The 115,343-nt window shown below is 65.8% G+C and carries 103 protein-coding genes (2 of these 103 only partly in view); 36 read left to right on the forward strand and 67 right to left on the reverse strand.

Annotation, left to right across the window (positions count from 1 at the left end):
* Together lipB and IPK69_03585 are read left to right on the forward strand one after the other, a co-directional pair.
* On the forward strand, window positions 1-103 hold the 3' end of the coding sequence (gene lipB / locus IPK69_03580) for a lipoyl(octanoyl) transferase LipB (protein QQS09711.1). It extends 803 nt beyond the left edge of the window; 103 of the gene's 906 nt are visible here — the last part of the coding sequence; the start codon falls outside the window, past its left edge; its stop codon occupies window positions 101-103.
* An 80-nt stretch (window positions 104-183) separates the two neighbouring features.
* Window positions 184-1,275, forward strand: a complete 1,092-nt coding sequence (locus IPK69_03585) for a M20/M25/M40 family metallo-hydrolase (protein QQS09712.1) — start codon at window positions 184-186, stop codon at window positions 1,273-1,275.
* Window positions 1,276-1,500: 225 nt separating this feature from the next.
* Here the strand turns inward: IPK69_03585 and IPK69_03590 are convergent, their stop codons facing one another.
* Window positions 1,501-2,334: an SIMPL domain-containing protein gene (locus IPK69_03590; GenBank protein QQS09713.1), complete on the reverse strand. Its 834-nt coding sequence runs from the start codon at window positions 2,332-2,334 to the stop codon at window positions 1,501-1,503.
* A gap of 542 nt (window positions 2,335-2,876) precedes the next feature.
* Here IPK69_03590 and IPK69_03595 point away from each other — a divergent pair.
* A complete protein-coding gene (locus IPK69_03595; GenBank protein ID QQS09714.1) occupies window positions 2,877-3,302 on the forward strand; it encodes a hypothetical protein in 426 nt (141 codons plus the stop codon).
* Window positions 3,303-3,429: 127 nt separating this feature from the next.
* On the opposite strand, the gene IPK69_03600 is transcribed toward IPK69_03595, so the two are convergent.
* The 4 genes from IPK69_03600 to IPK69_03615 form a co-directional block, all read right to left on the reverse strand.
* A complete protein-coding gene (locus tag IPK69_03600; GenBank protein ID QQS09715.1) occupies window positions 3,430-4,836 on the reverse strand; it encodes a PQQ-dependent sugar dehydrogenase in 1,407 nt (468 codons plus the stop codon).
* Window positions 4,837-4,970: 134 nt separating this feature from the next.
* Entirely contained in the window at window positions 4,971-6,005 is a 1,035-nt protein-coding gene (locus tag IPK69_03605; GenBank protein ID QQS09716.1) for a hypothetical protein, read from the reverse strand.
* Between the two features lie 264 nt (window positions 6,006-6,269).
* Window positions 6,270-7,319, reverse strand: a complete 1,050-nt coding sequence (locus IPK69_03610) for a hypothetical protein (GenBank protein QQS09717.1) — start codon at window positions 7,317-7,319, stop codon at window positions 6,270-6,272.
* Window positions 7,320-7,729: 410 nt separating this feature from the next.
* Window positions 7,730-9,283: a caspase family protein gene (locus tag IPK69_03615; protein QQS09718.1), complete on the reverse strand. Its 1,554-nt coding sequence runs from the start codon at window positions 9,281-9,283 to the stop codon at window positions 7,730-7,732.
* A 506-nt stretch (window positions 9,284-9,789) separates the two neighbouring features.
* Here IPK69_03615 and IPK69_03620 point away from each other — a divergent pair.
* Window positions 9,790-12,165: a restriction endonuclease gene (locus IPK69_03620; protein ID QQS09719.1), complete on the forward strand. Its 2,376-nt coding sequence runs from the start codon at window positions 9,790-9,792 to the stop codon at window positions 12,163-12,165.
* A gap of 352 nt (window positions 12,166-12,517) precedes the next feature.
* Here the strand turns inward: IPK69_03620 and IPK69_03625 are convergent, their stop codons facing one another.
* Window positions 12,518-12,898: a hypothetical protein gene (locus IPK69_03625; protein QQS09720.1), complete on the reverse strand. Its 381-nt coding sequence runs from the start codon at window positions 12,896-12,898 to the stop codon at window positions 12,518-12,520.
* Window positions 12,899-13,243: 345 nt separating this feature from the next.
* On the opposite strand from IPK69_03625, the gene IPK69_03630 reads away from it, so the two are divergent.
* On the forward strand, window positions 13,244-13,948 hold the full coding sequence (locus tag IPK69_03630) for a fibronectin type III domain-containing protein (GenBank protein QQS09721.1): 705 nt from the start codon (window positions 13,244-13,246) through the stop codon (window positions 13,946-13,948).
* 79 nt (window positions 13,949-14,027) lie between these two features.
* On the opposite strand, the gene IPK69_03635 is transcribed toward IPK69_03630, so the two are convergent.
* Together IPK69_03635 and IPK69_03640 are read right to left on the reverse strand one after the other, a co-directional pair.
* A complete protein-coding gene (locus IPK69_03635; GenBank protein QQS09722.1) occupies window positions 14,028-14,498 on the reverse strand; it encodes a hypothetical protein in 471 nt (156 codons plus the stop codon).
* Between the two features lie 360 nt (window positions 14,499-14,858).
* Window positions 14,859-15,374 (reverse strand): hypothetical protein, encoded by a 516-nt coding sequence (locus IPK69_03640; GenBank protein QQS09723.1) that lies wholly within the window; start codon window positions 15,372-15,374, stop codon window positions 14,859-14,861.
* Between the two features lie 223 nt (window positions 15,375-15,597).
* Between IPK69_03640 and IPK69_03645 the strand changes: the two genes are divergently transcribed.
* Complete coding sequence (locus IPK69_03645) at window positions 15,598-17,730, forward strand: elongation factor G (protein QQS09724.1); 2,133 nt, start codon at window positions 15,598-15,600, stop codon at window positions 17,728-17,730.
* A gap of 3 nt (window positions 17,731-17,733) precedes the next feature.
* A complete protein-coding gene (locus IPK69_03650; protein ID QQS09725.1) occupies window positions 17,734-18,714 on the forward strand; it encodes an ankyrin repeat domain-containing protein in 981 nt (326 codons plus the stop codon).
* Window positions 18,715-18,723: 9 nt separating this feature from the next.
* Here IPK69_03650 and IPK69_03655 read toward each other — a convergent pair whose 3' ends face one another.
* The gene (locus IPK69_03655; protein ID QQS09726.1) at window positions 18,724-19,200 is read right to left on the reverse strand and encodes a DUF2780 domain-containing protein; all 477 of its coding nucleotides are present in this window, start codon (window positions 19,198-19,200) and stop codon (window positions 18,724-18,726) included.
* A gap of 223 nt (window positions 19,201-19,423) precedes the next feature.
* On the reverse strand, window positions 19,424-20,998 hold the full coding sequence (locus IPK69_03660) for a response regulator (GenBank protein ID QQS09727.1): 1,575 nt from the start codon (window positions 20,996-20,998) through the stop codon (window positions 19,424-19,426).
* A 287-nt stretch (window positions 20,999-21,285) separates the two neighbouring features.
* Between IPK69_03660 and IPK69_03665 the strand changes: the two genes are divergently transcribed.
* Genes IPK69_03665 through IPK69_03675 form a run of 3 tightly spaced genes read left to right on the forward strand, consistent with a single transcriptional unit; the run spans window position 21,286 to window position 25,231 of the window.
* On the forward strand, window positions 21,286-22,275 hold the full coding sequence (locus tag IPK69_03665; protein QQS09728.1) for an ABC transporter ATP-binding protein: 990 nt from the start codon (window positions 21,286-21,288) through the stop codon (window positions 22,273-22,275).
* Window positions 22,272-23,000 (forward strand): ABC transporter permease subunit, encoded by a 729-nt coding sequence (locus IPK69_03670; GenBank protein QQS09729.1) that lies wholly within the window; start codon window positions 22,272-22,274, stop codon window positions 22,998-23,000. Before IPK69_03665 ends, IPK69_03670 begins: the two co-directional genes overlap by 4 nt.
* A complete protein-coding gene (locus tag IPK69_03675; protein QQS09730.1) occupies window positions 22,997-25,231 on the forward strand; it encodes a hypothetical protein in 2,235 nt (744 codons plus the stop codon). The genes IPK69_03670 and IPK69_03675 overlap by 4 nt, the downstream gene beginning before the upstream one ends.
* A 569-nt stretch (window positions 25,232-25,800) precedes the next feature.
* Here IPK69_03675 and IPK69_03680 read toward each other — a convergent pair.
* The 7 genes from IPK69_03680 to hpt form a co-directional block, all read right to left on the reverse strand.
* Complete coding sequence (locus IPK69_03680) at window positions 25,801-26,910, reverse strand: DUF444 family protein (GenBank protein ID QQS09731.1); 1,110 nt, start codon at window positions 26,908-26,910, stop codon at window positions 25,801-25,803.
* 172 nt (window positions 26,911-27,082) lie between these two features.
* On the reverse strand, window positions 27,083-28,090 hold the full coding sequence (locus IPK69_03685) for a hypothetical protein (protein QQS09732.1): 1,008 nt from the start codon (window positions 28,088-28,090) through the stop codon (window positions 27,083-27,085).
* Between the two features lie 11 nt (window positions 28,091-28,101).
* Complete coding sequence (locus tag IPK69_03690) at window positions 28,102-30,699, reverse strand: hypothetical protein (protein ID QQS09733.1); 2,598 nt, start codon at window positions 30,697-30,699, stop codon at window positions 28,102-28,104.
* Window positions 30,696-31,019, reverse strand: coding sequence for a hypothetical protein (locus IPK69_03695; GenBank protein ID QQS09734.1), 324 nt, complete (start codon window positions 31,017-31,019; stop codon window positions 30,696-30,698). Before IPK69_03695 ends, IPK69_03690 begins: the two co-directional genes overlap by 4 nt.
* Before the next feature lie 70 nt (window positions 31,020-31,089).
* Window positions 31,090-32,478, reverse strand: a complete 1,389-nt coding sequence (rho, locus tag IPK69_03700) for a transcription termination factor Rho (GenBank protein ID QQS10412.1) — start codon at window positions 32,476-32,478, stop codon at window positions 31,090-31,092.
* Window positions 32,479-33,446: 968 nt separating this feature from the next.
* Window positions 33,447-34,583: a dephospho-CoA kinase gene (locus tag IPK69_03705; GenBank protein QQS09735.1), complete on the reverse strand. Its 1,137-nt coding sequence runs from the start codon at window positions 34,581-34,583 to the stop codon at window positions 33,447-33,449.
* Between the two features lie 46 nt (window positions 34,584-34,629).
* The gene (gene hpt, locus IPK69_03710; GenBank protein QQS10413.1) at window positions 34,630-35,196 is read right to left on the reverse strand and encodes a hypoxanthine phosphoribosyltransferase; all 567 of its coding nucleotides are present in this window, start codon (window positions 35,194-35,196) and stop codon (window positions 34,630-34,632) included.
* 73 nt (window positions 35,197-35,269) lie between these two features.
* Between hpt and IPK69_03715 the strand changes: the two genes are divergently transcribed.
* Together IPK69_03715 and IPK69_03720 are read left to right on the forward strand one after the other, a co-directional pair.
* The gene (locus tag IPK69_03715) at window positions 35,270-36,682 is read left to right on the forward strand and encodes a glucose-6-phosphate isomerase (protein QQS09736.1); all 1,413 of its coding nucleotides are present in this window, start codon (window positions 35,270-35,272) and stop codon (window positions 36,680-36,682) included.
* A gap of 306 nt (window positions 36,683-36,988) precedes the next feature.
* On the forward strand, window positions 36,989-37,207 hold the full coding sequence (locus tag IPK69_03720; GenBank protein QQS09737.1) for a hypothetical protein: 219 nt from the start codon (window positions 36,989-36,991) through the stop codon (window positions 37,205-37,207).
* Window positions 37,208-37,250: 43 nt separating this feature from the next.
* Here the strand turns inward: IPK69_03720 and IPK69_03725 are convergent, their stop codons facing one another.
* Window positions 37,251-37,754, reverse strand: a complete 504-nt coding sequence (locus IPK69_03725) for a hypothetical protein (protein ID QQS09738.1) — start codon at window positions 37,752-37,754, stop codon at window positions 37,251-37,253.
* Window positions 37,755-37,940: 186 nt separating this feature from the next.
* A complete protein-coding gene (locus IPK69_03730) occupies window positions 37,941-39,347 on the reverse strand; it encodes a M20/M25/M40 family metallo-hydrolase (protein ID QQS09739.1) in 1,407 nt (468 codons plus the stop codon).
* Window positions 39,348-39,487: 140 nt separating this feature from the next.
* Between IPK69_03730 and IPK69_03735 the strand changes: the two genes are divergently transcribed.
* The 3 genes from IPK69_03735 to IPK69_03745 all read left to right on the forward strand — a co-directional run bounded on the left by IPK69_03735 (window position 39,488) and on the right by IPK69_03745 (window position 40,873).
* The gene (locus IPK69_03735) at window positions 39,488-39,835 is read left to right on the forward strand and encodes a carboxypeptidase regulatory-like domain-containing protein (protein QQS09740.1); all 348 of its coding nucleotides are present in this window, start codon (window positions 39,488-39,490) and stop codon (window positions 39,833-39,835) included.
* 124 nt (window positions 39,836-39,959) lie between these two features.
* Window positions 39,960-40,430, forward strand: a complete 471-nt coding sequence (locus IPK69_03740) for a hypothetical protein (protein QQS09741.1) — start codon at window positions 39,960-39,962, stop codon at window positions 40,428-40,430.
* A gap of 104 nt (window positions 40,431-40,534) precedes the next feature.
* Window positions 40,535-40,873, forward strand: coding sequence for a winged helix-turn-helix transcriptional regulator (locus IPK69_03745; GenBank protein ID QQS09742.1), 339 nt, complete (start codon window positions 40,535-40,537; stop codon window positions 40,871-40,873).
* Between the two features lie 11 nt (window positions 40,874-40,884).
* Here the strand turns inward: IPK69_03745 and IPK69_03750 are convergent, their stop codons facing one another.
* Both IPK69_03750 and IPK69_03755 read right to left on the reverse strand, forming a co-directional pair.
* The gene (locus IPK69_03750) at window positions 40,885-41,631 is read right to left on the reverse strand and encodes a hypothetical protein (GenBank protein ID QQS09743.1); all 747 of its coding nucleotides are present in this window, start codon (window positions 41,629-41,631) and stop codon (window positions 40,885-40,887) included.
* Between the two features lie 123 nt (window positions 41,632-41,754).
* A complete protein-coding gene (locus tag IPK69_03755; GenBank protein ID QQS09744.1) occupies window positions 41,755-42,699 on the reverse strand; it encodes an MBL fold metallo-hydrolase in 945 nt (314 codons plus the stop codon).
* A 236-nt stretch (window positions 42,700-42,935) separates the two neighbouring features.
* Between IPK69_03755 and IPK69_03760 the strand changes: the two genes are divergently transcribed.
* The 4 genes from IPK69_03760 (at window position 42,936) to IPK69_03775 (ending at window position 47,258) form a co-directional block, all read left to right on the forward strand.
* Window positions 42,936-43,358 carry a hypothetical protein gene (locus tag IPK69_03760; protein QQS09745.1) on the forward strand — a complete coding sequence of 141 codons (423 nt, stop codon included), beginning with the start codon at window positions 42,936-42,938 and terminating at the stop codon, window positions 43,356-43,358.
* A 133-nt stretch (window positions 43,359-43,491) separates the two neighbouring features.
* The gene (gene aspS / locus IPK69_03765) at window positions 43,492-45,342 is read left to right on the forward strand and encodes an aspartate--tRNA ligase (protein ID QQS09746.1); all 1,851 of its coding nucleotides are present in this window, start codon (window positions 43,492-43,494) and stop codon (window positions 45,340-45,342) included.
* A 149-nt stretch (window positions 45,343-45,491) separates the two neighbouring features.
* Window positions 45,492-46,271, forward strand: a complete 780-nt coding sequence (locus tag IPK69_03770; protein QQS09747.1) for a DUF481 domain-containing protein — start codon at window positions 45,492-45,494, stop codon at window positions 46,269-46,271.
* A 150-nt stretch (window positions 46,272-46,421) separates the two neighbouring features.
* Window positions 46,422-47,258 carry a small multi-drug export protein gene (locus IPK69_03775; GenBank protein QQS09748.1) on the forward strand — a complete coding sequence of 279 codons (837 nt, stop codon included), beginning with the start codon at window positions 46,422-46,424 and terminating at the stop codon, window positions 47,256-47,258.
* A gap of 20 nt (window positions 47,259-47,278) precedes the next feature.
* Here the strand turns inward: IPK69_03775 and IPK69_03780 are convergent, their stop codons facing one another.
* Window positions 47,279-48,682 carry a dicarboxylate/amino acid:cation symporter gene (locus tag IPK69_03780; protein QQS09749.1) on the reverse strand — a complete coding sequence of 468 codons (1,404 nt, stop codon included), beginning with the start codon at window positions 48,680-48,682 and terminating at the stop codon, window positions 47,279-47,281.
* Window positions 48,683-48,725: 43 nt separating this feature from the next.
* Window positions 48,726-49,421 (reverse strand): SDR family oxidoreductase, encoded by a 696-nt coding sequence (locus IPK69_03785; protein ID QQS09750.1) that lies wholly within the window; start codon window positions 49,419-49,421, stop codon window positions 48,726-48,728.
* Between the two features lie 58 nt (window positions 49,422-49,479).
* Between IPK69_03785 and IPK69_03790 the strand changes: the two genes are divergently transcribed.
* From IPK69_03790 to IPK69_03810, 5 genes are all read left to right on the forward strand, one after another.
* Entirely contained in the window at window positions 49,480-51,315 is a 1,836-nt protein-coding gene (locus IPK69_03790) for an extracellular solute-binding protein (GenBank protein QQS09751.1), read from the forward strand.
* Between the two features lie 61 nt (window positions 51,316-51,376).
* A complete protein-coding gene (pyk, locus tag IPK69_03795; protein QQS09752.1) occupies window positions 51,377-53,032 on the forward strand; it encodes a pyruvate kinase in 1,656 nt (551 codons plus the stop codon).
* Window positions 53,033-53,054: 22 nt separating this feature from the next.
* Window positions 53,055-54,398 (forward strand): CinA family nicotinamide mononucleotide deamidase-related protein, encoded by a 1,344-nt coding sequence (locus IPK69_03800; protein QQS09753.1) that lies wholly within the window; start codon window positions 53,055-53,057, stop codon window positions 54,396-54,398.
* A gap of 153 nt (window positions 54,399-54,551) precedes the next feature.
* Window positions 54,552-55,175, forward strand: a complete 624-nt coding sequence (locus IPK69_03805; GenBank protein QQS09754.1) for a YceI family protein — start codon at window positions 54,552-54,554, stop codon at window positions 55,173-55,175.
* Window positions 55,176-55,232: 57 nt separating this feature from the next.
* Entirely contained in the window at window positions 55,233-56,117 is an 885-nt protein-coding gene (locus IPK69_03810; protein ID QQS09755.1) for a hypothetical protein, read from the forward strand.
* Window positions 56,118-56,128: 11 nt separating this feature from the next.
* Here the strand turns inward: IPK69_03810 and IPK69_03815 are convergent, their stop codons facing one another.
* A complete protein-coding gene (locus IPK69_03815; protein ID QQS09756.1) occupies window positions 56,129-56,986 on the reverse strand; it encodes a sugar phosphate isomerase/epimerase in 858 nt (285 codons plus the stop codon).
* Window positions 56,987-57,369: 383 nt separating this feature from the next.
* On the opposite strand from IPK69_03815, the gene IPK69_03820 reads away from it, so the two are divergent.
* Both IPK69_03820 and IPK69_03825 read left to right on the forward strand, forming a co-directional pair.
* A complete protein-coding gene (locus IPK69_03820; GenBank protein ID QQS09757.1) occupies window positions 57,370-57,588 on the forward strand; it encodes a hypothetical protein in 219 nt (72 codons plus the stop codon).
* 90 nt (window positions 57,589-57,678) lie between these two features.
* Window positions 57,679-58,587, forward strand: a complete 909-nt coding sequence (locus IPK69_03825; protein ID QQS09758.1) for a tryptophan 2,3-dioxygenase — start codon at window positions 57,679-57,681, stop codon at window positions 58,585-58,587.
* Between the two features lie 6 nt (window positions 58,588-58,593).
* Here IPK69_03825 and IPK69_03830 read toward each other — a convergent pair whose 3' ends face one another.
* The 4 genes from IPK69_03830 to rpsO all read right to left on the reverse strand — a co-directional run bounded on the left by IPK69_03830 (window position 58,594) and on the right by rpsO (window position 63,039).
* Entirely contained in the window at window positions 58,594-59,499 is a 906-nt protein-coding gene (locus IPK69_03830; GenBank protein ID QQS09759.1) for a two-component sensor histidine kinase, read from the reverse strand.
* Window positions 59,500-59,562: 63 nt separating this feature from the next.
* A complete protein-coding gene (locus IPK69_03835; GenBank protein QQS09760.1) occupies window positions 59,563-59,850 on the reverse strand; it encodes a cold shock domain-containing protein in 288 nt (95 codons plus the stop codon).
* Between the two features lie 269 nt (window positions 59,851-60,119).
* Complete coding sequence (pnp, locus tag IPK69_03840) at window positions 60,120-62,429, reverse strand: polyribonucleotide nucleotidyltransferase (protein ID QQS10414.1); 2,310 nt, start codon at window positions 62,427-62,429, stop codon at window positions 60,120-60,122.
* Window positions 62,430-62,769: 340 nt separating this feature from the next.
* A complete protein-coding gene (gene rpsO, locus IPK69_03845) occupies window positions 62,770-63,039 on the reverse strand; it encodes a 30S ribosomal protein S15 (GenBank protein QQS09761.1) in 270 nt (89 codons plus the stop codon).
* 193 nt (window positions 63,040-63,232) lie between these two features.
* Between rpsO and IPK69_03850 the strand changes: the two genes are divergently transcribed.
* A complete protein-coding gene (locus tag IPK69_03850) occupies window positions 63,233-64,486 on the forward strand; it encodes a pyridoxal phosphate-dependent aminotransferase (GenBank protein ID QQS09762.1) in 1,254 nt (417 codons plus the stop codon).
* Between the two features lie 47 nt (window positions 64,487-64,533).
* On the opposite strand, the gene IPK69_03855 is transcribed toward IPK69_03850, so the two are convergent.
* The gene (locus IPK69_03855) at window positions 64,534-65,379 is read right to left on the reverse strand and encodes a segregation/condensation protein A (GenBank protein ID QQS09763.1); all 846 of its coding nucleotides are present in this window, start codon (window positions 65,377-65,379) and stop codon (window positions 64,534-64,536) included.
* 127 nt (window positions 65,380-65,506) lie between these two features.
* Here IPK69_03855 and IPK69_03860 point away from each other — a divergent pair, with 127 nt between their 5' ends.
* Window positions 65,507-66,550: a KpsF/GutQ family sugar-phosphate isomerase gene (locus IPK69_03860; GenBank protein QQS09764.1), complete on the forward strand. Its 1,044-nt coding sequence runs from the start codon at window positions 65,507-65,509 to the stop codon at window positions 66,548-66,550.
* 60 nt (window positions 66,551-66,610) lie between these two features.
* Entirely contained in the window at window positions 66,611-69,724 is a 3,114-nt protein-coding gene (locus IPK69_03865; GenBank protein ID QQS09765.1) for a hypothetical protein, read from the forward strand.
* Between the two features lie 200 nt (window positions 69,725-69,924).
* On the opposite strand, the gene IPK69_03870 is transcribed toward IPK69_03865, so the two are convergent.
* From IPK69_03870 to IPK69_03885, 4 genes are all read right to left on the reverse strand, one after another.
* Window positions 69,925-71,502 (reverse strand): PDZ domain-containing protein, encoded by a 1,578-nt coding sequence (locus IPK69_03870; protein QQS09766.1) that lies wholly within the window; start codon window positions 71,500-71,502, stop codon window positions 69,925-69,927.
* A gap of 104 nt (window positions 71,503-71,606) precedes the next feature.
* Window positions 71,607-72,197: a phosphoribosylglycinamide formyltransferase gene (locus IPK69_03875; GenBank protein ID QQS09767.1), complete on the reverse strand. Its 591-nt coding sequence runs from the start codon at window positions 72,195-72,197 to the stop codon at window positions 71,607-71,609.
* Window positions 72,194-73,234, reverse strand: a complete 1,041-nt coding sequence (locus tag IPK69_03880; GenBank protein ID QQS09768.1) for an FAD-binding oxidoreductase — start codon at window positions 73,232-73,234, stop codon at window positions 72,194-72,196. Before IPK69_03880 ends, IPK69_03875 begins: the two co-directional genes overlap by 4 nt.
* 95 nt (window positions 73,235-73,329) lie before the next feature.
* Window positions 73,330-73,725 (reverse strand): acyl-CoA thioesterase, encoded by a 396-nt coding sequence (locus IPK69_03885; GenBank protein ID QQS09769.1) that lies wholly within the window; start codon window positions 73,723-73,725, stop codon window positions 73,330-73,332.
* 99 nt (window positions 73,726-73,824) lie between these two features.
* Here IPK69_03885 and IPK69_03890 point away from each other — a divergent pair, with 99 nt between their 5' ends.
* From IPK69_03890 to IPK69_03900, 3 genes are all read left to right on the forward strand, one after another.
* Window positions 73,825-74,631: a DinB family protein gene (locus IPK69_03890; protein ID QQS09770.1), complete on the forward strand. Its 807-nt coding sequence runs from the start codon at window positions 73,825-73,827 to the stop codon at window positions 74,629-74,631.
* 93 nt (window positions 74,632-74,724) lie between these two features.
* Window positions 74,725-76,503: an L-aspartate oxidase gene (nadB, locus tag IPK69_03895; protein QQS09771.1), complete on the forward strand. Its 1,779-nt coding sequence runs from the start codon at window positions 74,725-74,727 to the stop codon at window positions 76,501-76,503.
* Entirely contained in the window at window positions 76,504-77,172 is a 669-nt protein-coding gene (locus IPK69_03900) for a hypothetical protein (protein QQS09772.1), read from the forward strand.
* A 6-nt stretch (window positions 77,173-77,178) separates the two neighbouring features.
* Here the strand turns inward: IPK69_03900 and IPK69_03905 are convergent, their stop codons facing one another.
* The 3 genes from IPK69_03905 to IPK69_03915 form a co-directional block, all read right to left on the reverse strand.
* Entirely contained in the window at window positions 77,179-78,237 is a 1,059-nt protein-coding gene (locus IPK69_03905; GenBank protein ID QQS09773.1) for an aminotransferase class I/II-fold pyridoxal phosphate-dependent enzyme, read from the reverse strand.
* Window positions 78,238-78,482: 245 nt separating this feature from the next.
* The gene (locus tag IPK69_03910) at window positions 78,483-79,040 is read right to left on the reverse strand and encodes an NADH-quinone oxidoreductase subunit C (protein ID QQS09774.1); all 558 of its coding nucleotides are present in this window, start codon (window positions 79,038-79,040) and stop codon (window positions 78,483-78,485) included.
* Between the two features lie 57 nt (window positions 79,041-79,097).
* A complete protein-coding gene (locus IPK69_03915; protein ID QQS09775.1) occupies window positions 79,098-79,739 on the reverse strand; it encodes a hypothetical protein in 642 nt (213 codons plus the stop codon).
* A gap of 145 nt (window positions 79,740-79,884) precedes the next feature.
* Here IPK69_03915 and IPK69_03920 point away from each other — a divergent pair, with 145 nt between their 5' ends.
* The 4 genes from IPK69_03920 to IPK69_03935 all read left to right on the forward strand — a co-directional run bounded on the left by IPK69_03920 (window position 79,885) and on the right by IPK69_03935 (window position 83,825).
* Window positions 79,885-80,166, forward strand: coding sequence for a hypothetical protein (locus IPK69_03920; GenBank protein ID QQS09776.1), 282 nt, complete (start codon window positions 79,885-79,887; stop codon window positions 80,164-80,166).
* A gap of 260 nt (window positions 80,167-80,426) precedes the next feature.
* Window positions 80,427-81,638, forward strand: coding sequence for a PD40 domain-containing protein (locus IPK69_03925; GenBank protein QQS09777.1), 1,212 nt, complete (start codon window positions 80,427-80,429; stop codon window positions 81,636-81,638).
* A gap of 134 nt (window positions 81,639-81,772) precedes the next feature.
* Window positions 81,773-82,588 (forward strand): hypothetical protein, encoded by an 816-nt coding sequence (locus IPK69_03930; protein QQS09778.1) that lies wholly within the window; start codon window positions 81,773-81,775, stop codon window positions 82,586-82,588.
* A 226-nt stretch (window positions 82,589-82,814) separates the two neighbouring features.
* Window positions 82,815-83,825, forward strand: coding sequence for a tyrosine recombinase XerC (locus IPK69_03935; protein ID QQS09779.1), 1,011 nt, complete (start codon window positions 82,815-82,817; stop codon window positions 83,823-83,825).
* 73 nt (window positions 83,826-83,898) lie between these two features.
* On the opposite strand, the gene IPK69_03940 is transcribed toward IPK69_03935, so the two are convergent.
* The 31 genes from IPK69_03940 to IPK69_04090 form a co-directional block, all read right to left on the reverse strand.
* Window positions 83,899-85,302 carry a hypothetical protein gene (locus tag IPK69_03940; GenBank protein QQS09780.1) on the reverse strand — a complete coding sequence of 468 codons (1,404 nt, stop codon included), beginning with the start codon at window positions 85,300-85,302 and terminating at the stop codon, window positions 83,899-83,901.
* Window positions 85,303-85,310: 8 nt separating this feature from the next.
* Window positions 85,311-85,790, reverse strand: coding sequence for a 2-amino-4-hydroxy-6-hydroxymethyldihydropteridine diphosphokinase (gene folK / locus IPK69_03945; GenBank protein QQS09781.1), 480 nt, complete (start codon window positions 85,788-85,790; stop codon window positions 85,311-85,313).
* A 103-nt stretch (window positions 85,791-85,893) separates the two neighbouring features.
* On the reverse strand, window positions 85,894-86,724 hold the full coding sequence (locus tag IPK69_03950; GenBank protein QQS10415.1) for a FliA/WhiG family RNA polymerase sigma factor: 831 nt from the start codon (window positions 86,722-86,724) through the stop codon (window positions 85,894-85,896).
* Between the two features lie 245 nt (window positions 86,725-86,969).
* A complete protein-coding gene (locus IPK69_03955) occupies window positions 86,970-87,260 on the reverse strand; it encodes a hypothetical protein (GenBank protein ID QQS09782.1) in 291 nt (96 codons plus the stop codon).
* A gap of 135 nt (window positions 87,261-87,395) precedes the next feature.
* Window positions 87,396-88,478: an AAA family ATPase gene (locus tag IPK69_03960; GenBank protein ID QQS09783.1), complete on the reverse strand. Its 1,083-nt coding sequence runs from the start codon at window positions 88,476-88,478 to the stop codon at window positions 87,396-87,398.
* Window positions 88,475-90,052 carry a flagellar biosynthesis protein FlhF gene (gene flhF / locus IPK69_03965; GenBank protein ID QQS09784.1) on the reverse strand — a complete coding sequence of 526 codons (1,578 nt, stop codon included), beginning with the start codon at window positions 90,050-90,052 and terminating at the stop codon, window positions 88,475-88,477. Before flhF ends, IPK69_03960 begins: the two co-directional genes overlap by 4 nt.
* Before the next feature lie 148 nt (window positions 90,053-90,200).
* Window positions 90,201-92,369 (reverse strand): flagellar biosynthesis protein FlhA, encoded by a 2,169-nt coding sequence (gene flhA / locus IPK69_03970; GenBank protein QQS09785.1) that lies wholly within the window; start codon window positions 92,367-92,369, stop codon window positions 90,201-90,203.
* 29 nt (window positions 92,370-92,398) lie between these two features.
* Window positions 92,399-93,460 carry a flagellar biosynthesis protein FlhB gene (gene flhB / locus IPK69_03975; GenBank protein ID QQS09786.1) on the reverse strand — a complete coding sequence of 354 codons (1,062 nt, stop codon included), beginning with the start codon at window positions 93,458-93,460 and terminating at the stop codon, window positions 92,399-92,401.
* A 12-nt stretch (window positions 93,461-93,472) separates the two neighbouring features.
* Window positions 93,473-94,279, reverse strand: a complete 807-nt coding sequence (locus tag IPK69_03980; protein QQS09787.1) for a flagellar biosynthetic protein FliR — start codon at window positions 94,277-94,279, stop codon at window positions 93,473-93,475.
* Between the two features lie 21 nt (window positions 94,280-94,300).
* Window positions 94,301-94,567: a flagellar biosynthetic protein FliQ gene (locus IPK69_03985; protein QQS09788.1), complete on the reverse strand. Its 267-nt coding sequence runs from the start codon at window positions 94,565-94,567 to the stop codon at window positions 94,301-94,303.
* Between the two features lie 11 nt (window positions 94,568-94,578).
* Window positions 94,579-95,376: a flagellar type III secretion system pore protein FliP gene (fliP, locus tag IPK69_03990; protein QQS10416.1), complete on the reverse strand. Its 798-nt coding sequence runs from the start codon at window positions 95,374-95,376 to the stop codon at window positions 94,579-94,581.
* 221 nt (window positions 95,377-95,597) lie between these two features.
* Complete coding sequence (locus tag IPK69_03995) at window positions 95,598-96,485, reverse strand: flagellar biosynthetic protein FliO (protein ID QQS09789.1); 888 nt, start codon at window positions 96,483-96,485, stop codon at window positions 95,598-95,600.
* A gap of 11 nt (window positions 96,486-96,496) precedes the next feature.
* Entirely contained in the window at window positions 96,497-97,015 is a 519-nt protein-coding gene (fliN, locus tag IPK69_04000; GenBank protein ID QQS09790.1) for a flagellar motor switch protein FliN, read from the reverse strand.
* A 199-nt stretch (window positions 97,016-97,214) separates the two neighbouring features.
* Window positions 97,215-97,745: a hypothetical protein gene (locus IPK69_04005; GenBank protein ID QQS09791.1), complete on the reverse strand. Its 531-nt coding sequence runs from the start codon at window positions 97,743-97,745 to the stop codon at window positions 97,215-97,217.
* 147 nt (window positions 97,746-97,892) lie between these two features.
* Window positions 97,893-98,249, reverse strand: a complete 357-nt coding sequence (locus IPK69_04010; GenBank protein ID QQS09792.1) for a hypothetical protein — start codon at window positions 98,247-98,249, stop codon at window positions 97,893-97,895.
* An 85-nt stretch (window positions 98,250-98,334) separates the two neighbouring features.
* Entirely contained in the window at window positions 98,335-100,092 is a 1,758-nt protein-coding gene (locus IPK69_04015; GenBank protein ID QQS09793.1) for a flagellar hook-basal body complex protein, read from the reverse strand.
* A gap of 153 nt (window positions 100,093-100,245) precedes the next feature.
* Window positions 100,246-100,677 carry a flagellar biosynthesis protein FlgD gene (locus IPK69_04020; protein QQS09794.1) on the reverse strand — a complete coding sequence of 144 codons (432 nt, stop codon included), beginning with the start codon at window positions 100,675-100,677 and terminating at the stop codon, window positions 100,246-100,248.
* A gap of 24 nt (window positions 100,678-100,701) precedes the next feature.
* Window positions 100,702-101,784 carry a flagellar hook-length control protein FliK gene (locus IPK69_04025; protein QQS09795.1) on the reverse strand — a complete coding sequence of 361 codons (1,083 nt, stop codon included), beginning with the start codon at window positions 101,782-101,784 and terminating at the stop codon, window positions 100,702-100,704.
* Between the two features lie 287 nt (window positions 101,785-102,071).
* On the reverse strand, window positions 102,072-102,878 hold the full coding sequence (locus tag IPK69_04030) for a hypothetical protein (protein QQS09796.1): 807 nt from the start codon (window positions 102,876-102,878) through the stop codon (window positions 102,072-102,074).
* Window positions 102,875-103,360, reverse strand: a complete 486-nt coding sequence (locus IPK69_04035) for a flagellar FliJ family protein (GenBank protein ID QQS09797.1) — start codon at window positions 103,358-103,360, stop codon at window positions 102,875-102,877. Before IPK69_04035 ends, IPK69_04030 begins: the two co-directional genes overlap by 4 nt.
* A gap of 26 nt (window positions 103,361-103,386) precedes the next feature.
* Window positions 103,387-104,799 (reverse strand): FliI/YscN family ATPase, encoded by a 1,413-nt coding sequence (locus IPK69_04040; protein QQS09798.1) that lies wholly within the window; start codon window positions 104,797-104,799, stop codon window positions 103,387-103,389.
* Window positions 104,796-105,584, reverse strand: a complete 789-nt coding sequence (locus IPK69_04045) for a hypothetical protein (GenBank protein QQS09799.1) — start codon at window positions 105,582-105,584, stop codon at window positions 104,796-104,798. The genes IPK69_04040 and IPK69_04045 overlap by 4 nt, the downstream gene beginning before the upstream one ends.
* Window positions 105,585-105,616: 32 nt before the next feature.
* Window positions 105,617-106,660 carry a flagellar motor switch protein FliG gene (gene fliG, locus IPK69_04050; GenBank protein QQS09800.1) on the reverse strand — a complete coding sequence of 348 codons (1,044 nt, stop codon included), beginning with the start codon at window positions 106,658-106,660 and terminating at the stop codon, window positions 105,617-105,619.
* 15 nt (window positions 106,661-106,675) lie between these two features.
* Window positions 106,676-108,490 (reverse strand): hypothetical protein, encoded by a 1,815-nt coding sequence (locus tag IPK69_04055; GenBank protein QQS09801.1) that lies wholly within the window; start codon window positions 108,488-108,490, stop codon window positions 106,676-106,678.
* 118 nt (window positions 108,491-108,608) lie between these two features.
* Complete coding sequence (fliE, locus tag IPK69_04060) at window positions 108,609-108,920, reverse strand: flagellar hook-basal body complex protein FliE (GenBank protein QQS09802.1); 312 nt, start codon at window positions 108,918-108,920, stop codon at window positions 108,609-108,611.
* 128 nt (window positions 108,921-109,048) lie between these two features.
* The gene (gene flgC, locus IPK69_04065; GenBank protein ID QQS09803.1) at window positions 109,049-109,477 is read right to left on the reverse strand and encodes a flagellar basal body rod protein FlgC; all 429 of its coding nucleotides are present in this window, start codon (window positions 109,475-109,477) and stop codon (window positions 109,049-109,051) included.
* A gap of 29 nt (window positions 109,478-109,506) precedes the next feature.
* A complete protein-coding gene (locus IPK69_04070) occupies window positions 109,507-109,944 on the reverse strand; it encodes a hypothetical protein (protein ID QQS09804.1) in 438 nt (145 codons plus the stop codon).
* Between the two features lie 55 nt (window positions 109,945-109,999).
* Window positions 110,000-111,469, reverse strand: coding sequence for a sigma-54-dependent Fis family transcriptional regulator (locus tag IPK69_04075; GenBank protein QQS09805.1), 1,470 nt, complete (start codon window positions 111,467-111,469; stop codon window positions 110,000-110,002).
* A 21-nt stretch (window positions 111,470-111,490) separates the two neighbouring features.
* Window positions 111,491-112,456, reverse strand: a complete 966-nt coding sequence (locus IPK69_04080) for a hypothetical protein (GenBank protein ID QQS09806.1) — start codon at window positions 112,454-112,456, stop codon at window positions 111,491-111,493.
* Window positions 112,453-112,905: a flagellar protein FliT gene (fliT, locus tag IPK69_04085; GenBank protein QQS09807.1), complete on the reverse strand. Its 453-nt coding sequence runs from the start codon at window positions 112,903-112,905 to the stop codon at window positions 112,453-112,455. Before fliT ends, IPK69_04080 begins: the two co-directional genes overlap by 4 nt.
* Before the next feature lie 54 nt (window positions 112,906-112,959).
* A protein-coding gene (locus IPK69_04090) for a tetratricopeptide repeat protein (GenBank protein ID QQS09808.1) crosses the window boundary here: on the reverse strand, window positions 112,960-115,343 show its 3' portion. It continues 508 nt past the right edge of the window; 2,384 of the gene's 2,892 nt are visible here — the last part of the coding sequence; its start codon lies off the right edge, out of view; it ends in the stop codon at window positions 112,960-112,962.

The raw sequence follows: 115,343 nt of genomic DNA on the forward strand, positions 1-115,343 counted from the left end.
CGACGAGATCGTCCGGAACCTCCATCGAAACCTCGTCACCCACGTGTCACACCAGGGCGCTGCGAGACCACCAGTCCACACGGACAAGCCGTCAAACGCCTAACCTTCACCCACCACGGCGAGACGCACTTCGTCTCTCCGTCTCTTAGGAACTTCGACTCTTTTCGCCCAACAAGGATCCCCATGAACATCGACCTCCTCAAGCGTCTCTGCGAAACCCCCGGCGTACCCGGCCGAGAGGAGCGCGTCCGCGATCTCATCCACAAGGAAATCAAGGGCCTCTTCGACGACGTCCAGACCGACGCCCTGGGCAACCTCATCTGCCGCCGCCACCCGCGCCCCCCCCATGGCAAGAAACCCGCGGCCAAGAAGGGCGGCAAATCCGCCACCGCCGAGCCGACGCGCGTCATGCTCCTCTGCCACATGGACGAGATCGGCTTCTACGTCTCCTCCATCGACAGCAAGGGGTACATCTATCTCAACAACGCCGGGGGCTTCGACCCGCGCAACCTCTTCTCCCGGCGCGTCACCGTCGTCACCGATTCCGGCGACCTCCACGGCGTGATGAACCCCGGCGGGCGCCCCATTCACATCAGCAGCGCCAAGGACCGCGAGCGCGTCCCGGAGGTCAAGGAGTTCTTCGTCGACATCGGCCTCTCCGCCGACAAGGTCAAGAAGAAGGTCAAGATCGGCGACTACGTCGTTATGAACGAGCCGCTCATCGAGGTCGGCGACAAACTCGTCAGCAAGGCGATGGACAACCGTGTCGCCTGCTGGCTGGGCATCGAGTCGGTCCGCCAACTCGATAAATCCAAAGCCGCCCACGACTGCGAGGTCGTCGTCGCGTTCACCACCCAGGAAGAGGTCGGTCTCCGCGGCGCCAAGACCGCCAGCCACGCCGTCCAGCCCCACATCGGCCTGGGCATCGACGTCACGCTCAGTTGCGACACGCCCGGCGTGCCTGCCGAGGAATCCGTCACCATCCAGGGCCAGGGTTTCGGCCTGCACATCAAGGACTCGTCGTTCATCTCCGACTACGCCTTGACGAGCGAGTTCGAGGCGCTGGCGAAGAAGAAGAAGATCCCGTACCAGCGCACCATACTCGCCGCTGGTGGACAGGACGGCGCCGCCGCCCAGCAGGCGGCCGCCGGAGCCAGGGCCGTGGGCATCACCGTGGGCACGCGGTACATTCACACGGTGACGGAGATGATTGATAAGAAGGACCTCGCTGCGGCCCGCGACATCCTCGCGGCGTATCTGGCGGTGGCGAAGTAGTTAGTCAATGGCAATGGGGAATGGGCAATAGGCCATGGCAGGCGATGGTGGGCCGGCTCTCCTGAGCCGGCAACTACACTCACTTTCCATGCCTCGGCATACATAATTCCGCATTTATGAAGGAGGTGAGGGATCGGATGTGGAGTGGCGAGTGGGACGTTGCCCGCCCCATCACGCATTGCTCCTTCCCTGTTCCCTCACCATTTCACTTCCGCACATTTCGCCTCACTCCCGTGGCGCGATGACGTAGACCACGCTCACGTCGCCCCAGACCTCGACCTTGCCCGGCTCGATGGGTGAAGTGTCGTCGCCCGAATGTGCAAAGCCCTCTCCCGAGGAGAGATTCGCGACGCGATTGGCGGTGTAGATCCGCGGCATCGCGCTCCCGGTCTCGCTGACGTTTAGGATCGAGACGAGGCGCACGCCCATCGCGTCGGCGAGGGTGGCGGCCTTGCGTTTCGCGGCGGCGGCGGCGAGGCGGATCGCTTCCTCGCGCGTCTCGATCGCGTCCTTGATCTCGAAACTCAGGCCGTCGATGCGGTTGGCGCCGGCGCCCAGAGCGGCGTCCATGACGCGCGAGACGGCCTTGAGGTCGGTGGTGCGGACGCCGAGGGTGAGGCTCGCGTCGTAGCCGATGATCTTCTGGGCCTGCTCGGCGCGGTAGGGGCTGTAGCGTGGAGTGAGGGTGACGCCGCTGGTTTGCAACTCCTCGCCCTCGAGTTTGAGGGCCTTGATCGCGGCGACGATCTTCGACATGGCGTCGGCGGCTCGCGAGGTGGCGTCGACGGCCTTGTCCTCCTGGATGAGGACGCCCACGCCGATCTCGGCGAAGTCTGGCTCACGAGAGACCCGCGCCCGCCCGCTCACGCTGAGCGTCGAGACGGTGTCGACGGGCACGGCCGCGGCGTCGATGGTGGTTGGTGTGGCGGGCGTGGCCGCGTGGGCGAGGGGAGCCAGTGCCAGGACGCCCAAGAGAGTGCCGGCGACGAGTGCCTTGGCGACGACGGCATTCACGTTGGTGCAAACTGCGGTCACGATTGGGACGCGCGTGGTGGTCATGGTGGTGCTCCATGTGAAGGGTGAGGCCGACCGCGTGCCCAAGTGGGCGCACGATGGATCGCGTGCCGTGGGTCCGTGCTTGAGCCGCGAACGAGATCCAACAGTATTGACGCGTTGCCCGCGAGAGTGACCGTCACCGGACTGTCACCGACAACACACTCCTCCCCGACCACGCTGATGCACGATCACCATCGCGGCTTAGACTCCGTGTGAAGAGTCCCCCACCACGTTGGCGCGAACCATACATGCCTCCTCCACCTCCTACGGACCCTTCGAGCGCGACGACCGAGGAGCCGTCACGAGCAGCCCCTCGGCGTGAATCGGCCGAGTCTCGCTGCGGGGCGATGGCTGGTTGGTCTTTGGGCTCGATCGTGGTGATGGTCGTGATAGCATTCCTGGTAGTCGCGTGGCCGGTGTCGTATTGGCGGGCCGCGCACGCGAGCGTGAGACATGTCTGGGTGGAAGCGCCGGGAGGGGAGGCGAGCACGCCGAGTGAGCCTTCAATGCGTATCGATCCGCCCGCCGGTTTTCGATCGGCGTGGGTGGATGTCGATCGTGGTCGCGTGCGCGTGGGTGTTGAGGTGCTGGCGACGACTCGCATGGGCCTCATGGGGTGGGGGCCGATTCGACCGGGGTGGCATTGCAACTCGGGCACGCGTCGAGCCACCGAGAGAATGATGGGAGCGACGTCGTATTACAACTCGTGGCGGTTCTGGCGAGCCGGGCCGTTCGAGATGGAGTTCCGCCAGGGGGCGCCGTCGCGTGGGATCGTGAGTGTGCCGCTCTGGTTGCCGGCGATTGTCGGGCTTGTTCTGATCCGCCGGGCGAGTTCACGGCGCACGCGCCGGCGCCGCGAGTGGCTTGGCCGTTGCGTGTCGTGCGGGTATGACCGGGCTGGATTGTCACAGGCCTCGCCGTGCCCCGAGTGCGGCGTCGCACCGCGCACGCGGACGGAAGAAGGCGATTGACCCCGCCCATGTGCGCGTCGGCGACGCCATGGCGATGGGACGTGTTATCGCGAGACACCTTGTGGGCACCCGGTGTGTGTGAGCGTGCGTGTTCTGGACTCGGCCGTGTCCACGGTATGTGCCATCCTTAGCACCCCGCGCTGAATCTCACCAGGAAGTACAGGAGGTCATCGATCGTCACGCCGCCGTCGGGGGTGCCGGTGCCGCTGCCGTCGTCGAGATCGGCGTTGGTCAGCCCCTGCCCGAAGATGGTGATGTAATACAGCAGATCATCGATGGTGACGCCGCCGTCGGGCGTGCCCGTGCCCGTGCCATCGTCGAGGTCGGCGACGCAGACGGGAAGCGGAACGATCTTGAAGACGCGCCCGCCGGCGGTGCCCACGATGTCGGTGATGTAGAGTTCGCCCGAGGCGTCGTCACCGATGGACGTGACGGCCTCGAACGGGCCGACTGGGGCGGACGGCACGAGCGAGGCGGAGAGATCCTGGAACTCTGTCGAGCCTCCCGTGCGACGCACCGCGTGGATGAAACCGGTGCAATAGTCGGAGAAGAGGTACCACCCCTGGAGGCTGGGTAACGCGGAGCCGCGATAGACGCGCCCGCCCGATATGGAGCAACCGACGGCGTGGGTGTACGTATGGATGGGGCCAACGAGTGCGGGCAAGTTGCAGTCGCACCCGCCATAGCCCGAGCAGATCTCGCCCTCGCGGCATCGCCAGCCGTAGTTGAGGCCGCCGGTGGAATCGGGGGCCTGGCGGTTGATCTCTTCGCGGGCGTTCTGCCCGACATCGGCGATGTAATACTCGCCCGTGCCGCGATCGAAAGATGACTGGAATGGATTGCGCAGACCGAGCGCCCAGATCTCGGGGAGAACGCCCGCCACGCCGACGAACGGGTTGGTAGGAGGGATGCGGTAATGCTTGTTCGGATCGGCGGGGAAGTCGTCGATGCTCGGATCGACGCGGAGGACCTTGCCGTAGAGCGATGTGGGGTCCTGGGCTCGGTTGTCGGGGTCGGCCTCGAACCCATTGCCGCTATCCCCGGTGGGTATGTAGAGGTAGCCGTCGATGGGCGAGAAGGCGATCGCGCCGCCGATGTGTGCGAACCCGTCGCGGACCGTCTTGATAATCACGGTCGCGGAGTTTGGATCGGCGATGTCCGGATTCGCCGTCACCTGATAGCGAGCGACGACGGACTCGGTGGGGATTCCCTGGTAGTGGACATAGAAGTAGCCGTTGGTGGCGTAGTTGGGGTCAAAGGCCAGCCCAACCATGTTCGAGTTCACGAAGCAGCAGACGAGCGGCTGCAGATCGATGAAGGGCTGGGGGCGTCTCACGCCGGTGGCGGCGTCGTGGATCGTGATCTCACCGAACTGTCCGAGGACAAAGACGCGCGTCGTGTCACCCGGCGCGAAGGCGACCGCGACCGGAGCCTCCAGGTTGTCGGCAAAGAGAACGATCTGGGCCTGCTGGGCGGCGAGTGAACCCGTCAACACGAGTGACGACGCGATCGAAAGGAGGGCGTGGGGACGCATGGGTGCTCCTAGGCCGGGAGTGGAACGGCCAACGACAAGAGCATACCCGGAGATATACGGGATATCCCGCACAAACACGGAGTATTCGTGCTCCTCGATGGCATCCCTCACGCGTGGGCACACGCCACGCTCGCTCAGCACCCCGCGTTGAACCGCGTCAGGAAGTACAGCAGATCGTCGATCGTGACGCCGGCATCGGGGGTGCCGGTGCCGCTGCCGTCGTCCACGTCGGCGGCGACGTCGCCGAGGTTGAAGATGCTGAGGTAATACAGAAGATCATCAATCGTGACGCCTCCGTCGGGGGTGCCCGTGCCGCTGCCGTCATCGACGTCGGCGACGCACGCGGGGACGCCCGACCCGGTCGTGAAGGCGACGCGGGTGACATGGCCGAACGTGACGTTCGTGAACTCCACGACCGAGGGCGGCGGCAAGGAGACCGAGTATCGCTGATCGAAACTCCACGACGCGAAGTAGTCCGTGTTCGGCAGCAGCGCGTTCGCGGGAACCGTGCGCGAGGACGTGGGCGAGCCGACGGTCGTGAGGCTCGAGTACGCGGTTGGCCCCAGAAGCGTGCCGAAGCGGCGGTTGATCGAGAGGCCGCTCAGCTGCCCGTTGGTCGGGGGCGAGGCGCTGCCGGGGGGCACGAAGGCGTTGACGTTGAGCGTGATCGACTGCGTGGGGTCCATGCCCTGCAGCGCCGTGTACGACGCGGGGGTGAACGCCGGCACGCTGCTCGGCCAGCCACCCGCCGCCGAGGGTTGAGTCAGGTCGAACTCCCAGACGTTCTCGTCGAAGTCGGTGATGCTGAACGTGTACGTGCCGCTCGGCCAGTCGGCCATCAGCGAGGCCTGCGACGTGTACGAGAAGTTGCTGCTGGAATAGAACGTCCCCGAGCCCGAGAGTGAGACCGAGTCCGTGTCGGGCTTGATGAGATCGATGAAGTCCACATTCTCGACATTGGGATCGAGGACGATGAAGGAACTGATCACATAGTTCGTCGTCGGCCCCGGGGGGCTGGTGCTGTTCTGCGTGAAGAAGCCCTGGTACTGGAGCACCAGACCATCCACATCACCGGGGCTGTTGACCTGGGCCGACGCGGACGCGCCGAAACCCACGAGTCCTGCCAGTGCCGCGATACCAAAACCCACGCTCGTCATTCCCGTGCGCATACCGCCTCCCTTGGTGCTCTCGAGTAGCCTGACGCAGTCTATAGGCAATGGCGGAAGATGCAAGCCGAAAGTCAGGGCCTGGGTCGAGAAAAGCCGCGGAACTCGCCCGCGGATTACCCATCTCCACACGGTGGCCCACGCCGAAACCGGTACATCCTTTGGTCCATGCGAACCGATACGCCGGTATGCGGCGTGCGGGGTGTATCGAGTGGACGAAGCATCCGTCCTATGGCACCCGGCTCACAATCGGGCCGCCGTCATCGCTCACCCCGCGGTCATGTCCGGGAGATCGCGGCTGAACGCTCTGGGGATCACGCACGCGAGCGCGCCCGCCAGGAACGACCCGCCGTACGCCATGGCAACCTCGGACGCCGTCTGTAGCGAGTCTGGCCGGGCAAACGTGAAGAACGCCAGGTGCATGCCGACGAGCACAAGCCCGCCGACGAGCGCGGTCTGGAGCGGCCCGCACACGCGATGGAACACGGCCTCCATCCCCGTGACGATCAGCGATGTAAGAATCGCCAACGCCCCCCCGATCAGGCCCATGACGAGGGTCGCAGTCACGATCCGGCGCAGGGCCACGCCGAGGACCACGGCCTTCGCCCTGGTGTCGTCGGGAAGCCTCTCCCAGTTCGTCCATACCGGGAGCCCGTGGTGATACGCCGAGAGCGCCACGGCGATCACGCACGAGCCGATGAGGATGCCCAGCGGGGTGAGTCTCAGCCGACGGTCGAGGCGATTCTTCCTCCGGAGCGGCTCGGGATCGTCGACGATCGACGGGGTCGGCCTCTTGGAGAGCGCCTGGCACTCCCCGCATCGATAGGTGTACTCCCACGTCTCCTCGACCTTTCGGACCGGGCGCGTCTTCTGGACGAGCCCGATCTCGCCCGATCCGCCGCATCGCCAGCACCTCGACACCTTCGGCGTGTGGTACCGGGGCGCCGAGCCTTGCATCTTCATGTCGACGTCCTTGAAACCCCCGCCGTCGGGGACATTCACTACGCCGCCGGACGAGGAGCCGGACGAAACGAATCCCCCGTCCCCTCCTCCAGTCCCATACCCGGAGCCGGAGCACGACGGGCATGCCATGCTCTCGGGGCCATACGGCTCCTGGACGACGTACACCTTCCTGGACAGGCACTCACGATGCACAAGTACCTGACGCACCCACTGGGCCTTGCACTCCCGGCAGGTGCACGACGCCAACCGCTCCTTGCACCCGGCGATGACCCGGCGGTACACCCGCAGAGGCCACCCCAGCATGACCACCAACAGCGCCAGCCAGAACATCACGACGAGCAGGTTCTGGATCATGGCCGATCCCTTCGTGTTCCAAGAGGCACGGCGAGTTCAGGGTGAGAGACGGAGGGGAGCGCAAGGGAGATCGGGGGGAGGGGGCGGGGGCGGGGGGCAGGGGGGTTGGGCGAAGCGAACGTCCTACGCCACCCGCCCAGACTGTATCTCGGCCTCCACATGGGCACTCGAGGAGGCGCCCGCAGGACCGCCCGCCCCCCCGCCCCCGCCCCCCACTCGCCCATGGTCCACCACAGTCCCCGCACGTCCTCAGGGTCCCCGCACGTCCAAAGGATCTGGAGCGTGACGACGCGGGACGGATCACCACCCGCCCGACGTTCGACACCCAACCCGAGGTGATGGCTCAGAGCATCCCTCATCTCGGGGCACCCGGCGCTCGTGGTGGCGTGGGCTCGGGCCGGCCGTCGTCGTTACTCCATCACCACAAGATCCACAGCCTCGAAGACGCCGGCGTTGATCCGGATCACGAGCATCTGGGACGGGCGCGGCGTATGTGGATAGCGCAGTTCCCCGGGAGCATCCGAGAACTGGCCAGTGGGCAAGAGCGCCGAGTCCGGGCACCCGATCTTCTCGACGATCTCCGAGGGCGAGAGTCCCTTGAGCGGGACCGCGAGCGCCGCGAGGGACCCCTCGGCGAACGTGCCGGTGTCCTTCTTGCCCTCACCCTTGGCGACATCACTCCCGCCGCCTTTGCCCACCAGCCGCTCGATGGCGGCCCGCGTGCGCAGGTCGCTGTATGGCTCCTCGCAGAGTTCGGTGTACAGCACGTGCGCCAGCGCGACCTTCTTATCCACGAACCGAACCACCAGCACGTCCTTGGGGCCGGGCTTGCCCTCGACGATTCCCACGCCGGCGCCCTTGTCGTCGAGCACGGGCGCCCTCGTCCACGCGACGCCGCCGTGCTTGGCGAGCGACTCGGTGGCCTGCTCGACCGTCATCCCGCGTTGCACGTGCAGGAAGGTCAAGTCGGCGAGGGCGAGGTCGGTGCGGGCCTCGCCGGGCTCGAGGTCCTTGTACGCGTCTGGCCCGAAGGAGAGCCGATCAAAGGTCGTGCAGGTCGCAAAGACCGGGGTCACGGTCTTGGGGTCCACCACCGTGCGGGTCGGGTTCTGCGGCTTGTCCTTGACCACCGCGGCGGCGCGGACGGGGACCTGCCGCTCGAGGAAGTACATGAGTTCGTCGAGTTCGATCTTCCCGTCCTTCACGCGATCGGCCCGGCACTCGACCAGGGCGTCGACGAGGGCCTCGGTGAAGACGCTCATCCCGCTCTGCCCGACCTGCGAGAGTTGGTCGGGGCGGCAGGCCAAGATGCAGTGCACGTCGCGGACCTCCGTCGCGGTCTTCTCGAAGCCCTTGTCGTTGCGGCAGCAGTCGAGCATGAGGATCCGCAGGGCGGCGCGCGAGGCGGCCATCTGCCCCTTGATCCACTCGATCTCGACGGCGTCGTCCCGGGCGATGATGACGCTCTTGCCCCCGATCACGTCGCCGTGCGTGGAGATATAGATGAGCAGCGTGTCCACCTCGGAGACCGCGGCGCAGAGGGCGGCGACCTCGTCGCGGACCTTGGCGGCGGTGGGCTCGACGCCCTCGCCGTCGGCGACGACCCGGCACGAGTACCCGCGCGGGCCGAGCGTGGCGGCGAGGGTCTTGGCGTCGATGACGCACTGCGGGAGGGGCGTCTGCTCAATGCCTTTATACGCGGCCTGCCCGACACCAATGAGCAATGCCCGCCGACGCGGGATGAGCATCCCCCGCAGCGACAGGGACTCCTTCGGCGGCGCCGACGCCGCCGGTTCAGCGGTTGGATCGGCGGTTGGATTCGCGGGTTGGGCTGGAGCCGGTGCCTTGGCGGGCGACGACGATGAAGGCGGCGTCGAAGCGGGTTGAGCCGCGCCGGCGAGCACGCCGACCGTCAACGCCACCACGCACGCGGCCACGCCAACGAATCGGAAGGTTTGGAGCATGCCAGACTGTATCTCGGCCTCCACACGGGCACTCGAGGAGACGTCCGCCCGCCCCCCGCCCCCACACCCCCACGCCACCCGCCCCGTGTCGAAGATGAATCAGGCCACCACGATCGTCCTCGAAACGCTCGTCATCGGCCTAAAGCGGCTGGATCGTCACCATCGCCGCCCTCACGCTCGATCCCTTCCCCCCCACCCGCCACCCCGGCGCCTGGGCGTGGTTCTGGTGAGGGCACAGGTCGACCAAAGTCCCCGCACGTCCTCAGGGTCCCCGCCCCCCCGCACGTCCGAAAGGATCTGGAGCGTGGACGACGCGGGACGGATCACCACCCGCCCGACGATCGACACCCAACCCGAGGTGATGGCTCAGAGCAGCCATCATCTCGGGGCACCCGGCGTAAGGGGTGCCACATTGGCGGCGAACGCTAGGACTGCCTCGACGCGACTGTGCACCTATGAGTAGGACGAGGGCATACGAAGCGCTCAGGCCCGGCTACCGGCCTAGGGTGTCTCATGCCACTAGCATTCCTGAAACCATTACTGTAGATTCACCTGACGACACAATGGCCGGGTACACATTTCATAGTCTGTCTGATGCCGATTTTGAGGATCTCGTCTGCGACTTGCTAGGCGCAGAGCTTGGCGTGACGCTTCAGCCGTTTGCCAAGGGACGTGACTCAGGTATCGATCTATTACACGGTACTCGTATTTATGACAGCATGCTGGTGCAATGCAAGCACTATTGTCGCTCGAAGTACGCCGACCTGAAGCACAAGATAATCACTACAGAACTGCCGAAGATTGTAAAACTAAAGCCATCGCGGTTCATTCTGTCAACGTCGTTAGATCTGACTCCGCAGAATAAAGATGAACTTCTGAATATTCTTACGCCATACTGCAAAGGTGTAAACGACATATACGGAAATGCAGATTTGAACGCACTGCTCCGTACGCACAGTGATGTTGAGAATGCCCACTACAAACTTTGGCTGACGAGTGTCCCCGTGCTCCAACGTATGCTTCGACACGGTGCCGCGATGTGGAACGCGATGTCTAAGAACGACATCGAACGTCAAATGTCGTTATATGTTCAGACGGACGCTTTCAGTGTTGCGATGAATATTCTTCATGCGAATAACTACTGCATACTCTCCGGCATCCCAGGAATCGGCAAGACGACCTTGGCACAAGTACTAGTCGCCAAATTGATGGATGATGGATATGAGTTGATTGCTGTGCGAGACAATATACATGAGGCATTTGATTCCCTACACCCGGAAAAAAGGCAGGTTGTCTACTACGATGATTTTCTAGGTCAGTCAAGTGTTAGTGAGAAACTAGGAAAAAACGAAGATCATGGTATTGTTCGCTTGCTCACACATGCCCGACATACGAAACATCTGAAGGTCGTCTTAACAACACGAGAGTACATTCTAGAAGATGCGAAGCGTGTCTATGAACCGTTGAGCCGCACCAATCTCGATTTGGCGAAGTGCATCATTAAAGTTGAAGACTATACGCGAGGTCATCGCGCAAGGATCTTGTACAACCATGTGTATTTTTCAGATTTACCTCGCGAATATGCCATGTCGGTATTAAAAGACAAATGTTATCGCCGTATTATTGATCACAATGGTTATAGCCCTCGCATTGTTGAATGGATGACACTTGGGGCTGGATCATACGGTGTGCCACCATCGCAGTATGTCGATAAGTTTGTGCAGTCGTTAGATAATCCGTCACATCTATGGCAACATGCATTTGACAATCAAATCAATGATGATGCGAGGGCTATTCTTTTCACACTTGGTACAATCGAAGGATGGATGGGGCTCGATGAACTACGCAATGCATGGGCACGAATACGAAGGATTGATTCCAGTGAAGTATCCACGATAGAGAACAGGAAGAGATTTATTGATGCGATGAGACAACTCGAAGGATCGTTTACACGAAGCACTCGAGATGGCTCCAGATCTGCTATCAGTTTTCATAATCCATCCATAAAGGACTATGTACGGAAGCGGATAATAGACGAATTCGATGTCCGTAGATCGCTGCTTAGTCACGCAATATATTTCGAACAAGTGGACTGTTTAGTCAATATAGGATTGGATGGCAAAGTTGGCACCGTTCCGAGTGGCCTGATTCCAAACAACCATGAGTTGCATACGGCGATCCGACGAACGATCCATATGAAAGCAGGAACGTACCGTCTCATACACATCGCTAGTCATCTTGTGCCAGACGTATTTCTAGTAAACGTAGACGTGTGCAAGAGGTTGTCGAAACTCATTGTTTGGGCAAATGCGTATGATTCAATCGATCTATTGCAGATATGTTGCGATATCGCGAATGACCTTATACAGTCTGGAGATGCTGAACGTGTAGTATCACTCAATGGCTGTTATTTCCTCACGTCTTTGCAGAAAGCATTGCCCGGTAAAATTCAAGTCGATACGATAGTACATGCCTTTCTACCGATTATCGAATCACTTCTGTGCAAGTTCCCTTCTAGAGAAGATTGGCTGATTTGGACGCAGTTTGTGAAGGAAAATGGACATCTCATTCCAAAGGACGTTCTCGAAGAATGGTCATATCGTGTCGAATCATTTTGCGTAGAGGAGATCGATAATCTCATCGAGAATGCGGTCTTTACTTCGGATCTAGAGGAAGGATATGATGAAGTCCAGCAGCTCGCTGAATATTGGGACATATCCACAAGACTGGCTTGGGATACGGTTTACGAGAAGATAGCCCAACTAACTGATTATGATGACACGCAAGATTATGATGATGACCGGACTGATGAACCATCCATTGATCGAACGGCCGACAGTGATGCTGCGATTGACCAACTCTTCAACTCACTAAGCGAATAGGCGAGTGAGTAGGGCGCGTAGAACTAAAGTCCACTCCCCCGTACCTCCGGACTTCGGTATTCGTCGGCCCCAAGGGTCCACAGAGCCGTCCCCCCCCGCTCCACGCGACGCGGGGGGCGTGGCACTGAAGTCCGGTTCCTCCGGACTTCAGTGTTCGGCTGTGCCACCGGATCACATTCCGTCCTCCATCCCCCAATGAACCGAACCCGGTCCACGCGGCTCGGTTTTTCGTCCCTGTGACGCACTTTTTCGTCCCTGTGGCGCACTTTTTCGTCCCTGCGTCGCGATTTTTTGTCCCTGTGGCGCGGTTTTTCGTCCCTGCGGCGCGGTTTTCTGTCCATGGGGCGCGGTTTTACATCCCAGTGGCGCGGTATTTTTCGTCCCACGGTCCTGTCTCATTGTCGATGGGACGCTCCGTGTCCTTACTGGAGCGATCCGCTCGGTCGATCCGGCGCTCCTTTTCCTCGGGGGAGAGGAGTACTTTCTCGTCGGAGCGAGGCCTTTCCTCAACACGGCGCTCCGTTCCCGCGACGGAGTGGCGCGTTCCATCGATGGTGCGGGCCATGGCGTCGAAGGAGCGGGCCATTCCATTGATGGAGCGGAGCGCTCCGTTGACGGAGCGGAGCATTCCATCAACAGAACGGACCATTCCATCAACGGAGCGGAGCGTTCCATCGACAGAACGATGCGTTCCATCGATGGAGCGGAGCATTCGGTCAACGGAACGGAGCATTCCGTCAATGGAGCGGAGCATTTCCTGGCCCGATTCCGGCGCCAGAGCCTTCCAGAGGGCGGTCAATGGCCGAACGGGGGCCGAAATCGGGCCGGAAACAGGCCGCGATTGCGCGGCGGGGGGGCGGGGGGGCGGGGGGGCGGGGGGGCGGGGGGGCGAGCCGCCTCACACGATTTTTCCGGAAATTTCGGATTCGACTGAATCGCCCTCACGATCCGCACGATCGTCACTTCCGGCGGCAACGAACGCAAGTTCGTTCTGCTCGTGAATGAAGATCGGTGTCCCGTGTGGGACACCGCGCGAGCCGGGCGACACTCGAGAGCGCCGCCAGAAGGACAGGCCAAAATGGGAACTTACCCCACATCGCCTCGGTTGGATTTCCTGCAGTGGTGCAAGACGCACGCCGATGTCTTTACGAACTCGGCGGCCGCGATCGGGCTCTCTCCCGCGAGCGCCGCATCGTTTTCCGCGGCGTACGACGCGGCCCGCGCCGCCGTCGATGATCAGGACGCCGCCAGGGAGGCCGCCAAGGCCGCGACCCAGGAGGCCCTTGATAAGGTTCGCGCCCTCATGGAGTCGGCGAGCCAGACCGTCTCCACCATCCGCGTCTTCGCCGAGAGCACCAACAACCCCACCGTCTACAACGTCGCCCAGATCAACCCGCCCCAGCCGCACACCGCCATCCCGGCGCCCAACCCGGCGACGGACCTCTCGGCGACGCTCGACGCGATCTCCGGGAATATCACGATCCGCTGGAAGGCGACGCAGCCCCTGGGCGCCGCGGGCACGACGTACAGCGTCCTCCGCCGCGCCGCGGGCCAGGCCGACTTTGTGAACCTCGGCTCGACACGCAGGAAGTCGTTCGTCGACGAGGGCTTCTTCGCCGGGCCCGACAGCGTCGAATATAAGGTGCAGGTCGTCCGCGGCGGGATCTTCGGGCCCGTCTCCGCGACGCTCTTTGTCACCTTCGGACGCGTGCAGGGGAGCGGCCAGGGCTTCACCATCTCGAGCACGACCAGCAGCGACGAGGAGTACGGCGTCGCCGCGTGAGCGGCAGAGCCGCTCGAAATGGCCAAATTGGACAACGTAGGCACGAGGCCTCGGAGGATTCCGGGGCCTCTTCATTTGGTCATTTGGTCATTTGTCCATTTGGTAGTTTGGCTTTCCAAACCCCGCCGCACTCGGGGCAGGTGATGCGGGCGTCGGCATCGGGCGGGAGGGCGGACACGTCGTAGTGGCACGAGGGACAGAAGCCCGCGGCGAGCCGGCGACGATTTCTCGCTCGCACGATCCACACACGACACACCGCGACCATGAGGAGCACGCCCCACATGACGCCGGAGTTGATGAGAAACCCCGGCCAGAGCGGACGCCAGGGAATCGATGGGAACCTCGATGGTGTCCGGTCGGGATAGAGTCCCAGACTCCGCCACGGCTGGCGATACGAAAGACGCCGGAACGGCTGGACGACCGTGGACTCATCGAGCCACGGCTCGCCGGGTGGAACGGCCCGTCCGGCCCAGACGGCGGGCGCGGGCCAGCCCGAAACGAGCACAGCGTACTGGGACCACTCCGGAGGATCCGAACACAGTGGCGGCAACACGCCCGCTCCATCCCGTTGGCGCCACAGATCGACAACCCTTGACCAGGCCTCGGGCGGAGCCTCGGGGTCCGAGTCCCACGAGTGCTCGCACTGCACCACCACGAACGATCTCATTCTTTCGAGCACGATCTTCGCGTCACCCACGCTCGCGGTCCACCAGGGATCACCTACAAATGGACCGCTCAGTTGGCCCCAGGCCACTGTGGCGCTCCCGACATAGGCGCATGAGACGGACCACACCCACGCGAGCACGGGTGACAGGAGCAGGGTCACACGAATAGACCTGGCGAATGATCGTTCCATGCAATCCATCGGCCGGCGTGTCCGCGAGCCGACGGCAGGGTGTGGTACTCACGATCACAGCGGCGGCGGGAGAGCGGATCTCTTCCACACCCCGCCGCACTCGGGGCAGGTGACGCGGGCGTTGGCGTCGGGAGCGAGCGCGGCCACGTCGTAGCGGCAGGAGGGGCAGAGGCCGGAGGCAAGATACCACCACTTCATGGAGTCGCGGGTGAGGGCGTGGACGAGGCGGCGCTTCAGCGGTTCGCACGGGTAGAGGAATGCAAAGAGCACGAAGAACCAGACGAAGAGCTGGATCGCGTACACGGGCGTGTTCGAGGACCACGCGGGGGCGAGAGAGGCGCCGCCGGATCTCATGAACACCACCACGAAACCCCACCAGATCGGGACCACGATGAGAATCGCGGCGAAGTAGGCGAGGGCATGCCCGCCGATGACCCGCCAGCGATTCGGAATCCGCCAGATCCGGATCTTGTCCGACCGCCGCGTCCTGGCGAGCGTGAACTCCTTGCCCGTCTCGTCCTCGATCACGACGCGAGCGCGGAAGATGGCGAGCAGGAGACGGCGGAGCATCGCGAAAGGGTACCGCAGGCTGCGCCCGCGGAAACTGCCAAATGGTCAAATGACCAAATGGCCAAAGAGGACAACGACAACGTATGGGGTCTCGGAAGATTCCGGAGCCTTTGTATTTGGTCATTTGACCATTTGGCAGTTTGGCCATTTCCCGGCGTCCGCCGGGCGCGGTAGACTGTCTCTATTCAGAGTCCATAAATCCTGAGTCTTCGGAGGGTTCACCATGTCGCAGACCACCACCGCCGCACGAACTGGCTCCCACCCCGCCGGGCGCCCCCCCCGCCCGGCCGACACCCGCAACGTTCTCCTCGCCGGGTCCGCCTCGACCGGCAAGACCACCCTGACCGAGGCCCTTCTCCACGCCGCCGGGGCCATCCCCGCCGCCGGGACCATCGACGCCGGCACCACCGTCAGCGATCACAGCGACGAGGAGAAGCACCACAAGCACTCCCTCGTCCCCGGGTTCGTGCACTTTGACTTTGAGGACCACGAGGTCCACCTCATCGACTCGCCGGGACGGGCGGATTTCCTCGGGCAGACGTTCTCGTGCCTCGCCGCCGTCGAGACCGTGGCGGTGGTGATGGATGCCGGTCGCGGGATCGACTCGGTGACGCGCCGCGTCATGAACGCGGCGAAGGACCGCGGCCTTCCCCGCATGGTCGTCATCAACAAGATCGACGACACCAACGCCGACCTCGAAGCCCTCGTCGAGCAGATCCGCGAGGCCTTCGGCAACGAGTGCCTTCCCATCAACCTCCCCACGCCCGGGCGAAAGGACGTCGTCAACGTCTTCGAGCATGACGGGACGGACAAGGCGGGCGATAAGGCTGAGTTCAGTTCGGTGCACGAGGCCCACAAGAGGATCGTTGAGCAGGTGATCGAGGTGGACGACGACCTGACCGAGCAGTATCTCGAGAAGGGTGAGGGCGGCGGGGGGGGGTTCGATGCCAAGAAACTCCATAATGCCTTCGAGAAGGCGCTCGAGGAGGCCCACCTCGTCCCCATCTGCTTCGTCTCCGCGAAGACGGGCGCGGGCGTCAAGGACCTGCTGCACATCCTCGCGAGCCTGTGCCCGTCGCCCGACGAGGTCGGCATCGCCGAGTTCGTCCGCAAGGACAAAGAAGACGAGCCGGCCCGGGAGTATGTCTGCGAGCCCAACCCCGATGGCCGCGTCGTCGCCCACGTCTTCAAGATCTTCAACGATCCGTTCGTGGGGAAACTCGCCGTCTTCCGCGTGCACCAGGGGACCGTCCGCCACAAGCAGGACCTGTACGTCGACGACCAGAAGAAGCCCCTGCGGATCGGGCACCTCTTCAAACTGCAGGGGAAGAAGCACGTCGAGGTCGAGGCGCTGGGCCCGGGCGAGATCGGTGCCGTGAGCAAACTGGACGAGGTCCACTTCAACAGCGTCCTCCACGACAGCCACGACCTGGACTCCTTGCGCGTGAAGCCCTTGCCTATCCCCAAGCCGATGTTCGGCCTGGCGATCGAGCTCAAGAACCACGCCGACGAGACCAAGTTCTCCGCCGCGACGCACAAACTCATGGCCGAGGACCCGACCTTCATCGTCGAGCGCATCAACGCCACGAAGCAGACGGTGATGCGCGGGCTGGGGGAACTGCACCTGCGCGTCGTGCTCGAGAAACTCAAGAACCAGGCGGGGGTCGAGCTGCTCACCTCGCCCCCCAAGGTCGCGTACAAGGAGACGATCGCGGGCAAGGCCGAAGGGCACCATCGCCACAAAAAGCAGACCGGCGGCGCGGGCCAGTTCGGCGAGGTCTATCTCCGCGTCGAGCCGCTGGCTCAGGACCACGCCGAGGGCTTCGAGTTCCGCAACGAGACCGTCGGCGGGAGCATCCCGCGCCAGTTCATCCCCGCGATCGAGAAGGGCATCCGCCACGTGCTGCAGGACGGCGCCTTCGCGGGCTATCCCATGACGAGCATCGCCGTCTCGGTCTATGACGGGAAATACCACGACGTGGACAGCAAGGAGATCGCGTTCATCACCGCGGGGCGCAAGGCCTTCATCGACGCGATCGCCAAGGCCAAGCCCACGCTCTTGGAGCCGTATGTCGATCTCGAGATCACCGCCCCGGCTCGCTACATGGGCGACATCGCCGGGCACATCTCGACCAAGCGTGGGCGCGTGCAGAGTTCCGACGTGGTGTCCGGCGACTCGTGCATCGTGCGAGCCACGGCCCCGCTGGGCGAACTCCAGAACTACGCCAACGAACTCAAGAGCATGACCGGCGGCGCGGGAACGTTCGCGATGGACTACAGCCACGACGAGCGCACGCCGCCGCAGGTCCAGCAGGCCGTCGTCGCCGCGTACAAGCCCCACCACGAGGAGGATTGACCAGTGTCCACGGCCTCCAGCACCACGCCCTCTCCAAACCGAGTTCCCGTCATCCTCCTCATCGGCTTCCTCGTGCTCGTCGGCGGCGGGCTGTGGTACGCGGTCGATTCGTTCGAGAAGACCAACCGCGTCGACGCCGCCGGCCCGGAGTCCATGAGGCCGGCGCCCGCGTCGTCACTCCACGATCTCGCCGCGGCGGGCACCTTGGACGACGCCGCCATCGCCGCCGCACAGCGCGCCGGGAGCGATCTCAACGCGGCCTTGCCCACGCCGATCTCGGGCGAGCGAGGCCTGACGCCGCTCATGCTCGCGTCGCTCCGCGCCAAGCCCAACGCGGTGCGGGCGCTCCTCAAGGCCAAGGCCGATCCCGATCTTCGCTCCAAGGAAGGCAAGACGGCCCTCTTCTTCGCCGCGGGTTGGGGCGGAATGGATTGCGTCGAGGCGCTGCTCTCGGCCAAAGCGTCGGTGGACGCGCGGACGGATCAGGCGTGGAGCGCGCTCATGATCGCCGCCGCCCGTGGCGAGGGCGCGTGCGTGGATCGGTTGATCGAGGCCGGGGCCGACGTCCGCGCCCGCAACCGCTGGGGGCAGACGCCGCTCTCGCTCGCCGCGATGCACGCGAGCCTCGATGTCGCGAAACGTCTCTTGAAAGCCGGCGCGCCGATCGCCGATGCGGACAACGACGGCGTGACGATCCTCGCGCACGCCGCCAAGTCCCCCGCGGGCGACGAGAACGCGATCGAGTTGCTCCGACTCCTGCTGGATTCGGGGGCCAACCCCAACACGCCGGGCGTCGATGGCGTGACGCCGCTCATGTGGGCCGCCGATGCCGCCGACCAGCCGCGGATCCTGCTCCTTCTGAACAACGGCGCCGACGCCAACGCGAAGGACAAGGACGGACGGACAGCATTGGACTGGGCTAACGCGCGCGACGACGACAACGGCCGCGCCGCCGCCGCGGTGCTCAAGGACGCGATGCGCTGATCGAGCGTCTTACCCGATGAACTTCTTCAGTTCGGGGACCGCGCCAAGCAGTTTGTCCACCGTTCCGGCGCCGGCTTTGTCTTTGAGATAGCCCGCGAGGAGATTGACAAACGAGCCGGCCTTGTCGAGGCTCAGACCGGAGTTGGAGAGGAAGCCGAGCGCGCCGAGTGCGTCGCCACCCTTGCCGCCGAGCAGTGACCCGGCCGCGCCGAGGATGCTGCTCCCGCCCTGCTTGGCGCCGCCGAGCACCGACGACGCGGCCCCGAGCAATCCGCCCAGACCGCCGCCCCCACCACTGCTCGCACCGGGGTTGCCGCCCAGGCCCTTGAGCAGGTCGGACGCGCCGGGCACGCTGTTCATCACGCCGCTGAACGCATCAGCAGGCGCGTTCTTCTGCAGAAGCCCGAGCACACCGCTCGTGGCGCTCTTGGCCTGCTGCTCGTTGATGCCCAACTGCTTGACCGCCATCTGAATGAACTCTTGCATGATCCACCTCCGGTTCGCGCATCGCCGTCGCGCGAGCGTGCCACTCGTGGGCCGGCGCCGGCCCATCGAGTCACCGTAGGTCCGCGCATGAGCTCTGAGTGCGAAGTGCAAGCGTCACATGCTCACGCAACAGGGATGCGCCAAGGGTGTACACAACATTGTCAAAGTGAAAAAATGAACGTCCGGCGTAAACCGCATGCACAAACCGAACCCGCAGAACCGCTTAGGCCTGGAGCGCCTTGCGCGCCTCGTCGAGCAATCGCTCCACGGGGAACGGCTTAAAGAGCACGGCCTGCAACCCCTCCTGCGAGGCGCGCACGATCGAGTGGTGCGGGTCATACCCGAATCCCGTCATCAGAATGACCGGGGTCGATTCCATCTCGCGTTTGACCGACGAGAAGACCTCGTAGCCGTTGCGGTCGGGCATGCGGATGTCGCTGAGAACCAGGTCGAATCGCACGCCCGCCTCGACGGACTTGTCGATCTCGATGATCGCCTTCGCGCCGTTCTCGCAAACCGTGACGATACAGCCATGATGGCGAAGGACGTGATCGAGGATCTGGCGGATCTTGGGCTCGTCGTCTGCGACGAGAATGCGCTTGCCGCGATAGATCGGATCGATGTCGGTCGTGCTCAGCGCCTTCTCGACGCCCAGGAGCGTCGTCGGGCCACGCGCACAGTCTTGCACTCGCTCGCGGATCGAGACGACATCGGTCGCGATGCGCTCGAGCGCCGCCGAGGCGTGCGGATCGCCCGCGGCCTTGGCTCGAAGCTGCTCGACCAGGGCCGCGATGTCCCGCAGCGGCTCCTCCAGTTCCCCCTCGACGCGCCCCGAGACGCTCTGGTTGGTCGTGCTGCGCTCGATGACGAGAAGATCGAGCATGTGCATCGACATCGCGATGTATCGCGCGAACATCTCCGCCAACTGCCGGTCACGCTCGGTGAAGGCGTGGTCCACCAGGCTCTCGACGTTCATGATCCCGATCACGCGATCATTCAACTTGAGGGGCACCGTCAGCGACGACTTCGCCCCCGACACGCCGGGCAGGAAGAGATCGTCCTTCGAGACGTCGCCGCAGATGTAACTCCGTCCGGTGACGGCGACATAGCCGCTGATCCCGCACCCCTCGAGTTTCGGGTAGATCTCGAAGAGATCGAACTCGGGGGGCAGCCCGTGCCCCATGACCAGTTCGAGTTTCCCGGTCTTGTCATCGAGCAGACGAATCGCGAAGTGATCGAAGTGCAGGAGATCTCGCGCGAAGCGGATGATCTTCTCCTCGATGAACTTCAGCCGCTCATGGGCGTTGAGTTTCCGCACCGAGTCCGCGTCGAGGTTGACTAGTTCGCTCCCCGCCTGGTCGATCGAGTCGATCTGGCGCTTCAGTTCGCGCGACGCCGTCGAATCGCGGACGATGACGGCGATCGCCGGCTGTCCGAGTTGAAGCGGACAATCGGGATCGCGCGCGAAGGACTCCACGCTCGTGGGCCCGAGCGGGCACAACTCCATCTCGAAGTGCTTCCCGCCGACCGAGGCCATCGCCGAATGCCGGACGACCTCGCGTGCGGGCTTGGTGTCGCCGATCAACGCGGGCCCGCTCTCGCGACAGATTCTCGCGACTTCGGCGAGCAAGGCCGAGCCCCACACTCGAATCGGTTCATTCGCCCACAGGACCGTGCCGTGGACATTCACGAGGCAGACACCCTCGCCGATCGCGTCGAGCATGAGAACGGACCACGCGACCGCGTCCTTGCGCGGCTCGTAGTCCCTGGGTTTGCCCGTCAACGAATCGCCGTCCATGTCGTTGCCGCTACCAGTCGCCTGGGCTCCCGATGACCCCGCCGTCGACCCGGATGGAGAACTTCCTCCACGGTCATCGGCGGAAGCACACGAAGCGTCATTGGAGCCCACGGGATTCATGTCCTTGAAACTATCGGCGTGTTTCACGCCCCGAGACGCTTGTGGCCACAGATTAGGGTGCCATCCCCCACGTCGGCGTCATCATGCGAACAAAATACGAAAGTGATTCCTTGAACCCTTCTCACTCTTGCGCGTCCCACGTCCATACCGATATTGGACGCTAGCCGATGATCACCGTTTCACGTGTTCATAAAAAGTTCGGGAAGATCCATGCGGTTCGTGGCATTACGTTCGAACTCGTGCCCGGACAGGTTGCAGGTCTTCTTGGTCCCAATGGGGCCGGGAAGACGTCGACCATCCGCATGATCACGGGGTACTCCACCCCCGACAGCGGGCAGGTGAGCGTGGGAGGCTATGACGCCCTCCAGCAGCCCCTCGCGGCGCGACGCTGTGTCGGCTACCTCCCCGAGGCCGCCCCGCTCTATCCCGAGATGAGGACCGTGGACTACCTGACCTATCGAGCGCGGTTGTATGGCATGGATCGGGCGATGCGTGCCTCGGCCGTTCGTCGAGCCATCGACCGCTGCTGGTTGGGTGACGTCGCCGTTCGACGCGTTGGAAAACTGAGCAAGGGGTACAAGCAGCGAGTCGGCCTCGCGGCGGCCCTGCTGCACGAGCCGCCCGTGCTGGTCCTCGACGAGCCGACCAACGGGCTGGACCCGAGCCAGATCCGTGAGACACGCGAACTCATCAAGGAACTCTCGAAGGAGCGCACGATGCTCGTGAGTTCCCACATCCTCGCGGAGATCGAGCGGCTGTGCAATCGCGTCATCATCATGGCGCGGGGCGAGGTCCGCGCCGACGCAGACCCCGCCGCCCTCGTCGCCAAGGCGCGCGAGCGTGCGTCGTACGTCGTCCAGTGCCGGCGTTCACGCCCCGGCGACGACGATCGCATGTACAAGGTCTGGCAGAACATCCCGCACATCGCCGACATCCAGCCCGACACGCCCGACCGGGCCGCGACGGTGCAGGGGTGGTCGATCTGGATGCTCGCCGCCAAGCCCGGCGCGCCGGACCTTCGCGAGCAGATCGCCCAGGCGGCCCTCGACGCGGGCGTGCTCATCCGTGAACTGCGCCATGAGGTCCCCACGCTCGAGAAGATCTTCCTGAAACTCGTCGAGGAGGCCCCCGAGCAGGCCAGGGCGGTGCCGGCATGATCGCCCGCGTCCACGCCATCGCCTCGCGAGAGTGCGGCTCGTTCTTCAGGCTCCCCGCCGGGTGGATCGTTCTCGCCCTCTTCGCGCTGCTCTGCGGCACGCTCTTCACGCTGCAGACGCTCGTGCCGGGATATCCCGCGACGATGCGCGGCTTCTTCACGCTCTCCGGGTGGCTCCTTATCCCCGTCGTCCCCGCGATCTCCATGCGACTCTTCAGCGAGGAGTATCGCAGCGGCACGTTCGAGGCCCTCGCCACCTCGCCCGTCGGCGACCTCTCCCTCGTCCTGGGCAAGTTCCTGGGCGCGTTCCTCTTCCTGCTCATCATGGGCCTGCCCAGCGTCGTGCTCTCGCTCGTGCTCTTCAAGGCCAGCGACCCCAAGCCCGAGATCGGACCGATTCTCACGGGTTATCTCAGCCTTGTCCTCCTCGGCTCGTTCTACCTCGCGATTGGGCTCTTCATCTCGTCCCTCACCGCGAACCAGACGCTCGCCTTCCTCGCGACGCTCTTCGTGCTCATCGCGTTCCTCGCGGGGCCCGCGGTCGCCATACACAACGGGCCCGCCTGGGTCCGCCCGATCGCCGACCTGCTCTCGCTCGACATCCGCACGCGTGACTTTGCCAAGGGCGTCGTGGACACGCGTCACCTTATCTTCTTCGTCTCCTCGATCGCCCTCCTGATCACGCTCGCCTTCGCCTCCGTCCACTCCAGGAGATGGCGCGGATGAGCACGCCGACCCCCCATCAATCCAACACACCCGCGCCAGCCCCCGAGCCCAAGGCCGCCGCATCAAAGCCCGCCGTGTTGTGGGTCCGCCCGGCGCGCCTCTCGATGGGCGTTGGGCTTGCCGTCCTGGCCGTCGCCGCGTGCGCCGTCATGCTCAACGTGCTCGCGGAGAAGTTCCCCAAGCGTTGGGACCTCACGGCCACAAAGTCCCAGGCGCTCGCGCCGCGCACGGAAAAACTCCTCGGGCGACTCTCGGGCAACCACGAGATCATCCTCGCCCACCAGTTCTCGACCGAGGTCGATCCCCAGGCTCGCCAGCGCGTCGCCGACGTTCTCCGTGAGTTCGAGATGGCCTCGCCCAACGTCCGCTCACGATGGATCGACACCAACTCATCGAACGGCAAGGCCGAATACGCCTCGCTCGTCGCCGACCTTGTCGCGCGCGATCAGCAGAAACTCGACAACGCCAAGGCGGCGGTCGAGGCGGCGAATGGCATGGTCGCCGCCGGCGCCAAAACGCTGCGAGAGGGCCTCGCCGCCGACCTGCTCGAAGCCCGAAACCGGATCTCCGGCTCGACTCAAGAAGACTCGCAACTCCGCCTGCAACTCGAGCAGGCCGCGGGCGCCGCCGGAGTCACGGCCACGGATCTCGAGACCGCCGCCAGCAGCGCAACCGACGCGCTCGCCGAGCGGACGGCGGACATCCCCCTTCCCGAGACCGACAAGGCCGCGGGCGTGATCCGCGCCGCCGCCACACTCGCCGCGTCGAACCTGAGTGGATTAGCCCGCGACCTCCGAGCACTCATCGCGAGCGGGAAGGCCGCCGCGGGAATCGAGCAACTCCAGTCCGCCGCGACACGGTCCGAGCATGTCCGCGACCAACTCTCCCTCGCCGCCGAGCCCCTCGCCCACCTCATCCGCCCCGATGTCCTCCGCATCACCGCCGCGTTGCGTATGGGAAGCGTCGGTCTGGCGCTCGGACCCGAATCCGGCTCGCTCATCGGGATCGACCTCGACGCGCTCTTCCCCACCACGCCCTGGATGAACTCCACGCAGGCATCACCGGTGGATGTCGGGCGTCGCGCTGAGGAACTCTTCGCGTCGGCGCTCTCCGCGATCGGCGGCACACCCGCGCCCATCGTCGTCTTCGTCCACGCCGAGCCTCGGGCGTACCTCGACCAGTTCAGATTCCTCGATCTGCTCATCCAGCGCCTCAACACCCGAGGGATCGACACCGTCGAGTGGCCCTGCCTGCTCCAGGAATCGCCGCAACTCCCGCCGACCGATCCCGCGAGGCCAAAGCCCGTCGTCTATGTCACGATTCCCCCCGACGCCACGGCCCCCGCGGGCGGACCCAACGAGCAACCGGGGCAGCAGCGAGCCTCCAAACTCGCGGAGGTCGTCTCCAAACTCGTCGTCGACAATCAGCGCGTGCTCCTGAGCCTGAATCCCTCGACGCTTCCGACGATCGGCGACAAGGACCCCTTCGCCGCGATCCTCGCCCAGTTCGGAATGTCGATCAGTTCCGCGCGTCCGCTCATGGTCGAGACGCCGACCTCCGGGCGCGGGCGTCTCGTCGAGCCGGGCGTTCTCGTGCAGCCCCCGCAGGGACGCCACCCGATCAGCCGCGCCATCGCGGGCCTGCCGACGTATCTGCTCTGGCCGCTCCCGATCGTGCGGAGCGAGAACCCGCCCGGCGACAACGTGTCGATCGAGCCGCTGATCGTGCAGAAGGCGCCGCAGACCAACGTCTGGGCCGAGTCGGCGTGGCTGCAGTATTACCAGGCCCGTGCCGAACAGCGCGCCATGATGCCCAACAAGCCCGAGTACAACGAGGGACGCGATGATCGCGAGTCGCCCTCGGGGTTGAGCCTGCTCACGCGTGACTGGGTTCTCGCCGCCGCCGCCGAGCGCGAGACCTCCAAAGGTCCGCAGCGTCTCGTGGTCGTCGGCTCGAACGGGTGGTTCATCGATGCCGTCGCCCAGCGTGCGGTCACGATCGACGGACGCCTTGTCGCGCGGAACCCCGGGAATACCGAGTTCTTCGAGGCCGCCGTCGCCTGGCTCTGCAACCAGGACGACTCCATCGCCCAAAGCCCAATCTCACGCACGCTGCCGGTCGTGATCCCGCTCACCGACCAGAAACTCTCGATCCTCCGATGGGTCCTCATCGCGGGGATGCCGGGGCTGATCCTGCTGCTCGGGATCGCGTATCGCGTGATCCGCGGCTGAACGGTTCAACGGACTCATCGACGCAGACGTTCGCGCCACGCGCGCGCTCACACCGCATGGTGATGCTTGGGCCGTGAACTGCGGCTCGGGAGCCGGCCGCCACACGCCGCACTCCGGGCACATGATGCCCTCGCCTCGCTCGAGCGATTCGCCGTCGCCGGCGCGAGCCGGAACACTCGTCTCTGACTCTTCCAACCCGGCCAGGTTGTACCCGCACGAGCCGCAGTGTCCATCGGGCGACCTTCGCGGCAGACACGCGATGTACAGCCCCATCAGCACGACAAATCCGCCATACGGATAGAGGATCTCCTGCATCAGCGTGATCTGGATGCGTCCGTTCGACCATCGCCCGATCTCGTAGTGCACATACCCCACCATCGCGACGCCCAGGCCCGACGCGATCGTGAGCGCAAAGCCCCACACCGTCCGCCGATATCTGGCGATGACGTACCACACGATCACGGCATAGAACATGAAGAACAGCACGCTCGGCTCCGCCCCGATCCACTCGACGCTTCACTCGCCGATCCGAGATTCAGCGAATCATTCTCCAAGGACTCTACGCCGCGCTATCGACCCGCCTTGAAGAACGTGCGCAGCGAGTCGAGGATGTCGTCTCGCGAGTTCACCTTCGCCGTCACAAGGCGGGGACCAAGTTCATCGGACTCGCCGGTCGGGAAGGCCTCGTTCAGGACGCCCAGGAAACTCCCGCTCCCATACGCCGACGCCACTTGGCAATACCCGAACATGTTGCAGATCGGGAGCAGATCCTGCTGGAGCAACTGCACGCACAGGCGATTGTCGGCATCGGACGAGTTGTCGCCATCCGAGAAGTGGAAGAGGTACACGTTCCAGTCCGTCGGGTCATAGTGGGCCTTGAGCAGGTCTTTCGCGCAGTAGAGCGCCGACGAGATCCGAGTCCCGCCGTCCTCCTTCACGCTGAAGAACGTCTTGCGATCAACCTCGGCGGCCCGAACATCGTGCACGATGTACCGGCTCTCGATCCCCTCATAGTTTCGGCGAAGCCACGTGTCGATCCAGAACGCCTCCAGACGCACGAGTTCCTTCTGCTCGTCGCCCATCGAACCCGACACGTCCATCATGTACACGATCGCGGCGTTGCTCTGGGGCTTCTTCACCTCGCTCCACGTGCGAAAGCGAAGGTCGTTTTTGATCGGGATGATCACCGGGTTCTCGGGGTCGTACGTCCCAAGCGTGAGTTGCCGCTTGAGCGCCTCGCGATACGTGCGTTTGAAGTGGCGCAGCGACGCCGGCCCGACCGGTCGGATCCCCGTGTACTTGTCGCGGATCGAGGTGATGCGATGCTGCCCGCGCGGCTGGATGCGAGGGAGGCTCAACTCCTCCGCGAGGATGTCCGCGAGTTCCTCGATCGAGACATCGACCTCGAGCAGGTGCTGTCCCTCCTGCTCGCCGCCCTGGCCCTTGTTCCCCTGGCCGACGCTCTGGCCCTCTTCGCCCTCACCCATGCCCACGCCGCCGGAGTTGTCGCCATACCGAAACGTGGGAATGTCAATGTCGTGGACGGGGATGGAGACGTACCGCCCGCCCTCCTTGCCGATGAGATCGCCTCGCGACAGGAACCGCCGAAGGTCCTTACGGATCTTCCCCCGGACGATCTGCCGGAAGCGTTGATGGTCTTGCTCGATCTTGTTCACCATCGTGCCCGTCCCTGGACTGCCCACCACCCGATTCGCACGAGCCCCGCCCCGGCTCCCATACACCGCCACATCACCTCGACCCCTGCATCACTTCGTCGCGACCGCACAACACCCTTGAATCGCGGTCAATTGACGGCAACTCACGCCCGCCGAACACCCCAGCACCGAACGATTATGGGGCGTTCCCGTCTTGTTCGATGCTCGCCGATCCATCGGGTTCCACGGCGTTCGTTCCCTGCCTGCCCCTGGCCACGCGTCTAGCGACCCACATCGCCCCGATCATGCCTAGAGGGAGGATCGCAAGCAACTCGACGCCTCGGTGCACCAACTCGGCCGCCAGTCGCTGGTCGCGCGTCGTCATCGAGACCGTCCCGACCGCCCACACCGGAAGCACCGCCCCCACCACGCCGATCATCCACTCGCGCAGGCCCAGCCCGTTTCCCACGATCGGGATCGTCATCGAGACCTGCGCGATCGCGGTGTAGGCGATCGCCTGCGACCACGAGAGATCCAGGCCCGCCGCCGAGAAGACGATCGCGTATCTCGCGGCCCAGCAGAGCATGTCGGCGTACCGCGCCGCGAAGGCCAACGCCGTGCGCGCGACGCCGCCCCGCCCACCGGATTGATGGCGCATGAGAATCGCCACGCCGAACGCCGCGATGAGTGGCAGCACAACCGCGCCCACCTGCGCCCACGCGACGATCCCGCGATCCGGGCGCAGAACCGTCGCGCCAAGAAACGCGAGCGTCAGCACCGCGCCCGCCGAGAGCAGCAGCGACCGGAAAAGAATCACCGCCGACTCACGCACCGGGATCGCGTTGTACGTCCGGTGATACGCCATCCGCCCCAGCATCCCCGCGCGCAGCGGCAGGTAGTTGCTCAGGTTCGCCCCACAGATCAGGAAGAACAACTCGCGAGCGCCGACCCGCGCTCGCCCATGCTTGTCGAGCGGCGTAAGAAACCAGAACGTCGCGCTCGTGCACACGAGATTCAGCGCCACCAGCCCCCACACCCCCGCGAGCCTGGGCGCATTCCCCGCGGTAATGGCGCGTCGGATCATCGAGATTGCCTCGCGATCACGCCACACCATCGCCCCCGCCAGCCCGATGAGTATCGTGGCGATCGCGAACCCGACCACCTGACGCACGACCCGGGCGCGCTCCTTGCCGGTGTTGGGCACGGGTGAAGGCATCACGGCCCTGTCGGGGTTCCGGCGCCCGTCGCGGCCGGCACGCCCTGTGGCCGGAGCACCACGCCCAAATCACGGAAACGAATCGCCGCGCCCACACCTCCCGCGAGTCCCGTGCCGCGCACGGCATACGGCCGACCCCCATCCGCGAGGCGCCGCCTCTGGATCTCCACGAGCAAACGCAAATCCGCGTCGCCGCTCGCGCTCGCCCGCTCAAAGATCGGCAGGTCTGCCGACGCCGCCCGAGTCACGATCACCAGCCCGAGCAGCGAGACCTCGGCCTCGTTCAGCACGGCATCATCGAACGCCTTCAGCGATGGGATCTCACCCGATGGCGGAAGCGCCGCGATCGCCCATCGGCGCGACGCCACGTCCCACGTCGGATACGCCGTCGCCAATGCCCCCGCGAGCGTCTCAAGCCCGCCCGCCTCGGTCGTGATTCCTTCTCTCATGGCGAACACCGCACGGACCGCGGTGAGGAGCGTGGGCAGATCGCGCGACGCCGCAGTCTTCACACGCTCGACCAGTTCCGCCGGTGTCTGCCTCGCCTCGGGGATCGCGCCCCGCACGATCGACTCGGTCTGGGTCTCGACGCAGCCGGGTCCTTTATCTCGCCCTCCGCCCGGAAGATCCACGAATCCCTGGAGCACGCGCCACCTCGTGCGCGTCGCCACGCCCGACGCCGTCTGAGACACCCATGCCGTCGGCCCGATCTCGAGCGGGAACTCCGCCTCGAGCGACTCGCCGGGGTTCAGCCGAAGCCGATGGGCGCAATCAAGCACTTCCGGAAAGACCAGCGAGATAAAGACATCAGGCCCCGCGGAGAATGAGGGCGCGAACATCACTCGCGAGTTGATCGGCTTGCCCACGCCCAGTCCGAGCGGGATCCGAGAGATATTCCTGAGTTTGACCTTCGCCATCGCTCGATCGAGCGCCCCCGCCGACGTTGGCATCACCTGCACGCTCAGCGTCTCGAAGGTCTTCGGCTCGCGGATCATCAGATCGACCCACGCCGGGATCCCTTCCGCGAACGCGTCGGCCGCCTCGGCGTCCTTCCACGCGATTCCTGACGATTCCATGAGCGCCCGCGCTTTGAGGCTCGCGATCGCGCCCGCCGGCGACAAGGGCGAGGCGCTCCACGCCCCGCGCAGCCCTCGCACGCGAGTCGCCGTGTCGCTGGCTCGCTCCCCCGAGATTGCCCGCGACCATGCGATCCAGACGGAATCGCCCAGGTCGTCGGCGTTCGCCGGCGATGAGCCGCTCCGCGCCACAGCCAACGCACGCAGCGCCTGCGCCTCGGGATCGGCCGACTCCAGACCCTCGATCGCCTTGGGGAGATCCGCCTCGATCGCCTCAGCATCGATCCCCGTGATCGCGCGCCAACAGGTGAGCGTCGCCCAACTCCGCCGGATGGTCCCCTTCACATCCTCCTCGCTCATCCCCTCGGGGCGTTTGAGCGGGTCGAGAAGGTTGATCGCGTTGGTGTCCACCGTGGCCTTGAGATCCGCCATCGCGCGTGCGAGGCGGTCGGCATCTCCCATCGCCATCGCGCACGCGATCCGGATCGGCTCGTACTCGATGCTCAACCGGATGTCGTCCTCCGCGGGCAAGTTATCCGTCGGGAGCAGCGCCTCCTCGCGCGCCTTTCGCACCCGCGCGACCTCGGCACGCTGCTTCGACACTTCCAGATCGAGCGCGTCATAGACCTCCTCCGGCGTCGACGTCAGCCAGCGCAGCACGTACGCCTCGACCGACGACTCCCGGCTCAGCCGCTCCGCCGCAAGCGACCGCAGGTCCAGTTCGTTTGAATGAAACCGCTTGGCCGCCCCCCACGCCCCGGCTCTCGCGAACTCGATCGCCAGGCGGCGATGCGTGTTCGGATCGAGCGGATCCGCATACAGCAGATTCGACAGGAGATCCCACCGCCCGGACCGCGCGTCCACACGCTGCTCATAGACCGTGAGCGCCAGGAGCGCCGCGTCCTTGTTCGTCGAGTCCAACCGGATCGCCTGCGCGAGCAGTTTCCCGAATCCTCCCTCGTCGCCCTGCTCACGCTTCAGGAGTGCGGCATCGAGCGCCAATCGGCTGCGAATCGCGGGATCCAGGGATGCCCCCGCCGCACCGAGCACGCGTTCATACGCCGCAATCCGCTCGTCGGCCGTCTGCAACCGCGCGAACGTCGAGGAGAGCAGGCGTAACTTCGCGACCGAGTCCGCCGGGTCGAGTTCGATCACGCGGCGCGTGGCCCGATCGAGAGACGCCGCCTCGCCCCAGTTGTACGCGGCCTCCGCGGCCCGTCTGGCGAGCGACACATCGCCGGGCCGAAGTCGAAGCGCTTCCTCGAGCATGAAGTACGCCGCGGCATAGTCGTCCGCCGAGGGACGCTGCATCGCGCGAAGATCCATGAGCGCGACGATCGCGAGAGCGTCCGAGGTCACTTCCACGAGTGTCGGTGCCGCGGCGGCTTCCACCTCTCGAGGCGACTCAATCCGCGACCACGCGACGGGCGTCCATGCGCCGAACGCCCCCATCGCGCCCACGGCGATCAAGACCCGCGCCACACCACGCCTCGCGGCACGCCGTGCAATTGTGGAACTCAACCCATGCCTCCGCTGCTGACCAGCCAGACACCCGAGACGATCAGCCCGACCAGAAAGCCCAGGAACGTGATCGCCTCCGCCGCCGTCACCACACGACGGTCGGCCCGTGGGAACAATCGGTCCGCGACCAGCACCATGAACAGAAACGCGCCGCCCAGAATCCCCGCGAGGCCCATCTGGATCCGGATCGCCCCGGGGATCGACGAGAACATCCGCGGCGCCTCGAGCGTCACCCAGAACCCCGCCGACGCCATCGCCGCCGCCCACGCCGTAGCGAGAACCAGCAGAGCACCGCGATGGAATCGGGCCGAGACGATCACGCACGACTGTATGGTGCAACCCGCGCCAGGGTTCGACCAGACGGCACCATCACGACCTGAAACCAGTCTCTCAACCCAGCGCCATCGTCATGAGGAACTCGGCGTTGGTCTTGACCTTCTTCATCTTGCCCTTGAGCAGTTCCATCGCCTCGACCACGTTCATGTCCGAGAGGACCTTGCGAAGGCGATAGACCAGTTCCAGTTCCTTGGGGTCCAGCAGCAGTTCCTCGCGCCGCGTCCCCGACGCCGAGACGTCGATCGCCGGCCAGATCCGCTTCTCGACGAGTTTGCGGTCCAGGTGCAACTCGGCGTTGCCCGTCCCCTTGAACTCCTCGAAGATCACCTCGTCCATCTTGGATCCGGTGTCCACGAGCGCCGTCCCGATGATCGTCAGGCTCCCGCCGCTCTCGATCGCGCGGGCCGCGCCGAAGAACTTCTTGGGGCGCTGCAGCGCGTTGCTATCGAGACCGCCCGTCATGATCTTGCCCGAGTGCGGCATCTCGGCGTTGTACGCGCGAGCGAGTCGCGTGATCGAGTCGAGCAGGATCACCACGTCCTCGCCGAACTCCACCATCCGCTTGGCCTTCTCGATCACCATCTCGGCGACCTGCACATGCCTCGACGACTGCTCGTCGAACGTCGACGCCACCACCTCGACCATCGGCCCGGAGCAGTTGCGCTTGAAGTCCGTCACTTCCTCGGGGCGCTCGTCCACCAGGAGCACGATGATGTGCGTCTCGGGATAGTTCCTCGTGATCGCCTTGGTGATCTTCTGCATCAGGACCGTCTTGCCCGTGCGCGGCGGGGCCACGATCAGCATGCGCTGACCCTTCCCGATCGGCGTCACCAGATCCACCACCCGGCACTCGATCTCGCTCGGGTCCGTCTCCAGCACGAACCGCTCCTCCGGGTGCAGAGGCGTCAACTCCTCGAAGTTCTTCATCTCGTGGACCTTCGCCGGCGAACGACCGTTCACCTGGTCCACACGCAGGAGCGCAAAGTACTTCTCGCTCTCCTTGGGAGGCCGCACCAGCCCCTTTACCACCATCCCGCGACGCAGCCCGAATCTCCGGACGAGCGACGGCGAGATATAGATGTCGTCCGCGCCGGGGAGATAACTCTGCTCCGCCGAGCGCAGGAATCCGAACCCGTCGGGCATGACCTCGAGCGAGCCCTCGCCGAACATCAATCCCTGGCGGGCCGCACGGGCCTTGAGGATCTTCAGCACCAGTTCCTGCCGGGGCAGGTCGTGATACTCCTCCAGCCCCTCGCGATCCGCGACCTTGTAGAGTTCCTTCTCCTCCATCTGCTGGAGGTCATTGATGCTGACGGCCTCGCCCAGCGCCTTGGAGTCCACGCTCTTGGCGATCCGGTCGAGTTCCGCCGCCTCGCGCTCGAGTTCCTCATCGCTGGGGAGCGAGGGATCGTGCGACCGGCTGGAGAACCCGCCGAAGCCCATGCCCCCGCCGCCGCCCTTGCGACGCTTCTTCTTCCGCCGGAAGCCGCGGTCATTGTGCCCAAAGCCGCCCTGCCCGCCGAACGACTGTCCCTGCGAATGGAATCCCTGATCACGCGGGCCGCCCTCGCGTCTGTCACCTTCACGCGAGCCACTGTCGCGTGAACTCTCGCGACCGCCGTTGCCCTCGCCTCGGATCTCACCTCGTCCGCCAGTGCCGCGGCCCTCGGACGATCCACCCTCCGAACGCCCTTCTGAACGAGTTTCCGAGCGTGAGTCACTCCGGCTCTCGCTCCGGGACTCCGAGCGTGGCTCGGACTTGGGCTCGGGCTTCGGCTCGGGCTTGGGTTCGGTCGTCCGATCCGCGGCCTTGGTCGCGCGGGCCGGTGGCTCAATCGCCTTCGCCGCTGCGGCCGCCGCCGACGTGCTGCGGACCGGGGTCCCCTGCCTCACACGCCCGCGGGTCGTGGATTTGTCGGCGTTCTTTTTCTCATCCGTGGTGGTCGACTTCGCCATGAAACTTCTCGCTTGCAGAACACTCGGCCTTGGCCGCCTCGCGGTCGCGCCAGAGCACGCCCGCAGAAAAAAACACAGAACTGAAGAGTGAACATCACCCGCGTGGGCACGGGCGATGGAATCGACGTGACGCCCGGCAATCCGTGTGACTGCAAGTCTTCACACTCGCGTCACGCGACAACCGGCAACAGCCCACAAGCCATGTCGGTCTCGCCTGCTCCAGGACTCGAAACCGTGAATCTCCCGAGATCGCTCCCAGCCGCCGAGTGACCTTGGCACAAGGCCAACACCACGGCAACGCCGGACATTCAACGAGAGTGCATTCGTGTCAAGAAGTTCGCTGTCTGAGCCTCGAGGCACGCCGGATCAGGCCGCCGCGACAACCCCGCGAACACACAAGTATACCCATCCAAAGCCCAAGGCAAGTCCAAAGGTCCCGCCCCGTTCCATACGCGTCAAACCCGCTCGCCCTTCGCCCCGGTCACGATCCGCCCGCGAGTCTTCTCCAGAATGGTCCGAGAGATCGACTCCAGACGGTCCATCCCGCCATCGTTCACGATCACTTCATCGGATCTTTGCCGCTTCTCATCGAGGGAAATCTGCGACTTCTCCCGCCGGTCCAGTTCTTCCTCGGTCCACCCCCGCGTCCTCCGGACCCGCTCCAGCCGGATCTCCCGCGGCGCGTCGACAAAGATCACCACGTCGCACTCCTTGTCCAGCCCCGCCTCAAAGAGCAGCGGCGCATCCACCACCACTCCGGGTCGCCCCTCCGCCGTCGCCCGCCGGACCATCTCATCCCGCCGCGCCCGCACGATCGGATGCGTCAGCCCCTCGAGCCGCCGCCGCGCCTCCGCATCCGCGAAGATCACATCCGCCAGCGCCCGCCGGCTCACCTTCCCCGACTCGGCATCAAAGACCTTCTCCCCCCACCACTCACGAAGTTGCGCGCGCACCTCGGGCAACTCCAACGCCGCCTTCGCCTCGGCATCCGAATCCGAGACCAGGCACCCCAGCGCCTCGAACGCGCGCGCTACCTTCGACTTCCCCGCCCCGATGCCCCCTGCCAACCCGATCACCACCGCCCGCATCGCTACGCGCGCGCCGTCCGACCGCTCGCGGATCTTCGCCACAAGTCCGTCAACGCCCACAACCGATCGCCACACCACGCCGACGCCATCAGACCCCGCCGACGTCACCCGGATCGTCCCCAGCCCGAGCACACGCTCCGCCAGGGACCGTGTCACCACGAGATGCTGAATCCGCGCGACATCCATCTCCACGCTATTCCGCCGGACCACGCCCCACGTCGCCCGCACGCGCTCTTCGCCCAGCGTGTATTCCCGCGACCACCAGTCGAGCACGGCCCAGACCACACGCAGCACCACGACCAGAATGCCATACGCCCCGATCACCCCCGCGCGAGCCGGGGCCGTCCGCCCGGCGATCGCCCACGCCCCCCACGCGACGATTCCCAGCAGCACGACCGATCGCCACGACGAGAGCGCGACAAACCACGCGCTCGGCCTGGTCCGAACATCTTGCCCCTCGTGTCGTGACGCGTCGAGCATCGTGACGTTCATCGTGGAGTTCATCGGCCGAGAGAGCCACCGACCATCGCACACGAATTACAATCCCAAGTCACAACGCCTCAGCCCTCAGCGTCGCGATACTCGGCAGATTCCGATAGAACCCGTCGTAATCCAACCCATACCCGACCACAAACTCGTCGGGAATATCAAACCCGACATAGTCCGCCTTCACGTCCACCCGCGCCTTGCCAGGCTTGCGAAGCAGCACGCACGTCCGCAGGCTCGCCGGCCGCTGCTCCTTGATCAGCCGCGTCACCACGTCCAGCGTCGCGCCGCTGTCGAGAATGTCGTCCACCACCAGCACGTGCTGCCCCTCGAGCGATTTCGGCAACTCGTGGCTGATCGAGACGCCCTTCGACTCCATGCTCTTTCCCGGATAACTCGACACGCCGATCAGTTCCAGACGCAGTTTCACGGGCAGCCTTCGGATCAGGTCGGCCACAAAGACCATCGACCCCGTCAGGATCGGGATCAGCGTCAGGCGCAACTCCTGCCCACCCTGCTCGGCCTTGGCCATCAGCGGGCGCAGGTCCGCCGTGATCCGCTGGCCGATCTCGTCCACGCGGTTGGCGATCCGAAGCTCGTCGATCAGGATCTTCTCGATCTCGGGGAACATGAGACGACAGGGTATCCGCCACTGCACACATGGCACGATCCCGGCGTCAACCCGCCACGCCCTACCCTGCGCCATGCTCAAAATCGATTACACCAACTGCCTCTCCAACGCCGTCGCCCAGCACGGCCTCGACGCCGCCACCTTCGACCCCAAAGGCCCCAACGCGGCCCGCATGGCCGAACTCACCCGATCCCTCACCAAGTCCCGTGGCACAGGCTGGGAACGCTGGCGCAACCTCTGGACTCGCCCCACCCGCGACGAGCACACGTCGGCGATCAAGAAAATCGTCGCCGAGCGTGCCGGGCGCTTCGAGAATCTCGTCGTCCTCGGGATCGGCGGCTCGGCCCTCGGCAACATAGCGCTTCAATCGGCCCTCAACCCCTCGACCCACAATCTTCTCCCCGCGGACAAGCGTCGAGGCCCGCGCCTCTTTGTCCTCGACAACGTCGATCCCGACGCCTTCCACAGCGCCCTCTCCTTCTGCGAGTCCTGCCCCGGCGGAATCAAGAGCACCCTCTTTAACGTCGTCTCCAAATCCGGCGAGACCGCCGAGACCGCCGCCCAGTTCATGATCATCCGCGACCGCCTCAAGGCCGTTCTCGGCAAGGACTACGCGAGCCACATCGTCGCCACCACCGATCCCGCCAAGGGCACGATGCGGAAGATCTGCAACGACGAGGGATTCGTCACGCTCCCCGTCCCCGATGGCGTCGGCGGACGCTTCAGCGCCCTCAGCCCCGTCGGCCTCTTCTCCGCCTCGATGTGCGGCATCGACATCGACGCGCTCCTGGACGGCGCCGCCGCGATGGACGATCGCTGCTCGCGCGAATCGCTCAATGAGAACCCCGCCGCCACGCTCGCGCTCCTCCTCGTCGAACTCGGGAAGCGTGGCAAGCCCAACCACGTCCTCATGCCCTACGCCAACGCCCTCTACCTCCTCGCCGACTGGTACCGCCAACTCTGGGCCGAGAGCCTGGGCAAGGAGAAGAACACCAGGGGCGAGACCGTCTTCACGGGCTTCACTCCCATCAAGGCCCTCGGCGCGACAGACCAGCACTCCCAGATCCAGTTGTATCGCGAGGGCCCCAACGACAAGGTCGTCGGCCTCATCGAGGTCGAGTCCTTCGCCGCAAAGGTGGACATGCCCAGGGGCCTGGGCGTCGAGGCCCTCGCCTATCTCGAAGGGAAGCCCATGAGCGCCCTCCTCAACGCCGAACTCAAGGCCACCGCCTACGCCCTCACCCACTCCAAACGCCCGAACTACACCATCCGATTCCCCAGGATCGACGAGCACCACGTCGGCGAGTTCATGGCCCTGTGGCAGATCGCCACCGCCTATGCCGGGCTGATGCTGGGCATCGACGCCTACGACCAGCCCGCCGTCGAACTCGGAAAACAGGCGACCTTTGCGCTCATGGGACGCACGGGATACGAACAACTCCGCGGGCAACTCGACTCAGCGACTGTCGCGCGGCACATCGTCTGACCTCGACTCTCGCACGAAGTGTCCCACACCAAAGTCTGTACAGTTGTACGAGCAATCACACAGCCTAACTTGACATGAATGACCGGGCACGAATCAAAGTTGTAAAGATGGGAAACTTGACTGTTCGCAGTTGTTTCGCATCGTGTCAGCAGGGCACGAAAACTCGTGAAACTCCCGCCCCGCGACTTGAAATCGTGGGACGTTTCCGTCACAATCGCGGTCTCGTGAGTTGGTGACAGGCTGGCACGCGCCGAAAGGATCTCGAATCGTACTGGCCCGCCCCATCCGTGTCTGGGGAGTTGTGCCATGTCTGGTCTCTTCGAAATCGTCAGCGGACTCATGCTCGTCGTCGGCGTGATGTCAATCTTCAATCGCGCGGGGCGCCCGTGCTCCGCCGTGGTCGGCGTCACGCTGATCCTCGCCTCGGTACTGTGTGTTGTCACACAAACGTGGTGGACGGTCGCGCTGGGGCTTGCGGTCGCCGTGGCCTGCCGCGTTGTCGGACCAAGCGCGGCCCGGGCTTAGCCGCAACAGCCGCGAGATCGAACCCAGACATCCGGAGTTTCGATCACGCCGCCTTCGAGTTCACGCGGCTGCGATCCAGACCCTTAAGCCACGCACGGACCTTCTGCTCGTCGCCCGCGGGAATCTCGCACTCGTTGGTCTTCGCGTTGATCTCGAACACGAACTGGGGCGAGGTGAACTCACCGAGCGTCATCGTCGCGAGCCCGTCGATCTCCACCTCGGTCCGTTCGACCATGGAGCCTTTCATCATGTTCTCGACGATGGTGTCGCGCCGATAGATCTTCGCGAACTCGAACTCCGGTGTGATGCCGTCCATTCCGCATTCCGACATCACACGCCCGATCCGTGCCGAGAGATGCGGATCGACGTGCGACTCGCGCCAGATTCGGTCAATGGACGCCTGCGAGACCGAGCCGAGCGCCACGAGCAACGGTCCAAGGCGACCGCCGCAACGTTGCTGGACGTGCACCGCGGCCACGAGATCCTCATCGCAGATGAGGCCGGCCGCCAGCAGTTTGTCGCCGATGCGCTCGTTTGTCGTGTTCATCACGCCGACTCCTGGTCTTCCAAACACCAAAGGCACGGAATCACTCCCCCGCGCCTGGGGCTACGTCGGACACTCGGGCACGCCACATCATCAGGAAATCGGAATTTCCCCGCACCGACTCAAGAATGCTGGTTTTTGCACTTAGAGACGCCCGACCGATAACCAGATTGTGCATTCGAGATCGGATTACTCCGTGCTCGGAATCGCCACACGCGGCACTCCCGCCACGCCCTCCGTCGACACCGCCCGCACGCCGAAGATGTGATCATCCAGGCACAGATCGACCATTGCAAAGTCATCACCATCGGCAGGGAAGACCCATCGCCACATCGCGTCGGTCGTCAGTCTGCAGACGACCTCGTGGCGAGCGCCCGACGCGATCGGCGTCCATCGCACGAGCGTCCCCGAGCCGGTCGGCGAGTGCCCGGCTCGCACACGATCGGGCGCGGGCGGCGCACTCGCGAGGTGGCAGAGCGCCGCGACGTTCAGCCGCGTCACGCCCGCGAGATACTCCGCGTCCACGAACTGGGGGAGGTCGCCGCGCTCGATCGAGCGATCCACGCGCGCGTGCTGGCGCGAGAAGTGCTCGTCGGGCTCGGTGAAGCGCACCGCCGGGATGCCCCTCGTGACAAACGGCGTGTGATCGCCGCCGCGACGGAACCGATCCGGGCGAAAGACCAGCATCGGCGCGACGTCGGTCATCTCCAATCGAGCGACGTCGACGATGAATCGCGCCAACTCGCGCGAGGGCGAGTCGCTCTCCAGCCCGTTCGATCGGAACATCGTCCGGGAGGCGTCATCGGCCGCCATCGGCACGCCCTCCGAGAAGACACGCACCACGTCGCGCCGTGCGGGATGGATCGAGCCGGCCGGACCCGATGGATCGCCGACGATGTCGCAGTTGAGCACGGCATGCACGTGCAACGACCGCGAAGCCGCCGCAGCCGACGCGCGAAAGGCCGCCCCCAGCAAGCCCTGCTCCTCGCCACCGGTGAGCACGATCACGACTGTGCCCGAAAGCGGGGCCGTGCAGAGCACTCGCGCCGCCTCGATCGCGAGCGCACACCCCGAGGCGTTGTCGTCGGCACCCGGCGCGTCGCTCGTCGAATCCAGCGGGTCGGCCGTCATGCTGTCGTAATGGGCCATCACATACGTCGCCCGGCGCGAAGCCTCAGGATCGACACCCGGGATGATCGCCAGCAGATTCACGATCCTGGCGCCCAGGGGCAACCGCGTTGAAGGCTCGGCGTCGAACTCCTCTTCGATCACGCTCAATCGCGATCCGGGCAACGCGGCAAAGGACTCGAGCGTTCGCTTGATCCAACGCCGCGCCGCCGCGTTCCCGCGCCCGGGATCGGTGTCGGGGGACAGCGTGTGCCGGGTCCCGAACGCCGCGAGCACGTCCACCGTCTCGCGCACGTGGTCGCGCGAGACGTGCGACAGGATGGACGCGAACCGGCGCGGAGAACTCGCGGCCTGCCCGCCGACTGAAGAACCCGGTTTCGCCTCAACGGTCGGGTGTGTTGGGTTCAAGCCCCGCTCGGCCGCGGCTGGCCGACGACCATCTCCCGAACCGGTTTCGCGCGTCGGCATGCCACATGGTACCCGGAAACAGATTTTGGTTGACAGGGAAAACATGTGACCATATGGTCACATGATTGTCCCCGCTCCTGGGGGTGTGTTTGAAAGTGAAAGTGAGGCCACAGATGCGAAACAAGTTCATCGTTTGTTCAGTGCTCCCATGCATGCTCATCGCCGGGGCCGGGGTCTCCGGCTCGAGCCTGGCGACGACGCGGGGCGCGAGCGGTCCCGAATCGAGCGGCGTCTTCCCGATTCCCAGCATCCTCGGGACGATCGCCGGTCGTGTCACATCCGAATCAACCGGCGGCGAGATCGTGGGCGCCGCGGTCACGCTCACTCGCGGCGATGTGATCGTCGCCCAGGGCACCAGCGGCAAGGACGGGCAGTTCGTCCTCGTCGGGATCGCGCCCGGGACGTACTCCATCTCGGCGAACGGGCATGAGAATCGAACCGTCAATCTCTCGCGATTCGACATCTACGTGGAACTGACGGCCAAGTAGACCCCACACCGCATCACGAGCGCGTGATGAGGGCGTGCCGATGGTTCGCCTCACGCGAGCCATCGGTCTTGAATGGTGTCAAAGCCCATTGGGGTTTCGTGGGAACAACGTTTGGAGTGTGATCATGACCGAGCGACTGGCTCCGACGTCTCACCTCTCGCTGGATGTGAAGTTGCAGGTCCCCGTCCGCGCCTCGCGGGCTCGCGCGTGGGAGATTCTCACAACACGGATGGGCGATTGGATGCGGTCCTATCCGGGACGCGAGCACATGGGCCTTGTTCTCGAGGCGAGGCCCGGCGGGATGCTGTGGAGGCCCTTTCCCGAGGGCGGCGGGTGCTGGTGGGCGACGGTGCGGTACCTCAAGCCTCTGCACCGGTTGGACCTGGTCGGGCCGTTCTTCATGGAAGGGCCGAGCGTGACGACCATCGTGTTCACGCTCGAGAGCGCCCCCGGGGACGAGTCGAACGGGCCATGCACCTTGTCGGTGCACCATCGGATCATGGGTGAGTCCCCACCCGAGTCCGAAATGGCCAATGAGGCCTGGCGGTGCTTCCTTGAGGAGTTCTACATTCCCCTCAGCGAGGGCTCGTCATGACACGAAACACACGAGGAGTCAGAAGGACCCATCCGCGTCGGCGAGATCCGGACGCTCGCAGCGCCGCGCCCGCGTCGAATCCACCGTCGCCGACGCCGCCTCCGATGCCCACGACGGAGTTCGACATCGACGCGGTCTGCCGAGCCCTCGCGGACCCGACGCGGCGGGCGCTCCTCGATCTGCTCCGCGACGGCCCGAAGACGACGGGCGATCTCTGCCTCGCGTTCCCCGCGGTGACCCGGTTCGCGGTGATGAAGCACCTTGGAATCCTGGAATCGGCACAACTCGTGCTCGCCACGCGCGAGGGATCGAAGCGTTGGAACTGGCTGAATGGTGCGCCGCTCGCGACGCTCATGCAGCGTTGGATGACGCCTCTGGCGATCTCGTGGTCGAGCGACATGCTCGCGTTCGCGCAGATCGCGGCCGAGAAGATCAAGCGGTAACCCCCGCCGCTCTACCGAATCCGCCGGCCCTTGCTCACCTGGTGGCGTTTGGGCGTGATGTGGAAGGTCGCGACGCATTTGCCGACGCGTTTTTCCTTGCCGGCGACGGCCTCGCCCACGGACTTGGGAAGGACCTTCTCGGCCGTCGGACGCACCTTCTTCGGGAGGATCGGCTGCTGGACGATCTCCATGTCGATGGTGAGGTTGAACTCCTTGCCCGAGGCGATGAGGGCGGCGGCGTCCTCGCGCGGCGTGATCTTGTAGACCGCTGGGCCATAGCACGGCCTGAGGAATCGATATTCGAGGTTCTTGCAGACGACGGTGTACTCGCCGCCACAGAGTTGGAAGACGTACATCCCCCCGGCGATCTCGCTGTTGCCCAAGAGCGAGGCGCCGGCCATCGCGTTGTACCAGTTGCGGTTAAAGCGGCGATAGGGGAGGACGGCGGAGTACGTGTTCTCGTCGAGGCGTTTGGGGAGGCGGATCCCCGAGCGGAAGGCATAGGGCAGCCAGATGAGCGAGGTGGCCTTCTGCCAGAAGGCGTTGCGCGTCGAGAGACGGCTGATGTAGTTATCCAGCCGATCCATGAGGGAAGGCTTGCCGGCCTTGGCGCGGACGAGCACGTGCCCGGATTCGGTCACGGTCGCCTCGGCGGGCACAAGTCCAGATTCAGATTGGGCGTGCTTTGGTTCCATCGGCGTCGGGCTCGCCTCGGGCGAGTCGGTCGTCGCGAGATTGGACGTGGCGTGCGGCGTCATGGCGTGGCGCGTCGAATCCGGCAATCGTAGTGGGCGACGGGGCGTGGGGTTCGGCCGAGCAACTGTGGATCTGAACGGTCATTGGCCCGGGCAGCGCCTGCCGACCCGCTCTGGTCGCCCGGCTCAGACGCCGTCCTCGATAAGGTCGTACCACCCCTTGTCGTTTCGGCGTACGCGTCGGCAGGGGTTCCCCGGCTCGTGGTCGAGGATGAGGAGCCAGTCACGCTCGGCCGCCGCTTCCAGGAGCCAGCCCCTCGAGACCATGCTGGTGTATGGCTCGACGTCGTAGCCGAGGCTGAAGGCCTGACCGACGTGCCATGCCGTGGGCATCACGTCGGGCGTGAAGACGACGGTGCGGCCTTTCTTGTCGGTGAACATCGTGGCCTGCTGGCCCCAGGTGTGCCCGGGCGTGAGGAAGACGCGGATGCCGGGATGGACCTCGGTTGTGCGGAGGTCGATGGGCAGCGTTGGTGATTCGTCGCGATCGGGCGTGATGCCGGTCGCGAAGGGGCGGGGCGAATCCACGAGCACCATCCGTTCGCGGAGCGGCTCGAGGTGATCGCGAAAATAGGTCCGCGTCATCACCGACCGGTTCGCGATCGCGTCGTCCCACTCGCGCGACTGGCAGACGACCCTTGCGTTGGGGAGCGTGACCTTGACGCCGTGGTCGCCCGCCGAGCCTGGGCCGGTCCAGTCGGGGGTCTCACCGGCGTGGGGCAGTCGCGTCAGGCCGCCGGCGTGATCGAAGTGCATGTGGGAGATGATGGCGAGGTCGATCGCGTTCTCGGAACAATCGATCTCGTGGAGGGCGTCGGAGACGCAGCGATTCTCGAGCGCGAAGATGTCTCTGCTCTTGGGGTCGAGTTTGTTTCCGGTCCCGGCCTCGAGGAGGATTCTCTTGCCGCCCCCTTCGAGGAGCAGGCAGTTGTGCTGGAGCGTGACACGCCCGCGGTCGTCGATGGGAACATTTCGAGACCACACGACCTTGGGGATCAGGCCGAACATCGATCCCGCGTCGAGGCGGAACTCGCCGGCGCGGAGGAGTTTCCAGGAATAGGTCACGGTCATAGATCGAGCCTAGGCCCCGGACCGCCCAGGCCCGCGAACGTGGGTGGGCGAGTCCGGGAAGTGGGAAATCGTGAAGCGGTACCTTGCCCGCCCCGCACGATCCCCCCCGGCTCACGGGCGAGAACCCGATACGGGCAACCGTGGGTTGAAATCGATCGCAGTGTTTGCCAGGCGTTGCCGATGGTTGTGGGCCGTCGGCCTTGGGACGCTCGACGGAGGGAGAGAGAGGAGCACACATGGGCGTTCGAGCCACCCGGCAGGTTTCGGAGAGTTTTCGAGCATTCGAGCCATGCGGCGAGGCGTTCATCGCCCGGGCGCTTTTGAGACTATCAGAAGACAGCCCCGCGGCACGGGCGGCTCTTCCCACGGGGAGCGAGGAGTTCCACGCGACGGCGTTCGCCCACCTGCGGCACATCGTCCGGAACATGTCGAAGTTCGGTTCGCTGGAGTCCGGGCTTACGAAACTCGGCAAGCGTGCCGACGCCGCGGGCATCACGCCGAACGACCTCCAGCACGCCCGGCACGCTCTGATCGCGACGATGTCGGAACTCCTGCGCGAGGAATGGGATGACGATCTGCACGCGGCATGGGAGCACACGCTCCAGGCGGCGTGCGGCGCGATGCTGCGGGGCATGACGCCCGTCCGGCATGCGGCCTGACATCGACTCCGCGAGATTGGAACGGTTTCCGGGCACACGCGGCACGCTGGATCGAATGGCGCGGAGAACGCGGCACGACTTCCTATAGTCACCGCCTCGTATTTTCGCACCCTCAACGCCGAGACCACGCGCCATGCTCATCCGCACGCACACCTGCGGGCACCTCCGCGATTCGCACGTCGGGCAGACCGTCCGCCTTTGCGGCTGGGTCAACTCCTATCGCGACCACGGCAAACTCATCTTCATCGACCTGCGCGATCGTTACGGGCTGACGCAACTGGTCTTCGACCCCGAGGACGGCGCCGATCAGGCGATGATGGGCCACGCCGACAAACTCCGCTCCGAGGACGTGATCGCGTGCGAGGGACTGGTTCGCATTCGCGTCGGGGGCGAGAACCCCAAACTCGCGACGGGCAAGGTCGAGATCGTCGTCAAGAAACTCGAGGTCCTGAGCAAGACGGACAACCCGCCGTTCCTGCCCGATGACCAGGCCGACCTTCCCAACGAGGAGTTGCGCCTGACGCATCGGTATCTCGACCTGCGTCGCCCGACGATGCAGAAGATCCTGGGCACGCGCCACACGTTGTACCAGATCACGCGGAAGTACTTCGACGAAAACGGCTTCCTCGAGATCGAGACGCCCATCCTCTATAAGAGCACGCCCGAGGGCGCGCGCGAGTTCCTGGTGCCGAATCGCCACTCGCCCGGGACGTGGTACGCCCTGCCACAAAGCCCGCAGTTGTTCAAGCAGATTCTGATGGTCAGCGGGTGCGATCGATACATGCAGATCTGCCGCTGCTTCCGGGATGAGGACCCTCGTGCGGATCGCCAGGCCGAGTTCACGCAGATCGATCTCGAGATGTCCTTTGTCCGTCGCGACCAGGTGATGGAGACGATGGAGGGCTTTGTCCGCCGCCTGTGGAAGGAGATGGTCGGGTATGACGTCCCGCCTCTGCGGCGCATGTCCTATCGCGAGGCGATGGAGACCTATGGCATCGACCGGCCGGACACGCGATACGACCTCCGCATCAAGGACATCAGCGAGTTCGCCGGGACCATCGACTTCGGGATCTTCAAGAGCGCCCTGGAGAAGGGCAAGGGTCTCCCCGCGTTCGCGAGCAAGAAGGGCGTCGTGAAGGCGCTGCGCGTGCCCGGCGGGGCCGAGAAACTCACGCGGAAGATCACCGACGGCTACACCGAGTTCGTCAAGGGCTTCGGCGCGGGCGGCGTCGCGGTGGTCAAGGTCATCGCGGACGGCGCGGGCGTGAAACTCGACACGGGGATCGCGAAGTTCCTCGAGCCGAAGAAGGCCGAGGTGCTCGCGCTGCTCGGCGCCCAGGCCGGCGACACGATCCTCTTTGTCGCCGATGTCTATTCGATCGCCACGAAAGCGTTGGGCGAACTGCGACAGAAGGTTGCTCGCGACATGGGCGTGGTGCCTAAACCGGGGGCCGAGGGCGGCCCGTGGAACTTCCTGTGGGTGGTGGACTTCCCCATGTTCGAGCGGAACAAGGACACGGGCAAGTGGGTCGCGATGCACCACCCGTTCACGAGTCCGAACGACGACCAGATGCAGATGTTCCTCGACGCGAATGTCGAGGACGAGAACGCGATCGAGTCGATAGTTTCGGCGGGGTACGACATCGTGCTGAACGGACAGGAGATCGCCGGCGGGAGCGTGCGTATCCACGATCAGGCCGTCCAGAGCAAGGTCTTCCAGTTGCTGGGGATGTCGCCCGAGCAGGCACGGGAGAAGTTCTCGTTCCTGCTCGAGGCGCTGCGCTTCGGCGCGCCGCCGCACGCGGGGATCGCCTTCGGCCTCGACCGCCTCGTCATGAACTTCATCGGGACCGACAACATCCGCGACGTGATCGCATTCCCCAAGACGCAGGTGGGCGCGGACCTGATGACCAAGACACCGAGCCGGGTGACCGACGCCCAGCTGAAGGACGTTCATGTCAGGAACGTCATGCCGCAATCATAAACAGAAACGCACGCGGCTATTGCTTGCGCGCATGCCTGCCGGAATCAACGCACGCGGATACACTGCCAGCCCCAAAGACACGGCGTCGTGTCGCCGAGGGTGAGGATGCCCACGGACACTCGACGCAAACGCACCCGGAGGTTCTCGACATGTTCGGCAAAGGCACGACGATCTTCTCATTCGCGGCGATCTCGCTGCTCGCGGGCACCACGCTCGCGGAGGCCCGCTTCTCCATGATGGACGACGCGCCCCCGGCGGATCCCACGTCGTGGACCGAGGGCTGGAAGGGCACCGTCGAGTTCGGGCTCAACGGGTCCGACGGCAACAGCGAATCCCTCAACTTCCGCGCGGGCACCAGCGCCAAACGCGAGACCTCGGACTACGACACGACTGCCGGCCTCGTCTACTCCCGGGCCTCGTCCGACGGCACCGTCACCACCAACAAGGCCGAACTCAACCTCCGCAACGACTGGAAGTTCAAGGATTCCCCGTGGCGTGTCTTCGCGCTGGGCAAGCTCGAGTACGACGACTTCCAGGCGTGGGAGTACCGCGCGTCGGCCTTCGGCGGTGTGGGCTATGAGGCGATCAAGAACGACACGACGTTCCTCCTCCTCCGCGCCGGTCTTGGCTTCTCCAAAGAGTTCAACAGCCCCGAGAACAAGATCACGCCCGAGGGCCTGCTCGGCGCCGACTTCTCGTACAAGTGCAGCGAGCGGTCCAAGTTCACCTCCAGCCTTGATGTCTACCCCAGCCTCGACGAGTTCGGCGACTACCGCTTCAACCTCAAGGCGGCGTACGAGATCGTCGTCGATCCCGAGACCAAGATGAGTTTCAAGATCGGGGCCGAGGATCGCTATGACTCCAACCCCGGCGCGGGCGCGAAGAAGAACGACATCGACTACTTCGCCCTCCTCGTCTGGTCGTACTGATTCCCGTCGGGTTCGGGCTTTTCCGGACCTGAACAGACGCCCAATCGGGCGTCACACCACACCGACCGAAACGGACGCTCCGACTGGGGCGTTCGTTTTCATTCGCCACCGCATCCACGAACCGCACGAGCGTCGATAGGCGTATTGTCTATGCGATTGACGACCCCCATGGATGGCCCCACCCCACACGAACCGACGAGCCACCACGACCACCTCGCCGACGAGGTGAAGTTCGGCGACACGTTCCGCCGTGACTACCCCGTGGGCTGGTGGGCGACGCTGATTGCGCCCTTTCTGTTGACGGGCGCGCTCCTCGCGTCGCTCGGGCTGACGCGTGGGTGGGACTTTGTCGCGAAACTCGTCGCCGCCGCCACGTCGAGTTTCTTCGTGCTGGGCCGATTCGTGATCCTTCTCGGTTCTGGCGAGGTCAACCCGGCCCTCGAAGGACACGCCGAGGACGTCGCGAAGTTCAAGTTCCTCTCCACGCCCGAACTCTTCACCATGGTGACGTGGATGGACCTGTGCACGGCGTGCATTCTTGTCTATCACGCGAGTTTCATCTACAAGATCCCCAAACTCGGGCCGCGCCTTCTGAGCCTGCGCGACGAGGGGCAGTTCTTCCTCCGCTACCAGCCGTGGATCCGCCGGTTCACGTTCATAGGTCTCTCGCTCTTTGTCGCGATTCCCATCGCTGCCACCGGCGCGATCGCGGGGTCCATCTTCGGTCGACTGCTCGGCATGACCCGCACCGCGACGATCCTCGCGATCTGCTGCGGCACACTCCTGGGCAACGGCGTGATGCTCGCGCTGCGAGGCGTCATCCACAAACTACCCTTCCTCGATCCAAACAACCCCTGGAATCTCGCCGTGGGCATCGCCGTGATCCTCGGGATCATCGCGCTCCTCAACTGGCGCTATCGCAAACTCAAGAAGGAACTCGGGCATCTGATGCCGCACAAGAACGAGCCCAAGCGCGACGCCGCGTGACACGTGATCGACGCCCGCGCTCACTCCACCGAGCCGGGGACGGGCCGCACGAGTTTCCCCTCGCTCGCGCCCACCACCGCCGCGACCATCGAGTCACCCGTGACGTTGACGACCGTCCGGCACATGTCCAACAATCGCTCCACGCCCAGGATCAGCGCGATCCCCTCGGCCGGGATCCCCAGCGACTGCAGGACGATGATCATCAGCACGATGCTGGAACCGGGAATCCCAGGCGAGCCGACCGAGATCAGCGTCGCGAAGATGATCACCTGGACCTGGTCAGCGAGCGTCAGCGGCACGCCATAGACCTCCGCGAGGAACATGATCGAGACGCCCTGGAAGACGGCCGTCCCATCCATGTTGATCGTCGCGCCGAGGGGGCAGACAAAGCCGGCGATGTCCTCCGAAACGCCCAGACGATCACGCGAGCACTCGATCGTGACGGGAAGCGTGGCGGCGGAACTCGAACTGGAGAACGCGAGGAGTTGGGCCGGTGCTATCGCCCGGAAGAACTCTCGGACACTCACGCCGTGCTTTCGCCCGACGAGCGTGCGCAGGATCAACGGGTACACGAGGTAGGTCATGACCGCAAGCCCGACGATCACGGTGATGAAATAGACTCCAAGCCCGTGGAAGACCTCCAGGCCGAACGACGCCGCGATCGGCGCGACGAGACAGAAGACGGCATAGGGCGCCATGTGCATCAGCAGACGCACGATGTGCATCATCGCGTCGCCAAGGGTGTCGAAGAAGCGCACGACGGGTGCGGACTTCTCCGCGGGCACGAAGGTCAGGCCGATGCCCACGAGCAGCGCCAGCACGACGACCTGGAGCATCTCGCCCTTGGCGAGAGCCTCGAAGGGATTGGTCGGGACAGCGTTGAGCACCTGCTGCCACGCCGAGAGCGATTCTCGAACACTCGCCGCGGACGAGACCTTTGACGCCGCGAGCGAGCCTTGCGCCGAAGCGATCTGCTCGCGCAACTCGGCGGAGACGAACGACCCCGGATCGACGAATCGTCCGAGCAACAGACCCAGCGTCGCCGCGACCACACTCGTCGAGAGAAAGAGCACGATTGTCTTCGCACCCATCCGCCCCAACTTCCGAACATCGCCCAGCCCCGCGACCCCCGCCACGAGCGAGAAGAGCACGATCGGGACTGCGATGAACCGAAGCCCGCGAAGGAAGAGATCGCCCACAAATCGCGAGGCGTTGACGGCGAATCGGCACGCCGCCGCCAGCACGCCCGCCTCCGCGTTCGCCTCGCTCGCCTTCCCGGCAAGGAACGCTGCGGCGTCGTTCACGCCCATCCCCGCCCACGTGCCGCTGGTCCACGTCGCGTTGATGGACAGCCCCACCAGCGCGCCCAGCAGCAGCCCAATGACGATCTTCCAGTGCAGCGCCAGTCCGCGTTTCTCGCTCATGGCGTACACCATATCCGATATTCGTGTTGCGCGCTCGCGTGGCTCACGGACTTGGGACGAGAATCACACCGCCGTTGTCCGCATCACGCTCGCCAGACACGCACGCCAGGACCACACGAGCGATGTCCTCGGGCCGCAGTGTCTTGGATCGAGGCAGGCTCTTCTCGTCCACGATCGAGCGCAGCATCTTGGTCTCCACGGCCCCGGGCGCGACCGCGAACGCCATGATCCCCGCTCGCCGTCCCTCGTTCGCGATCGCGCGTGTGAACGTGTTCATCGCCCCCTTGGACGCGGCGTACACCGCGAGCCCAGCGAACGGGTCCACCGTCGCCATGCTCGAAATGTTCACGATCCGCCCGCCGCCCTGGCTCTTGAGCGTTTCCCACAGGCGCGACACGAGCAGCATCGGACCGGCACAGTTCACGCGGAAGGCCTGCTCGATCGAGCCGAGTTCGATCCGGTCGATGGGCGCGGTCGGTGCTACCGCCGCGTTGTTGACGAGCGCGTCCACGCGACCGAATCGCTCGACGGCCGCGTCGATGAGGCGGAGGATGTCCGATTCGGTTGCCATGTCGGCCTCGACGTCCAGCCACTCGCCCTTGAGCGTCGCCCCCGTCTCGCGCAAGGAGGCCCGATGCCGCCCCGCGAGCACCACGTCAAACCCATGGGCCGACAGCATCTGCACGACGGCCCTTCCGATCCCCGATCCCGCGCCCGTGACGATCGCCGCTCGATTCATCCGATGCTCCTCCCGCGCCACGCCCACGATCCGAAAGACGAATCGGATACACTGACCCGTGATCCTCAAACGCATCATACTGGGCGTCTGCCTCCTGATCGTCCTCGGCGTCCCCTTCGCGCTGCGACCAGCGGCCACACGAAACGACGGAACCGCGCGCTCCCTCGTCCTTGTCACGCCCCACGTGCCCCAGATCCGGTCCGAGTTCGCCCTCGCCTTCGCCAACTGGCATCGCCGCCACTACGACTCCACCATCGCCCTCGATTTCCGCACGCCCGGCGGCACGAGCGAGATCATCAAGCAACTCCAGTCGATCTATGAGAGCCGCGCCAAGACGCACCTCGACAAACTCGCGCGGACCAACCCCGGACAACTCACCGATCCCGCCTTCGACCTCGCCGACGTCTTCACGACCGGCGACATCCCCTTCGACGCGATGTTCGGCGGCGGAAGTTACGACCATGGGCGGCTCAAGGACGCCTCCAACGTCGTCGTCTTCGCGAGCGTCTTCAAGGGCAAGGGCGAGACCTCCGTCACCATCACCGCCCCGAGAGAGAAGATCGATCCCGCCAAGCCTCCGGCGACCATCCTCACGAGCGTGACGATCGCCGGCGATTCGAGGTCGATGGACCTCCGCTTTCCGCTCGACGCGGTGAAGGGCGGCGTCGAGTCGCTCCTGCCGCTTTCCAGGGGCGAGAAATCCGTGGAGGCCACTCTTGATCTCTCCAAGACCGAGCGACGTTTCGGCATCCCCATGAGCACGCCGGCCGGCCTCGATCCCAAGGAACTCGAACGACTCATTCCTTCGAACGAAATCGGCGCACAAAACCTCTACGACCCGGACCAGTTCTGGATCGGCACCGCGCTCTCGAGTTTCGGCATCGTCTACAACAAGGAGATCTATGCACAACTGGGCCTCCCCGAGCCGCGGAGTTTCGAGGATCTGGGACGCCCCGAACTCGTCGGGCTCGTCGCGCTCGCCGACCCGCGACAATCCGGCTCGATCACGACCACGCTCGACGCGATCCTCAGTTACTACGGCTGGGAAAAGGGCTGGCGCATCCTCCGCGAGATGACCGCGAACACGCGCTACTTCACCAACTCCGCGCCCAAGCCGCCGATCGACGTCAGCCAGGGCGATGCCGCCGCCGCGCTCGCGATCGATTTCTACGGACGTGGACAGGCCCAGGCGATCCTCCTCCCCGGGCAGGATCCCTCCGAGAGCCGCGTGGGGTACGTCGATCCGCCCGGCTCGGTCTACATCGATGCCGACCCGATCTCGATGCTCCGCGGCGGGCCCAACCCCGAACTCCTCCGCCATTTCATCGAGTTCTGCCTCTCCGATGAGGGCCAGGCGCTCTGGCAGTTCCGCAGCGAGCGCGATCCGCTCGGGCAGAACAACCCCACCAACGCCGAGGGTGTGCGTTTGGGGCCCAAGGAGCACGAACTCCGCCGCCTTCCCGTTCGACAGAGTTTCTATGAAGAGAGGTCGGCGTACAAGGCCGCAATGATCGACCAGGTCGATCCCTTCGCCATCGCCAGCAGCACCAAGCCCAAGGGATGGCGCTCGTCCATCGGGATCATGATGGGCGCGTTCTCCATCGAGACGGCCCACGAGCAGCGCGAGGCGTGGAAAGCTCTCATCCGCGCGCGAGAGACGCCGGAGTTCCCCAAGGACACCCTCACCGAGATGGAGCGGCTCTTCTACTCCTTCCCAGAGCACCAGATGCCCGACGGCACGCGCCTCCCCTTCAATGAGGCCAACTATCGGACGATCCGCGCCTCCTGGAACGACCGCTCATTCCAGACCGACTGCGCCACCCGCTACACCTTGTACTTCCGCGAGACCTACGCCACGGTCGTCGAACTGGGGAAGAAGGGTCTCGCCCAGTAGCGGCACGATTGGACCGATACTCCACCGGCCCATTCACTCTTTGAACCGCCCGGTGAAACACATGACGCAGACCAGCGCCCCCGCCATGCCCCACGCCCGATCGCACTCCAGCCCCCAGACGACGCCCGGCGAAGCCGAGGGGAGCGTCGCCTCGCCGATGTTCGCCAAGATCGTCGCGACGATCGGACCCGCGAGCGATTCGCCCGAGGTTGTCCGCAAACTCATCCTCGTCGGCGTCAGCGTCTTCCGATTCAACTTCTCGCACGGCGATCTTGCGACCCACGCCACTCGACTGAAAACCGTGCGCGACGTCGCCTCGGAACTCAGCCGCCCCATCGCGATCCTCGGCGATCTCCAGGGGCCCAAGATCCGCGTCGGCAAGATCCCGGCGGGTGTCGGCTCGCCCTCGCCCAGCGGCGGCGGGTCCATCGTCGTCGAACCGGGTCACGATGTGGTCTTCAAGAAGGGAATCACCGACGCCTTCCTCCGAACCTCGCCCGCGAACCCGAACGCGCGCGAGCCGGTTCTCCCCGTCACGTACCAACTCCTCATCGACGAGGTCAAGCCCGGACAGCGTGTGCTCATCAACGACGGCGCGATCCGCATGCTCGCCGTCGAGCACGACGCGAAAGCCGGCGAACTCCGCTGCCGCGTCACCATCGGCGGGACGATCACCTCCAACAAGGGCATCAACCTCCCGCAGAGCGACGTCTCCGCGCCCGCGATCACCGAGCGCGACTGGGAGTGCGTCGCCTTCGCCGTCGAGCACGCGATGGACTACATCGCGCTCTCGTTCGTGCGCAGCGCCGAGGAGGTCAAGGCCCTGCGTGCCCAGGTCAACGCGCTCTGCGAGGCCAAGGCCCACCGCGATGGACTCCAGAGCCTCGAGGGCGTCTGGATCCCCATCGTCTCGAAGATCGAGAAGCCCCAGGCCCTCGCCGACCTCGAGCGCATCGTCGAGAGTTCCGACGCCGTCATGGTCGCGCGAGGCGACCTCGGCGTCGAGATGGACATCGCCCAGGTTCCCGTCGCCCAGAAGCGGATCATCAGGACCTGCGCCCAGTTCGGCCGCCCCTGCATCGTCGCGACCCAGATGCTCGAGACCATGATCGAGAACTCGACGCCCACGCGCGCCGAGGCGAGCGACGTCGCCAACGCGATCTTCGACGGGACCGACGCCGTCATGCTCTCCGCCGAGACCGCCACAGGGAAGCACCCGGTGCTCGTCGTCGAGACGATGTCGCGGATCATCACCGCCGCCGAGGCCCAGGTCGCACTCGGCCCGCCCACCGCCACACCCGATCGCATCGCCCACAGCCACCGCAGCACGGCCGCACTCGCCCACGGCGCGTGGCAGGTCGCGCGCGACCTCAAGGCCAAGGCCGTCGTCTGCTGGTCCGAGCAAGGCGGCACCGCCCGATTCCTCAGCCAGAACAACTTCCACATGCCCATCATCGCGTATTCCTCCAGCCCGCGCGCCACGCGCCGGATGGCGCTCTACAACGCCGTCACGCCCGTCTGTGCCCTCCCGCCGGGGAACGGCACGATCGCCGAGTGGACCGCCGCCGCCGACCAGTTCCTCCTCTCGCGTCGCCTCGCGAGCGCCACAGACATGATCGTCCTGCTCGCCGGGCGTCCGCTCGGAAAGGCCAAGGCGACCAACACCATCGCGATCCACGAGGTCGCCGCCCCCGCAGACGCCTCGCTCGCCCCTTGAACATTCTGCCATACTCGGCTCAATGTCCGAGTTCACCTATCCTGCTCGGATGCACCAGCGCACGCACACCCACGCCGCCATCCTCTCGATCGGCGACGAACTCACGCTGGGCCAATCCCTCGACACCAACAGCCGAACGCTCTCGCAGCGCCTCGTCGATCTCGGTATCGTCCCGATCGAGCACGCCACCGTCCCCGACGACATCGAGCGCCACGTCGCTGCCCTCGAGCGACTCGCGTCGATTGCCCCGCTCGTGATCTCCACCGGCGGGCTCGGGCCCACGCCCGATGATCTCACGCGAAACGCCCTCGCGAGGCTCCTGCGCCAGCCGCTCGTGCAGGATGATCTCTCACTCGCCCAGATCGAGGCGTTCTTCGAGGCCGCCGGCACGACGATGAGGCCCAACAACCGCCTGCAGGCGTTCCGCCCCGAGGGGTCGCACGCCCTCCCCAATCTCCGAGGCACGGCACCCGGCCTCTTCGCGAGCGTCGAGATCAACGCCAACCCGTGCGATGTCTTCTGCCTCCCCGGGCCGCCCGGCGAGATGATCCCCATGTTCGAGGCCCAGGTCCTGCCCCGCCTTCGTCCACCCATGGATCGCGTCGTGCGAACGCGCGCGCTCCACTGCGTCGGCCTGGGCGAGAGCGAGATCGCCTCGCGCCTCGGCGACCGCATGAACCGCGACGCCTCACCACTCGTCGGCACCACGGCCTCGGGCGGGATCGTCAGCGTCCGACTTCGACTCGAGGTCGCCGCCTCGGGTCCCGAAGCGATCGCCGACGCCGACGCGACGCTCGACGCCGCCGTCGCCGGGATTCGCCCGCTCCTCGCGCCGCACATCTTCTCCGACGACACACCCTCCCTCGCCCAAACCATCGTCTCACGAATGAAGAGCGCATGCCAGTCACTCGCCCTTGCTGAGTCCTGCACCGGCGGCACCCTCGCGGGCCAGATCACCGATGTCCCCGGTTCCTCTGCAATCCTCCGCGCCGGCTGGGTCGTGTACACCGAGGAGGCCAAGGCACGCGACCTCGGCGTCGACGCCGCACTCTTGCACGCCCACGGCGTGTACTCCGCACAATGCGCCACGGACCTCGCAACCCGCGCTCGTGCCATCGCCGGCACCTCGCACGCTATCGGCATCACCGGCCTCGCCGGACCCGACGGCGGCACGCGCGAGACGCCCATCGGCTCCGTTTGGATCGCCCTGGCGACGCCGACCGGAGTGGACACCCGGCGATTCAAGTTCTCAGGCGATCGGGCTGCCATCCGCCGAAGTGCCTGCGTCTCGGCCCTGGCAACGCTCTGGCTCAACCTCAGCGGCAGCCCGAACACACGCCTGATGCGTCAATCGGACGTCCTATAGTTTCCAAGAAGTTGTTGCAACGAGGAAACCGTCGGTCTACTCGTTGCATCCAATCCCCAGCGATCGTCGGGTTCGCCCGCCGATCTCCGATCGACACGCGGCGTTCACGTCTCGATCGCCACCTTTGTTTGCACACCCAAGGAGTTGTTCCACATGAAGTTTGCTGCTTCGATCGTCGCTCTCGCTGCCGCCGGTGCGTTGGGGCTTGGCCTGTCCTTCCGCGCTCCCGCCGTCGCCTCGTTGCCCGCACCGGCCGCTGACGGCGCGTTCACGATCGACTCGGTCCACTCGGCGGTCCTCTTCAAGATCAAGCACATGAACGTCTCGACCTCGTGGGGACGGTTCAACGACCCGACAGGCGAGTTCTACTTTGACGACGCCCACCCGGAGCACTCCTCGATCCACGTCTCTGTGGACACCGCGAAGATCGACACGGCCAACAGCAAGCGCGACGAGCACCTGCGAAGCCCCGACTTCTTCGCTGCCAAGGAATACCCGACGATCTCGTTCACCTCGACGAGCGTCAAGAAGGCCGGCGAGGGGAAGTTCGAGGTCACCGGCAACCTCACTGTCAAAGGAAAGACCAAGGAAGTCACCGTCATCATGACCAAGGTCGGCGAGGGCCCGGGCATGGGCGGCGCCACCGTCTCGGGCTATGACACCACCCTCACCATCAAGCGCACCGACTTCGGCATCGACTACGGCACGCAGTTCGTCGGCGATGAGGTCACCCTCCACATCTCCCTCGAGGGCGGTCGCGGCGGGAAGCCGGAGTAATCTCCACCAACGTTCGACGGCTCAGGTGGAAACACATCTCGAACCGATGGAGGCGTCATGGACACGACCATGATCCTGGCACCCGCGATCGCGATGGCGATCGGACTTGTCGCGGGCGTGGTGCTCTTTGCCCGCTCCGAACCGGGCGCGCCCGCGCGACGCCGGGCGGCCCTTGTCCCGCTCGCCATGTTGGTCGCCTTTGTGAGCGCAACGGTCATCCGATTCGGCCCACCCGGATTCACGCCCACCGAACTCTGGGAGGCGTCCCTCGACGAGCGGATCGTGACAACCGTCGTGATCCTCGGGCTTGGGCTCTCTCTGGTCACCTGGCTCACGCGGAATCGGCTCACATGGGCCGCACCGCTGGGGTTCGCGATCGCCGCAGCGCTCGGCGTGGCGTGGCTCTTCGCCCGACTTGGCGCCAAGGGCACCATCGACTGGATGCGCGCCGGGGAGTACGCCATCCTCGCCGGCATCGTCGCGGGATCGTGGGCGTGGAGCGTCGGACGAGTCGCGGCAACGCCCTCGGCCTTCCGCTCGGTTGTCCTTGCGGGGCTTGGTATCGCGGGCGTCATCGGCGTCCTCGCCACCACCGGTCATGCGAAACTTAGCGAGGTCTCCGCGTCGGTCGCGTTGCTCACGCTCGGGCTGTTCCTCGCGACACTCGTGCGACGCAGCGTGGCCGGGGCGGGCGCGATCGGCGCGTTCGTCGGCGGCTTCGGAGCGTTCGTGCTCGCGATCGGCGTGTTCTACGAAACGCCGTGGTGGGCCGCCGCCCTTGCCGTCGTTGGCGTCCCCCTCGCCGGCGTTGTGGACATGGCGATCAAGAACCACACCAAGGCGTGGTCGAGGTTCATCCTGACTTCAACTGTGGCGCTCGCGCCGGTCCTCCCCGCGATCGTCATCCTCGCGCTCAAGGCCAAGGAAGATTCGGGCTATTGATCGCGCGTCGCTCACACCGACGCGGGTGCGGGCCGCTTCGCCGGCGCATCGAGCCACGAGTACATCGCGCGCGAGCCTTCGGCGAGCAGCGCCACGACATCGCCGCCGGCAACCGTGATCCACGCCGCCGGATGCTCATACACCAGCCACCCCTCAAAGCCGCGGGCCGCGAGCGCCCGCACGGCCTCCTTGTTGGGGATCTCGCCCGACCCAAGCGCCACGGGCTTCCCGCCCCGATAGTCCTTGAGTCGCACCAGTTCGAGCCGATCGCTCAGCACATTGATCCCGCTCGAGGGATGCTCGCCCGCGCCATGAGCGGCGGCCACGGAATACGCCGCTGAGACCAGCGGGTGGTTCACTTGATCGATGATCTCGGCGAGATCCGTCGCGGTCGCGAACGAGCCGCCGTTCTCGATGAGCAGACGCACGCCGCGATTCCGGCACGCGTCCGCCGCGAGTGCCAGCCGCGACGCGATCCGCTGGATCGCCCTGGCCTTGCTCTCGCTCCCCATGATCTCAAACCCGAAGACGCGGATGAAGGGGCACTCGAGTTTCGCGGCCAGCGAGATCGCGTCCTTGGTCTCGGCGATGCTCGTGTCGGTGCTCGGGAGCACGTGTCCGAGCAGCGGCGGACCCAACGGCGCATCAAACCGGATCGACGTCGCGAGACACGCGAGATCGATCCCCGCGCGATCGAAGAGCAGACGGGTCTTGGAGGGTGCCGTCAGCGCCGGGTCACCAGCGAACTGCGTCGAACCCGAGCCAAACGTTCGCAGTTCGATGCCCTGGTATCCCCATGGTTCGGCACGCTCGGCAATCTGGTCCAAGGTCCAGTGCGGGCAGGCAACGGTGCTGAATGCTGGCTTCATCTTCCCTGACGCTCCATTGGGCCATCGGTTGAACACTGTTCGGGTGGATGCTACGGCGAGAGTCCCCGACGTCAAACGAACGCCGATACAACCGACATCCGAACGGAAGACGACCCCCAAAATTACCTGCAAGTTTTCGGATCATTTTTTCAAGTTGGGCGTAGATACTGGACAGAGCCTTGGCGGTTAGGACTCACAAACGTCCGTACACTCGCCGGCTTCGCGACCAGTTGTGCGGCTTGGCACGCCTGGACGCCCTGAACACGACCGGATCCGGACATCCAGATTGTCCGCCTAGGTCGTGAATTGCACCTTTCGAGTATGGAACGGGAAGGGAGCGAACCGTGAATCGCCGCTGGGTTGGTGGAGCCAAAGGGGCCTGGATGGCCCGAATCGCCGCAGGGGGCACGCTCGCGTGCCTGCTGATCGGCGGGTGCGCCTCGAGTGACCGTGAGGCGTACATGCACTCACGGTCCCGCGTGATCGTCAACAGCACGCCGACCGACACCGTGAACTGGCCCGACGCCTCGCCCGCGCTTCCGCTCCTTGGGCCCAGCGCCATCGGCGTGGGCGACTCTCGCACCGATCTCATCGTCCCTTGAGTGCATGACGTCGAAGCTCGCCCGTTCGCTGCGTCCTGGTCTCAACAAGATCGGGTTGACGTTCTCTGTATCGTGTGACACGATGCGGGCATGACCTCCAGCAATCCAGGCTCGCCCCAGTCTTCCACCCCCACCGCCGCCGAACTCCGCAAGGAACTCGGCATGACCACGAACCTCGAGGGGAAACTCGATTATCCGGGGTATCTCCGCCTCGACCAGATCCTCTCGGCCCAGTCGCCCCTCTCCAGGCCCGAGCACCACGACGAACTCCTCTTCATCATCCAGCACCAGACGAGCGAGTTGTGGTTCAAACTGGTCATCCACGAACTCAAGGCGGCCATCGCGCTGATCCACGACGACAAACTCGAGTCGTCCTTCAAGATCCTGGCGCGCGTGAAGCACATCCAGTCGCAGTTGGTCCAGTCGTGGACCGTGCTCGCGACGCTCACGCCCAGCGAGTATGTCCAGTTCCGCCATGTCCTGGGGCCGGCGAGCGGGATCCAGTCGCACCAGAATCGCATGATCGAGTTCCTGCTGGGGAACAAGGATCGTCGCCTCATGGAGGTCTTCAAGCACCGCCGGGAGATCTACGACGGCCTCAGCGCGGCGCTCCATTCGCCCAGCCTCTATGACGAGTTCCTCCGCTGCATGCACCGGCGCGGAATCGCGATCCCACGCGAGGCGCTCGAGCGTGATGTCACCCAGCCCTACATCGCCAACGACGGCGTCGTGCGGGCGCTCGTCACCGTCTACGAGAATCCCGGGAAGCACTGGGACCTCTACGAGATGGCCGAGAAACTCGTGGACATCGACGAGCAGTATCTCATCTGGCGCCACCGCCACCTCAAGGTCGTCCAGCGCGTCATCGGCATGAAGCGCGGCACCGGCGGGACCTCGGGCGTTCCCTACCTCCGCCAGGTCTCCGACACGGTCCTCTTCCCCGAACTCTGGGACGTGCGAACCGAGATCCGCGAGATCCGCGGCGAGGCGACGGCCTAAACACCGTCACACGGGCGCGGGCCCACGCCGAAGGATCGATGAGAGCCGCCCCTTGGTCGGCGCCGGCACGCCCTTGGAATCTCGCGGGAGAAAGAGCACGAAATCGGTCCCTCGTCCCGGCTCGCTGTGGACCTCGATCCGCCCGTGGTGCGCCTCGACGATGCGGCGCGTGGTCGGCAGGCCAAGACCCGTGCCACCCGACTTGGTTGTGAAGTATGGACTGAAGATCTTGCCCTGCACGTCCGCGGGAATCCCCGGGCCTGTGTCGATGACGTGCACGCAGATACCGGGCGTCGAGTCGGGGTCCACCTGCGCGTGGGTCTTGAGGATGAGTTCGCGTGTCGCCGAGCCCGGCATCGACGCCATTGCCTGCACCGCGTTGAGCATCAGATTCAGGATCGCCTGCTTCACATGGGGCACGTCGATCGACGCCTCGAGCGAGCCGGGCGCGAGATCCATGCGCAGACGCACGCCCGATCGCTCGGCCTGGGGCAGGAAGAAGTCCACCAGTTCCGAGACGACCTCGTTCACGTTGGCGCCGCGCGGATCGAGACGGAGTTCGCCGGCGTACTCGAGGAAGTCCGTGAGGATGCCGCGGAGTCGCTCGACCTCGCGTTTGAGCGAATCGACGCGCCGCGCGAGCCGCCCCTTGGTCTCCTCGGGAACGCCCAAATCCTGCACGCCCTCGGCGAGGAGTTGCGCGTTCAGCCCGATCGTCGAGAGCGGGTTCTTGATCTCGTGGGCCAGGCCACCGGTCATCGAGCCGAGTTCGGCGAGCCGCTCGGCGGAGCGCGCCCTCCGCTCGGCGGCACGGACCTTTGCGAGCGATCGGCGCACGATCACCCGGGCCGCCACCACGCTGAGCAGCACGCCCATGCCGAATCCGATGAGCCCGGGGACCACGCCTTGCACGCGGGAAGTATGACCACGCCGCGACGCGAAAGCGAGACGCGACGACCGAACATCGCGTCGCGGCTATCGCTTGGGCCGGGAGTACCCGCGGCGGGGCCTCACCACGATCTCCGGGAGATCCGTCCGAACGACGCGCGTCGCACGCCACCGTCCGTCGGGCCCACGGACCGCGTCATAGCGCACGGCGGCACCGTCGGGCAGTTCCCGGAAGCCTTCCCCATCGATCACGCTGTAGTGCACGAACACGTCCTGGTTGTTAGGGCCGACGATGAACCCATAGCCCACCTTCTTGTCGAACCACCGCACCACGCTCTCCACGTTGGTGATCTGGGCGTCGGTCTGCTCGGGCATGGCTCGTCCTTCCCACGACGCGGGACGCACACACCGCCGAAACGAAATGGAGATCCGCGACCGCAACCCTGTGGCGTTCTCGGACCTCAAACCACCCAGACTACCGCAGTCGCGCCGGGTTCGTCAACGACGATCATGCAAACTGTTGTTTGGATTTTGGTGAGACTTAGGACACACGGCGCACAAACAAAGCAGGGGCAACGGTTTATCGCCGTTGCCCCTGGGCGTTGTGATTTCAGATTTCTGCGTTGGAACCTGCCGAAGGATTCTCAGTGACGTTCGGCGTGACGCGAATCGCGGTCGCGGCCACCACGATCGCCACCGCCTCCACCACCGCCGCCGCGACGACGCCCACCGCCGCCACCGCGATGTCCGCGGTCGTCGGAGCCTTGGGCGACGGCCTCGTCCTCACCCTCGGGCGCCGGCTCGATGCCCTTGGCGCGATTCTCGTCCTGGATGACGGCCTTGCGCGACAACTTGATGCGGCCCTGGTCGTCGATGAGGATGACCTTCACCTTCACCATGTCGCCGATCTTCACGACCTCGCCGACGCTCTTGACGTAGCCCTCGGCGAGTTCGGAGATGTGGCACATGCCGTCGGTCCCCGGCGCGAGCTCGATGAACGCGCCGAAGTCCTTGGTCGAGACGACCTTCCCGGTGTAGACCGTGCCGACTTTGATCTCCTCGCAGAGCGCCTCGATCTCGGCTCGGGCGCCGTTGATCGACTCGGCGTTGAGGCCGGCGAGTTGGACGGTGCCGTCGTCCTCGACGTCGATCGTGACGGACCAGCGATCCTGGAGCCCGCGGATGTTCTTCCCGCCGGGGCCGATGAGTTTGCCGATCTTGTCCGGGTCGATCGTGAGCGAGACGAGACGCGGGGCGAAGGGGGAGATCTCGGCCCGGGGCTTCTCGATGATCTTTTCCATCGTCTCGATGATCTCGAGGCGGCCCTCGCGCGCCTGATCGAGGATCTTCTCGATCTGCGCGAGGCTTAGGCCACGCGTCTTAAGGTCGAGCTGGATGCCCGTGATCCCCTCGCGCGTGCCCGAGACCTTGAAGTCCATGTCGCCGAAGAAGTCCTCCTCGCCGATGATGTCGGTGACGAAGAGTTCGTTCTTGTCGTTGTCGTCGGCGAAGCGTCCGACGGAGATGCCGGCGCAGGTGGCGCGGATGGGGACGCCCGCGTCCATGAGCGCGAGGCACCCGCCGCAGACCGACGCCATCGACGACGAGCCGTTGGACTCGGTGATGTCGCTGACGACGCGGATGGTGTAGGGGAACTCGGCCGGGTCGGGCATGATCGCGAGGAGCGAGCGCTCAGCAAGGGCGCCGTGCCCGATCTCGCGACGCCCGGGGCCGGTGATGCGCTTCACCTCGCCCGTGGAGAAGGGCGGGAAGTTGTAGTGGAGCGTGAACTTCTTGGAATACTCGGGAATGAGCCCGTCGATGATCTGCTCGTCCTTGCCCGTGCCGAGCGTGACGCTGACGAGCGACTGGGTCTCGCCGCGCTGGAAGATTGCGCTCCCGTGCGTGCGGGCGAAGACGCCGACCGCTCCCGTGATCTCGCGGATCTGCTTGGCCTTGCGCCCATCGGCGCGGACGGCCTGCTCGACGATGAGGCGGCGGGTGACCTTCTCCTCGAGGCGCTTGAACGCCTCCTTCGCCTGCGAGCGGCGCTTGGTGGACTCGGCATATTTCGCGTACGTCCCGTTGGGATCGAGCGCGAAGTGCTCGTCGAGGATCTTGGTGCGAAGGGCGTCCACGGCCTCGGAGCGTGCGTGCTTGCCGTTGATCTTGCGGGCCTCGGTCATCGCCTTCTCGGCGTGCTTGCGGACGGTCTCGGTGACCTCGGGGGAGGGCAGGTGGAGATCGCCGACGATCTTCGTCTTGCCCGCCTTCTTGACGATCTCGTCGATCAGCCCGAGCAGGTCCTTGATGTGCTTGTACCCGAACTCGAGCGCCTCGACCATCGACTTCTCATCGATCTCGGCGGCCCCGACTTCGATCATGTTCATCCCGTCGGCGTGCCCGGCGAGGACGAGATCGACATCGGAGAAGTCCATCTGCGAGACGGTGGGGTTGATGACCAGTTGCGGGCCGTCGTCGGTGTGCACGCGCCCGACGCGGACGGTCGCCGTGGGCCCCTCAAAGGGAATCTCAGAAAGGGCGAGAGCACAGGACGCGGCGGTGCCCGCGAGGACGTCGGTGTCGTTCTCGCCATCGTGGCTCATGACGAAGACCTGGACCTGGACCTCGTCGAGGTAGCCATCGGGAAAGAGCGGACGGATCGGTCGATCGATCATCCGCATCGTGAGGACTTCCTTCTCGTTGGGCGCGCCCTCACGCTTGCGGAACCCGCCGGGGAACTTGCCCGCCGCCGAGGTCTTCTCGCGATAGTCCACGGTGAGGGGGAAGAAGTCGATCCCCTCGCGCGGCGCGGCCCGAAGGGCGGTGGCGAGCACGGACGACCCGCCATACGTGCAGAGGACGGCGGCGCCGGCCTGCTTGCCGATGACGCCGGTCTCGAAGGAGAGAATGCGGCCGCCGATCTCGCGCTGGACGCGGACAAGGCCCTTCATTCCCTCGAAGGCGGAACGGGAGTTATCGCTGATATCTGACATAGTCTGCTCCTTTGGAATCGCGCGCGAACATCACGGCGCGACATGCCGGCCCACCACGTCCGCGTTGGACGATGGCGTCGGCGGTGTGATTCGATGCCCGGCCCCGATCAACCAAAGGGGCAGGAGGCAAGACTCAGGCCACACGTGTGGATGCCGGCCTGGGGCTTGCCTTCTGCCGCCGGATGTCGGGGCACGAGCGTTGTGGTTCTCGCGTGGCGAGCCGGCCGATCCGGTGCGCCCCGCGAAAACAAATCGGCCCGCGAATCGTTCAGACTCGCGGGCCGGGAAAGTTCGTGGGCTACTTGCGGAGGCCCAGGCGGGCGATGAGGTCCTGGTATCCCTGCGGGTTCGTGCGGGCGAGGTAGCGGAGCAGGCGGTTGCGCTGTCCGACCATCATGACCAGCCCGCGGCGGGAGTGGTTGTCTTTCTTGTTTGTCTGGAGGTGATCCGAGATCGAGCGGATGCGGTGGGTGAGCATCGCGACCTGGACCTCGGGCGAGCCCGTGTCCTTCTCGTGGCGGCGGTGCGAACCAATAACCTTTCGACGGGCGTCGAGCGTCAAAGCCATGGAGTGCGTTCCCAGTTCAAGAGCAATTCCGCCAGCGGCCTTCGCTGGGCCTGAACAATAGCCGTTCCCGGGAGTTGGATCAATCGCCGACGACCTCCGCCGACGCGCCCGCTCTTGAATAGGAACCGCCACTTCGACCCAATCATAGCCCAAACTTCTTCACGATTCGCGAGCGCCGTTCTACGCTCTCGCCATGCCCACGATCGCCCGCCGGGTTCGCGAACTCAAGCCCTCGATCACCGTCGCATTCATGAACCGCGCCAAGGCCATGCGCCACGCGGGGATCGACGTTCTCAGTTTCGCCGCGGGCGAGCCGGATTTCGACACCCCCGAGCCGATCAAGCAGGCCGCTATCGACGCCCTTCGCGCCGGGCAGACCAAGTACATGCCCACGATGGGCGACCCCGACACGCGGGCCGCGATCGTTCGCAAGTTCGAGAAAGAGAACGGCATCATCGGCCTGACGCCCGACCACATCGGCATCGGGGCCGGGGGAAAGCACTCGCTCTACGTCGCGGTGCACTGCCTCTTCGACCCGCCCGCGCCCGGCGAAGCGCCCGCTGAAGCCGTGATCCCCGTCCCCGCGTGGGTGAGTTATGCCCCGATCGTCGAACTCGCGGGCGGGCGCGTCGTCGAGGTGCCCACGACGGTCGAGACGGGGTTCAAGGCCTCGGCCGACGCCATCCGCAAGGCCATCACGCCCCGCACGCGACTCGTCATCTTGAACAGCCCGAGCAACCCGTGCGGCACGATGTACTCGCCCGACGAACTCAAGGCGATCGGGCGCGTCTGCGCCGAAGCGGCCCGCACCATCGCCCCCGATCTCGTCGTCCTCAGCGACGAGTTGTACGAGAAGATCACCTATGGCGGGATCCCCCACTTCTCCGTCGGCTCCATGCCCGAGATCGCCGAGCGCACGCTGACGCTCAACGGCCTCTCCAAGGCGTACGGCATGACCGGCTGGCGCGTCGGCTATACAGGCATCCCCGGCGAGTTCGGGAAGAACTTCACGAAAGCGATGGCCACGCTCCAGGGACAGATGTCCACCAACATCACGTCGTTCATTTACCCCGCCATCCGCGTGGCGCTCAACGAGTGCGGGCCACAGGTCGAGCAGATGCGTCTGGCCTTCGCGAAACGGGCCGAACTCACCAACACGCGATTGAGCGCGATCCCCGGGCTCAAGGCCGCAAAGGCCACGGGCGCGTTCTACTCCTTCCCCAACGTTTCGGCGTACTACGGCAAAGCCAGCCCCAAAGGCCGGGCGATCGCGTCGGCGACCGATCTGTGCGAGGCGCTCCTCGACGAGGTCCACGTCGCGATGGTCCCGGGCGGCGATTTCGGCGGCTGCGGCAAGGACCACATCCGTATCAGTTTCGCCTGCGGCGAGGACCAGATCAACAAGGGCATGGACCGCTTCGCGGCGTTCCTCGAGAGCCTGAAGTAGATCACGAGGTCCGCACGCGTTGATGCGTGAACCGTCGATCCAAAGTCTCATTCCATCGGCATGGAGAGGGGCGTCGCGTAGGCCTCGCTCTCGAGCACGCGGAGGAAGATCACGCCGCTCGCCGAGTCCTGACGCACGCCGACGTGCCGGCGCGCGACCAGGTGGAGCATCGCGAGGAACAGCCCGACCATCTCGCCGCGCGTGCGGCCCGTGAAGATGGCCGCGAAGGGTGTCTCGCGTGTCGCACCCTCCTCCGCCGGCTCCGCGGATTCCCGCTTCAACCGATCGAGCAGGTCCTCGGCGTGCAGTTCCAAAGGCGTGTCGTCGTACGTCACCTGGTGATCGCCCAGGCGCTCGAAGTTCACGGCCTCGCTGATCCGCTGGAAGGCCTCGACGAGGTCGAGCACGTCGAGATCCTCGAGGTCGGTCGATTCCGACGCCGCCCGCACCGCGTCGTCCCACGACACGCGGTCCACACCCACGGGCGCACTGGGAAAGCGCTGCGACCAGTCGATGGCCCGCCGCTCGAGATCGTCCGCGGCATCACGGTACTTCTTGTACGCGAGGAGTTGGCGGACGAGTTCGGCGCGTGGGTCCTCGGCGGGCGTGTCCGAGTCGCTGGTAGCCGCGGACCGCGTCGCGCCAGGCACGAGCATCCGCGACTTGATCTCCATGAGCGACGCCGCCATCACGAGGAACTCGCCGGCGGTGTCGATATCGATGCGGGCGCCGACCGTCTTCTCGATCTGCCCCAGATACGACATGTACTGCTCGGTGATGCTCGCGATGGGGATGTCGTGGATATCGACCTCGGCCTTCTTGATGAGGAAGAGCAGGAGGTCGAGCGGGCCATCGAAGGCGTCGAGATGGACGCGATAGTCATCCGTGAGCATGGGTGTACCAACTTGCCTTGTGGTGGCACCGCTCTCCAGAGCGGTGGCTTCGGACGATGAAGACCCAGCGATCCTTCGACACCGCTCTGGAGAGCGGTGCCACCTTGGTCGCGTACGCTTGTGACCCATGGCGTCCACAGGCCATCCCAAGGATACGACGGCTGACACGACCCTTGCCTTCGCCCGCGAGGTGCTTCGCGACGAGTCCGACGCCGTTCAGGCCGTCGCCAAGCGTCTCGACGAGCGTTTCGTGCAGGCCGTGGCGATCGTCGCGACCTGCGCCGACGCGGGCGGAACCGTCCTCGTCACCGGGCTGGGAAAGTCAGGCCTGATCGGCGCGAAGATCGCCGCCACCATGGCGTCGCTTGGCGTCCCTGCCCACAGCGTCCACCCCTCCGAGGCGGCCCACGGCGATCTGGGTCGCTTCCGATCCGCCGACGTCGTCATCGCTATCTCCTTCTCGGGCGAGACCGACGAGGTCGTGAATCTCTCCTCGATCCTCAAGCAGGACGGCCTCGCGATCATCACCATTACCGGCGGGCACGAGAACGGCTCGACGCCGGGCTCCAGCCTCGAGCGACTCGCCAGTGTCGCGCTCACGCTCGGCGTCTCAGGCGAGGCCGGCGGCGATGATTTCGTCGCGCCCACCAGTTCCACCACCGCCACCCTTGCGCTGGGCGATGCCCTCGCCCTCGCGGTCGCACGCAAGCGAAACTTCACACGCGAGGATTTCGCGAGACGCCACCCCGGCGGGGCGCTGGGCGGAATGCTCCGCCCCATCACCGACGTCCTCCGCTCTGTCGCCGGGGAGAACCTGCCGCTCATCGACCACCACCTCACCGTGGGCGAGGCCCTCGCCGCGGCCCAGGCGCCCGGGCGCCGACCGGGCGCGATGCTGATCGTCAACGACGCCGGCTCCCTCGCGGGCATCTTCACCGATGGCGACCTCCGCCGCCTCGTCCTCCGCGATCCGAGCGAACTCTCGCGTCCGATAGCGGAAGTCATGACACGATCGCCACGATCGCTCCCGGCGACAGCCCTGGTCCGGGACGCTGTCCTCATGGTCCGAGAGCATCGCCAGGATGAGATCCCTGTCGTCGATTCGACGGGCGCCCCCGTCGGGCTGCTCGACGTCCAAGACCTCATCGCCATGCGACTGGTCAAGGACTAGCCCAACGCACCACACCGGAAACGCCTTCCGATTTTTCACGCACGACGTACAATCGTGGCCATGCGTCAGGCAAGACGGACATCGCGTCGGCACGGCAACGCCCGGGTGGTGGGCATCATCACCGCCCTGGTCGTCGGCGCGAGCACGGTCCTCCTCATCGGCTACTTCGCCATCCAGGGCGCCAGCATCAAGCGCGCCCCCACCCCGGCGCCCACCATCGAGGACCTCCCCCCCAGCGACCTCACGTCCAACACCACCCCCGGCGGCCCCGGCGTCCAGATCGGCAAGGTCACCGGCTTCTCGCGCGAGATCGCCGACAAGAACGATCCAACACGGCGCGCCATGCTCATCACCGCCAAGTCGGCAACGCCCCTCGAGTCGCGCCAGTACGAACTCGTCGAGCCCGAGGTCCAGTCATTCCAGGACGACGGGCGGCTCGCGCGATTCCGCGCCGACAAGGGACAGGCCTATGTCCCGTCCGACGATCGGGCCGCCCGCCCCGAGCGCGTCACGCTCACCGGTGGCGTCCGCGTCGAGGTCTTCCCGCCCAGGCCAGGCCGGACCACGCTCGACCCCACGCTCGACCACCCGATCTTCACGGCCACAACCGACTCGCTCGATTACGACGGCGTGCTCGGACAGATCTCCACACCCGATCGCATCGAGGTCACTTCTGAAGAACTCTGGTTCGCCGGCACCGGCGTCACCATGATGGTCAGCGAGTCCAGCCAGACCATCGAGTCGATGCGCGTCGAGTCCTCCGAGGGGATCCGGTACACGCCCAAGGCACGCGCAAAGGACGAGCCACAGTCGCCGACGAGCGTCGCCTCGGGCACCAACTCCAGCAGGCCGCCAACGCCCGCCGCCTCGCCAACCGAGACCACGGCTCGCGCCCAGACGATGTACCACGCGATGTTCCACGAGAGCGTTCGTGTGACACAGGCCAGCCGCGCGATCACCGCCGATGAGCTCGAGGTCTGGTTCCGCTCGCAAGGAACGCAACTCCCCTCGGGCGCGCTCGGCCCGTTGACCCGCGCGACGAGCGTTCCCATGCCGATACCGGTTGCGCTCGCCACAACCGCGATCGCGGCCTTCGATGAGCCGCCGACATCGCCCGACCGTACATCGATCTTCGATACGTCCGGAACCAGCGACCCGATCGAACTGCACTGGACCGGCCCGATGGAACTGCTCCCGCTGTCCACGACGCCGGGCCAACTCGCCAACGACGACCTGGCCCTGCGATTCTCCGCGAAGCCCGAGAGCGTCGTCGCCTTCAACGACTCCACAAGCGGCAGCGCCGCCACGGGCGACACGATCGACTACGCCGCCACACGCCAGATCCTTGACCTCGCGGGGCACACGGCTCGCCAGGCGACCATGACTGTGCCGAGCGTCGGTAACGCCGCGGGCGAGCGATTCAGCGTCGATCTCCGCCGGGGCATCGTCTCCAGCCAGGGCCTCGGCCGACTCGCCGCCGAAGTGAAAGGCCCGAACGAGACCGAACCCCAATCGCGCTCGGTTGCCTGGACCAAGGCCGCCGAGTTTACCTTCGAGACCCGCAACGAGCGCATGACCGGACGCCTCCTTAGCGCCGACGCGAAGGGCGAGGTCCTCGCGACCGACCCCGCCGGCACGCTGGAGGGCGAGCGCATCCGCGCCGAGTTCACGCCCATCGAGAGCACCACCGACGAATCCCGACTCTCGCTCCTCGAGGTCTCCGAGGGCGGCGTCGCCAAGGCCACCAGCGGCGGATCCCTCGTCGCCAACTCCATCGTCGCCGAGTTCGTCGAGGGAAAGACCCCGCGTGACGCCACCGTGAAGTCGATCACCGCCACCGGGGCCGTTCAGGGCCAACGCGACGACTCACGCATCGAGGCCGACCTCCTCGCCGCCGAACTCTCGATGCCCGACGACTCCACAACACCCATCATCACCCACGCCCGCGCCAAGGGCAACGTGAAGTACACCGGGCCCGAGGGCGTCGCCGCCGAGTCCGACGAACTCACCGCCCTCCCCGCCGACGAGACCGTCGACTTCATCGGCCCGCGCTCCGTCATCTCACACAACGGCACCACCATCACCGGCGCCCAGATGCGCCTCGAGGGCGCGCGCCAACGCCTCACCGTCTTCGGGCCCGGCGAGATCACCCACGAGCCCGTCGTCGAAACGCCCGGCAAGCGCGAGCGAATCGCCACCTCATGGACCGACTCCATGGAGTTCGACGATCTCTCGGGCGAGGCCTACTGCTCCGGCGGCGTCGTCGCCAGTTGGACCGTCGACGCCATCAACGACTCGGGCGTCGTTCTCCAGCGCGCGATCGACACGCTCCGCGCCGAGCGCGTCGAACTCGCCCTGACGCCGGGCCTCCCGCGCAACGCCCCCATGGACACGCCCAGGATCCGCCGCCGACTCCTGAACGCCACCGCGACCGGCGACACCGGCGCCCGCTCCGACGACTCGCCGCACACCGCGCGATTCGAATCCCGCCGCCTCGTCCCCGCGATCGACGGCGCCACGCCCATTGCCGACGAGCCGATGGCCCTGACGCAACTCCTCTTCGTCGAGAGCGACCGCCTCCTCGTGGACAACACGACCGATGGCCAGGCCGTCCTCTCCGCGCCGGGCTCCGGGCGGCTCCTCCTCGTCGATCGCCGTGCTCCCATCGCCGCGATCGATCTCACCGGCGAGGGCACCCCCGACACCATGGCCCGAGGCGACGCGCTCTTCACGTGGAACGGCTCGCTCCGCATGAACCAGGCCGACTACACCGTCACCATGAACGACTCGGTCCGCCTCACCCACCAGCGCGTCGGCGATCCCGGCGGCAACGTCACCACCGTCCTCGACTGCCACCTCCTCCGCGCCAAACTCCTCGTCGAGGAGGTCACGCCGGGCCAATCCCCCGATGGGCCCCGTCGCTCACGCGGCGAACTCTCCACCGCCCACGCCGAGGGCGGCGTGCGCATGCGCTCCGGCCGGCGCACCGTCGAGGGGGATCTCCTCGACTACAACGCCCCGTCCGGCGAGGTCATCGCCGCCGCTCGCGCCGGCCGCACCGTCTCCGTCGCCGACGAAAACTCCGCCGGCTCCATGACCGCCCCAAAGATCCTCTGGAACCTCCGCAGCGGACGCATCGACATCCTCGAGGGCACCGTCACCGCGCCTCGGTAGCCAGTAAAGGCGAACGTGGAGGAAGACGGAGGAATGCCGAGGAAGACAGAGAAGAACTGAACGAGAAACAAGAGGACTGAGAATTCGGACGAAGCGGCCATCAGATGGGCGACCGAAACTCGCCCAATCCCATTCTCCTTCTCTGTCTTCCTCTGTTCTCCCTCCCCGCCCTCTGCGTTCGCCTTCAGTCACGCTCACAATCAACGGCGTTGCAGCGTGGCGGGGAGTTCGAGGATGTTCTTTCCCCGGCGGACTCGGAGCGTGACCTCCTGACCCGGCTCGAGCGTGCCGAGTCTTCGAAGAAGTTCGGGGAGATCGCGCGTGGGCTGCCCATCGATGTGCGTGAGGCAGTCGTTGGGCGCGAACTTCGCGACCCCGACGGGCATGGGGAAGGGAACGCTGGAGACGATCGGCCCCTCGCCCTCGCCGTTGGACATCTCGACGCCGAGGGAGGGCATCCCGGGGCGTGACTCCTCGGGAATGAGGGGGAGATCTCGAAGCCAGTTCGAGAAGTCTTTGTCGAACTGCGCGGTGGTGGTGTCGAGGACGTGCTCGATCGCCTTGACGCCCGTGGGATCTTCGCTGAACGTGCTGGTGTATCGCTCGTACCACTCCTTGAGTTTGCCCAATTTGTAGAGGTAGAGAAAGATGGCTCTGGACTCGGAGTAGTACGCCATGCGACGCGAGCCATTGAAGAAGTCGTTGTGGCTCTTCTTGACGAGCGCGGCAAGGGGGATGTAGGTCCTTGACTCAACCATCCGCTTGGCGATGTTGGTGCGATACGACGGGACGAGGGTCAGATCCATCTCGCCGCCCTCGGTGCGCACGAGGTCGTAGTCCTCGACGAGCGAGCAAAGGCCCTCCTGGATCCAGATGGGGTGGACCTGGGCGAGGCGCGTGCAGGAGCGCCAATGGAGAACGTGGAAGAACTCGTGGCGGAGGGTGCCTCCCAGATCCTGGGCGATGAGGCGCTTCTGGTCGTGCTCGTAGGCGCCGCCGATGGTGGAGAACCCGTTCTGGATGCCGGCGCCGAACGTCGAGGCGACCCAGCGGTTGTAGTCGCGGCGATCGGGAAGCACAACGACGCACCACGCATCGCTCGCGGCCAGGGTTGGGTCGAGAATGCCGGGGAAGAGATGGCGATCGGCCCAGTCGGCAAGGAGCGACATCTCCTGCTGGATCTCGGCAAAGGTGTCGGGCGGGAAGGCGCTGAGATAGACGAGCCGGGCGCGGTCGTCGGTGGCGGTAAAGTCCGCGGAGGGGAAGGAACGCGTGTTGTTCGCCACCGCGGCGTCCCGGCGGGCGAGGAGCACCTCGTCCCAACGCTCAAGGATCTTCGCGTAGAGCGGGCGCGAACGGAGGCTCGCGAGCATCGGGTCACGCTCGATCTGCACGCGATCGCAGAAGCCCAGTTCGATCGCCCGCGAGAGGAAACGCTCAGCGTCCTCGGGGTCGCCACGCATCGCGCGGACGCACGCGAGGTTGTACTGGGTGACGAAACTGTCGGGCTCGAGCGCGAGCAGTTCACGAAAGAGCGGCTCGGCACCGGTGAAGTCGGCGTCGAGGACTAGACGCAGGGCCTTGACCTGGAGTTCGTCGGCACGGTCCCGGTCGCGCCGAGACTTGGCGGTCTTGCCGGGTGAAGAACGTGGCTTGGCGGCAGGCGAGTCGGTCGAACGTGGCGGCGGCGGCTCGTCCTGGGCGCGTGCGGCCGAGGAGCCGAGCGTGAGACCGGCGAAAAGTGCGGCAAGCGCCAGCGATCGGGCGGCGTGTGGCATGGCGAATCTTTCGCGCGTCGACAGCACGCGGTGTAACAAAGTTTGAGAAGCCCCACGCGGAGCGTGTTGGCTCTCAAGACGATGCGGGAAGTGCGTGTTGTTGATCAGGAGGCGAGCAGTTTCGCAAGGGCCTGCGGATACGCCTCGCGTTCGCACTCGAAGACTCTCGCGGCGAGCGTCTCGGGCGTGTCGCCTGGAAGCACGGGGCACGTCCTCTGAAGGATGATGGGCCCGGTGTCGTAGTCGTCGTCGGCGAGGTGGACCGTGCAACCGGAGATCGATTCCCGGGCGTCGAGGACGGCCTTGTGGACGCGCAGACCATGGAGCCCGTGCCCGCCAAACTTGGGGAGCAGGGCCGGATGGATGTTGACGACCCTGCCGCGGTATCTCGGTAGGATGGGAAGTTTCTTGAGATACCCGGCGAGGACGATCCAGTCGGGATTCGTCTGGGCGAGGATCGCGTCGAGGGATTCGGGCGTGAGATGCCCCGCGTGGATCTCGACGTGGAGGCCACGCTCGCGGGCACGGGCGGCGCCGGGGCATTCAGAGGACGCGACCACAAGGACGATCTCGGCGCGGAGCGTGCCACGCTGGATGTGATCGTGGATGTTGAGGAGCGTTCGCCCGCCGCCGGAGATGAAGACGCCGAGACGCGGGAGGGCGCGGCGTGGCGTGTGTGTGTCGCTCGTGGTCATTGGAGCGACCTTACGAGTTCCAGGGCGTCGCGGGCCGTGCCCCACGAAAGGGAGATGCCCATGCGCCCGTGCCCATAGTTATGGATGATGGGTCCGCGAGAGGTGCGCTCGAGTTCCAGGCGGATGTCCTCGAAGGTGAAGTCCTCGCCGGCGCCATCGCGGACGCGCGCGGGCCGAAGAGCGATGTGGAAGGTGGCATCGCGCGGTGAGAGGTCATTGGCATTGGCGATGCCGTCGTACCCGAGGAGGCGGCGAGCCCGGTCAAAGATCGGCTCGAACTCTTTGGCGGTAATGGCGGCATTCCAGTCGTCGAGTTGAAATACACTGCCGATCGCAAGGTGGGTGGGATAGACGAAGACGTAGGTCACAAGGCCGCCCGGCGAGTCGTCATGGACGCCACGCGTGAGGCGTAGGTGATTGGGAAGCCGGGCGATAATGCCGCGGACAGGCCGGACGCGGGGATCGCGGGCCAGTTCGCGGCTGCCGAGACCGGCGCAGTTGATGATGACGCGCGCGCCACGATCGAACAGTTGATCAAAGGCGGTGACACGCTCCATCACGAAACGGGCGCCGAGAGAAGTCGCCCGGGCGTGGAGCCAGGGGAGGTACCGCGTCGTGTCGATGTGCGGGCGATCGGTCTCGAGGATCGCGGCGACGGGGACGTTCGGCGGAACGGGAATGGGGCGCTCGTTGAGCAGGTGCTCCCACGGGCCATCCGCGGGGGAGTCCTTGGAGAACTTGTACCAACGGACGGGAGCGGTGTGGATACCCGCAGAGTGCCCACCACTTGGATGAACGCTTGAACCCGCCGATCGCTCGATGGCTCGCAACGAACGAAGTGATTCCTCGATCCATCGGACAAGAGTGTCGTGGGGTGGTCCCTGATAGGGCGTGAAGAGTGCAGGGGCGACGATGCTCGGCCCCTCGCTGAGTGGGCGATCGTGGACAATCGTGACGGGGTGGCCGGCTTCGAGGAGTCGGATGGCCGAGGTGAGCCCGACGACGCCGGAGCCGAGGATGAGGACTGGAGTGGGCATGATGGTGACTTGGGCGTGATGTGACGTTGAAAGAACAACCTGTAGAAGTGGAAGGCGGAGACAGGACGCCGCTCCACGAGTTTGTTTCGAGCGGGTCACGAGACGGTCGGTGGGTTCCGGAAGGGAATGGGCATGCCCTCGGCGTTGACAGCGACGAGGGTGATCGTCGCGGTGGTGACGGGGATCGTTTCGCCGGTGGTAAAGCGTTCGGCCTCGACGGCGATCGAGATGGTCACCGACTTCGTGCCGGCGCGCTCGGTGCGGGTGTAAAAGTTCACCGTGTCGCCCAGGTGCACGGGGGCTTTGAAATCGACTCGGTCAAGGGAGGCGGTGACCCAACGGTGCACGCCGTGGCGTCGGGCCTCGACGAATCCGGCCTGGTCGATGTAGGAGAGGATGACCCCGCCGAAGATCGTGCCGTATTGATTCGTGTCCTTCGGCATGGTGATGACGCGAAGGGCAAGGTGGGGCGGTGTGGGGAGATCGGTCATAGTGGGAAACCGTAGCGCGGCGGGGGGCGAACTACAGTGGTTGGGCAGTCGCGAAGCCCGCGAATCGCGGGCGACACGAGTGGCGGTGAAGGAGTGGACATGGGCGATCACAACACGACAAACGGGCATGCGAAGAACGGGCAAGGGTGCTGCGGCGGGCACGGCGGGGGTTGCTGCGGCGGGAAGGCACAGAATGGCGACACACGACACAAAGGCGTTGTCTCGACCGGGTGCTGCGAGGCCGAGGTGAGCCTGCCCACGACCGTCGAAGACTTCGAGCGCCTCGCAACGCCCGAGTTGATCGCGCGGTACCGGCGCGGCGTCGAGAACTACGACCGGCGTGTCTTCATGCTGACCGAGTCGCAGATGGACACGGCCTTCCTCCCCGAAGGTGGCGTGGGGCAATGGCCGGTGCGCGTGCTCCTGGGACATATCGCCGACGCGGAACTGGTCTTTGTCTCGCGGATGCGCCGCGTCGTGGGCGAGGATCGGCCCATGCTGCAGACGTGGGACGAGAACGCGTTCATCGACTCAAACGTGTATGGGCTCACCGATGGGACGCGCCGAGGTGACGCAGAGACGGAGCGTTCGCGAGTCTCGCAGGCCCTGGGCGGCTTCATTGCCGTCGTGCACACGCTGAGGCAGTGGCACGGGATGTGGCTGATGTCGCTGCCGGCGCAGGCGTTCACACGCGTGGGCCTGCACGAGCAGCGCGGCGAGCAGAGCCTCAAGCGGATCCTGGCCTACGCGACGTGGCACCTCGAGCACCACGCGCGGTTCCTGGGACTGAAACTCGATCGGCTGGTGGGGAGCGAGATCCTCCGCCGAGAAGAGCCCGCAGGGGCCACGGCGGGTGGGCCGAAGAAGGAGTCGTGCGGGCCCGGGTGTGGGTGTGCGCGGGGGTGAGTGGCCAGACACCGCTCTGGAGAACGGTGCCACCAAGAGTGGACCAGCAGGACACGGCGAGCAGGACTGCGAGTGTGAGTCGAAACAACGGGCGTGGAGCGACGCGATTTGGACACGATCTTCGACCAACGTCGGTATCTGATCCCGTTTCGATCCACGCTGTTGCCCCAGATCTTCACGGACACCCTCGTAATCGGCGGCGGCGTCGCGGGCTTGCGGGCGGCGGTCGCCGCGAGCGCACACGGCGAAACCATCCTGCTCGCCAAGGGCGATTTCGGACAGACCAATACGGCCTGGGCGCAGGGCGGCATCGCGGGCGTCTTGAACGGCGCCGATTCGCCGGATGCTCACGCGGAGGACACGCTCACAACCGGCGCGGGGCTTAGCGAGCGTGACGTCGTCGAGTTGGTCGTCCGTGGGGCGAAGGAACGCCTGAACGAACTCGTCTCGTGGGGGATGCGGTTCGATCGGGACTCGGCCGGCGCAATCTCGCTGGGGCGCGAGGGCGGGCACTCGGCGTCACGGATCCTCCACGCGGGGGGCGACTCGACTGGGAAGGAACTCGAGCGATGCCTCCTGGAGCGGGCGCGAAAGGTCGGAAAGGATCGCCTGCGGATATTCGAGCGGTGCTTCGCGCTGGACCTGATCACGCCGACGGGCGAGGTGGGCGCGCCGGTCATGGGTGCGATCACCCACCATCCCAAGCACGGCCTGCAGGTGATCTGGGCGAAGGCGACGATCCTCGCAACGGGCGGAGCGGGCGTCCTCTATCGCGAGACGAGCAATCCACTCGCGGCGACGGCGGACGGGATCGCGATGGCGTATCGCGCGGGGGCAACGCTGCGCGACATGGCCTTCGTGCAGTTCCATCCCACGACGCTGTATGTGCCGGGGGCGAGTCGCGCCCTGATCAGCGAGGCCGTGCGCGGCGAAGGGGCGCACCTGCTCGACGCGTCGGAACATCGGTTCATGACCGACGTCCACCCGCTGGCAGAACTGGCGCCGCGAGATGTGGTCAGCCAGGCGATCGTGCGCCAGATCGCCAAGCAGGGCGGCCGGCACGTCTGGCTCGACTGCCGGCACATCACGAACTTTGCGTCGAGGTTCCCAGGGATCACGGGCGTGCTGAAGCGATTCGACCTCGACCCCGCGATGGATCTCATCCCCGTGCACCCCGCGATGCACTACATGGTCGGCGGCGTGATGACCGACGCTTTCGGCAGGACGGACGTGCCGGGTCTGTATGCAATCGGCGAGGCGGCCTCGAGCGGGCTGCACGGCGCGAACCGGCTGGCGAGCAACTCGCTCCTCGAGGGCCTGGTCTTCGGCGAACGGACAGGAACGATCGCCGAGGAGATGCGCGCCGGTGGGAGTGGCACAAACGGACTGCGCAACGGCTGGGGCGTGCCGGCAAGGCCCGCGCCCGTCTCGGTCGTGAGCGACATCCGCCCGAGCGACCACGGCGAGATCGACCTCTCCGACGTGCGATCGAGCGTGCGGTCGGCGATGTGGCGCAACGTGGGCGTGGAACGCACGGGCGCGAAGTTGGGCGATGTCTCCGAGATGCTCGACTTCTGGGCGCGGTACACGCTCGACAAAATATTCGATGAGCCGGGCGGGTGGGAGGCCCAGAACCTGCTGCTCGTCGGCGCCCAGGTCGCGCGATCCGCGCTCTGGCGAGAGGAGTCCCGAGGCTGCCACGCGCGCCTCGACTTCACCTCACCCCGCGAGGAGTTCGCGGCCCACGATCTCTCCCGACGCGGCCGATCGCAGATCGTCGCGCAGGCGATCCGATCGATCAACACGCAAACCCGCACAACGAGAAGCGAAACCATGACGAGCCACGCCACGGTGCGCGGCGGGGAGGCGTGAGTGAACGCGAAGCGTACGTTCGCACGCCTGGCCACCACGCGCATGTCGCTCGTCGTGTGGATCGTCTCGCTCACGCTCACGGGCGGCTGCGAGCGCGAGATCCGCGTGGTGAAGTACCACCCCTTGCTCGGCGGGCTCGATGGCTCACAGGCGGGGATGACAGTGACCGGCCCGGGAGGAAGCTCTAGCCTCGCAACGGCGCACGGCCTGCCCGACGGACAACTGGTGACCAAGGACCCAGACGGCACCAGGCACCTCCACGCCGCGACACCCCGGCATCTCCTGATCCACGTCGCGAAGACCCTGCAGGCCAACGACGCGGCACTCTTCGTCGATCAGGTCCTCTCGAAACGCGTGCGGGAGGAGTGCGACCGAACACGCCGCGACCCGCGAGAGGCGTTCGACCTCCTCGTGGAGCACGAGCGAGACCTCTACGCACTCTTCCGCGCCATGCCAATGGGCGAGGCCACACCCGGCGTCATGATGAAATCGGTCTTCGGGCCCGACGGAAAGGGCGGCGTGATCCGGCTGGTACTGCCCGAGCGCCAAAGCCGCGACACCAAGGGAAACCCGCTCGTGTGGAACGGCGTGGACGTCGTGCGCGAGATGGTGGACGGGCGGATGGAGTATCGCCTCTGCTGGTTCACGTCGCCGGGCGACGAATGGTGATGCGAGTCACGCTCGGATGGCGTCGCGGAGAATCGTGATCGCCCGATCGATCGCGTCGCGATTGACGTCAAGATGGCAGACGGCCCGGAGCCTCTGCGGCGCGACGGGAAGAATCAACACGCCACGCTCCTTAAGGCGACTGCTCAGTGTCTGAGCATCGAAGGCCAGTGCAGGGTCAAGATCGATGAAGACCATGTTGCTCTGGACGCCCAGGGACTGCTGATCGGGCGCGAGTCGAAGGCCGGAGATCGTGCCAAGACTCTGGGCGAAATGCTTTGCGTTGGCGTGGTCGTCCTTGAGGCGCTCGACATGGTGATCGAGCGCGAAGATCGCCGCGGCCGCGAGCACGCCGGACTGGCGCATCGTGCCGCCGAACATCTTGCGGAAGCGGGCAACGCGAGCGATGGTGTCGCGTGAACCCACGACGATCGAGCCGGCGGGGCAGCCGAGCCCCTTCGAAAAACAGGCTGAAATCGTGTCAAAGTGCCGGGCGTAGTCCCTGGGCGCGTGCCCCGTCGCGGCACACGCATTCCAGAGTCGAGCGCCATCGAGATGGGTGCGGAGCCCTCGTTCGCGAGCATGGGCGACGACGCGTTCGACCTGGGCCAGGGGCCAGACCGTGCCGCCGCCTCGGTTGTGCGTGTTCTCGATCACGAGCAGTCGCGAGTGTGGAAAGTGGATTGAGTCCTGACGGATGGCGGCCTCGACGTCGGCCGTGTCGAACAGCCCGCCCGCCCCCGCGAGCGGACGAATCATGCACCCCGAGAGCGCCGCCGGGGCCCCCGTCTCGTAGTGAATGATGTGGCTCCCCTCGTGAGCGATGATCTCGTCGCCCGGCTCGGTGTGTGCGCGGATGGCCGTCTGGTTCGCCATCGTCCCCGTGGGCACAAAGCACGCGGCGTCCTTCCCGAACATCGCCGCAACACGCTCCTGGAGAGCAAGGACCGTGGGGTCGTCGCCAAGGACATCATCACCAACGACGGCACGAGCGATCGCCTCACGCATCGCGGGCGTGGGGCGCGTCACGGTGTCGCTGCGAAGATCGATGATCGGAGTGTTCGCCATACGCGAGGATACGTGTCACGAAAGGACAGCGAGAGATGCTCGTTCGGCACAGGAGTCGTCGGCAAGGGAGACCGGGAGTGAGTGGAAATGCCTCGGGACAAACGCGAGTGCCATAGGAGCGGGAAACATGAGATGCATCCACCACAATCACCCCAAAGCGAGTCATCACCAGAATACATCCTTCGGCTCTGTCTCCCTCTCTTCCCCTCCGCGTCCTCTGTGTTCGCTTCCCCTGCGTTCGGCGTTCACGTCGTTGTGCGATCGACCACGCGATACGACTCCCGCTCGCCACGACCGCGCAAGGGATAGTCCTTCCGCAGCGGAAAGCCCGGATACGCCTCCCACAACAGAATCCGGCGCAGGTCCGGGTGGTTTCTGAACGAGATCCCGAACATGTCGTAGACCTCGCGTTCCATCCACTCCGCCCCCGCCCACAGGTCCGTCACCGTATCGACAGTCAGCGCCGGATCTCGATCCGCCCCAATCGTCGGCATCGACGGCTCCAGGAACGTCTTCACAAAGAACCGGTCGTCCCGAGGCATGCTGATCAGCACATACACCACCGCGAACCGCCCGGGCATCGTCGTGGGATACTCGAGATAGTCCACGCCCACGACATCCGACAGGAACGTGTACTGCGTCCGCGAGTCGTTTTTGAGGAACGCCATCACCTCGTGCAGGTCCTTCGGCTCGACGACCAGCGTCGTCTGCCCGCGGAACTCGCTCGCCCGGAACTTCGTCTGGGGGAAGGCCTCTTTGATGACCTTGAGCGTGGGGTGATCGAGTTCGACTCGCGTGGACATGCAAGGCCTCCGTCGGTAGTGTGCCGCCAAGTGTAGTCGCGGGCACGAGCCGCGCCGTCACGCTCCGGTGGCCTCGATCCACGCCACATCGCCCGCCACGTCCCGAACAAGCCTCTTGTGAATCTCTTGCTCCAGGGGGACATGGTTGCCACTCGTGCCGTCCTGACCCGGCAGGATCACACCACGCAGCGCCGGATGCATCCCAAGCGCCAAGACGATTCGTTCGACGTGGTCCATCGCCGCTCCGCCACGCATCTCTTCCGAGAGCAGGCCCATCACATCGAGGACCAACCCCCACCGCGTCTTCTCGGCCGACCGCTCGCGGAAGAACGTCTGCACCGAGGGCACGTCCGACAGCACGTGGTCCCACCTTGGCCAGATCCACCACTCGCCGCCGAAGTCCTCCATCGCCTCGCATCGCTCACGAAAGCGCCCGCGGCTCGCGGGCATCCACGCCGGCCTCGACCCGTCCTCAACCCACCCGCTACGGATCACCACCGGAGTCCCATCACCCGCTGCTTTGCGATCACGATCAAACTCGTGTGGATCGAACGCCTCGCCAAGCAGGTTGACGCCCGACACCCACGCCACCAAGTCCCCTCCACGCCGGATCGCCCCTCGTTGCCCCGCGTTCATCGCGTCGGGATCGATCGCGCACATGCCCGCATGCTCACGTCTTCTCAGAGTCTCTTCGCTCATCTCGCCGGATCGTACCGACCGTTTGGCACGCCGCCTGCGGTATATCCCGTCGCGTCGGAGCACGCGCGTTCCGTTGGCGGAGCCGAATGCCAATCTGCTGTGTTGCCTGCCAAGGCCCTGCCGCCCTGCCGAGGTGTTCTGCGCTATGGACAACGTCCAACTGCCGTGGGTGTTCGCTGCGCCCTCGTCCTCGTCCGAGAATGATGAGGCCCAACGTCGCGAGGCCGAAACCTCCGAATCAACCCTTCGCGATCGCATCCGAGACCTCAACCCCTCCGCGAAGCCCGAGTTCCTCTCACGATTTTCGAGGCGCGACCTCGCCGCGTATCTCGCCCACCTCGAATCCCTCGCCGTCCCACGCGGGAGGACCGCCGTCTGGCGCCCCGCCGACGGCGAGAGCGCGATAAGCAGCGCGCGGGTGGGATAACGCTGCCAATCTGAGCGGACCCTTCCGCCTCGGGAGATTGTGCGCCCCCACTCTTGCCCGGATAGGGGCGGACGCCTCACACCCTCCAATACTGCGTCCGATGACACCCACGCCAGTGTGCCCGCCATCCATCGCGCTTTCGCGCGGAGTCGGGGCGTCTCTGGTCGTGTGCTCGGCGTCCGGAGGGCGGAACCTCTCGGGCGCGGCCTGGCGACGCGTGGAGCCGGCGGGCCAGCACACGAGGCGTGGGAGATCGATCGATGGGAACTCTGGCCTCCTTCCGGAGCGTGTCGTGTCTGACGAGCACCGCCGCTCTTGTTCTGCTCGCCGGCTGCGCCAACCAAGGCCCGGTGAATGGACCCTTCTCTCGGACCAGCCCCAAGTCGTCTGCGGTCGTGGCTCAGAACGCCGACGCTCCGTCTTCGGTCAATGCCCCGCAGAGCCGCGAGTCCACCGGTTCCGCGATGAACGCCCAGCGCGAGCCCGAGCCGCCCGCGCCGGGAGTCACCCGCGTCACCATCGCCCAGGAAGGCGCCGACTTTGACCCCTGCGTCACCCCCGATGGCGAGCACATCGTCTTCGCCAGCACGCGCCACCGCCCCACTGCCGACATCTACGTGAAGCGCGCCGATGGGCAGGTCATGACCCAACTCACCAGCGACCCCGCCGACGACGCCATGCCCGCCGTCAGCCCCGATGGGCAGCGCATCGCCTTCGCCAGCAATCGCTCCGGCAACTGGGACATCTACGTCATGCCCAGCACCGGCGGCCGCGCCGTCCAGGTCACCAGCGATCCCGCCGACGAACTCCACCCCTCGTGGTCGCCCGACGGCACGAAACTGACCTTCTCACGCATGGGCGAGGCCAGCCGCCGCTGGGAGATGTGGGTCACCGACGCCTCCAACTCCGCCACCGCAAACTTCATCGGCTACGGGCTCTTCCCCCAGTGGGCCCCCGTCGCCGGCACCGGCTCGACCGGCGGCGATCTCATCCTCTACCAACTCGGTCGCGAACGCGGCAAGCGCACCTTCGGCCTGTGGACCCTCGAGTACACCGACGGCCAGGTCACCAGCAAGTCCGAGATCGCCTCGAGTTCAGACACCGCCCTGATCAACCCCACCTGGAGCCCCGACGGGCAGTGGATCGCCTACGCCGAGGTCCCCGCCATCACCCCCGACACCCCCACCAGCCGCGCCTCGGTCTTCCCGACCAAGGGCACGATGTGGATGGTCGGTGTGGACGGCTCGAACAAGGTTCAGTTGGCCTCGGGCCCGGGCGCCTCGCTCATGCCTACCTGGAGCGTCAACCACCGCCTCTTCTTCGTGAGCAATCGCGAGGGCCGCGAGAGCATCTGGTCCATGGACATGCGCTCTGCCCTGCTCGCCGCCACGGGCTATGAACACCCGGGGAACGCCCGGGTCGCCAACACCCCCGAGCCAAACGACGGCGAGGTCCCGGCGAGCCACCAGTAACGAGTGACGACTTTTCGACGGCGCGCGGCTTGGAAACGAGCAGCCGCCGATTCAACCTTGCCGATGAAGGGATGAACATTCCCACATCCGGCCCACCCCGGCGACACCGCCAGGAGATGGGGGCAAGGAGGCCCATGAGCCGTTCCACACTCAGACCGTTGATCGCGGCCTTCGCGATCTCGTGCGTCCTGCCCTACGCGTGCGCGCCAAAATCCAAACTGACCGCGCCCGAGATCACGCTCTCGCCCTATGGCTCCCTGCGCGAGGTCCTCTGGGCCGTCGTCCCACCAACCAATGAATCGGGCACGACCCTCGTGAACCCGCTGGACATGGGCGACACGCTCGTGCAGGCCATCGAGGAAGCGCAAGGTTTGCGCTGCGTGCCGCTGAATCGGACACTCGATGCGATGAGGGCCTTGGAGATGCCCGCGGTTCGCACGCCCGGCGATGCCCGCCGACTTGGGGCGGCCATGGGTGTCGACGGAATCGTCGTTGGAACATTGACCGCGTACGACCCCTACACGCCGACGCTCGGCCTGTCGCTCGCCCTCTTCGCCAGGCCCGGCAGCCCCGGGGCGGGGGGCGGCGAGCCGCTCAAACCCTGGATCCTGGAAGGCGCCGCCACCGAACCGACCGCCAATGGCCGGGTCTTCTCCGATCGCCCGCAATCCACGGCTTCGATGATCCTCGACGCCAAGAACCACCAGGTCCTGATGGACCTCCGCCGGTACGCCACAGGCCGGAGCGACGATGACTCGGCCCTGGGCTGGAGGCGATACACCAAAAGCATGGCGTTGTACAGCCAGTTTGCCTGCCACAAGGCCGTGGAAGAGCTGCTCCGGTCGGAATGGTCGCGATTGGCCCAGGTCCGGCATGCGGGCGAAATGAACCCAAGTGCATCCAGGAGCGATAGATATGCGGACGTTCCCGAGGGTCGGGAAGGGCCGTGAGCATTTCGTGTAATTAGGTGACCACGGGGTCACATGAAAAAGCCGGTGTTTTCCCTTGGTCTTTGGTGAAGTTTCGAGTGAAGAGAAATCCGGCTCTATCGGGCGTTGAAAACCGCCGATGAGAGCCTCGTCGGTATGCGGACCTGTGTGGTCCGGGCCGGCGAGTGACGACGAGTTTGGGCCTCTGGGGCGATGGAACGCCACAAGCCTGTTGGGAGTCTGGCCCATGACGCTACCGATTACCGAGGGATTCACGACCTATCTGGCGGACGAGCGCCATTTCAGCCCGTACACGGCCCGTTGCTATGGCGCGGACCTTCGCCAGTACATCGAGTTCCTCGAGAGCAAGCACTCCATCACGATCAACCCGGGCACCGAGCGCCAGGCGATGCAGAAGGCCCAGGAGAACAAGGGCTCCTTCGGCAGCGCCCCGATCACCACGATCACCCAGGCGATCTGCGGCGCCAACGCCGACTCCATCCGCGAGTTCCTGACTCACCTGGGCTCGAACCAGTACTCGGCCGCGACGATGGCGCGCAAGATCGCCACGCTGCGTTCCTTCTATAAGTGGGCCGATCGCCGCGGCTACTGCGCGGGCAATCCGATGACCGCGATCCGCACGCCGCGTCAGGGCAAGCGACTTCCCAAGGCCGTCACCATCGAGCAGATCGAGCAGTTGCTGGCCGCCCCGAGCGATGCCGACGTGCTGGGTCGTCGCGACCGCGCGATGCTCGAGACGCTGTATTCCACGGGCATCCGAGTCAGCGAGTTGGTGGCGCTCAACGTCGCCGATCTCGATCTCACGGGCGAGGCCCTGAAGGTTCGTGGCAAGGGCAAGAAGGAGCGGATCGTGCCGCTCGGCGCCCACGCGCTCGCCTCGGTGCAGCGCTACTTCGAGATGCTCCGCACGGACTCTCGCTTTGGCCCGATGGTCCGCGACAACCCGTCGAACCTGCCCCTCTTCTTGAACAAGCACGGCGCACGCCTGAGTTCGAGATCAGTCCGGCGCAAGTTGGACAAGTATCTCAAGCAGGTCGGGCTCGACCCGACGATCAGCCCGCACACGCTGCGGCACAGTTTCGCGACGCACCTCCTGGACAACGGCGCCGACCTGCGCAGCGTCCAGGAACTCCTGGGGCACCAGTCGCTCAGCACGACCCAGGTCTACACGCACCTGAGCAACCAGCGCGTGCAGGACTCGTACAACAAGGCCCATCCTCGCGCCCAGGCGAGTTGATCGGGTCACGAACATTCCAAGTGGGACGCATCGAGGGCCTGTCCAAGACAGGCTCTCTGCGTTTTTGGAGTCCTCAAGGACTTGGCGGCATTGTTCCCTGACCGCTCGCGAGGATGTCGCGCAAGGACGCATACCAGCGAGCCGGTCCGCTCGTCCAGCCGTCGGAGGGGAGCACGCCGACGATCTTGTTCTGGGCGTTGATGACGACTGTGGTGACGTTGCTCGAGGCGTCGAGACGTTCGATGGCGCGCCAGCCGGCGGTGGACCAGAGCGGGATCTGCTCGTCGCGGCGATCGGCGGCGGGGAGCCCATCCCACCACTTCATCGAGTCGGCGTGGAGTTTCTCGGGGTCGAAGGGGTCGAGGCCCATCACACCGACGGCACGCACGACCAATGTCGGTTTCGGGCCTTTGCTCGCGTCCCACATCTGATCGATCACACCCATCGCGCCCTCGACGGCGGCGGTCGCGTCCTGATGGATCTCGCGCGCTCTCGTCGGCTGGTCGGTGCGGAAGAGGACGAGGCACGCGTGCGTCGGGCCGGAATCGGGTGTGGATCCTGTGAGGGCGGCGAGTGCTTGCGTGATATTCCACGCGGCGAGGTCGGGCGTGAAGATCGTGATCGCGGGAAACGGATCGCCCGGTTCGATCTCGGCGCGCGTCCGTTCAAGAGCGGCGAGGGACTCGACACGTGTCCGTCCTGAGAGATCGATGCCCCACGTCGAGGGATCGGTGATCGGCATGGGGATGATCGAGAGTTCGAGGGTTCGAGCGTCGGGCCAGGAGAGCGAGAGCGCGCGGGCGCGCCAGGTTCGGGTGTCCACGACGAGTCGGAGTTGGATGATGCCGTTGGATGGGGCTGGCGTTGTGCCGATGAGCGCGATCTGATTGCGATCGGCGGGCTCGCTCGCGGTCCATGCGGCGTGCAGAGCGAACGGCGGGAGGATCGCGTCGTCGCCCGCGTGAGTGCCATCGGCGAGCGCCCAGTTGATCTGTGGGATGGGGACGGGGGGCATGGCCTCGCGCACGGCGGCGGCATCGACACGCGAGGATCGTGCGTGCTCGTAGCCGTGGCGGGCGCTCAGGCGACTGATCGCGCGCAGCGAGGTCGTGTCCATCCAGACCTGGATGCGCTCGAGTTCGAGGCGGATCGAGGGCGCTCGCGCGAGCGACGGATCGATGGTGTCGGGCGTGCCGGGATCGAGACGGACGAGGATCGAGGTGAGTCGATCGGGCTGGTTGGGGCGCATGAGTTTGAGGTTGACGCGCTCGGCGGTCGGGCCGGCGCGATACGCCGCCTGGAGCGAGGCGAGGACCTGCTCTGGCGTGAGCGTGGTTGCGGCCTTGGTCTCGTCCGGCGCGTCCGATTTCGGTTCTGGTGCGGGCTGATCGGCGGGTTGAGGTCGTGCCAGCGTGGTGCACGACGTGATGATTGCTGCCGCGAAGGCGAGAGAAAGACGATGGAGTCGCACGGGCATGGAGAACTCTACGTGTGCAACGCGGCGAGGCACTCGCGCACGCTGGCGTTCCTCCCCGGGATTCGCATATCGGGCGCGATCTCGGCGAGGGGCACGAGCACGAACGCCCGCTCGTGGAGGCGCGGATGCGGGAGCGTGAGCGAGGGCTCGGACAAGATCAGGTCGTCGTAGGTGAGCAGATCGAGATCGAGCGGGCGTGGGCCGTTGCGGAGGGTCTGCTCGCGATCGCGACCGAAGGCGGCCTCGATTCCCAGGAGCGTGCCGAGGAGCTCGTGGGGCGTGAGCGAGGTCTCGACGATCACCGCGGCGTTGAGGAACTGCGGCTGATCGAGAAGCCCCACGGGATCGGTCGAGTGGAAGGCCGAGCGCGCGATGACGCGCGTGGCGGGCAGTCGATGGATCGCGAGCGTGGCCTGATGGAGTGTCTCGTCCTTGGAGCCAAAGACGCTGGGGAGATTGGAGCCAAGAGCGATCGCGGCACGGGACATCGGTGACGATCGTAGCGAAGGTCACTCGAATGGTGGATCACGGAAACACCGCGAGCCGGGTGGTGGCCCGGCTCGCGAGAGGTCTTTGTGTTGGGGAGATTGCTTATTCGCCGGACTCGAGTTCGCCCATACGGAAGCGCATCTGGGCCTTGAGGCGGGCGAGGATGGAGCTGTGCATCTGGCTGACGCGGCTCTCGGAGAGGTCGAGGGTGGCGCCGATCTCCTTCATCGTCATGGCCTCGTAGTAGTAGAGGATGACGATGAGGCGCTCGGCCCTCGAGAGGCCCTTGGTGATGAGGTCGCGGAGGTCGCGGCGCTGGAGATCGCCCAGCGGGTTGCTCTGGGTCTCGTCGCGGATCACGTCGATCTCGCGGACGTCACGCCCCGAGTCGGAGGTGAAGCAGCGCTGGGTGAGGCTTCGCGTGCTGACGGCGGCGGAGTCCTTCTTGAGTTTGTCGTATTCCTCGAGGGGAAGGCCGAGCGATTTGGCGACCTGCTCCTCGGTGGCGGGCTGGCCGGTGGCCTTCTCGATCGCCTGGCGGGCCTGATCGACCTTGGCGCTACGGTGACGGACGAGGCGCGGGACCCAGTCCATGGAGCGGAGTTCGTCGAGGATGGCGCCGCGGATGCGCGGGGCGCAGTAGGTCTCGAACTTGACCTTTCGGGCGAGATCGAAGGCGTCGATGGCGTCCATCAGCCCGAAAACACCGACGGACATGAGGTCCTCGACATCGACCTCGTCGGGGAGGCGCTGGTGGATGCGCTCGGCGTTGTAACGAACGAGCGGGAGGAACTTCTCGACGAGATAGTTGCGGATGCCCTCGTCGTGGGTCTTCTGGTACTTCTTCCAGACGTCGTTGATGGGGACCGAGTCGTACTTGCTCGGCGTTTTCGACGGCTCGGCATGGCGCGCGGCGAAGCGACCATGCCTCATGGCACCACGAGAAAGTTTGACGACGGACATGGTCCTCTCCTTGACCTACTTGCAGTGACCGTCATGTGGGCATTGGTCTTGCGACCTATTCCCACATGCACTCCCCATCCGGGGATCCTGTCACTGCCCGCGATCGATTCGCGGCCGGCACACGACTCCATGCGTGCCCGCGTGCAATCCATGCACGCGAGTTGGGAGCAGTATACCGAGTCGCGGCTCGATGCGTAGATCTATTTTGCAAAATTTCATGCAGATTCGGACTCTTCCACGGGTGAGACTTCGATGATGGGTTCGTCGCTGACACCAACCGGCGCGACCGCGGCACGCGCGGCCTGACGAGCGTTGAGATGGTCGTCGATGACCGACTTGCCGATCGCGCCCAGAACGATCCCGACCAGTTGACAAACGATCATGGCGAGGAGCGCGCGGACGAGTGTGCTGGTGGCGTCGTTGCCGACGAGCATCCCCGAGAGGAGGGCGACGATGAACCCCGCGAGGCCGAGCATCGAGGCGATGGTCCGCACTGGGTTACCCACTCGTGGTTCCTCTTTGGGTGTGATCGGTGCGGTGGACGCCGGGCGCACGTCGCCTTGACGCTCAGGATCGGCTGGAGATCGACCCCGATTCACGAAAACCCGGCAGAATCGCGCAGATTGTGCCGTGTGAAGGACTTATGACGCGTCGGCGTGGCGCCTGGAGCGGCGTCCAAAGGGCCAGAACCCACGCGGCTCGCGCGTGGTGGCGAGCGGTCGATCGATTCGCAAGGTCGATGCCAGAACCTGCGCGAGGCGACGCACATCCTGCGTGGCCGGGGTGGCTTGTGTGCGCAGGATGAACGGCTGTCGCGCGCGCACGGAGGCGAGCACGGCCTCATCGCGGCGGACATGACCCGAGCAGGGCAGATCGACATCGAGGAACCGTCGCGCAACGCCGGCGATGCGTCGATGGACCGCCTCGCCCTCGTCCGTGGAATCGACCTGGTTCACCAGCAGCGAGATTCCGGGCGGGCGATCGTCGGACATGGCGGCGCGGTGGGCGACGGCCTTGAGGAGCGCGTAGGCGTCGGCGATCGACGTCGGTTCGGGCGTGGCGACGATAACGGCATGATCGGCGGCGTCGACCATGGAGAGGACGCAGGGGCTCATGCCGGCGCCGGTGTCGATGACGATCGCGTCGTAGTGCGCGCGCAAGGCGAAGATGGAGGCGAGGAGGGCGTCGCGTTCGGCGAGTCCGAGGGCCGCCATGCGCCGAACGCCGACCGAACCGGGGATGAGCCAGGCGTTGGGCGCGCATGGAATCGCGATGGAGCGGAGGGTCTCGGCGCCGGCGATTGGATCGTCGTGGCTGGCGAGGAGGGCGCACTCGAGTCTGCGAGTCGGCGAGACGCCGAGGAGGACATCGGCGTTGGCCATGCCCATGTCGGCGTCGATGAGGGCGACGCGCCGGCCTGTGGACGCGAGGGCGAGGGTGAGGTTGACGGCGAGGGTGGTCTTGCCGACGCCGCCTTTGCCCGAGGAGATGGCGAGGATGGGGGCGAGGTGTGTCGCGGGCGCGGGGCTGATGGAGTTGCGTGGCGGTGCGACGGATTGGGGAGCGGGAGATGCTGTGGTGTCGGGGGTGGAGGGCTGGTGGATCGGCGTGGCGCGCATGAGGCCACGGAGGCGTGCCGCTTGATCCTGGGGCGCGTCGTTCGACGGCGGATCGATCTCGATCGGGGTGGTGGTTGCGAGTGTCGAGGTGAAGATGGAGGTCATGGCGTGCCTCCCCCGCCTCCGATCGTGAGGGTGGCGTTCGCAGCGCCATCGAGGACGTGGCGTGCGAGGCGATCGGAGGCGGCGATCTCGATCTGGTCGGGAACCTCCTGGCCTGTGGTGACGTAGCCGACGGGGAGGCGTGTGGCGCGCATGGAGGAGACGACCACGCCGAGGTTCACGGCCTCGTCGAGTTTGGTGAAGAGGACGCGCGTGGGGAGGAGCCTCGAGAACTGCTCGATGGTGCGGAGGATGACGGGCTCGGCGGAGGCGAGGGAGAGAACCAGATGCGTCTCGTGGGGGCGGGCGGCGTCGACGAGTCTTGCGAGTTCGGTGAGTTTGCCCGAGTCGTGCTGCGAGCGACCCATGGTGTCGATGAGAATGACGTCGCAGTCGGTCATCGCGTCGAGTGCCTGGGCCATCTCGGCGGGGGAGTTCACGACGCGGAGGGGAAGGCCGATGATGTTGGCGTAGGTGCGGAGTTGCTCGACGGCGGCGATGCGGTAGGTGTCGCAGGTGAGCAGGCCGACGCGTTGGGCGTGGCGGAGTTTGTAGGTGGCGGCGAGTTTGGCGATGGTAGTGGTCTTGCCCACGCCGGTGGGGCCGAGCATGGCGATGGTGAGGGGACGCCCGTCGCGTTGCATGCCGCCTTTGGTGGTCTGGCCGACGACGGGGATGAGGGCGGCGAGTCGTCGGAGGACGCTCTGTCGGACGACGCCATCGTCATCGAGTTCGGCGCTGGTGAGTTCGTCGCGCACGCCGCCGATGATGGACTCGACGAGATCGGCGGGGACGCCGGACTCCTGCAGGCGCATGTACGAGGCCATCAGGGGATCGGAGAGCGCGCCGAGTGGCGAGAGATTGGGCGTGGTGGCGACGTGGACGGCGGTCTGGCGTGTGGCGTGAAGGACCTGGCCGACGAGGCGCTTGATGGAGAGGAGTTCGTCCTGGAGGGCGGAGTAGTTGGCGTCGGGGGCGGGGGCGATTCGCGTGGAGAGCATCGCGATGGCGTCGCGCCGGGCGGGCGATGGGGCGGCGATGGATGGCGTTGGCGGGACTTGGGAATGCGGGGCGCGTTCTGGTGTTGGTGACGGTTCGGTGCGAGTGATCGGGGCGCGGGCGGCGACGAACTGCTCGTGTGCGCCCGCGCGAACCGTGGGCGAGGCTTCGGCACGCTCGTGAGTGAGTGGTGTTGGTGGAGCGGCCGCACGGCGGGTCTGGAGCGAGGCGAAGGAGGAGGGCGTGAACTCATCGCTGGGCGTTTCACGGTCGGCGATGGCGGTCGCGCCCGATAGGGACGCTGCGGCCGATGTGCGTGCGTTCGCGTATGCGGCACGGTTTGCGGCGGTGCCCGCCGCGGCTGCGGTGGATGGCGCGTTGGCGCGTTGCGTCCGGGCGAGGCGGGCGCTGGCCTGATCGGAGGCGGTGATCTCGACAACGGTCTTGCCGCCCAGGCCCATGACCGAGCCGACCTTGTAGGTCCTGGTGTGGAGGATGACGGCGTCCTTGCCGAGGTCTTTCTTCACCTCGGCGAGGGCATCGGCCATCGATCGTGCTCGATAGGTCTTGAGATTCATCCGGGCCATCCGTGGCGCGAGCGAGTGTCGGGATGTGGACGAGGGGCATCCATGCCTCTCGGGTTCGTGCGCGGTGTACGCGTGAACAGGTGCAGTGTATCAGCGGAGCATCGATCGTGCGAGGAGATTTCCGCGAGTGGAAAGCGATTCATGCGGCTGCCCCCGTGGTGGCGCGCGCGGCGTCCTGGGGCGGCATCACGAGCGCGCTCGACTCGACATCGACGCCTGTGGCGACCTCGTTGTACCCCAGCACGGCGACGCCGGGAACGTGAGGGTCCAGAATCTGGCGTACGATGGCGCGGACCTGGGGCGAGGCGATGACGACGGCATGATGGCCCAGGTCGGTGACCGTCTTGAGCGCCTTCGCGATCTGGGTGGCGATGGCGGTGGCGACACGTGCGGGCATGCTGATGACGGTCCCTGCGTTGCCGCGATCGATGTAGCCGGCGATCTGGTCCTCGAGCGTCGGGTCGAGGGTGACGCAGGGGAGTCGAAGGCCGCCGTGATCGCTGGGGACGGCGTACTGGTTGGAAATTGTTCGGCGCAGGGCGTTTCGGACGTATTCGGTGAGGACGTCGAGGTCCTTGGTCTTGGGGCCCCATTCGGCGAGCGCTTCGAGGATGGTCTCGAGGTCGCGGATGGGGACGCGCTCGCGGAGGAGATTCTGGAGGACCTTCATGAGGTCCATGGGCTTGATGATCGCAGGGATGGCCTCTTCGACGAGTTTGGGGGACTTCTGCTTGAGTTGCTCGATGAGGTTGTTGACCTCATCACGGGTCAGGAGTTCGTCGGCGTGGCGCTTCACGACCTCGGTGATGTGGGTCGCGATGACGCTGGTGGGATCGACGACGGTGTAGTTCAACGTCTCGGCGCGTGATCGCGCGGAGGGAGAGATCCACCACGCGTCGAGGCCGAAGGCGGGTTCTTTGGTCGGCTCGCCCTCGATGGGGCCTGAGGCAATTCCCGAGTCCATGGCGAGGAACTTCCCGGGGCGGGACTCGCCCTTGGCGACGGCGTTGCCACGGATCTTGACGCGGTACTCGTGGGCGGCGAGTTGGATGTTGTCTCGGATGCGCACGGGGGGCATGACCAGCCCGAGTTCGATCGCGAGTTGGCGGCGGACGGCGGAGATGCGCTCGAGGAGATCGCCGCCCTGGCCCTGGTCGACGAGCGGGACGATGGTGTAACTGACCTCGAGTTCGAGCGTGTCCACCTTGAGGAGGGTTTCGACGGGAGGCGGCTCGGGCTTGCCGAGGGGCGCGGCGTGTTCGTCGGTCTCGGCGGCGAGTTTCTCGCGGCGGGTGCGGGTGAGCGACCAGCCGAGGAGGCCCAGGCCGGCGGCGGTCGCGAGAAGCGGCGTGGCGGGGAGGGGCGTGAAGGCCATGAGCGTGAGGAAGCCCGCGGTGATGTAGAGGCCTCGCGGCTGGCTGGTGATCTGGTCGGTGAACTCGCTGCCGAGGTTGGCCTTGGACCCTGATCGCGTGACGATGAGGGCGGAGGCGATGGAGATGATGAAGGAGGGGAGTTGGGCGGTGAGACCGTCGCCGATGGTGAGTTTGGTGTAGACGGCGGCGGTGGCGCCGATGTCCCAACCGCGCATGAGCATGCCGACGGCCATGCCGCCCAGCACGTTGATGATGGTGATGATGATGCCGGCGATGGCGTCGCCACGGACGAACTTGCTGGCACCGTCCATGGCGCCGAAGAAGTCGGCCTCCTGGGAGATCCGTTCGCGACGGCGGCGGGCTTCCTTCTCGTCGATGATGCCGGCGTTGAGGTCGGAGTCGATCGCCATCTGCTTGCCGGGCATGGCGTCGAGGGTGAATCGTGCGGCGACCTCGCTGATGCGCCCCGCGCCCTTGGTGACGACGACGAACTGGATGATGGAGAGGATGAAGAAGATGACCACACCGACGACGATGGAATCGCCGGCGACGAACTGCCCGAAGGCCATGATGACGTTGCCCGCCGCGTCGGCGGCGTCCTCTGGCGAGGTCGCGTCGGCGGAAAGGATGAGGCGTGTGGAGGCGATGTTGAGGACGAGTCGAAGCAGCGTCGTCACGAGCAGGAGCGAGGGGAAGACGCTGAAGTCCAGCGGCTGCTCCATGTAGATCGTCGTGAGCAGGATGATGATGCCCAGGCTGATGTTCAGCGAGATGAGCACGTCGAGCACGACGGGCGGGAGCGGGACCACGAGCACGGCGAGCAGCATCACGAAGCCGATGGGCAGGATGAGGCTGCGGTACTCCTTGAGTTTCAGGAGCCACAGGGGGAGGCCCTGGCCTTGGAGTCGTGCTGTGGTGGCGACGGGTGGCATGGGTGGTCAGTAGCGCGCGGTCGGAAGATTCAGGCCGCCTGCTCCTCCAGTCTGTAGACGAAGGCGAGGATCTCAGCGACGGCCTGGTAGTGATCGGGCTGGATCTCGTGGCCGACGTCGACGTTGAAGTAGAGCGATCGCGCAAGGGGCGGGCGCTCGACGATGGGGACGCCATGGATCGCGGCGACCTGGCGGACGCGCATGGCCATGTGATCGACGCCCTTGGCGACGACCTTGGGGGCGCGCATCGTCTCGCTGTCGTACTGGATCGCGACGGCGAAGTGGGTCGGGTTCGTCACGATGACATCGGCCTTGGGGACGTTCTGGTTGATGCGTTGCAGGGCGATCTTCTGGGCCATCTTGAAACGCTGGGACTTCACCTGCGGATCGCCCTCCATGGCGCGGCGTTCGTCCTTGACGTCGGCCTTGGTCATGCGGAGGTCCTGGTGGTGCTGCCAGCGCTGGTAGATGTAATCGGCGACGCCGACGATCGCGAGGATGAGCAGGAGCCAGAGCGCGAGGTCGAGGGCGAGTTTGGCGATCGCGTGCATGCCCTGGATGGGTTCGAGGAGCGGGAGGCGCGCGATGCTCGCGACGACGCCGGTGAGCACCAGCGTGGCAACGGTGAGGACGCCCGAGAGTTTGAGGGAGTTGACGAGGGTCTTGGCGATGCCACGTTTGCCGACGATGTTGGAGAGACCCTTGATGGGGTTGAGTTTCGCGAGGTTGGGCTGGAGGGGGTCGGTGGAGAAGTTGAAACCGACCTGGGCGAACTGGGAGATAGCGGCGATGACGATGGTGATGGCGAGGAAGGGCGCGAGGGCCTGGGCCGTCTGTGTCGTAGCGAAGGTTATGAAGGGGAAGATGGTGGTCGAGTCGACGGAGGATGGGAGACCGTCGAAGGTGCGACGGAAGACCTCGAGGACGGCCCGGATCGCGAAACCGCCGAAGAGCGCGAGCATGAGGAGCGCGCCGCCGAGTTCCACCGCCGCGGTGAGGTCGGTGCTCTTGGGGATGCGCCCTTTCTGGCGTGCCTCGCCGAGGCGTCGCGGGGTTGGGGCTTCGGTCTTGTCTCCGAGATCTTCGGCCAAGGTATCTCCGGATTAGTGCTCGCCCAGGTCGTTGACCCAGTGCGTTGCGTGGGCGAGGGCCTCGTGGACCTTTGATCCCACGGCGGTCTGGACGGCGTAGAGCGCCAGCGCGGTCATGGCGACGCCCGCCATGATCTTCACGGTGAACCCCACGGACATGATGTTGATCTGGGGCATGGTCTTGGAGACCGCGCCGAAGACGATGATGAGCAGCAGGATGATCGCGGTGACGGGGGCGGCGGCCTGCATCGCGAGTTCGAAGCCCGAGGAGAGCACGCCGACGATCGTCTCGAGCGGGGCCTGGCCGATGGTGATGCCGCCCAGGGGGACGCGGTCGAAGGAGTTGATGACGCTGCCGATGACGATGTCAAGCCCGCCGAGGCCGAAGAAGACTCCAGCGCCGACGTAGAACAGCAACTGCCCGAGGACATCGACGTCGTAGTCGGCCTCGGGGTTGTAGACTCGGGCGAGGCCCAGGCCCATCTGCTGGCCCATGAGCACGCCGCTCATCTCGAGGGCGGCGAGGGGGAGCGTCGCGAGGACGCCGATGACGAAGCCGATGAGTGTCTCGCCGAGAATGACGGGGACGGCGGAGAAGACGTCCATGCGCCCCGCGAGGGCGGGCGTGATGTGGAGATCGAGCGAGGGATAGAGCGCGGCGGTGAGCATGATGCCCAAGAGCGCCTTGTTCTTGGAGGGGATGATCACGCTCGAGAGCATCGGAGCGAAGACGAAGATCCCCAGCACGCGGAACGACGCGAGGGTGAACGGCACGGCATGCGCCAGGGCCAACTCGATCTGGGATGCAGCGGATGCCATCGGTGCAACGCGAGAGAGCGACTAGGGGGACTGGTTCAGCGTGAGGTACTGCGTGGTGAACTCGATGAGGCGGAGCGAGATCCAGGGGATGAGCACGGCGGCGGCGAGGATCATCACGATGATCTTCGGGACGGTGCTGAGCGTCTGGTCCTGGATCGACGTGACGGACTGCACGAGGCTGATGCCCAGGCCGACGACGATACCCGCGAGGAGGATGGGCGCGGCGATCTTGAGCGTGAAGATCAGCGCCTGTCGCACGAGGTCGATCGTGGTCTCGTCATAGTGCACGCGCGGAACTCCTATCCGAGACCGAGGGACTGCATAAACGTGGCGCCGCCGTCGCCGAGCAGCGCCACGTGCGATGCCGGGCCCGAGATGCTCTTCATGAGGCTCCCCACGACGAGCGTCCAGCCATCGACCATGACGAAGAGGAGGACCTTGAAGGGGAGGCTGACGAGGACGGGCGGGAGCATCATCATGCTCATGGAGATGAGCATGGTGCTGATGACCATGTCGATGACGAGGAAGGGGACGTAGACACGGAAGCCCATGAGGAAGGCGACCTTGAGTTCGCTGAGCATGTATCCCGGGACGAGTTCGACCATGTCCACGTCGGCGCGGGAGAGCAACTCCGGGCGGCTGATGTCCTTGCCGCGGTGCTCCATGAGCATGTAGAGGCTGGACCAGTTGCCGCTGGCCTCGATCTGGCTGAACATGAAGTCTCGGATGGGCTGCTTGGCGCTGTCCCAGAGGTTGTTGTAATCGCGAATCTCGCCGGAGCGCCAGGGTTCGAGGGCTTCCTTCTCGATGCGCTGGACGGTCGGGGCCATGACGAACATGGTGACGAAGAGCGCGAGGGCCGTCGTGACCTGGGGCGGCGGGATGGACTGCGTGCCGAGGGCTTGCTTCAAGAACCCCAGCACGATGAGGACGCGCATGAAGCACGTCATCATGAGCATGAGGGACGGCGCGAGAGAGATCACCGTCAGGACGAGCATGACGTTGATCGTGGTGGAGAGGCCACCCTTCTTGTCGTCGCCTGAGGTTGACGAGGCACTCGAGGATCGACCATTGACGGCCTGGCCTGCCTCGGCCATCACCTCGAGCGGGTTGAGGCCGCCGGCGGGCGTGATGGAATCGGATCCGGGTTGCTTCAGGAACTTCTCGGCGAGGCCACCGAGTTGAGAGAGCGGACTCCCCCCACCCCCCCCACCACCGGCGAGAACATCGCCGCCTGGGTAGGCCGGGCCGAGGAGATCCTGCGCGTTCGCGGGGGTCGCGAGGAGGAGCGTGGCGAGGATGAGGAGAACGCGTCGGATCACGCGACGGCCTCCGGCTTTGCTGCGGGGCGTGCGTGTTGGGGCCGGCTCATGCGGGCGCGGATGAGTTCCACGGTGCGCCCGATGGCGTCCAACCCGCTGGGTGATGGCGCCTCGACGATCTCGATGTCGTCGTCGGCGTTGAAGTGCTGCACCTCGCCCGGCGCGGGATCGCGCGGGATCGCGAGTTCGGGGCGATTCTGATGGTCGAGGAGATCCTGGAACCTTCGGGCCATCGTCTCGCCCTCGTCGTCGCGGGCCTTGACGAGGAGCGAGGCGACATCCTCGGCGTCGGTGATCTCGCAGAGCGTGTTCATCGAGGTGCCCGCGCGCCGGCTCGACGACTGGCTGAGGAGGAGCACGCGCCGATCCACGCGGAGCAGGACGAGCGTCACGCCACGCGAGATCGGATAGCGCCCGAGGACTTCGAGCACGCCCGAGGGTGCGCGCCCACCGGGCCCGAGCGAGGCGCGAAGCCCGCCTTGGGCGCGAGCGGCCTTTCGGAGAATGGCCCCGACAAAGAGCGCGAACGAGACGACGCCCGCGAGGGACAACACGGTTCGGACGATGCCCCATTCTCCGGTGGAGCGTGACGGCGAGGCACCGTTCGATGCGGCGGGCTGAGGCGTCGAGCCGAGGGGCATGGCGCGCTCGTGGGCCGCGGGATCGATCGTCGGGCGGGCGTTGGCATCGTTGACGGTCGGCACGGGTTGGGCGAGACCTCGCGAGGCGAGGAGCATGAGCGCGAGGCCCAGGCCGAGCATCACGGCGGCCCATCGACGCTGGCGTGAGGGCGCGGCACGAACGGCCTCGTCGTGGTCGTGGACCGCGCGCGGCCTCCAGCAGGAGACTCGATGCCGGGTCGGCTTGATGTGCAGCGTCCCCATCGTCCCCCCTTTCAGCCCGCCTTCTCCTGGGGCGCGTCGATCGCCTCGAGGATCTCGTTGATGCGCACGCAGAAGTTGTCGTTGAGGACAAGGACCTCGCCCCGCGCGACGTGGCGCTCGTTCACGTAGACATCCACGGGGTCGCCGGCGAGTTTGTCGAGTTCGACGACCGCGCCCTCGGTGAGTTTCAGCACGTCCTCGACGAGCATCCGCGTCCGACCGAGTTCGATCTTCACATTGAGATTGACGTCGGAGAGCAGCGTGATGGCGCGGGACTGCTCGGGGGAGGCGCCCATCGAGAACTGAGGAAGGTCGAAGGGCGAGCCGCCGGCCGCGGGGTCTGCGGCATCGCTCGATCCGGTCGCGTCGGAGGCGAGATCGCCAAGGCTGGAGATCGCGTTGCGTGCCGCCTCGAGCGCGGCCTGGGCGTCGTCATTGGCTTGGTCGCTGGCGGGCTGGCTCCCACCATTCTCGTCGGGCGTGTCGTCACTGAGCGGCTGATCGCCCGGGATGATGTTCTCGTCGGCCATCCTGGCCTCCTGTCTCGCGCAGTCCTTGCGCGCATGGCGGCTGTCCAACAGGGACCCTCCGCCATGGATCAACCTCAATCGGACCCCGACTGCTCGATTCGCCAGAATTGGCGCAGGAGTCGCCCACGTCCGAGAACGACGCGCAAGATTCGCGCGCTGTCGTCGTTGAGATGATCAGATTGGATGGTCGGCGTTCGGATCAGCCCGCGCCGAATCCGCGGCAACGGGGAATCAGCACCTTCTCGAAGCGCGGGTGGCCCTCGGCATCCTTGCCGAGGATGTCTTCGAGATACGCCGAGACCTGGCGATTGATGGTCTCGAAGCCTGGCTCTCTGAGTTGGTTGGGCTGGGCCTTGCGGAACATGGTGGCGATGGCCTCGCGGATCTCGGCGTGGCGACGCTCGAGTTCGGCCTCGACATACTCCTGGTCCTTGGCCTTCACCTTGAGGACCATGTTCGTGTCCCAGATCCAGATCTGGCTGCCCTGGAGCGTCTGGAACTCCTCTTCGAGGAGCGTGACCTCGACACTCAGGTTTTCTTCGGGGTGCTCGTCGCCATGGACGACGACGGCCTCGGCGGCCTTAGGCTTGCCGGTCATGCCGGCGACCATGAAGACGGCGACGGCCTCGAGGACCATGACAACAGCGACCACGGCGATCATCTTGATCGGGGGCTTCTTCTTGGCCTCGCCACCCTCGCCGCCTTGCTTTGCTTCTTTCTCGTCGGCCATGACTCCCTCCACGCGCGCCGGTGTGAGCCGGGCATACGTGTGCGGGATCGGCCTTTGGGGTGATCGAGATGAGTGCGCGTGAGTGTGTGCGGCTGGGGATTACCCGCATAGGCCGCAGGGGCGCTGGGCGCAGAGATTCTCGGACGATCAGGCGGCCTTGCGGGACTGATCCTGGGCGATGGCCGAGGCCGACCGCGCGTGCCGATTGAGTCCCGGCGAGGTCCAGACGCTGACAGCGAGGAAACTCAGCAGTAGGCCGCAGTACGCGCTGATCGCGTATCCCGGGTTGAGCATCGAGGTGATCTCGAGCCAGCCCATGAGGACGAGGAGGCACGCGGCCGAGCCGAGAAGCGTGGCAATCGAGCCCATGAGCGTGGTGCGGAAGGACATGAGGCGTTCGAGGCGGAGCACTCGCGCGCCGAGGATGCCGAAGCCCACACCGGCGCCGCCGAGACCAAGAAGCCCGGCGAGGAGCATGCCGTCCGAGAGTTGTTCGATGAACATGCGAGTCTCCAGATAGGGGCGATCGCCCGGTATCGGAGTTATCGGGAGGGGACGGGGCGGAGTTCAGTCCGAGTTGATGTCGGAATCAGCGGCCGAGGACGAGGAGTTGCTGCATGAGTTCGTCGGCGGTCCGGATAACACGCGAGGAGGCGGAGTAGCCGGTGGACGCGAGGATCATCTTGATGAACTCCTCGCCGAGATCGACGTTGGAGAGTTCGAGAGCGCCGCCGATGGTTCGGCCTGCGCCGAGGACGGTGGGCGTGGTGACGATCGGGGAGCCGCTGTTGGCGCCGACGCCGTAGAGGTTGCCTCCCTGGTCGACGAGGCCCTCGTTGTTGGGGAAGGTGGCGAGGGCGACCTGGCCGATGGTGCGCGTGAGCCCGTTGGAGAACGTGCCGGTGATGAGACCGTCGATGCCGATGCCGAATCCGGAGAGTGTGCCGATGGGGGCGCCATCGCGATACGTGGCAGCGACGGAGGAGGTCTCGTCGGTGAGCGCGGTGACGGTGTCGTCACCCTCGGCGAAACTCAGCGAGAGGCCCAATGGCGAGTCGGCGCCCGTGCCCGAGCGATCGATGGAGATCGAGATGGGGACAGTTGTGTCGAGTTGGCCCTCGGTGTCGAAGGCGAGGACGCCCGTGGTGATGGCGAGGTCGGGACCCGTGGCGTCGGCGGACTCGACTGTGTATCTCCAGGTTGTGCCGGCGTTGGACTTGCCCTCGAGCGTCATCGCGAGATCGACCTCGACGGGGGTGCCCAGCGAGTCGTAGACGATGAACGTCGTGCGGACGGACTCGCCATCGGCGGCGGCGATCTTCTGGGGGACGAACGGCTGGCGGACGACCTGGCCTGAGGCGCTCAGAAGGCGCATGTCGGAGGAATCGATCGCGATGTCGTTGACCGTGCCGGTATTTCCGGTGATGGAGACGACGCCGGTGGTCGGATCGAGGGTGACACCGGGCGTGTTGCCGTCGGGGTTGGCGCCGGTCGTGTTGTTGATGCCGATGGTCTCGCGCATGAATGTCATGAGGTCGTCGAGTGTGGCCGTTGTGGTGATGGGGAAGATCGCGGTGGGGAGCGTTCGGCCGCCCTTCTCGATGTTTCGGAGTTCGATGGACTGGCCATCGAGGAACATGGGCGTGCCCGAGCCGACAAGATCGGGATCTTCGATGTCCAACAGGCGCGTCGTGCCCTCGATGAGGTTGCCGGGCGCGGGGGCCGGGACGGCGGCGGCGATGGCGCGCAGGCCATCGGTCTGTGTGCCGAGGAGATTGACCGTTGAGCCTTGCGACGGGATGGATCCCGAGGCGTCGAGATTGCCCCGGAATCGCACGTTTCGCGTGGCCTCGGCGATGGTGAGCGTGCCGAGGGGGATGCGCATGTCGCCCAGGCGCCCGGGGACGACGTTGAAGTTCTCGTCGATGCCATAGCCCTGGAGGCGTTCGCCCGAGGGTGTGGCGAGATATTGCTCGGCGTCGGGGCGGAAGTTACCGGCGCGGGTGTAGAAGGGCTGCGTGCCGCGATTGACGACGAAGAAACCATCGCCATCGATCGCGAGATCGCGGAGATCGCCGGTGGGCGAGATGGTCCCTGTGGCGAAGTTCTTCTGGGTGCCAGAGACGCGCACGCCGTAGCCGACCTGGAAAGGGTTGGTCCCGCCGACGGTGTCGCCCGGGGGCGTTCCGGCGTTGAAGGTCCTGGAGAACATGGTCTCGAAGTTGGCGCGGGCGGACTTGAAGGCGACGGTGTTGCCGTTGGCGATGTTGTTGCCGATGACGTCGAGATTTCTCGCGTTGGCGTTGAGCCCGGTGAGGCCCGTGAAGAGTGCGGTGGTGGATGCCATGGGGTGGCGCGCCGTGGGCGCGCGGCTCCTCTGTGTGGGTCGGCGTGGGTGCCGACCCGGTACGAATGAGGGCCTCCGTGCCCATGGAGAATGTTGGCGCGATCTCCATATCGCGCCCCATCGCGAGCGTGGTCGTCCACGCAACGGGCGTGCCTATTCGGTGGGGATCGCGTCGGCGTCGATGATCTGGTCCACTCGATCGAGCGCGATCGTGTACCCCGTGTCGAGGACCACCGCGGACGCGCCGTCACGCTTGGTGACGGCGGCGACCGTCCCCGCGACACGCTGGGCGTCGTCGGAGAGACCGGTCACGACCTTGCCGATGAGCGACGCGGACGAGGCGAACTCGTTCTGGGAAACGAGCGACTTGAGCGTGTCGATCAGGTCCGTGCTCGATTGCACCTGGCGAATGCTGGAGATCTGCTGCAGGAGCGTGTTGGTGTCGTTGGGCGCGAGCGGGTCCTGCTTGGAGAGTTCGGCGAAGATGAGTTTGGTGAAGTCCTGGGAACTCAGCGTGCTGAAGGCGTCGGCGCCGGTCGACGATGTGGTGCTGACGTTGGAGGTGATGCTGTCGATGGCGGCCATGGGTCGTGCTCCTTACGGGTCCACTCAGGCGAGCGCGTTGATCAGGGATCGGGTGCCGAATGAATCGACGGCGTGGTCGGCTCCGGCGGCGTGTCGCCACGCGTCATCGGGCGAGGATTGATCCTCGCGCGAGGCGTATTGACGGTCGTTGGTGTTCTCGTCCCGCGGAGAGGCGGTCTCGTGTTGTTGGCTCGAGTCGTTCGAGGTCGAGCCGTTGGAGTCGTCGCTCGATCGCGAGAGGTCGGGGAGCGGAAGGTGGACGAGCCGATCGGTGCGGAGATCTGGGGCGAGTTCCTTCGCGGTGTGGCTGGCGTCCACGATCTCGAGGCGTTCGACGAGCATGCCCTTCTCGTGCATCGATTCGCGGAGGGCGCTCTGGTGGGTCTTCAGGAGTTCGGCGGCCTCGCTGGTGCCCGCCTCGATCTTGGCGTTGACGACGCCGTTGCGCATCGAGACGGTGATGCGGAGTTGGCCCAGGGACTCGGGCTCGAGTTTGAGGACGACGCTGCCACCCTTCTGGCGGATGGCGGCGGCGAGGCCCTGGGTCGCCTTGGAGATCACTTCCTTGGCGTCGGGCGTGGTGGGCGCGTTGGGCTTGGTGGATGCGCGTGCGACGCCGGTGCGACCGGCACCTGTGCCGCCGAGATCGACCTGTGTGGTTGGCGCGGAGCGGGCGCCGGCGACTGGTGCTGCGGTGGCGACACTCGCGGCTGTTGGTGATGGCTGAGGCGGCGCGAGGGTTGGAGTCGCCGCAGCAGTTGTTGCGGCAGCATTCGAAGGGTTCTGGGGAGCGGGAGGGGCTGGTGTGAGCGCGGTGATGGTGGATTTGGCTGCAGGAGTTGTTGGCGTCGTGGGCGTCTGGGTTTCGGGTGTTGGTGCCACCGGTGTGGTGTCCTCACCAGACACGGTGGGCACTGGTGTGCTGGACGTTGTCGTTGCTCGTGATGCGGGTACCGTGGGCTTGGGTGAGGCCGCTACTGACTCGTTTCCCCCAGGAGCGCTCGTGCGGAGTTCCGCCGCGGCCCGATCGGCGACGCTCATCTGGCCTGCGAGTTCACGCGAGACCGAGAGGGCGACGCCGGCGCTCGTGGTGCCTGCCTGGTTCACCACAATAGCTGCCGCCGAGTTCAACGTGTTGGGTGCGACGGACGAATCGGCCTTGGTGGTTGGGGGAGGTGTGTTGTCCTCGGCGTGGATCGACTCTGGATTCTTGGAATCTGTGACCCGCGCGCTGGCTCGATCTCGTGCGCGTCTGGTCTCCAGTTCCCGCGCAAAGTCCGACGCTCCCCGCGCACTATCGGCGCGATTGCGAAGCGCAAGAGTTGACGCGTCCGAAGTGGTTCGGGCGTTTGCGGACGTCGTGTTCGAAGTTGAAAATGCGAGTACAGATTCGGTCATGGAGTAGATGCCTGGGCCGTGGGGGCGAACTGCCCCTGCGTGCGCAGCATCTCCAGCAACTCGCCTGCCAGAACTGGGTCGGCTTTCAGGATCTCGGTGATGACACGGGTCCGCGAGCGGTCCTCCATCTGGTTGAGGTAGGCGGCGACGAGGGTCTTACCGTGGAGGCTGGCAGCGGTCGCGGTCTGGGCCTTCGCCAGCGAGAGTTCGGCGGGCTGGTTCGAGGATGGATCGGTCGCGAGGCTGGCGAATGAGTTCGTGGCGGTCGCGGCATCCTGGGCGATGATCTCCATCAACGCGGCCTTGGCGTCGGTCGGCTTGAGCGACTCGAGCACGCCGAGCGTCTTCTTGAACTGGGCGTCCTCGACGAGGGCGTTGTGGGCGGCGATCTGGGCGTTGAACTGCGTCTCGGCGGCTTCGACGACCTTCCGACGATTCTCAAGGTCGGCGATCTGGCGATCGAGTTCCGCCTTCAGTGAGGCGGCCTCGGCGCGCATCGCGGCGATCCGCTGCTCGTCGATCTCGGACGCGCCGAGGCGCACGGCGAGTTGCTCGCGTGCCGTGAGGGGTGGGCGGGCGCTCTTGGCGTCCTGCTCGCGCTGGGCGGCCTCGGCTTCGGCCTGGCGTCTCGCCTCGTCGGTCTCGGTCTTCTGCTGCGCGATGGTCTTGGTGTACATCTCGCGCGTCTCGCGGAGGCGGTCGACGTCGAGACGATCGGTGGACTTCAGCCAGCCGATGAATGCCGCGATGCCGAGCAGGTTCGCCACGGCAACGACCGAGATGATGGTCCAGAGAGACTTCATGGCAGGACTCCTGTCGCGCCGGCGCGCATCACGGCGAGTTCATCGAGGCTCGCGTTCTCGGCTCGCGACTGGGCCGCACGGAACTCCTCGAGCCTTCGTTCTTTCAGCAGTTCGACGGCCTTGCGTCGCGTCATGGCGTCGGCGAGATCACGCCGGGCCGCGGCAAGACGCGCGTTCACCTTCTCGAGCGCGACGGTGAGACGCTGCGTCTCGGCGAGGACGGCGAGGGAGGCCGAAGCCTGCCAACTCGCGGCCCGCAGGCTGACCGGATTCGGGTCACCGGACGAGATCGTCGCGTCGCGCGGCCCGAGGATCGATCGGAGTTCCTCTCGCTCTCGGGCGAATCGCTCGTGCCCCTCCTGGATGCGGGCCTCGATCGCCAGACGCTCTCGCTCAACACCCGCGAGCGCGACCTGCTTCTGTCGCTCGACGGCGAGTCGCTGACGGAGGACGGGCTCGAGTTGGAAGCGGAACTTGGGCATGGATCAGCGATTCACAATCGAGTTCATCACGCGGCCTTGGTCTTCATGAGCCTCTGCTTGAGATCGGTGGCGAGGGCGGCGATCTTGATGAGTTCCGAGCGGGATTCGTCGAACGACACCGGCTTTCCGCTTGTATCCCGCGACTGGCGGAGCAGATCGAGCACGCGGCTTCGTGACTCGATCGCGACGTCGGCCTCGGGGTTGCTCCCCTTCGCGTATGCCCCGATCTGCACGAGTTCGGCGACGTCGGCGTAGGCCGAGAGGAGGCGGCGGAGCGAGTGGCGCGCGTGGATGTGGTCGCGATCGCACACGTCGTCGGCAACGCGGCTGACCGAGTCGAGCACGTCGATCGCGGGGTAGTGCGCCTGCTGCGCGAGTTTGCGTGAGAGCATGACGTGCCCGTCAAGGATGCCTCGGGCGGCGTCGGCGATCGGCTCGGTCATGTCGTCGCCCTCGACGAGGATGGTGTAGAGCCCGGTGATCGAGCCACTGGGCGTGCCGTCTTGGTTCAGGATCGCGCCGGCACGCTCGAGCAGGAGCGCCAGCCCCGCGTAGACGCTCGGCGTGTATCCCTTGGTCGCGGGCGGCTCGCCGATCGAGAGACCTATCTGCCGCTGGGCGTGGGCGAAGCGCGTGATCGAGTCCATCATGAGCAGGACGCTCTGGCCCCGATCGCGGAAGTGCTCGGCGGCGGCGCACGCGAGCCTCGCGGCCCGCACGCGGAGCACCGGCGACTCGTCACCCGTCGCGACGACGACGATGCTCTTGGCGAGACCCTGGGGCCCCAGCGAGTGGGCGATGAAGTCCTTGACCTCGCGCCCTCGCTCGCCGATGAGGGCGATGACGTTGACGTCGGCCTCGCTATGGCGCGAGATCGCGCCGAGCAGCGTGGACTTTCCGACGCCCGGGCCGGCGAAAACGCCGAGACGTTGCCCGCGGCCGAGTGTGAGCATCGTGTCGATCGCGCGAACGCCTGTGGCGAGGCGATCGTGGATGGGCTGTCGGCGCATCGCGGGGACTGGCTCGGGGCTGAGAGGCATCGGCGAGAGGCCCGCTATGGGACCCAGGCCGTCGATCGGCTCGCCCATGCCGTTGATGCAGCGTCCGAGCATCCCGGGCCCGACCATCGCGACGGGCGAGGATCGCACGCCGACGACGCTATCGCCCGGGCGCACGCCGCTGGATTGGGCGAGCATCATGACGACGGCCTGTCGTCCGGTGAAACCGACGAGTTCCGCGGGGATGACCCCGCCGAGGCTCGTCTGAATCTGGACGAGCGTGCCGACGGGCATGGGGAGATCCTCGACGATCACGCTCAGCCCACGCAGCGCGACAACACGCCCGGCGAGGCACACCGGTTCGGCTCGCGCCACCGAGCCGAAGACGCCGGCGAGAGACGAGACCTCGTGGAGCACGGAAGTTGGAGAGGCGGCGCTCATGACTGGGCGAGGCCTCCATCGCCTGGAGTCTGACGTTGATCGGCGTTTGGTGAAGTACCCGCGGCATCGCGCGAGTCGGTTGCTCGTGGTCGTTCGAGGATGACGCGGGCGATGCGATCGATCTGTGTCGAGAGGGACGCATCGATGGAGGCTCCCGAGGGCAGGCGCACCACGCACGACCCCGGGGCGGCACCCTTCACGCCCACGACCTCGGCGTGCTCGACCTGACGGAAGCGATCCCGAAGCGCCGGCAGGCTCGCCTCGACGAGCGCGCGATCCTCCTCGCGGACCTCGACGACCAGCCGCGTCGCGTGCGTCACGTTGGCCAGGGCGCTCGCGACCAGATCGGCCATGCGCGAGGGATCGTCGGAGAGCGTGTGCGACAGCACACGACCGGCGATGGCAAGGGCGAGTCGCACCGTCTCCTCGCGGGCCTCGCGCATGAGGCTCTCTCGCAGCGTGAGGAACTGCTCCAGCCCGGCGATCCACGCGGCCTCGATCTCGGCGAGACGGGCCGAATGCTCGGCGCTCGCCTTGGCTATGCCGTCGGACTTTCCCGCCGCGAATCCCGCGTCTCGACCGGCCTTCTCGCCGATCGCGTGTCCCTCGGCCCGAGCCGACGCGATGAGCCGATCGCGCTCGCTGCGGGCCTTGGCGAGGATCGCGTCGGCCTCGGCGCGGGCTCTCGCCTTGATCTGCTCGCCCTGGCGGAAGAGATCGCCCAGGTCGAGCGCGACGGCGTCCTTGCTGAGCGAATCGAACTCGGACTGACGGATCAGGGCCATCGGAACGCTCGCCGCCTCCTGGGTTCACACGATCACACGATGAGGTCCGACTCGCCGCCGCCTCGACCCTCGACGATGACCTCGCCGGCCTCTTCGAGACGCCGGACGATGTCCACGATGCGCTGCTGGGCGGCCTCCACGTCGCTGACGCGGACGGGGCCCATGTACTCCATGTCCTCGCGGATGAGCGACGCCGCCCGCTCGGACATGTTCTTGAGGATCTTGTTCTGAAGGTCGGGCGAGGCGGTCTTGAGCGCCAGCGCCAACTCGCTGTTGTCCACTTCCTTGAGCACAGCCTGGATGCCCTTGTCGTTCACGCGCATGATGTCCTCGAAGACGAACATCAATCGGCGGATCTGCTCGACGAGGTCCGGGTCGTCGGCCTCGAGCCCTTCGAGGATCGCCTTCTCGGTCGAGCGATCGGCGAGGTTCAGAATCTCGGAGACCGTCGGCACGCCGCCGGCTTTCTCCATGCTCTGCACGAGCATGTTCGCGAGACGGCTCTCCAGCCCGCGCTCGACCTCCTTGATCACGTCGGGGTTGGTCTGCTCCATGTTCGCGACGCGTTTGATGACCTCGATCTGCTTCTGGAGGGCCAGCCCGCCGAGAATCTCGCCCGCCTTGTGGTGCGGCAGGTGACAGAGGATCAGCGCGATCGTCTGGGGGTGCTCGTCCTGGATGAACGTCAGCACGTTCTCGCTCTCGGCACGCTGCAGGAACGAGAACGGCTTCTTCTGCACCTGCGTCTGGATCTGCGAGAGGACTCGATCCGCGGCCTTGGGATCCATCGAGTTCTTCAGGATCTCCTTGGCGTAGTCCAGCCCGCCCTCGCTGTAGTACTGCGACGCGATCGTGACGCCATAGAACTCCTCGACGACGGCGTTCTGGAGTTCCGGCGGGACGCGCCCGAGGCCGGCGAGTTCGCGCGTGACTTCTTCAACAGCATCGGGGGCGAGTTGCTGCAGGAGTTTCGAGGCGCGATCGGGCCCGATGGCCAGAAGCAAGATCGCCGCCTTGGTGATGCCATCGAGCGAGTCGGCGGTCGTGGGGAGTTTTTCGTTAGGCTTTCGAGGCATGGCCGTTCCTTCCGATTACTCCTCGACGGTGATCCACCGGTTGAGCAGTTTCGCTGCTGCCGAGGGATTCTCCTCGACGAGTTCTCCGACCTGCTCGAGCATCTTCTGGACCTGGACCTGGGTCTCGTTGACCTCGATGCCGGTGAGCGGGGTCTCGCCGACGTCCGCCTCGCCCACAAGATCGCTGTGGGTGTCGAGTTGTGGGGGAAGCCCGACGAGTTCCTCGGCCGTGGGCATCTCGACGCGCTTCCCGGCCCGCTTGAGCATGATGAACATCATGCCGAGCGCGATCAGCGCGAGTGTGCTAAGCCCGATCTTCTCGATGAGTGATCCGCCCAAGCCGCCGCCGCCGGTTGCCGTGAGCGTGCCGAGGAGGCCCGCGCTCACCGGCCCGAGCGTCTTGGGGACGCCAATGGGGATCATCGCGACCGAGACGGATTGCCCGAGGAGTTTGTCGAGATCGGCGTCGGAGAGGGCGCGATTCGCCTGCTGGGTCATCACGCGGACGTGGGGCCTGATCGTGGACTCGATCTGGGGCTTGATCTGCGCGATGAAGTAATCCTGGATGGCTTTCTCATCGGGAGCCGCTCCGCTCGAACCGCCACCCCCACCACTCGCGCCGGAGTTACCCGCCTGGTCGCCCAGGAGTTGCTCGATGTAGCCGCGGGGCACGTTCACCGAAACGGCGACCATCGTGGTCATGCCCTTGGGATCGACGACCGTCTCCGTGCGTGTGCCGGGGAGGATCGCCATGTCGGTCTCGTTCTTGGAGGTGTTGTTCGATCGTCCGGGGACGCCCTGGCTGTTGGCGATGTCGAGTTCGGTGTTCGAACGCAACCCCGGCTCGGCTCCAGGCACGCCCTCGGTCGACGAGGTGACATCCTCGGTGATGCGCTTCGGTTCGACGAGTGTGCCATTTCCCTTGGGGAGCGTCGCTGTCGTCTGCGTGTTCACGCGGGTGACATCGACCTGGGCGGTGACGGCGACGATCGCGCCGGGGATGTACGACAGGAGCGAACTGAGTTTCTCTTGCGTCAACCGTTCGACCTTTGTCGCGTGTTCTAGGTAGGTCGATGGAATTTGGTCGGTCTCGGTGGAGGCACGCCTCTGGACACCCGTCGTCGCGTCGATCACGCGCACGCGGTCGATCTCCAGGCCCGCCCGGCTGCCCGCGACATATCCCGCGATTGCGTCCACCGCGGGCTGGCTCAGGGCGCTCCCGGTCGTCGAGACCGTGACCGACGCCGTGGGAAGTCGCACGGCACGCCCGATCCCCTGCGCCTCGGGGATGTCGAGGATCACCGTCGCCGACTTGATCCCCTTGAACTGCGAGATGTCCTGGGCGAGTTGGTTCTGGAGCGCGATCAGGTAGATCTGCTCGTTCTGCTGGCGCGAGTTGATCCAACTCTGCTTTTCGAGGAGGTTGTCGAAGAGGATGGTCTTGTCGCTGGGAAGTTTGCCGTTCTCCGCGAGCATGGCCCGGGCCTGGGCCTCGCGATCGGCGGGAACCGTCAGGCGACCGTCGGGGGTCAACGTGTTGGGGATGTTGGCGCTAGTGAGAAAGATCGAGGCCCGCTGCTGGTCGGCGGCCGGATACCCCTTGAGCGGCTCGGCCCACGACGCCCGGCCGGCGTAGAGGCTCACAAACGCGAGGGTCATCACCACGATCACCGCGAGGCTGCCCATGAGCAACTTCTGCGACGCCGTGAGCGCCCCCAGTTGCTTGCGGATCGTCTCGATCGCCTGGCGGAGCATGTCCATTCCATCGGCCTCCATGCCGCGGGCGACGAGTCGCCCGCCCGAGTCGTGCGCACTCCATGCGCACCTCACCCGGCAGGATCCGCCGAGTGAGACCCTACCTTCGGCCGATCGTCGTGATCACCTTCAAAGTCACGCGTGATGTGGAAGGTCCGAGAATAGAAACGCGCAGTTCACGCGCGAGAACGCGTCAGACGCGGGTCTGCTTGATCTCGTCGTAGGCCTCGACCACCTTGTTTCGGAGAGCCTGCAGCATGCGGAAGGCGTTGTCGGCCTTCTGCGTCGCGAGCACGACGTCCTCGATGCTCGGATTCTTGCCCGTCGCGTAGTCCTCTACGGCGCGCGTCGCCTCCTGCTCGGCCTTGTTCACCTGGTCGAGTTGATCGACAAGGACATCCTTGAAACTCGGCGCGTTGGGATCGACCGGGCCGTTGGCGCCGCCCATGGGCATGCGTGCTCCAGCCGCTCCTGCTCCGCCAATGAGTCCCAACGGATCCGCCATCACTCACTCCAATCTGGTCCCATTCTGGTTCCAGTCAACGCCCGAACGCTAGGGGCTTTGGTGCCGGTTGGTCTGGGCCTCCTGCCCCGATTGTGGCGCACTCCATCCGTGGTGGCGAGCCGTGGTCGCTAGGCGATGAGCCGCAAGGCTTGTGCCAGCATCGACTTTGTCGCTTCCGCCGCCGAGACGTTCGCCTCGTAGGCCCGAGAGGCCTCCATCGCCTGCATCGTCTCGACGACGACGTTCACGTTCGGCTCGGGCACATAGCCGGTGTTCGGGCCGTCCTTGTACGCGTAGGGATTTGTCGGGTCGAAGCGCAAATTCGGCGGGGCGGTGTCGTCCTCGATCCCCGAGACGTGCACGCCCATCGAACGGCCCTCGAAGGTGCTCGCCGAGGGATCGCCCGCGGTCACGAAGACACGCTTGGCGCGATACGGATTGACCTGCCCGTTCTCGTCGAGGATCGCGTTGCGGTTCGCGATGTTGGCGGCGGCGGCGGTCAGGCGAATCCGGTTCGCGATCATGCCGCTCGTCGAGATGTCCAGCATGCCATACATCGTGGTCTCCTATGTCGGGCGGTGGTCACTTAGATCCGCTGGCTGATCGCCACGCGGAGGGTGTCGTTCCGGGATCGCATGAGGTCGGAGGCGACGCGATACACCGCGGCATTCTCGGCGAGGCCCTGCATGAGGCGTTCGAGATTTCGATTGTTCTTGTCGTGGGTGAGCACGCCCCCCGACGGCGTTTTGGCGAAGATCTGGAGGTGCCCGTTGTCGTCGGTGCGGAGTTCGTCGGACTCGCGGAGGACGAGGTCGCCGCTGGAGCCGCCGTTGCGCGCGCGGCGGTCGTCGATGGCGTCGGAGAGGGCCTTCTGGAACCCCGGGATGGAGACGTCGCGCTGGTCGAACCCGGGGGTGGCGATGTTGGAGATGTTGTGCGCAAGAATGCGCTGACGCTGGCCGGCGAAGCGCATGACCTGCTCGAGGACGGCCATCGAACCGGAGTTGGAGAGGTCATTGAGCATCGCGTGCCGGATCCAACGCAAACGCCGGGCCGGGTGTGGGCCGGGCTGGGCAATGTCAGACATCCTGGCCGACGAGATTCTGGTCCTTCCACTTCTTGAGTTTGAGCCCGAGGGTTCGCACGCCGATGCCCAGGGCCTGGGCTGTCTTCTGGCGGTGCCCATTGAAGCGCCCAAGGGTGGTGACGATGGCGTCGCGCTCGATCTCCTCGAGTTTGCGGTCGCCCGCGATGGTTGAGGCGAGGCTCTCGCCGTTGTGGAGGGCGTGGGCCGCGGGGTGGGCCAGGGCGTTCTTGGGCTCGATGATCTGGACGCTGGTCGCGCGGGCGGGCGCGAGGGTCAGCCACGGCTCCATGAGCGACCGCGAGATCACGCCATCGCTCCTCGTCGCGGCCCCGAGCACGACCGCCCGCTCGCAGATGTTCTGGAGTTCTCGCACGTTTCCCGGCCAGCGGTAGGTGCGGAGCAGGTCCATCGCCCCGGCGTCGAACTTCATCTCGGGGCGACCCTCGCGGGCGCAGGTCTCACGGACGAAGTGCTCGGCGAGAACGGGCACATCCTCGAGTCGCTCGCGCAGCGGCGGGACGAGCACGGGGAGCACATTCAGGCGGTAGTACAGATCCTGGCGGAACTCGTCCCTGGCGACCGACGCGGGGAGGTCGCGGTTGCTCGTCGCGACGACGCGCACGTCCACGCCCATCGTGATGCTCGAGCCGACGCGCTCGAAGGCCCGCTCCTGGAGCACGCGGAGGAGTTTCGCCTGGATCTGGGGCGAGACCTCGCTCACCTCGTCGAGCAGGAGCGTGCCCGAATCGGCGAGCTCGAAGCGGCCCTTGCGGAGTTTGTCGGCGCCGGTGAAGGCCCCGCGCTCGTGCCCGAAGAGTTCGCTCTCGAGGAGCGACTCGGAGAGGGCGGCACAGTTGACGGCGAGGAACGGGCCGGCCTCACGCGTGCTGCACTCGTGGATCGCGCGGGCGACAACCTCTTTACCCGAGCCCGACTCGCCGGTCACCAGGACCGTGCCCTGGGACTTGGCAACGGCCATCACCTGCTCTCGGAGTTGATGCATCGCGGGGGAGTTTCCGATGAGCCGCGTGAGGCCGGCGCGTTCGTCCGTTCCCTGCGGCGCCTGCGAAACGCGGAGGACGGCGTTCTCGCGCACGACGCGACGGTGCTCGATGGCGCGCTTGACCGCGATGATGAGTTCGTCGCCCTCGAAGGGCTTGGTGAGGTAGTCGAACGCGCCGAGTTTCATGGCCTTGACGGCGGTCTCGATCGTGCCGAACGCCGTCATGAGCACGATGGGGAGTTCGTCGTCGATCTGGCGCACGCGCTCGAGGAGTTCCATCCCCGAGACGCCTGGCATGCGCATGTCGGTGACGACGGCATCGGGGCGTTCCCTGGCGATCGAGTCGAGCGCGCCCTGCCCGTCGGTGGCGGTGAGCGTGCGGAAGCCGGCCCGCTCGAGGGTCGTCCCGACGCTGTCTCTCATCATTTCCTTGTCGTCAACGATCAGTACGGTGCGCATCGTGCGTGCTCCAAGTTGGGCCTATCGCCCGCGGGTGGTTCGTGTCGGCGCGGCGTGGGCCGCACCGGGGAAGATCAACTCGACGGCGGCGCCGGCATTCCAAACCGGTCCGTCATGGGTGGCAAGGTCGGTGTTGTTGCGCACTCGGATCGAGCCGCCGTGCGCCTCCATGATCCGGTGGACGATGGGGAGGCCCAGGCCTGTGCCGGCCGCCCTGGTGGAGAAGAAGGGGTTGAACATGCGCGAGACGATCTCGTCGGTGACGCCGGGGCCTGTGTCTCGCACGACGATTCGGCACGTGGCGCTGTCGCCATTGCTCGCGATCAAACCGAGTCGTGCGTTCTCTCGTCCTTCCATCGCCTCGATCGCGTTGCGGACGACGTTCACGATCGCCTGGAAAGCCAGCCCGGAATCGGCGTGGAACTCGACGCTCTCGCCCTCGATTTCGATGTGGAGTCGCTCCCGGACGGGCGTGGGCGGGACGCCGATGCCATCGCAGGCGTCGAGGGCGCGCTGGAAGAGTTCGCCCGCGAGGATCGGCTCTGGACGCAGGCGGAGTTCGCGGGAGAACATGAGGACGTCGCCGACGATCGCGTCGATCGCCATCGCGGCCCTGGAGATCTTCGTGGCCGTCGTCCGCTCCCGGGCGTGTTCGCGGAGGTCCTGCTCGAGCATCTCGGCGTAAAGACGGATCGAGCCGAGCGGGTTGCGGACCTCGTGGGCGATGCCCGCGGCCATCTCGCCGAGCGCCGCGAGCCGCTTGGATCGCGCGATCTCCTCGTTGGCCTGCTGGAGTTCACGATTGAGGCGCGTCACCTCGGCGTGGAGTTGCGCGTGGGTCCGCTCGAGTTTGCCCGTGACCTCGTTGAACGCGGACATCAGGCCCGCAAGATCGGTCGCCGAGAGCGTGACGCCCGACGCCACGGGCGAAGCCTCGTTCACGGCTTTGAACGGCGCGGGGGATTTCATCTCGGCTCGCGCGCTCATGCCTGTCGATCCTGGAAGTTCGGCGAGATCGGGGCGGCCCGCATGCCATACGCCCCGGTCGCGCGACGACTCTGGAAGAGTTCGGCGAGTTCCGACGCCACCTCATCGCGACGCCGGGAGAGACGCTCGCGGCTCTCGTCGTCGGCCATGCGGATCGCCTGGAGCAACTCGGTGATGAGCGAGACGCGCCGATCGATCTCGGCGCTCTCGCGCGGCGCGAGGTCCTTGGAGCGAGAGTCGAGTTCCAGGAGGCGATCGACGATCAACTGGCGGCGGGCCATCAGGTCCGCGAGTTCCTCGGGCGTGGACGACTCGAACCTCGGTGCCTGGCTCCGCGCGACGCCTTCGAGTTCGCGCAGCAGTTCCAACTGGCGATCGAGATTGTCCAGGAGCGCGAGCGTCGGGTCGGCCGGCGTGGCGTGATGTGGATTTCGTCGTGTGTCGGCCATCCGTGACCTCGTTCCCGGGCGTCCTGCCCTTTCTGCGAACTCAACTCGACTCGTCTATTCGTGCTCGTCGGGCTCGTCGTGGGCCGCCTCTCTCGTGGCGCCCGGCCCCGGCCCGACGAGCGTGGCGCTTACCGCCAGCCATCGCTCCCACGCGCGACGATCCATCGGGAGTGTCGGGTCATCCCAGACCGAATCGGGGAGGCTCTCGAAGAACTTTTTGGCCCTGGCGTGGGCCGCTCGGGCCTGATCGAGTTCGCCCCGCGCCTGGTGGGCCGCGACGATCTGAATCATCGCGACGAGCGCGGAAGGATCGCGCGAGTATCGCTCGCGGGCCTCGTCGTAGGCGCGGATGGAGCCCTCGAAGTCTTCGAGATCGAAGGCGACCTCGCCAAGGTAGAAGTAGCAGTTGCGGAGTTGGCGGTCGCGGAGTTGGTTCCTCGAGCGGAGTTCGGCCAGGCCCTTCTTCGCGAGTTCGAAGGCGTCCTGGGCCGCGACGAGGTGGGCGTGACGCTCGTTCTCCGAGGCGCGCCGGGCCGTCTGCGTGATCGCGGGATTCTTGAGTTCCACGGCGAGTCGCTCGGCCTCGAGGCGGTGCGCGTCGGCGAGCATGTATCGCGCACTATCGATCGAGCCGTCACCGCGATCCTCGCCCGAGTATCGCTCGATGATCTCGGTGAATCGTGCGATGGCCTCGGCGTATCGCTTGGACTGATAGAGATATCCGGCAAACTCGAGGAGCCCCTGGCGGAAGACCTCGGTCCCCGGGCCGCCCGCCTCGCCGCTGACGACGCGAACGAGCAGACGTTCGGCCTCGCTGTCGTTGTCGGTCGACGTGTCGGAGAGGAGCGCCCGTGCGAGGGGGATGAGGCTCATGTCGGCGAATGGTCCGGAACTCTGGGCGGCGCCGCGGCCGGCGATCAGTTCGCGGAAGAGCCGCTGCGCGTCGTTCAACTCGCCCCGCGCCATCGCCATGATCGCCAGGCGATACTTCGCCTCGGGTGTCTTGGGATCGATCGGAAACTCGGAGAGGAACTGGCGGAAGGCGGCCATTGCTTCGTCGGAATCGCCCGCGAGGTCGTAGACCTCGCCGCTGGCCCAGAGGCTCGAGGCGTGGGCGCCCAGATTTTTGACGAGCGTCCGGCGAGCGTGCTCCTTGAAGGCGCGCCCGCTCGCGAGGAAGTGCTCCTTCGCCTGGGCCTGGGTGACGGGATCGGCGGTCGCGACCGTGAGGGCCTCGCCTCCCGAGTCCTTGAGCGTCTGTTCGCCCAGGAGCCGATTCACCTGGCCGACCGCGGCGAGGACATCTAAACCGACCTCGCCCCGCATCTGCCCCGCGCGACGCGCGACCTCGACGTAGCGCAGCGCGTTGCCGTAGTCCTCAGCGTCGAAGCGATCGCGATAGTGCGACATCGCGCTCGACTCGATCGTCCCGAGCGTGACCGTCGGCCAGAGCAACGACTCACTGGCGCTCGACGATCCGTGGGATGTGTACGAATCGGAGGCGTGGCCCGAAGCGGCATGACTCGAAGAGGCGTGACTTGCTTTCGCGTGGCTTTCCGAGGCGTGCTTGGTGTCCGTGTGTGACGGCTCGGACGCGCTGTGCGCATCACTCTCGCCGGTTGCGTGTGGATCGCCGTGCGAATCGGCCTTTGTGCCGTCGTCGCGGAGGTACTCGACCTTGCCGCCGGGATGCTCGACCTCGGTGACCTCGGCATGCTTCTCGGCATTCGCGGGCGTGGCGTGGGCATCGTCTGCCGCGCTCGATGACTTGGAATCGGAAGAACTGTGTGCCCCGTCAGCGACGCGGCCATGCTCGCTGCTCGCTCCGTGTGGTGCTTCGCTCGGCGAATCGCTCCGCCCCACGATCGCGAGCAACTCCTGATAGTTCGCGATCGCCGAGTCGTGGTGCCCGTCGGCGGCGTCCACGTCGGCGAGGCCGAGCAACGCCGCGGGATGCTCGGGAACGCCCTTGAATCGCTCGAGGAGCGACCGATATCGTTCACGCGCCCGCTCGCGATCGTGCTCCTGCGCCAGGCGCCCCTGGGCCAGAAGTACACGCGGCATGAGCGGATCGTCCGGCGACAGAATCGCTTCCACACGAACCAACTGCGACAGAGCCTGCTCCGTGTCACCTGTCTCGGCGTAGGCCCGAGCGAGCATCATGTAGAGCGGCGCGGCATCGTGCGGCGGAATCCCGTCCAGCCGGGGCATGGCGCGGAGGAGTCGCGTGATGGCCTCCTCGTGGAACCCCTGCGAGAGCAGCACCATCGCCTGCTGACCCACGCACCACCAGCGGAGCGGCTCGGATGTACTTGGATCGGTCGAGGTCCTTGTCAGCCACGCCATCGCGTCGCTGTGGCGCTTGGCCGACGTCAATGCCTCGATGAGCGATCTGGTGAGCCGCTCGCGCGTCGGCGCGTCGGCGATCTTCGGCACGC

Source organism: Phycisphaerales bacterium (assembly GCA_016699835.1).
Lineage (GTDB): Bacteria > Planctomycetota > Phycisphaerae > Phycisphaerales > UBA1924.

Excerpts from the sequence above, each read along its gene's own strand:
- IPK69_03585 (QQS09712.1), top strand. The coding sequence starts at position 184 with ATGAACATCGACCTCCTCAAGCGTCTCTGCGAAACCCCCGGCGTACCC.
- IPK69_03590 (QQS09713.1), bottom strand. The coding sequence starts at position 2,334 with ATGACCACCACGCGCGTCCCAATCGTGACCGCAGTTTGCACCAACGTG.
- IPK69_03600 (QQS09715.1), bottom strand. The coding sequence starts at position 4,836 with ATGCGTCCCCACGCCCTCCTTTCGATCGCGTCGTCACTCGTGTTGACG.
- IPK69_03605 (QQS09716.1), bottom strand. The coding sequence starts at position 6,005 with ATGCGCACGGGAATGACGAGCGTGGGTTTTGGTATCGCGGCACTGGCA.
- IPK69_03610 (QQS09717.1), bottom strand. The coding sequence starts at position 7,319 with ATGATCCAGAACCTGCTCGTCGTGATGTTCTGGCTGGCGCTGTTGGTG.
- IPK69_03615 (QQS09718.1), bottom strand. The coding sequence starts at position 9,283 with ATGCTCCAAACCTTCCGATTCGTTGGCGTGGCCGCGTGCGTGGTGGCG.
- IPK69_03625 (QQS09720.1), bottom strand. The coding sequence starts at position 12,898 with ATGCTCCGTTCCGTTGACCGAATGCTCCGCTCCATCGATGGAACGCAT.
- IPK69_03630 (QQS09721.1), top strand. The coding sequence starts at position 13,244 with ATGGGAACTTACCCCACATCGCCTCGGTTGGATTTCCTGCAGTGGTGC.
- IPK69_03640 (QQS09723.1), bottom strand. The coding sequence starts at position 15,374 with ATGCTCCGCCGTCTCCTGCTCGCCATCTTCCGCGCTCGCGTCGTGATC.
- IPK69_03645 (QQS09724.1), top strand. The coding sequence starts at position 15,598 with ATGTCGCAGACCACCACCGCCGCACGAACTGGCTCCCACCCCGCCGGG.
- IPK69_03655 (QQS09726.1), bottom strand. The coding sequence starts at position 19,200 with ATGCAAGAGTTCATTCAGATGGCGGTCAAGCAGTTGGGCATCAACGAG.
- IPK69_03660 (QQS09727.1), bottom strand. The coding sequence starts at position 20,998 with ATGGACGGCGATTCGTTGACGGGCAAACCCAGGGACTACGAGCCGCGC.
- IPK69_03665 (QQS09728.1), top strand. The coding sequence starts at position 21,286 with ATGATCACCGTTTCACGTGTTCATAAAAAGTTCGGGAAGATCCATGCG.
- IPK69_03670 (QQS09729.1), top strand. The coding sequence starts at position 22,272 with ATGATCGCCCGCGTCCACGCCATCGCCTCGCGAGAGTGCGGCTCGTTC.
- IPK69_03675 (QQS09730.1), top strand. The coding sequence starts at position 22,997 with ATGAGCACGCCGACCCCCCATCAATCCAACACACCCGCGCCAGCCCCC.
- IPK69_03680 (QQS09731.1), bottom strand. The coding sequence starts at position 26,910 with ATGGTGAACAAGATCGAGCAAGACCATCAACGCTTCCGGCAGATCGTC.
- rho (QQS10412.1), bottom strand. The coding sequence starts at position 32,478 with ATGGGCTTCGGCGGGTTCTCCAGCCGGTCGCACGATCCCTCGCTCCCC.
- IPK69_03705 (QQS09735.1), bottom strand. The coding sequence starts at position 34,583 with ATGAACTCCACGATGAACGTCACGATGCTCGACGCGTCACGACACGAG.
- hpt (QQS10413.1), bottom strand. The coding sequence starts at position 35,196 with ATGTTCCCCGAGATCGAGAAGATCCTGATCGACGAGCTTCGGATCGCC.
- IPK69_03715 (QQS09736.1), top strand. The coding sequence starts at position 35,270 with ATGCTCAAAATCGATTACACCAACTGCCTCTCCAACGCCGTCGCCCAG.
- IPK69_03720 (QQS09737.1), top strand. The coding sequence starts at position 36,989 with ATGTCTGGTCTCTTCGAAATCGTCAGCGGACTCATGCTCGTCGTCGGC.
- IPK69_03725 (QQS09738.1), bottom strand. The coding sequence starts at position 37,754 with ATGAACACGACAAACGAGCGCATCGGCGACAAACTGCTGGCGGCCGGC.
- IPK69_03730 (QQS09739.1), bottom strand. The coding sequence starts at position 39,347 with ATGCCGACGCGCGAAACCGGTTCGGGAGATGGTCGTCGGCCAGCCGCG.
- IPK69_03740 (QQS09741.1), top strand. The coding sequence starts at position 39,960 with ATGACCGAGCGACTGGCTCCGACGTCTCACCTCTCGCTGGATGTGAAG.
- IPK69_03745 (QQS09742.1), top strand. The coding sequence starts at position 40,535 with ATGCCCACGACGGAGTTCGACATCGACGCGGTCTGCCGAGCCCTCGCG.
- IPK69_03750 (QQS09743.1), bottom strand. The coding sequence starts at position 41,631 with ATGACGCCGCACGCCACGTCCAATCTCGCGACGACCGACTCGCCCGAG.
- IPK69_03755 (QQS09744.1), bottom strand. The coding sequence starts at position 42,699 with ATGACCGTGACCTATTCCTGGAAACTCCTCCGCGCCGGCGAGTTCCGC.
- IPK69_03760 (QQS09745.1), top strand. The coding sequence starts at position 42,936 with ATGGGCGTTCGAGCCACCCGGCAGGTTTCGGAGAGTTTTCGAGCATTC.
- aspS (QQS09746.1), top strand. The coding sequence starts at position 43,492 with ATGCTCATCCGCACGCACACCTGCGGGCACCTCCGCGATTCGCACGTC.
- IPK69_03770 (QQS09747.1), top strand. The coding sequence starts at position 45,492 with ATGTTCGGCAAAGGCACGACGATCTTCTCATTCGCGGCGATCTCGCTG.
- IPK69_03775 (QQS09748.1), top strand. The coding sequence starts at position 46,422 with ATGCGATTGACGACCCCCATGGATGGCCCCACCCCACACGAACCGACG.
- IPK69_03780 (QQS09749.1), bottom strand. The coding sequence starts at position 48,682 with ATGAGCGAGAAACGCGGACTGGCGCTGCACTGGAAGATCGTCATTGGG.
- IPK69_03785 (QQS09750.1), bottom strand. The coding sequence starts at position 49,421 with ATGAATCGAGCGGCGATCGTCACGGGCGCGGGATCGGGGATCGGAAGG.
- pyk (QQS09752.1), top strand. The coding sequence starts at position 51,377 with ATGACGCAGACCAGCGCCCCCGCCATGCCCCACGCCCGATCGCACTCC.
- IPK69_03800 (QQS09753.1), top strand. The coding sequence starts at position 53,055 with ATGTCCGAGTTCACCTATCCTGCTCGGATGCACCAGCGCACGCACACC.
- IPK69_03805 (QQS09754.1), top strand. The coding sequence starts at position 54,552 with ATGAAGTTTGCTGCTTCGATCGTCGCTCTCGCTGCCGCCGGTGCGTTG.
- IPK69_03810 (QQS09755.1), top strand. The coding sequence starts at position 55,233 with ATGGACACGACCATGATCCTGGCACCCGCGATCGCGATGGCGATCGGA.
- IPK69_03815 (QQS09756.1), bottom strand. The coding sequence starts at position 56,986 with ATGAAGCCAGCATTCAGCACCGTTGCCTGCCCGCACTGGACCTTGGAC.
- IPK69_03820 (QQS09757.1), top strand. The coding sequence starts at position 57,370 with ATGGCCCGAATCGCCGCAGGGGGCACGCTCGCGTGCCTGCTGATCGGC.
- IPK69_03825 (QQS09758.1), top strand. The coding sequence starts at position 57,679 with ATGACCTCCAGCAATCCAGGCTCGCCCCAGTCTTCCACCCCCACCGCC.
- IPK69_03835 (QQS09760.1), bottom strand. The coding sequence starts at position 59,850 with ATGCCCGAGCAGACCGACGCCCAGATCACCAACGTGGAGAGCGTGGTG.
- pnp (QQS10414.1), bottom strand. The coding sequence starts at position 62,429 with ATGAAGGGCCTTGTCCGCGTCCAGCGCGAGATCGGCGGCCGCATTCTC.
- rpsO (QQS09761.1), bottom strand. The coding sequence starts at position 63,039 with ATGGCTTTGACGCTCGACGCCCGTCGAAAGGTTATTGGTTCGCACCGC.
- IPK69_03850 (QQS09762.1), top strand. The coding sequence starts at position 63,233 with ATGCCCACGATCGCCCGCCGGGTTCGCGAACTCAAGCCCTCGATCACC.
- IPK69_03855 (QQS09763.1), bottom strand. The coding sequence starts at position 65,379 with ATGCTCACGGATGACTATCGCGTCCATCTCGACGCCTTCGATGGCCCG.
- IPK69_03860 (QQS09764.1), top strand. The coding sequence starts at position 65,507 with ATGGCGTCCACAGGCCATCCCAAGGATACGACGGCTGACACGACCCTT.
- IPK69_03865 (QQS09765.1), top strand. The coding sequence starts at position 66,611 with ATGCGTCAGGCAAGACGGACATCGCGTCGGCACGGCAACGCCCGGGTG.
- IPK69_03870 (QQS09766.1), bottom strand. The coding sequence starts at position 71,502 with ATGCCACACGCCGCCCGATCGCTGGCGCTTGCCGCACTTTTCGCCGGT.
- IPK69_03875 (QQS09767.1), bottom strand. The coding sequence starts at position 72,197 with ATGACCACGAGCGACACACACACGCCACGCCGCGCCCTCCCGCGTCTC.
- IPK69_03880 (QQS09768.1), bottom strand. The coding sequence starts at position 73,234 with ATGCCCACTCCAGTCCTCATCCTCGGCTCCGGCGTCGTCGGGCTCACC.
- IPK69_03885 (QQS09769.1), bottom strand. The coding sequence starts at position 73,725 with ATGACCGATCTCCCCACACCGCCCCACCTTGCCCTTCGCGTCATCACC.
- IPK69_03890 (QQS09770.1), top strand. The coding sequence starts at position 73,825 with ATGGGCGATCACAACACGACAAACGGGCATGCGAAGAACGGGCAAGGG.
- IPK69_03905 (QQS09773.1), bottom strand. The coding sequence starts at position 78,237 with ATGGCGAACACTCCGATCATCGATCTTCGCAGCGACACCGTGACGCGC.
- IPK69_03910 (QQS09774.1), bottom strand. The coding sequence starts at position 79,040 with ATGTCCACGCGAGTCGAACTCGATCACCCCACGCTCAAGGTCATCAAA.
- IPK69_03915 (QQS09775.1), bottom strand. The coding sequence starts at position 79,739 with ATGAGCGAAGAGACTCTGAGAAGACGTGAGCATGCGGGCATGTGCGCG.
- IPK69_03920 (QQS09776.1), top strand. The coding sequence starts at position 79,885 with ATGGACAACGTCCAACTGCCGTGGGTGTTCGCTGCGCCCTCGTCCTCG.
- IPK69_03925 (QQS09777.1), top strand. The coding sequence starts at position 80,427 with ATGGGAACTCTGGCCTCCTTCCGGAGCGTGTCGTGTCTGACGAGCACC.
- IPK69_03930 (QQS09778.1), top strand. The coding sequence starts at position 81,773 with ATGAGCCGTTCCACACTCAGACCGTTGATCGCGGCCTTCGCGATCTCG.
- IPK69_03935 (QQS09779.1), top strand. The coding sequence starts at position 82,815 with ATGACGCTACCGATTACCGAGGGATTCACGACCTATCTGGCGGACGAG.
- IPK69_03940 (QQS09780.1), bottom strand. The coding sequence starts at position 85,302 with ATGCCCGTGCGACTCCATCGTCTTTCTCTCGCCTTCGCGGCAGCAATC.
- folK (QQS09781.1), bottom strand. The coding sequence starts at position 85,790 with ATGTCCCGTGCCGCGATCGCTCTTGGCTCCAATCTCCCCAGCGTCTTT.
- IPK69_03950 (QQS10415.1), bottom strand. The coding sequence starts at position 86,724 with ATGAGGCATGGTCGCTTCGCCGCGCGCCATGCCGAGCCGTCGAAAACG.
- IPK69_03960 (QQS09783.1), bottom strand. The coding sequence starts at position 88,478 with ATGACCTCCATCTTCACCTCGACACTCGCAACCACCACCCCGATCGAG.
- flhF (QQS09784.1), bottom strand. The coding sequence starts at position 90,052 with ATGAATCTCAAGACCTATCGAGCACGATCGATGGCCGATGCCCTCGCC.
- flhA (QQS09785.1), bottom strand. The coding sequence starts at position 92,369 with ATGCCACCCGTCGCCACCACAGCACGACTCCAAGGCCAGGGCCTCCCC.
- IPK69_03980 (QQS09787.1), bottom strand. The coding sequence starts at position 94,279 with ATGGCATCCGCTGCATCCCAGATCGAGTTGGCCCTGGCGCATGCCGTG.
- fliP (QQS10416.1), bottom strand. The coding sequence starts at position 95,376 with ATGGCCGAGGCAGGCCAGGCCGTCAATGGTCGATCCTCGAGTGCCTCG.
- IPK69_03995 (QQS09789.1), bottom strand. The coding sequence starts at position 96,485 with ATGGGGACGCTGCACATCAAGCCGACCCGGCATCGAGTCTCCTGCTGG.
- fliN (QQS09790.1), bottom strand. The coding sequence starts at position 97,015 with ATGGCCGACGAGAACATCATCCCGGGCGATCAGCCGCTCAGTGACGAC.
- IPK69_04005 (QQS09791.1), bottom strand. The coding sequence starts at position 97,745 with ATGGCCGACGAGAAAGAAGCAAAGCAAGGCGGCGAGGGTGGCGAGGCC.
- IPK69_04010 (QQS09792.1), bottom strand. The coding sequence starts at position 98,249 with ATGTTCATCGAACAACTCTCGGACGGCATGCTCCTCGCCGGGCTTCTT.
- IPK69_04015 (QQS09793.1), bottom strand. The coding sequence starts at position 100,092 with ATGGCATCCACCACCGCACTCTTCACGGGCCTCACCGGGCTCAACGCC.
- IPK69_04020 (QQS09794.1), bottom strand. The coding sequence starts at position 100,677 with ATGGCCGCCATCGACAGCATCACCTCCAACGTCAGCACCACATCGTCG.
- IPK69_04030 (QQS09796.1), bottom strand. The coding sequence starts at position 102,878 with ATGAAGTCTCTCTGGACCATCATCTCGGTCGTTGCCGTGGCGAACCTG.
- IPK69_04035 (QQS09797.1), bottom strand. The coding sequence starts at position 103,360 with ATGCCCAAGTTCCGCTTCCAACTCGAGCCCGTCCTCCGTCAGCGACTC.
- IPK69_04040 (QQS09798.1), bottom strand. The coding sequence starts at position 104,799 with ATGAGCGCCGCCTCTCCAACTTCCGTGCTCCACGAGGTCTCGTCTCTC.
- IPK69_04045 (QQS09799.1), bottom strand. The coding sequence starts at position 105,584 with ATGGCCCTGATCCGTCAGTCCGAGTTCGATTCGCTCAGCAAGGACGCC.
- fliG (QQS09800.1), bottom strand. The coding sequence starts at position 106,660 with ATGCCTCGAAAGCCTAACGAAAAACTCCCCACGACCGCCGACTCGCTC.
- fliE (QQS09802.1), bottom strand. The coding sequence starts at position 108,920 with ATGGCGGATCCGTTGGGACTCATTGGCGGAGCAGGAGCGGCTGGAGCA.
- flgC (QQS09803.1), bottom strand. The coding sequence starts at position 109,477 with ATGTATGGCATGCTGGACATCTCGACGAGCGGCATGATCGCGAACCGG.
- IPK69_04070 (QQS09804.1), bottom strand. The coding sequence starts at position 109,944 with ATGCTCAATGACCTCTCCAACTCCGGTTCGATGGCCGTCCTCGAGCAG.
- IPK69_04075 (QQS09805.1), bottom strand. The coding sequence starts at position 111,469 with ATGCGCACCGTACTGATCGTTGACGACAAGGAAATGATGAGAGACAGC.
- IPK69_04080 (QQS09806.1), bottom strand. The coding sequence starts at position 112,456 with ATGAGCGCGCGAGCCGAGATGAAATCCCCCGCGCCGTTCAAAGCCGTG.
- fliT (QQS09807.1), bottom strand. The coding sequence starts at position 112,905 with ATGGCCGACACACGACGAAATCCACATCACGCCACGCCGGCCGACCCG.